Genomic DNA, 104,119 nt, shown 5'->3' with positions numbered 1-104,119 from the left:
CTTAAAGATAAACTTAATAAAATTGTAGAAAATTATAAAAATATTAACCAAGAGAATAAATATGTAAACAATATTTTACTTAAACTAAATGGGTTAGATATGTTAGAAAAAAATATTTATGACTTAAAAAATAAAAGTAAAAAATTGATTTTATATAAAAATATAAATAATGTTTTGCATGAAAATAAAAAACAAATAAATTATAATGAAAAATTAATAAATTATTTGTCCAATATAAATATTATAGAAAGCATAGTACTAAAAATAGATAATTTAAAAAGCAAACTAGGAAATTTACAGAAATTTAAGCTACAGATGAATTATTCTAAAATAGAACTACAAAAGCTACATTTAATAAATGATAACTTAAAAGATATAGATTTAATTAAAAATAAAACTGATATCGTTGAAATTAAAATTAATAAGCTTAAAAGTTTAAATAGTATTAAAAAAAAGGTAGATTCAGTTAGTATAAGATTAAATACAGGTGAATCTTATATAAAAGATTTAAAAGGTTTAGAGGAGATTGATATATTATTGAAAGAGTTAGATAATAAGATAGATAGGAAACATTTGATAGTAGAGCTAGCTACAAGTTTTCATAATTACAAACTAGAAATTGAAAATCAGCAAAAAAGTTTTATTGATGCTAAGAAAAGTATAAATGATAATCTAAAAACTTATGAAGCTTTACTTATGAAAAGTGAGATATGTCCATTTTGTCTAAGTGATATAAATGAAAATAAAATAGAACATATTATTGAACATTATAGTTAGGAGGTATATTTATATGGAATATGAAAAAGAATTAAGTATTCTAAAAGAAAATTTAGAAAAAGCTAAAACATTAAAGTATAAAGCGGAGGCAAGGCTTGAACAATTAAAAAAACAAGAAGAAGATTTAATAAATGAGCTTAAAGAATTAGATGTAAACCCAGAAGATTTAGATCTTGAGATAGAAAAATTAACTAATGAAATAGATGAATTATTCCAAAAGTCTAATGAGCTGTTGCCTAAAGATATTTTAGAAAAGAAGTGATATTATGATAAAAGATATTAATGAATTAGATAGACAAATAGAAAAACTTAAAACCTATACTTCTAGAGAGTTAGGAAAAAGAGAAAAACTTGATGAACAACTTAATCTTTATTTAAAAGATTATAGTTATATAAATTCACAAATTGAACTGTTAGAAAAAGTAGTAATCTTATTTCAAAAAACATCTGAATTTGCTAGAAATCAAGCTAAATCGCAAATTGAAAATCTAGTAACAAAATGCCTTCAATTTATATTTGAATCAAATGTAAAATTTACTATAGAGTTGGAAGATTTAAGAAATAAAGCAAATGCAGAATTTTATGTAGTAGATGAAACAGAACATTTACAAATAAAGACAAAGCCAGAATTATCTAGAGGTGGTGGGGTAGTGGATATTATTTCATTGGCGCTTCGAATCGCATTTTTACAAATACACAAGCCCAGTATACAAGGTCCATTAATATTAGATGAACCAGCTAAACATGTTAGTCAAGAGTTTATAAATAATGTGGGGGAATTTTTAAAACAAACTTCAGAAATGTTTAATAGGCAAATAATAATGATAACTCACGATAACTACTTAGCTTCTTTAAGCGATAGGAGTTATAAAGTTAATTTGATAGATACCGTAAGTATTGTAAAACAAATAGAAGAGTAATTATTGCTTGACATATAATGTTATAAGTAATAAAATAAAGTTGTATAACTATACATGAAATTTATAATTTTCTATGCTAAATTATTTTAAAATCAAAAATTGAGAATGTAGTATGGAACTTGAAAATTTAATACAACAGGAGGTGTTAATTATTGAAGCTTTATTTGGAATTGGCGGAATAATAATTGGACTAGTAATCGGGTATTTTGTAAGGAAAAATATTGGTGAAGGAAAAATAGGTGTAGCAGAAGAACTTTCTAAAAGAATTTTAGAAGATGCTGAAAAAGATGGAGAAGCTCATAAAAAAGAATTATTATTAGAAGCTAAAGATGAAATTCATAAACTTAGAATGGAGTCAGAAAGAGAGACAAGAGAAAGACGAAATGAAATCCAAAAACTTGAAAAAAGAGTCCTAAATAAAGAAGAAAGTTTGGATAAAAGGTCTGAAAACATCGAAAGAAAAGAAGAACAAATTACCAAAAGAAATAAGCAATTAGATGAAAAAGAAGCTTCTATTACCAGTATTTATGATGAGCAAGTCTTGGAATTAGAAAGAATTTCTGGTTTAAGTACTGATGAAGCAAAAGAAATCTTATTTGATGATGTTAAAAAAGAAGTATCGCATGAATCTGCAATAATGATTAAAGAAATTGAAAATGAAGCTAAACAAGAAGCTGAAAAAAGGTCTAAAGAAATTATATCTAGAGCAATACAAAGATATGCGGCGGATCATGTAGCTGAAACAACAGTTACCGTAGTTTCCTTACCAAATGATGAAATGAAAGGTAGAATAATCGGTAGAGAGGGTAGGAATATTAGAACTCTTGAAACATTAACTGGAATTGATTTAATTATAGACGATACTCCAGAAGCTGTAGTTTTATCTGGATTTGATCCAATTAGAAGAGAAATAGCTAGAATAGCTTTAGAAAAGCTTATTGTAGATGGAAGAATACATCCTGCTAGAATTGAAGAAATGGTAGATAAGGCTAAAAAAGAAGTAGATAGTATAATAAAAGAAGCTGGAGAGCAAGCAGCATTTGATACTGGTATTCATGGTCTTCATCCAGAAATAATAAAATTATTAGGAAGACTAAAATATAGAACTAGTTATGGACAAAATGTTTTAAACCATTCTATTGAAGTATCTCATTTAGCTGGCATTATGGCTGCTGAATTAGGTGCTGATGTTAAAATAGCAAGGAGAGCGGGACTTTTACATGATATTGGTAAGGCAGTAGACCATGAAATAGAAGGGCCACATGTAGATATTGGAGTGGACTTAGCAAAGAAATATAGAGAGTCCAAAGAAGTTATTCATGCAATAGCAGCTCATCATGGCGATTTAGAAGCAACTACTGTAGAAGCAATTTTAGTCCAAGCTTCGGATGCTATTTCAGCAGCTAGACCTGGGGCTAGAAGAGAATCTTTAGAGAATTATGTTAGAAGACTAGAAAAGCTAGAAGATATAGCTAATTCTATTGACGGAGTAGAAAAATCTTTTGCGATACAAGCTGGTCGTGAAATAAGAATTATGGTTAAACCTGAAGAAGTTAATGAAGCGAATACTATTCATACTGCAAGAGAAATTGTAAAAAGAATAGAAAGTGAACTTGATTACCCTGGACAAATAAAAGTAAATGTTATTAGAGAAACTAGATCAATTGAATATGCAAAGTAAAATTCTATTTTAAATATAAAGTTATTAATAGTAGATAATAATGAGAATTTTAAAATAAGTGCTATTATAATTGAATGAAATAAGAGTGTAAAATTAATTAATTATAAACCTAGAAGATAAAGTGATATAAAAGAAACCTGCCCCGGGGCAGGTTTCTTTTATATCAAAATTCAAGAAAAAGGTGAAGAAATGAAATTTGATTTACATGTTCATACTAATTATTCCGATGGGAAATTCAAACCTAGTAAAGTGATAGACATAGCTGTTGAAAGGAATTTAAATGGAATAGCTATAACAGATCATGATACAGTCTCAGGTCTTGATGAAGCTATAGAATATAGTAAACAATATAAAAATTTTAAAGTTATACCTGGGATAGAATTAGGATGTGTATATAATGATGAAGAAGTTCATATTCTAGGATATTTTATTGATTATAATTCTAAAGAATTATTAAAAGTTACAGAACAGTTGAGAAAAAATAGAGTTGAAAGAGGAAAAGAAATTATAGATAAATTAAGGGATTTAAATATAGGTATAAGCCAAAATGAAGTTCAAAGTTTAAGCAAAGAAGATTTTATAGGTAGAGTCCATATAGCTAGAGTTCTAGTTAAAAAAAACTATGCTGCTTCTATTGCTGATGCTTTTGAACGTTATTTAAATAAAAATTCTATTGCTTATGTTGCAAGGGAAACTTTGACTATAGAAGAATCTATAAATTTAATAAACTCAACTAATGGAATAGCAGTATTAGCACATCCAGGATTGTTAAAAGAAAAAGAAATAATAATTAATTATTGTATAAAAAATGGTATCCAAGGAATTGAATGTATACATTCAAAACACTCACAGATAGATACTGAAATGTTTAAAAATATAGCAAAAAAAGAGAAATTATTAATAACTGCGGGATCTGACTGCCATGGAGAAATAATAGATAATGATTTACTTTTAGGCAAATTTTATATAGGTAAAGATGAAATGTCACGAATTGAGAGGTTGATATAAATGAATGTATATAAAGGAGAGCGACAAAGACAATTCCCTACTACAATTGGTACAACTACTTTTGTAAAACTTTATATTCTACACCTACTAACCGAAAAACATTATTATGGCAATGAACTAAAAGATGAAATAAGTAAAAGAGTTGATTATAAATGGAGCCCAAGTCCTGGCATGATTTATCCTCTTTTAAGAGAACTTGAATCATCATCATATATTGAAGGTTGGTGGGAAGAGCCTACTAAAAGGTCTATAAGAAGATATAAAATCACAGATTCTGGTATAAAATACTATAATAATATAGTGTTAAAACATAAATCTTCATTTAATGATTCACTTACAATAATTAAGAATGTATTGAAAGATATATATGGAGAAAAATAAATTAAAGTCAATATATAATAGGAGGTATTATAGTTATGAAATTACAATTATCAAATATAGGGCTTAATATAGAACCATCGCTAACATTGGATATTTCCTCTAAGGCAAAGTCTATGAAAGACAAAGGAATAGATGTAATAAACTTTAGTGTGGGTGAACCTGATTTTAATACTCCGGAAAACATTAAATCTAGGGGTATAAAAGCTATACAAGAAAATCTAACTAGATATACAGCTTCTTCTGGAGTAGTAGAATTGAAAAAAGCAATATGTAATAAACTAAAAGAGGATAACAATCTAGATTATAATACCGAAAACATAATAGTATCAAATGGTGCAAAACACTCTATTTATAACGCTTTGATGGCTATACTTAATCCAGGAGATGAAGTTATAATTGGTGTTCCTTACTGGGTAAGTTATCCTGAAATTGTTAAACTTACGGGGGCGATTCCCGTTCTTATAGAAACTAGTGAAGAAAATAAATTTAAATTTACAATTGATGATTTAAATAGGGTTAAAACTTCTAATACAAAGATGATTATATTAAACAGTCCAAATAATCCCACTGGCTGTGTCTACACTAAAGATGAATTAATAAACATTGGAGAATGGGCTGTCAAAAACAACATATTTATACTATCTGATGAAATATATGAAAAATTAACTTATGATAATATAGAACATGTATCTATTGCATCTATAAATCAAGATATTAGAAATTTGACAATAACTATAAATGGCATGTCAAAAGCCTATGCTATGACTGGATGGAGAATAGGATATGCAGCAGCTCATAAAGATATAATAAAAGTAATGGCAGGCATTCAAAGTCATTCCACATCCAATCCTTGCTCTATCTCACAATATGCAAGTATAGAAGCTTTAATAGGAGATCAAGAAAAACTTATAGAGATGAATAAACAATTCATTGAAAGAAGAGATTATATGGTTAATGCTATAAATAATATAGATGGGCTAAGTTGTAAAAAACCAGAAGGAGCATTTTATGTGATGGTAAACTTTTCTAAATTACTTAATAAAAACATATTAGGTGAAACTATTAATTCTTCTTTAGATTTCAGTAATATCTTGTTGGATAAAGCAAAAGTTGCAGTAGTTCCTGGCATTGCATTTGGAAATGATAACTATATTAGATTATCCTATGCTACATCTCTAGATAATATAAAAGAGGGAATTAACAGAATTGAAAATATTATAAAAGGATAATTATAGCTCCATGTAGTTTAGATCGTTTAAACTGCATGGAGCTATATGTTTGTATTGTATCTATATAAATCTATGAACTAAGCAATAAAAACTTGATACAGATGATTTTAGAGACCATTTTATAAGTTTATATGTAAAAAAAATATATGATTGTAAGTTATGGAGATATATATTTAATTAATAAAGTATATATGATTATTTAAAGTATTGAATATATATCTCTTCTATGGTAGTATAATATTAGTCACAAAATTGATATTTTGTGACTAATATTATACTACCATAGAAGAGAGTGATTAATATGACAAAAATACCAATTATTCTTGAGGACTATTTAAATTATATGGAGACAATTAAAGGTACCTCTCCTAACACAATAAAAGAATATTTTTTTGATTTAAGGACATTTTTTAAGTTTTTAAAAATAAGATATAAATTAGTTGACGATAAGATAGAATTAAAAGATATCTTTATTGAAGATATTGATATAGATTTTATAAAAAGAGTTAATATACAAGATTTACATGCTTATATATCTTATATAGATAAAATACGTGATAATGGAAATCTTACTAAATCAAGGAAAGTTGCTTCCCTTAGATCATTCTTTAATTATTTACATTCGAAAGTAAACTTATTAGATATGAACCCAGCTCTTCAACTAGAATCTCCTAAAACCAAATCTAGACTACCAGTATATCTAACTTTGGAACAATCTCATAAACTTTTAGATGAAGCATTGGCTAATAAAAATGAGGAATATGCTAAAAGAGATTATGCTATAATTATGATGTTTCTTAACTGTGGGCTAAGATTATCTGAACTTTCTAGCATAGATATAGATAAAATTAGAAATGATGACACTCTATTAGTTATAGGAAAAGGAAATAAAGAAAGAACTATATTTTTGAATAAAGCTTGTATAGAAGCTATAAATGATTATTTAAAAGTAAGACCCAAAAATCCCAAAGATAAAAAAGCTTTATTTATAAGTAAACAAAAAAATCGTTTAAGTAATAGAGCAATTCAGCATATGATAGATAAATATTTAGAAAAAATAGGATTAGATACCAGTGTATACTCCACTCATAAATTACGACATACAGCTGCTACTTTGATGTATAAGTATGGCAATGTAGACATAAGAGCTTTACAAGAGATTTTAGGGCACGAATCAGTAGCTACAACTCAAATATATACTCATATTGATAATGAAAGATTAAGAGATGCAGTTAAAAGTAATCCTTTAGGAAAGAGAAAAAAATAGTCTATATAGACTATTTTTTTCTTAATGGAACTTTTATAACATCTCCTGGCTTTATGGATAAATTCTCCATTTTATTAACATCTCTTATTTTTGCCACCATATCTCTTACATCTGATTTATCTGGCTTATATTCTAATGCAATATCCCAAACTGTATCTCCTTTAGATATATAAACTTCTTTATATTTTACATTAGATAGAATATACTCTGCTCTACCAAATGATTTAAAAAAAGATAAAGTTGAAAAAATAAAATATACAATAAAAATAATAAATACATAAAATCTAGTTTTATTTACGATTTTATACTTTTTCACATTATTCACCTCGCACAATCGTTCTGAACAATAGTTCTATATATAATATAATATACAAACCTGCGTTCTTTGTCAAGCCTTTTTAATAAAAAAGAACCTTTGTTTGAATTGTTTATATATATGTGTTATAATTAAAATTAATATATGTATTCTAAAAAGTATATAATTACAATCAATAGAAAGAGGTGTATTCGATGTATGAAGATTTATCTCAAAAACAAATAGAAATACTGCTTTATATCAAAGGTGAAATACAACGTCAGGGTTACCCTCCTGCCGTGAGGGAGATATGTAAAGGTGTAGAATTAAAATCTACTTCAACAGTTCATGGTCATTTAGAAAAATTAGAATCCAAAGGTTATATCAGGAAAGATCCAACAAAACCAAGAGCTATAGAAATACTAGATAAAAATGATGATTTTTTATTAACTAAAAAAAGAACTGTAGATATTCCCATCATAGGAAAAGTAACCGCTGGAGCCCCCATACTTGCAGTAGAAAATATTGAAGATACTTATCCTGTTCCTTTAGAATTAGTAGAAGGACGTGATGTTTTCATGTTAAAAGTAAATGGTGAAAGCATGATAGATGCTGGAATCTTAGATGGAGACTTGGTACTTATTCAGGAGCAGTCAACAGCTAAGAATGGAGATATTATAGTTGCTTTATTAGAAGATGAAGCTACAATAAAACGTTTTTTTAAAGAAAAAGATACTATTAGACTCCAACCTGAAAACCAATTCATGGAACCTATCTATTCCAAAGATGTTAAAGTTTTGGGTAAAGCCATAGGACTCTTTAGAAGGATATAAGATTTAAAATACTATTAAAATAAAAACATAGACTACTTATAAGTAGTCTATGTTTTTTATAATTTAATTAAATTATCACTATATAAATTATTTAAGGACATGTATACTCCCAACTTACAATGTTCATAAGTAAGTCCCCCTTGATAATAAGCAAAATATGGTTCTCTCATTGGCCCATCAGCGCTTAGTTCAATAGAAGAACCTTCTATAAATCCCCCTGCAGCCATTATAACTTTATTTTCATATCCTGGCATATCCCAAGGCTCTGGGCTTATATAAGAATCTACTGCAGAAGCTGCTTGTATACCTTTACAAAACGCTACTACTCTATCTCCATTTAAAAATTCTACTGCTTGTATTATATCACTTCTTTTATCATCTAAATCTGGTACAATTCTAAATCCTAAACTTTTATATACAACACCAACTAAAAGAGCCCCTTTAACAGCCTCTGATACTATATGAGGTGCTAAAAACAAACCTTGAAGAGTAGTTCTAGTAGTTCCAAATGTAAGTCCGGCATCTTTACCAAGCCCGGGAGCGGTGCTTCTATTTGCTATAAGTTCTATTAGATTTTTTTTACCTACTATATAACCACCCGATAAAGCTAATCCTCCTCCAGGATTTTTGATTAAAGAACCAGCCATTATATCTGCACCTACTTCTGTAGGTTCTTTTGTATCTAAAAACTCACCATAACAATTATCTACCATAATAATAACATCTTTATTAAAAGATTTAATCTTAGATATGGCTTCTCCTATTTCTGTAATAGTTAAAGCTCTTCTGTCACTGTATCCTGTAGAGCGTTGAATCATAATTATCTTAGTCGTTTCATCTATCGTCTCTATTACTTTGTCTATATCTATCTTATTATCTATAAGGTCTATTTCTTTATAATTAATTCCAAATTCTAGTAAATTTCCTTTTTCATTGCCACTTATACCTATTACTGTTTGAAGAGTGTCATAAGGAGTGCCTGTAATAGATAAAAGACTATCTCCTGGTCTTAATATACCTGACAACGTAAGAGTAAGTGCATGTGTTCCTGATGAAATTGTAGGTCTTACTAAAGCATCTTCGGTGTTAAATATGTTGGCATATATTTCTTCTACCTTTTCTCTTCCAACATCCCCATAACCATACCCCGTAGTCCAATAAAAATCAGGAGAACTAAGTTTGCTCTCTTGCATAGCCCTTATCACCTTATATTGATTAAACTCTTTAATTTCATTTATAGAAGAGAATTTATCTTTTATAAGTTTTTCTTTATCTAATACGTATTCTACGATTTCACTTTTAATACCAAATCTATTGCTTAAAAATTTCTTAATTTGTACTTGCACATTTATTCACCTTTCTTTTGTCAAAATTAAATTTCTAATGTTATTTCATCATTAGGAATTATAGTAGAAATAGCATGTTTATAAATAAGCTGTTGCTTTTCTTCGCTATTTAAAATAATAGTATAATTATCAAAACCTCTTACCATACCTTTTATTTGATAACCATTCATAAGAAATATAGTAATTTTTATATTGTTTTTTCTAGCTATATTTAAAAATGTATCTTGTAAATTAACTGATTGTTTCATCTTTATTTACCTCCAATAAATTAATTTATATTTTCTAATATATAGTTTTGAGTGAAATTCTTCAGTAAGTTAAAATCTTCAAACTCATCTACATTTATCCATTTAATCCTACTGTCCCTTCTAAACCATGTAAGCTGTCTTTTAGCATAATTTCTACTCTTTTGTTTGATGAGATCTATTGACTCTTCTAATGTTAATCTTCCATCCAAATACAGGATTATCTCTTTATATCCAATCCCTTGTAGTGCTACAGAATTAGGATCGTATCCAATATTTAAAAGTAATTTTACTTCTTCAACAAGTCCTTGTTCTATCATAATATCTACTCGTTTATTTATTCTATCATATAGCTTGAGCCTATCCATATTTAAACCTATAATAACTAAATTATAATCTTTATTTTCTTTACGAAAATCTTTGTTGTAATCAGACATTGTTTTCCCAGTTAAATCATATATTTCTAAAGCTCTTATAATTCTTTTTTTATCATTCACACTGATTCTTTCTGAACTTACAAAATCTACATCCTCTAATAATTTATGAAGGTACTTTAGACCCTCTTCATTTGCTAAGTTCTCATATTTATCTCTAATGATTGGATCAAAAGCTACTTCCGTAAAATTTAAATCATATACTAAAGAATTAATATAAAGTCCTGTTCCCCCTACTATTATCGGCAATTTTTTGCGTTGGTTTATTTCAGTTATTATTTTTTTACACTTTGATTTAAAATCAGAGACAGTAAAATCTTCATTAGGATATATCAAGTCTACTAAATGATGTGGTACATTACCCATTTCTAAAGGTGATATTTTAGCAGTACCAATATCCATATATTTATATATTTGCATTGAATCTGCAGATATTATTTCACCATTTAAACTTTTAGCTAATTCTAAAGATAAATTTGTTTTACCAATACCAGTAGGACCAGTTATAACACATAGTTTTTCTTTCATCTTATTCATCCTTTTATAAAATTCGTAGAAACTGTTTTTCTATATCCTTTTTACTTAGTTCTATAAGAGTAGGTCTTCCATGAGGGCATGTATATGGATTGTTACATTTTTTCAAATCCTCAAATAGGGTCATTATTTCTAAATTATCTATCTTATCTCCACTTTTAATAGCATTAGTACAAGATATCTTCATTATCTTTTCTATTTTTGTTTCATAATTATTTTTTATGTTTTTAGACAAACCATCTAATATATCTAAAAATAAATCTTTAATTTTAGGTTCTCCAAATATCATAGGTACCCCTCTAAGAGCTATACTATTATCACCAAATTCATCTAAAATAAAACCTAATTTTTCAAATAAATCTTTATTTTCATTAACCATATCTAGTTCTTGATTTGTAAGCTGGAGGACTTCAGGATATAAAAGACCTTGGGTTATAATTTTTTCATTTTCATATTCTCTCCTGTATTTTTCATACATTATTCTTTCGTGAGCAGCATGCTGATCTATAAAAAAAAGTTTATTTTCATTTTTACTTTCAGCTAATATATAAGTATTAAAAACCCTACCTATTGGTTTTATATCCAATAAAATATCTTCAATTTTTTGTTCAACTACAACTTCATCTTTATATAAACTTTTATTTGAAGATATGTTTAAGTATTTCTTATTATAATTTGAAAGTTTTTCTTTTTCATCAACAACAGAAAACACTTCTTTTTTTCCTGTATAATTGTCTAAAGTATAGGTATCTAATGCTAAATCCTTTACAATTATATTTATATCTTTTTCATCTTTTTTATCTTCAATTTTATCAGTATAATCTAGTGAATCAAATAGTTCGGGAAGTGGATTTTTATCTTCACCTTTATTGTTAAAAGGTTTCATTTCAGGCACCACTACAGAAGGCATAAGCTTTTCTCTTATTATGTTAGTGATATTATTATATATATACTCTGAATTAACAAATTTAACTTCTTGTTTAGTAGGGTGAATATTTATATCAACTTCATTTGGGCTTAATTCTATATTTAATATAAATACTGGTAACCGATTTAAAGGAATTAATGATTTATATTGTTTTTCTATAATTTTAGATAAATTTAAATTTGAAATATATCTTCCGTTTATATAGAGATATTGATGATTTCTATTAGCTCTATAAAGATTATTGTTTGATATAAATCCACTTATTTTTAAATCATTTACTAAATAGTTAATAGGAATTAGATTTTTATGATAGTCTTTTCCAAGTACACTATAAATAGTATTTAATAAAGTGTTATTTTGAGGAGTTTTTAATATAATATTTCCATCTTTTATAAATTTAAAGGATACTTTAGAATTACCTAATGCTAATTTATTTATAATTTCGCTTATATGATTTGATTCAATATTAGAACTCTTTAAAAATTTTTGTCTAACGGGAAGATTATAAAAGATATTTCTTACTATTATAGTAGTTCCCTTAGGACATCCTATAGAGTTGCTTTCTACTACATGTCCATTCTTAACAAAAGCTTGTATGCCTATATCTGAGTTTTTTGTCTTGCTTAATACTTCTACATCTGAAACACTAGAAATACTAGCCAGAGCTTCTCCTCTAAATCCCAAGGATAATACATTGTATATATCTTCTACCGTTTGAAGTTTTGAAGTTGAATGCCTTTTAAAAGCTAATTCTATATCTTCTTTATTCATGCCTTCTCCATTGTCTGTAACTCTTATATATGACTTACCACCATCTTGAATTTCTATTATTATATTATCGCTACCAGCATCTATAGAATTTTCTATAAGCTCTTTTACTATTGAAGATGGTCTTTCAATGACTTCTCCGGCTGCGATTTGTTGAATAGTAGATTCATCTAATATTTTAATTTTACTCATTTTAATTCTCCTCTAAAGTTTTAGCCTCTTTAATTAATTTACTCAATATATTTAATGATTCTAGTGGAGTTAATTCATTTATATTTATATTTCTAATTTCATTTATATAATATTCCTTTTTATAATCCATTAAATCTAATTGCTTTTTTTCTTGTTTAGATTCACTTAAAACTCTAGTAATATTGATTTCGTGTGACATCTCTATCGTATTAAGAATTTCATTAGCTTTATCTATTATATCTTTATCAACACCAGCAAGTCTTGCTACTTGAATTCCATAACTCTTATTTGTACTTCCTTTTATTATCTTTCTTAAAAATATTATTTCTTCACCATTTTCTTTTGCTGACATGGTAAGATTTTTTATTTTACTAAACTTATCTTGAAGTTGAGTTAATTCATGATAATGAGTAGCAAATAAAGTTTTAGCATTTATATTATTAGTAATATGCTCTACTACCGCCCAAGCTATACTAAGCCCATCATAGGTACTAGTGCCTCTACCAACTTCATCTAATATTATTAGACTATTTTCTGTAGCATTTTTTATGATATTAGATACTTCATTCATCTCTACCATAAAAGTACTATCTCCCTTAGAAAGGTTATCTGCAGCTCCAATTCTTGTAAAAATCCTATCTACTATAGATATATTTGCTTCCATTGCTGGTACAAAACAACCTATTTGAGCCATCAAGATTATGATAGCTACTTGTCGCATATAGGTAGATTTACCAGCCATATTAGGCCCTGTAATTATATGAACCATATCCTTATCTTTATCTAAATAGGTATCATTAGGTATAAATAGATTGCCTTCTATTAAAGATTCTACTACTGGATGTCGTCCATCTTTGATATTAATATACCCTTTATTGTTTAATTTAGGTCTAGTATAATTATTTTCGTAAGAGATTTTACTCAAAGAGGTTGCTACATCAATTAAAGAAACTACTTTACTAGATGTTTGTATCCTAGGAATTTCGTTTTTTATCTTTTCTCTAATTGCTTGAAATATTTTATATTCTAATTTCAAAGACTCATCTTTAGCATTAAGAATTGTTTCTTCCATTTCTTTTAATTCTTCAGTAAAATATCTTTCAGCATTTTTTAAAGTTTGTTTTCTTATAAAATAATCTGGGACTTGAGAGATGTTAGATTTAGTAATCTCAAAATAATATCCAGATACTTTGTTATAACCTATTTTCAAGTTTTTAATACTCGTTTTCTGTTTCTCTTTTGCTTCTAAATTAGCTAGCCATTCTTTTCCTTTAACATTTGCTTCTCTAACTCTATCTAAATTTGCATCAAATCCAGCTTTAATTAGATCTCCTTCTTTTATTGCAATAGGAGGGTTATCTTTAATAGATTTATTTATAAGAATAAATATATCATTTAAATCATCCAATTTTTCACCTATTCTCACTAGATTATCATCACCAGTATCTACCAATATCTCTTTTAATAAAGGTAGTATCTCTAAAGAATTTTTTAAAGCTATAAGATCTCTACCATTGCAACTACCATTAGAAATTTTACCCGAGAGTCTTTCTAAATCATAAACTTGTTTTAATAATTCTCTAAGTTTTTCTAGGATTGGTATATTTTCAAAAAAATATTGTACCATATCAAGTCTTTTATTAATTTCTACTATACTTAATAATGGTTCTTCTAACCATTTTTTAAGTAATCTTCCTCCCATTGAAGTATTTGTTTTATCTAATATATAAATTAAAGCACCCTTTTTTTGCCTAGAAAGTATTGTCTCGTGAATTTCTAAATTAATCCTAGTATTTATATCTAATATCATATAATCTTTAGCTTCATAAAAAAACAAATTATTTATATGGTTTAAAGCATGCTTTTGAGTTTCATTTAGATAATCTATAAGTTTAGCAGTAGAAATTATAGAATATATTCTTTTTTCTATAGTTAAATTATCTAATGATTTATTAAATAGTTTAGTTATCAAGCTTTTTAAATCTTCATATTCAATATTTGTATCCTTATAAATGTTAAAAAACGGATTTAAATTATTTTTAATTATTTTAATATATTTATTGTTTGAAAATAGATTTTCATTACAAATTATTTCAGAAGGTGAAATTTTACCAAGTTCATCTATAATAAATTTATAACATTTCTCTTCATCTCTGTTTAAAAATTCAGTAGTATACATCTCTCCCGTTGAATTGTCAACATAACTTAATCCAACCCCAGTATTATCAATAAATATAGATGCTAAAAAATTATTAGTCTTTTCATCTAGTATATTAGTATCAGTAATAGTTCCAGGTGTTACTACTCTCACTACATCTCTTTTTACTATCCCTTTTGCTACAGAAGGATCTTCTAACTGTTCACATATAGCAACTTTATACCCTTTTTCTACAAGTCTTCCTATATAAACTTCAGCAACATGATGTGGAACTCCGCACATAGGAGCCTTTTCATTCATTCCGCAATCCCTTTGTGTTAAAGTAATCTCTAATTCTCTTGACGCTGTCAGAGCATCTTCAAAAAACATCTCGTAAAAATCTCCAAGTCTAAAAAAAAGTATAGAATCAGGATGTTTTTCTTTCACTTCCATATATTGTTTCATCATGGGTGTTAATTCTTTCAAAATGTAACCTCCATTGCTATTTAAATTACTGTTCCTTCTAAAGTAAAAGTATTAACATTATCAACCTTAACATTTACTATATTCCCTATTAACCTCTTACTACCCTTAAAGTGTACAAGTTTACCACTTGAAGTTCTACCACTTAATGTATCTTCATGATTTTTACTAATCTCTTCTACTAAAACTGAAACTTCTTTGTTTAGCAGACTTTCATTTTCTTTTAATCCTATTTCATGTAGTACATCCAATAGTTTTTGGAATCTATTATGTTTTATTTTATCAGGAATTTGATCTTCCATTTTAGCTGCAGGTGTTCCCTCTCGAATTGAATAAAGAAAAGTATATGCTGAATCAAATTTTACTTTTTTAACAAGATTTAAAGTTTCTTCAAAATCCTCTTCCTTCTCTCCAGGAAAACCTACTATTATATCTGTAGTAATACTTATATCTGGATTTATCTTTCTTATCTTGTCAATAACATTTAAATAATCTTCTTTCGTATATTTTCTATTCATAAGGTTTAAAACTTTATTGCTACCAGATTGAACTGGCAAATGAAGATGATTGCATAATTTATCTAATTTTCCATAAGAATCTATAAGTTCATCAGAAATATCTTTAGGATGTGATGTCATAAATCTAATTCTTTCTATTCCATCTATTTGATTTATATCTCTTAATAAATCTGGAAAGCTATATTTTTTCTCTAATGTTTTGCCATAAGAATTAACATTTTGTCCTAAAAGAGTAACTTCTTTACATCCATTATCTGCCAATCCTTTTATTTCCTCTAATATATTTTGAGGAGCTCTACTTACTTCTCTACCTCTTGTAAAAGGAACTATACAATAAGTACAAAAATTATTACACCCATGCATTATATTTACAAAAGCCTTAAAATCATATTTTCTATTAGCATCTATATTTTCATTTATTTGTTTAGTATCCTCTACTATATCTATAATGGTTTTACCAGTATTCAAATGAGTATTTACAAGCTCAGGAAGCTTGTGAATATTATTAGTTCCAAATATGATATCAACCTGTCTATATTTAGAAGTTATTATATCAACTACCTCTTGCCTTTGCATCATACAACCACATACGGCTAAAATTAAATCTGGATTTTTCCTTTTTTCTTGTTTTAATTCACCTAATTTTCCAAACACTTTATCTTCAGCTGATTTCCTTACGGCACATGTATTATATATTATTAAATCACATTCTTTTATATCATCTGTTAGTACATACCCCATTGCCTCTAATATCCAAGAAATCTTTTCTGAGTCATGCTCATTCATTTGACAACCATAGGTTTGTACAATATATTTTTTTATTTTATCTGTATTATTATTATTATTTTGTTTCATTTTTTTCCTCCTACTTCTCTTTATCTAATCTATTATATCAAACCTTTAACCATATTAAAAGACCAGAAGAGTATTCTGGTCTTTTAATATGGTTTTATTTATTTAATTAATAATAAAATTCATATTTTATTATATGGGCTATTTACTCTAATCTAATTAATAGTTGACCTGCTTCAATTCTATCTCCTTCTTTAACACTAATAGATTTTATAACCCCTTCAACAGAAGATGTGATTTGAGTTTCCATTTTCATCGCTTCAATTACAGCCACTAATTGATTTTTTTCTACATTATCTCCAGCTTTTATCAAAATCTTAGCGACAGTACCAGGTATACTTGAACCTATATCTTTCTTATCATCCAGATCTGCCATTTGAATTTCTATACTCGTGTTTACTACATTACTTGCTTTATCCAGTACTTTTATCGATCTTCTACTATCATTTACTTCAAAGTAAAGTGTTCTATATCCTTTATCGTCTATCCTGCCTATTTCAACTAACTTTATTACAAGTATTTTTCCATCTTCTATTTCTACTTCTCCTATTTCTCCCTCTCTTAGTCCATGGAAAAATATATCACTTTTCATTCTAGTTAGATCTCCATGTTCTTCTTTATATTTTAGGTAATCTTCAAATACCTTTGGATATAAAGCATATGAAAGTACATCTTTCATATCTGATTTTATATTATATTTTTCATCTAGATATTTAGATATCTTTGAAAGGTCTTCATCTTCTAACAGTTCTCCTGCTCTACAAGTAATAGGTTCTTTGCCTTTTAAAACTAGCTTTTGAAGTTTTTCCGGGAATCCTCCTGTAGGTTGACCCATCATTCCCATAAAATATGAATCTACACTATCTGGGAAAGCCATATCTTTTGCTTTTTCATATATATTCTCTTTATTTAAATCATTTTGAACCATAAATATAGCTAAGTCTCCTACTACCTTAGACGTAGGAGTTACCTTTATGATATCACCTAACATCTCATTTACTGTTTTATACATTTCTTTTACTTCACCAAATCTGTGTCCTAATCCAAAACTTTCAACTTGAGGTTTTAAATTTGAGTACTGTCCTCCAGGTATTTCATATTTATATATTTCTGCTGTTCCAGATTTAAGCTCTGATTCAAATTCAGAATATATCGGTCTTATATCACTCCAATAATCTGAAATAAGTTGAAGATTATCTAAATCAAGACCAGTACTTCTATCTGTATGTTCAAGAGCTGCTACAACAGAGTTTAAAGCAGGTTGGCTTGTAAGCCCTGACATACTGTTAAATGCAGCATCTACTATGTCTACGCCTGCAAGAGTAGCCATTAAAACTGTCGCTATCCCATTTCCACTTGTATCGTGAGTATGAAGGTGAATTGGAATCTTTATTTCTTTTTTTAATTCATTTATTAATTTATAAGCTGCTTCTGGTTTTAATAAAGAAGACATATCTTTTATACCTAATATATGTGCCCCAGTTTTTTCTAATTCTTTAGCAGTCTCAATATAATAATCTAATGTATATTTGGTCTTATTTTTATCCAATATATCCCCAGTATAACAAATACAAGTTTCTGCTACTTTCCCTGTTTTTAAAACTTCATCTATAGCTACTTTCATTCCTTCAAGATAGTTTAATGAATCAAATATCCTAAATATATCTATTCCACTCTTAGCTGATTGTTGTACAAATTCTCTAACTACATTATCCGGATAATTTTTATATCCAACTGCGTTTGATCCTCTAATTAACATTTGAAATAATATATTAGGTATTTTTTTTCTAAGAATTTCTAAACGTTCCCATGGAGATTCATTTAAAAATCTATAAGCTACATCAAATGTTGCCCCACCCCACATTTCAAGTGAGAAGATATCATTTCCCATTACGGAAATAGCTTTTGAAATATCAAACATATCAGTAGTTCTCATTCTAGTTGCCATAAGTGATTGGTGAGCATCCCTAAGAGTAGTATCAGTAATTAAAAGTCCTTTTTTATCTTTTATCCATTTAATAAGACCTTCTGGACCATTCTCATCTAATATCTGCTTTGTTCCTCTTTGTTGTGCAGGTCTTTCTACCGTTGGGATTCTTGGTAAATCAAATTCTGGTTTATTGCCTTTAGTTTTGTTAATTACCTTTTCTCCAATGTAATTTAAGACTTTAAGTTCAATATCTTTTTTTGCAGTTATATCAAATAATTCTTCATTGGAGGTGATAAAGCCGGTATTACATTGCCCATTGAGAAAATCAGGATGATTTAGCACATTTATAAGAAATGGTAGATTGGTTTTAACCCCTCTTATTTTCATCTCTTTTAAGGCTCTAGCAACTTTTCTAGATGCATCATCAAATGTCCTTGCCCATGAAGTAACTTTTACTAAAAGGCTATCGTAATAAGGGCTTATAGTTCCACCAGTAAATCCATTTCCGCCATCTAATCTAATTCCAAATCCTGAGCTTGTTCTATAGATATCTATATTACCTGTATCAGGAGCAAAATTGTTTTGAGGATCTTCTGTAGTTACTCTACATTGAATAGAATATCCATTAACTCTTATATCATCTTGACTTTTAATACCAATTTGTTCTGAATCCAATCTATATCCTTCAGCAATAAGAATTTGCGTTTGAACAATATCTATTCCTGTAACCATTTCTGTTACAGTATGTTCTACTTGTATTCTTGGATTTACTTCTATAAAGAAATGGTTTCCATGTTTATCTAATAAAAATTCTACAGTTCCTGCATTCATATAATTGACTGCTTTTACTATCTTAACCGCGTCATCACATATGTTTTTTCTCTGTTCATCTGTAATTGAAAAGGCCGGAGTATACTCTATTACCTTTTGATGTCTTCTTTGTATTGAACAATCCCTTTCAAATAGATGCACTATATTTCCATATTTATCTCCAAGTATTTGAACTTCAATGTGCTTTGGTTCTTCAATGTATTTCTCTATAAAAACATCTTCTATCCCAAATGCCTTTTTCGCCTCATTTTTAGCACTATAATATTCTCTTATTAAATCTTCTTCTTGTCTTACTATTCTCATTCCACGACCACCACCACCAGCGGCAGCTTTCAACATAATTGGGTATCCGCTAAAAGCAGCAAATTCTTTTGCTTCTGCTTCACTAGTTACGGATCTATCTATACCTGGTATTATGTTTACCCCTACACTACTTGCTACTTTCTTAGATTTTATTTTGTCCCCTAATTTTTCCATCATCTCAGGAGTAGGACCTATTAACTCTATTCCAACCTCCCTACATTTCCTTCCAAGTTCAGGATTTTCAGATAAGAATCCATACCCAGGATGTATAGCATCTACACCCTTTTTAAGTGCTATTTTGATTATCTCCTCTATACTTAAATAAGCCTCAAGGGGACCTTTATTTTTACCTATTAGATAGGATTCATCTGCTTTTGTACGAAACAGGGAACTTTTATCTTCTTCTGAATAAATAGCTACCGTTCTTATACCAAGTTCACTGCAAGCTCTAAATATTCTTATTGCAATTTCACCTCTATTTGCAACCAATATCTTTTTAAATTTATTTATCATAGTTACACCTCCGAAAATATATGCTATATTACACACTAATTCATCAAAGTATTCCTTATATTGTATATTTAATTAATGATACTGTAAACTCTTTTTTAAAATTTTTTTATTAAATCAAGAGTTTTCTTGTTTGTTTTTTAATATTAAAATATTTTATATTTTATCTAATCTAATATTTGTATAAATTGACTAATTTAGTAATCATTTGAAATTCCTCCTTATAAAATTTTAAAAAAAAGAAACACCTAATAAAATTAGATATTTAAAGATATAAAATATAAACCTATTCTTATCTTAGATAATAATTAAATAAATAGGTTCCTAATAAAATCAATCATTATAATGGTAATATTAAATTTATTTAACATAGTTCTATAAATATAATATTATATGTATATCTTTATAAACAAATTTTTTATAGTATTTTAAAGACTTACAATTTCTGTTTATATATCCTAATTATAATGTTTATATTACCATAAAAACAATGAAGATTTTTATCGAATTTTCATAATTTTAGCACAATACATTGCATTTGTCAACTTATAAATTATAAACTTATTAAAATATACATTATTATCTTAATAAATATTAAGATATATATCAAAAAAGAGCCAATAAAGGCTCTTTTTTATTATTATTTAACTTTAGTCCCAAATATTTTTTTAAAAATACTTTGCTCCTTATATCTTATAAGTTCTTCTTTTAATTTATTATTTTCGTTTATTTGTTCTTGATATTTCATCTTAAGTTTAGCATTTTCGCAAATCAAAACATCTCTTTCTTTTAAATTTATTTCATTTCTAAGTAAAATAATTTCTTCTTTTAAGTCAGATATTAAATCAGATGTATCTTGATTTTCTAGATAAAGATATTCTTCTAACCGTTCAAAAAATCTATCTTCTAAAACCTCAGAAATCTTTATAGCTATTTCTGAAGGAACTAATGTGTTATCCTCTTCTTTAACTATCTCTATTGAATTATCTTCATGATTCATAATAGTTTCAGGAGAATTTATTATTAGTTTTATTTGTTTGTTGCCAAAGCCTTTATCTTTCAACCCTTTAATATATTGAATAAGTTCAATTTCTTTATAAGTATAGTATCTATGATTAGAGTCTTTTCTTGGTATTTCTATTTCAAATTCTTTTTCATAATATCTTAAAACATGAGGAGCATATCCTGTAATATCTGAAGCTTCAGATATTGTATATTCTATATTGTGATCTAACATAATTTACCCCCTCTTTAATACTTAACTATAAATAGTTTTCGATTAAAGATAAATAACCCCTGTAAAAATTAAAACAACTATAAACTTTTTTTATTTTTTTGATTTAAAATTAATAGTACTAATTTTTTAGTACTATTAATTTTAAATTTTATTATTTATTATTTATTATATCACCAATAGTAGGTTCATTTTCTTCTTCAGTGATTTTATTTTGGCTTAAAGATTCTTCTTCTTTTTCTTCTTTCTCAATTTCTTTTATGCTAAGACTAATTCTTTTTTCTTCTAGATCTATATCTATAACCTTAACTTTTACAGTCTCTCCTACTTTTAAAATTTCAGAAGGACTCTCTATATGATCTTTAGATATTTGAGAAATATGAAGAAGTCCATCAACGCCTTCATTTAATCTTACAAACGCTCCAAATGCTAAAATATTTACTACCTTACCCTCTACAACATCTCCTAAGCTTATATTCTTTTCAAATTCATCCCAAGGTTTAGGAATAGTTTGTTTTAGCCCTAAAGAGATTCTGTTTTTTTCTTTATTTAAGTCTAAAATTTCAACTTCTACTTTATCTCCAGGATTTAATATACTTGAGGGATGTTTTACCCTATTCCAAGATAGATCTGATATATGGATTAGACCATCTACCCCACCCAAATCTACAAATGCACCAAAGTCAGTAAGCCTTTGTACTATTCCTTCTATATTTTCTCCTATTTTGAGTTTAGACCAAGTTTCTTCCCTTTGAACTTCTAATTCTTCTTTTTCAATTTCTTTTCTACTCAATATAATTCTTCTCTTTTTCTTATCAAAATCAACAATTTTTGCCTGTATTACTGTATCTTTATATTTTTCCATATCTTTAACAAAACTTACTGATATTAAAGAAGCAGGCATGAAAGCTTCTATTCCTTCTACTGATACTATAAGACCGCCTTTAACCGCCCTTAAAACTTTACCTTCTATTATTTTACCACTATTAAAGTATTCTTCAAGTATGTCCATGTTTTTAATATTTCCTACTCTTTTATAAGATAATACAACATTACCTTCTCCATCATCTGCTTTAAGAATGTAAACGTCTATTTTATCTCCTTCTTTAAAAAGATCTTTAGGATTGACATTTGTATCATTAGATAGTTCATCTTTACTTATTATACCATCAGATTTATAATTAATATTTACCATAACTTCATTAGAAGTTACAAATATTACTTCACCTGTTACTATTTCGCCTTTATGAATTCTAGTAAAAGAATTTTCAATTGCTTCCATCATTTCATTATCATTAAAATTATCCATTGTATAAATAGCCTCCTTAATTATCCAATCAGGTGTAGAAGCACCTGCTGTTACTCCTATTGTATTAAATTTAGATATACTTTGTAAAGGTAATTCATTAATTCTCTCTATATGAAATACATTCTTACAAAATTTTTCACTTATTTCCTTAAGTTTTAAAGTATTAGAACTCTCATAACCCCCTATTACTATCATAGCATCTACTTCCTTTGCCAATTCCATAGTAGCTATTTGTCTATTTTTAGTAGCTAAACAGATAGTATTAAAAACTTCTACTACTTGTCCTTTCTTTTTTACTTCTTCAGATAATTTATAAAATTGTTCATAAGTATTAGTAGTTTGGGATACTATACATATTTTATCTAATTCAGGCATCTTCTTTATATCTTCTACATTATTTACTATAAAAGCACCATTAGAACACCAACCATTTATACCTACTACTTCTGGATGATTTTTATCTCCTATTATAACTATATTATACCCTTTATTCATATACTCCTCTACTCTTTTATGAACTGACTTTACGTAAGGACAAGTTCCATCTATTATATTTATATTTAATTCTTCCATTTTTTGAATTTCTGGTTTAGTAATTCCATGGGCTCTAATTACAATATTACCATTTGGAATATCTTTTATATTTTGAATCTGTTTTAAACCTCTATTTTCTAATTCATCAACTACTTGTGGATTATGAATTAGAGGGCCATAAGAATATAAGCATCCTTTATTTACTTTTAATGCATTTTCTGTTTTATCTATGGCTCTTTTAACCCCAAAGCAAAATCCTGCATGCTCTGCTATAATAATATTCAATAATTATTTACCTCCTTCATATTTTAAACTATATATTTGAGATAAAATATGTTTACTTAAGTCACTATACTGTTCTGGAGTTAATTTACCTTCTATATCTTTATATAGATATAGAGGTTCACCTATATGAATTATAATTTTACTAAATAACTTATAATTACTTTCTATATATATAGGTAAAACTGGAGATTTAGATTTTATGGCAAGTAATGATACCCCTGATTTTGCATTGTTTAAATCCATTTTTTTAACTCTTGTCCCTTCTGGAAAAATTCCTAAAACTCTATCTTCTTTTAGAATTTTTAATGCATTTTTAACTGCCCCTATATCTACTTCATCTCTATTTACTGGAAAAGCACCTACTTTTCTTGCTATGAAATTTATTAGTTTATTATTAAAAATTTCTTTTTTAGCCATCCAACATATTTGACGAGAAAAAAATATAGATATTATAACGGGATCTAAATTGTTTTTATGATTAGAACATACAATTAACTTTCCATCCAAAGGGATATTTTCTTTACCAATTACTTTGAAACGAAATATTACACTAAATAAAATGTAAGCTATATTTACTAATATATCATAAAGCAACAGTATTCCCTCCCTTTACACACAATACAATTGCATCTACTACTTCTTTTATACTTTTTTCAGTAGTATCTATTAGTATTGCATCTTCAGCTTGCTTTAAGGGATCAGCTTCTCTATTACTATCTATTTTATCTCTTTTTCTAATATCTTCTTCAAGTACTTTGAGATTTATTTCTTTATCTCCATTTTGATTTAACTCTTTATACCTTCTAAGAGCCCTTTCTTCTATAGTAGCTGTTAAAAAGAATTTGTATTTAGCATTCGTTAGTACAACTGTACCAATATCTCTTCCATCCATCACTATATTTTTACATCTTGCCATATTTTGTTGTAATTCAACCATTTTTTGTCTAACTTCAGGAATTATAGCTATATACGAAACACTTTGACTTACATAATTAAGTCTTATTTCATCATTTATAACTTTACCATCTAAATAAATATTTCCATCTTTAAAGTCAATATTAGTAGTTTCTAATAGTTTCAATACTAGTTTTTTATCTTTAGGATCAAGATTATTTTCTAATACTTTCCATGTTAAAGCTCTATACATAGCACCTGTATCTATATATTCCATATTTAAGATTTTAGATACTTCTTTAGCTATCGTACTTTTTCCTGAACTTGCTGGTCCATCTATTGCAATAGAATAACACTCATTTTGCATAAAGTCCTCCTAATATCTATAAATTGTCCAATATAATTACCAAGACTCTATTCCTCACTCTAGTTATCATTATATCTCTATTAATTATATATTAAATATCCTTAGTATACAAGGATATTAAGTTTTAAATTAGTGTTTGTATTTTTAAACATTATTTCCAGCTAAGAACCCTGTCGAAAATGCTATTTGTAAATTGAATCCACCAGTTAAAGCATCCACATCTATAATTTCTCCAGCGAAAAAAAGATTTTTTACAATAAGAGATTCCATAGTAGAAGGGTTTATTTCTTTAATATTTATTCCTCCACTTGTAATTATGGCTTCTTCTATAGGTCTTAACTTCTTAAATGTTAAAGGCATGCCTTTAATAGCTTTTACTAAGTTTTCTCTTTCAAGTTTTGTTATTTGATTGACTGTTTTTTCTCCTTCAATATTTGAATTTGATATAATTATAGGTATAATTCTTTGTGGTAGTAAATCATTTAAAGCATTTTTGAATTGTTTGTTATTATATATTTCAAAATCTTTTAAAATTCTCTCATCTAATTGCTTGTTATTTAAAGCAGGCTTAAAATCAATTTCAAATCTTAAATCTTTTGATTGATATTTATTTATATAAGAACTACTAGAAAGTACTATAGGTCCAGATATCCCAAAATGGGTAAATATCATTTCTCCAAAACTCTCATAGATTTGTTTTTTTCCACTAAATGATTTTAATGTTACATTTTTTAAGGATACTCCTTGTAAATCTTTAATAAAAGACTCTTTTATCTCTATTGGTACTAAAGAAGGTCTTAGTTCTGTCACAGAATGTCCAAGCTCTTTAGCGAAGTTCAATCCATCCCCAGTAGAACCAGTTAGTGGGTAACTCACTCCCCCTGTGGCTAATATAAGTTTATCAAACTCTAAAGTTTCTTTTTCAGTAATTATATTAAATTTATTGTCTTTATTTATAATTTTTTTAACTTTAGTGTTTAAAAGTACATTTACATTTTGTTCTTCTATGAATTTAGTCAGTGCTTTTAATATATCACTTGATTTATCGCTATTTGGAAAAATTCTATTTCCTCTTTCAACTTTTGTCTTTACACCATATTTATTTAATAGTTCGATTAGATTTTCATTTGTAAAAGAATATAGACTACTGTATAGAAAATTTTTGTTAGAAACTATAAAATTAAAAAAATCTTCAATTGGTAAATCATTACTTACATTACATCTACCTTTACCTGTTATATATAATTTCTTACCTATTTTATTGTTTTTTTCTATTAAATAAACTTGATTTTCACTGGAAGAAGCTATACCTGAAGCTATAATTCCTGCAGGCCCTGCTCCTATAACACCTATTTTTTTCTTCATGTAATCTCCTTTGTTTTTAATATTGTTATCATATATGATAAGATTTTTTATGATAAATATATACTCTCTTAAATAAAACATACTAATTTAGATTTTAAATTATGAAGATTTTTCAACTATATATAATATAGGAGGATTATTTTTTTGATTTATAAAAGTATGTTTTAATACATTAAATTCTTTTTGATTTAAATCTTTTAATAAGTTTTCTATTTGAATATTTTCTTCTAGTCCTCCAACATGACCTATATATGAATTTATAAGCAATAATCCATTGTAATTTAGTAAATTTAAAGAACTTTTCAAACTTTTTATAGTTGAAGTAGATTTTGTAACTATACTTTTATCTCCATTTGGCAGATATCCTAAATTATATATTATAAAATCTAATTTAAGTGAAATATATTTATTTAGATTTTCATGGCTATCTTTTATAAGAATAGCTCTTTCTATAAGATTATTTTCTTTTAAAAGTTCTCGAGTCTTTTCTATAGCTATTTCTTGTATATCAAATCCATAAACCTTACCACTATCTCCTACCATATTAGCCATTAAAACTGTATCTTTTCCATTGCCTACAGTAGCATCCAAAACAACTTGTCCTTGTTTTATATAGCTTTTTATATATGATTTTGTAATTGAAACAGTATTATTTAATATTTTATATTGCATTTGTCCTCCTTACAATGATTTAATATAATTCATTTCTTCTTCATCTAAATATCTCCATTCTCCAACTTCAAGTCCACCAAGTTGAATTTCTCCAATAGATATTCTCTTTAACTTTTTAATAGGATGATTTATAGCTTCACACATCTTTCTTATTTGTCTGTTTCTACCTTCATTTATTTCTATTTCTAATATAGACTCTGTTTCATAGTTTTTTATAATTTTCATCTTAGCTGGTGAAGTTTTTTTACCGTCAATTATAACTCCACTTCTAAATCTTGTTAACTCTCCCTTATTGGGAGTACCTTCAACTATAGCAATATATTTTTTGACAATTTCATTTCGTGGATGAGTTATTTTGTTAGTAACTTTGCCATCATTTGTAAGTAAAAGAAGCCCACTTGTATCCATATCAAGTCTCCCGATAGGATATATCCTCTCGTTTACATCCTCTATAAGATCTGTTACTATTTTTCTATCTTTTTCATCATCCATAGTAGTTACGTAACCGAGAGGCTTATTTAAAATAATATAAATTTTATTTTCTTCTAGTTTAATTACCTTGTTATTGACCATTACAATATCCTTATTAGGATCTATATCAATTCCTTGTTCTGTTACTATTTTATTATTTAATTTTACAATCCCTTCCTCTATCATCTTTTCAGATTTTCTTCTTGATGCTACACCACATTGTGCCATGTATTTTTGAAGTCTCATTTTATTCCCCTTTCATTTATGCTTATCTTTTATTTTATTTCTTCTAATATGCTTATCTTTTATTTTATTTCTTCTAAAATTTTTTGTATAATATTATCTTTTTTGACTATATCTTTAGATATTACATTTTCTTTTTTAATTAATACCCCTTCTAAATACGTTTCTATCACACCTATTTTTTGACCTTTTTCAATCGGAGTTTTTATATTTTTATCTATTTCTAATTTTATTTTTATATCCTTTCTTTCTTCATCTGAAAGTGGATATACGAATTCATTATTTGCTAATGCATATATTGTTTTATTTCCATCTTCTATATCTATCTTTTTAATTAATTGATTATTATCATATATAATATATGGTTTGAAATTTTCAAACCCATAATCCATTAATTTATAATTATCATTAAACCAATCACTAGCACCTAGACTTACGGCTATTAGATTCATACCATTTCTCTGAGCAGTAGAAACCAAACATCTTCCAGAACTAGTTGTATATCCTGTCTTTCCTCCATTTCCACCTTCATATTCCCAAAGAGTTTTATTTTTATTTACAAAATAACCATTTTTTTCTCTATTAGCATTATAAATTTTACTTTTAAATATTTGTTTAAAATGTTCATTCTTCAATGCTTCTTTAGTAATAAGTGCTAAGTCGTATGCTGTTGAATAATGATTTTTTTCACTTAATCCATGTGGATTTTCAAAATTAGTATTGAGTGCACCGATTGACTTAGCTTTGGAGTTCATTTTATTTACAAAATCATCTACATCTTTTCCTATATGATTTGCTATAGCTATAGAAGAATCATTGCCTGATCTAAGCATAAGTCCATATAATAAATCTTTTAAACTTAAAACTTCATTCTTTTTTAAATATATACTAGAACCTTCTATGTCTATACTTCTATCATCTATAGTTATTTTATCTTTTAAATTACCTTCTTCAAGTGCTATTAAAGCAGTCATTATTTTAGTAGTGCTTGCCATAGCCATCTTTTCATTAGAATTTTTTTCTATTATAACTCTGCCTGAATTAGCATCCATAAGTATATAGTTATTACCACTTAAACTTAAACCTTCAGCATTTGTAAAGTTACCACTTATTATAAAAAAGCTTACGATAAATAAACTAATTAGTCTTTTTTTCATTTTAACATCTCCTAATCATTTTATATTATCATTCCAAATTAAATAAGAATAATACTTAAATACTAGGTTTCTTGAGTTTTAATTTCTGTTATTTCTTCTAAATTTTGTATAAATGGTAAATCATCTAAATTTTCTAATCCAAACGCCCTTAAAAACTCATTAGTAGTTCCATATATAATTGGTTTTCCTGGTTTTTCCAACCTTCCAAGCTCTCTAACTAAATTCCTTTGAATTAATGTTTCAATTACTTTATCTGATTTAACACCTCTTATATGTTCAATATCTGATTTAATAATAGGTTGTTTGTAGGCTATTATAGAAAGAGTTTCTAGTGCAGCGATAGAAAGATTTTTTTTATCATTTGTTGGATTAAGTTTTTTTATCCATTCATAGTGTTCTACCCTTGTAGATAACTGATATGAATTACCTACCTTTATTATTTGTATTCCTCTTCTGTTGTAATCAAATTCATCTATCATATCTTTAATAATAAATGATACATCTCTTTCAGAAATATTTATTATTTTAGAGATATCTTTTATATCTAAAGGGTCTCCCCAAGTAAATAATAAAGCTTCAATTACCGATTTAATTTCTCTAATGTCCATTGTTAATTCTCCTCTATAATAACCTTTTCTATTATTAAGTTGGAAAAGGCACCTTCTTGCTTTACGATTATATTTTTTGTTTTTATTAATTCTAATAATGATAAGAAATATGCTATAACTTCATTTTTATTTGCCTCTTCACCTATTAAGTCATAAAAGCTAAATTTATTTAGTTTTTCAAGTTTTTTAAAAATATTATCTATACATTGAGAAATTGTATATTCTTCTCTCTTTATTTCTTCCACTGTTAATTTATTTTCTTTTATTCCTCTTTTAGTTAGAATTTGGTTTAGAGACTTTACTAAAAGTTCTAAATCAAATTCATTAAAATCTATAGATTCATTTTCATAAATAGATAAATCTTCTTTAAGCTTATAGTAGGTTTTAGACTTCTCTTTTTCAAAGTCTTTTAGTTTATCAGCGGCTTCTTTAAACTTTTTATATTCTAATATCCTCATCACAAGCTCTTCTCTAGGATCCATTTCAAATTCTTCCCCATCAAACACTACTTTTTCTTTTGGTAAGAGCATTTTAGATTTAATTTCTAATAATGTTGAAGCCATAACCAAAAAATCACTAGCTATTTCTAGGTTTAATTCTTCCATATAATATATGTATCCTATATATTGTTGAGTAATTATATGGATAGGTATATCATATATGTCAATTTTAGTTTTACTAATAAGATTTAGCAATAAATCTAGAGGTCCTTCAAATGATTCAAGTGTAATTTTATAATCCGTACTTTTGTAATCCATAGTTTTCTCCAATTTTATTATGTAAAATATATAAATCTATTTTTATTTCTATTTTTTATGAAAAATATTATGATCTCAGTTTTTTAACAAAACTGAGATCATAATATTTAATTGTTAAATAGAAAGTTTGTAGATACTTTTTTAAACATATTAACAAAATTTCCTTTCTCGATGTCATCTACTGCAATTAAATTTATTTCATCTATAACTTTTTCTTTGTCTTTTATAATTAATTTTCCTATAGGCTTATTATCTTCTACTGGAGCTACTATATATTCAGGTACCTTTATAGACTTTTCTAATTTAACTTTATCACCCTTAGAAAACAGTATATGACTGTCTCTTTCTAAAACAAGTTCTACACTTTCATCTTTACCCTTTTCTAATGGTATAGTAGCTATAGAATCACCTTTTTTTCCTATTGTAATTGATTCATAATTTGAAAATCCATAATCTAATAATTTCTTAGCTTCTTCAAATCTTGATTTTGAAGTTTCACCACCTAAAACGACAGCAATAAGTTGAAGATCTCCTCGTTTGGCCGATGCAGATATACAATGAAGCGATTCATTTGTAAAACCTGTTTTAACGCCATTTGCTCCATCATAAGTCTTAATAAGTTTATTAGTATTTACCATTGACTGAGTGCTTGTTTTAGATTTTCCTACCTTTATTTCATCCATATAAGTAGATAGATATTTATAAATACCTTCATACTTCAAAAGTTCCTTAGACATTATAGCAATATCATATGCTGTAGAATAATGATTTTTTATTGGCAATCCACTACTGTTTGAAAATTTAGTGTTTTTCATTTTTAAAGTTTTAGCTCTTTTATTCATTTCTTTTACAAAGCTTTCTTCTGAACCAGAAATATATTCTGATAATGCAACTGCTGCATCATTTGCTGATCTTATAGAAGTAGCTTTAATCAAATTTTCTACTGTTTGCATCTCTCCTGCATCTAAATATACTTGTGTACCTCCCATCTTTGAAGCATGTTCGCTAATTTGTACTTCGTCCTGTAAAGTTATTTTTCCATTTTCAATTGACTCCATTACAATTAATAAAGTCATAATTTTTGTAATACTAGCTGGAAACAATCTTTCGTGTTCATTTTTAGCGTAAATAATCTTCCCAGAACTCGAATCCATAAGTAAGGAAGATTTGGATTTCATATCTATTTCTGCATAAGAAGCAATTGAAGTCATTGTCATAATAGTTATCAATATAAAGGATATTAATCTTTTTCGCATATAAATACCTCCAATACTATATTTATATTTATAGTATCCAAACATCAAATTTATATGCTTAATTAAAAATCTATATTGAATCCATTTTATTAATGTATCTCATAAAATACCAAAGTTTGTTTTTGCTTGTTTTTTTCACCTATCTTATATATCTCTAATATCTTGTTTTTAACCAATTCACCTTTTTGTTTATCATTTGTATGGATATAAGCTAAATCTTCTCCTAACTCTACTTCATCATCAATCTTTTTATTTAACATAATACCCACAGATAAGTCTAATTTACTCTCTAATGTTTCTCTTCCTGCTCCTAGACTTAAGGCACATTTGCCTATTTTTTCTGCATTTATTTCTTTTATAAATCCTTTTTTATTAGATTTTACTGCTATTATATATTTAGCCTTTGGAAATAAATTCGGATTCTCAATTTCTCGAATATCACCATGTTGATATTTAACTAATTCTAAAAACTTATTATAAGCTTTTCCTGAATTTATAACTTCTTTTAAAAGGTCCCTTCCTTCTTTTTCAGTTTTAACTTTTTTAGCTAAAACTAGAAGTTTCGAACCAAGTATAATACATAATTCAAATAAATCATCTGGTCCATTACCTTTTAGAGTATTTATCGCTTCTTTAACCTCAAGATTGTTTCCAATTGCATTTCCTAGTGGCTGATCCATATTAGTTACAATAGCCATTGTATTTCTTCCATAATTGTTCCCTATATTAACCATAGTTTTAGCTAGATGTTTTGCTTCATCTAAATTTTTCATAAATGCTCCGTTACCCACTTTTACATCTAATATAATTCCATCAGAATTTATTGCTAACTTTTTACTCATTATACTACTAGCTATAAGTGAAATATTCTCTACCGTAGCGGTTACATCTCTTAAAGCATATAGTTTTTTATCTGCCGGAGTGATGTTTGCAGTTTGGCTACAAATAGATATGCCTATTTCATTAGCATTATTTATAAACTCTTCTTTAGATATATCTGTTTGAAAACCTTCTATAGATTCAAGTTTATCTAAAGTTCCACCAGTATGTCCAAGTCCACGCCCTGACATCTTCACAAATGGTACCCCACATGCAGCTATCATAGGGCCTAATATTAAAGTAACACTATCTCCTACACCACCGGTTGAATGCTTATCTACTTTTAATCCTTTTATACTTGACAAATCAACAGTTTCACCTGATTCGACCATCGCTTTTGTCAAGAAAAGTGTTTCTTCATCATTCATTTCTTTTAAAAATATTGCCATAAGTAAAGATGATATCTGGTAATCTGGTATACTTCCATGAGTATATTCCTTTACAAAATAATCTATTTCATCTGGAGATAAATTTAATCCATCCCTTTTTCTTTTAATAATATCGTATATTCTCATTGTATTACCCACCTTTTTATATATTATTAAATATAGTTTTTAAGATTTTAAATTATAAAATCATATCTTTTAAAATAAGTTTCAATATAGGTGAACAAGAAATCTCAGTAATTATTCCTAAAAAAGAAAAGATTAAGAAAAAGCAAAATAATAGAGAATATTCTCTATTGGTAAATATATTTTTTGTAATTCTAGTATTATTTAAGGATTTAAAAGGGTTTTGTGATAAAGACATAGATAACGACCCTATACCTAAAAATGATATGATAAAAAATAAATATTGAGGATAAATTCCTACAAGAGCTATCCACAGACCCTTAAGTTTGAAATAGCTAACTAAAAATCCTACTCTAAAACCTACTGAAGCTCCTATAAAAGTAATTATAATAGGAATAAATATATAGCCTAAATTGAATAAACCTAAGAATATCATAGATAATAATATAAATAAATTATATAAAAATAAGTTTCTAAAAGTCATAGATTTAGTATATATATCTATATTCCTTAAAAAAGGATGAAAAAATGTAAATATTGACATCTTTGTATCATAGCTTATTTTCTTTAAAAAAATTGATCCACATATATTTCCTAATACAAAAGTACAAAACAATATAAAATAAAGCATAAAATGGTTTTGGAAATGTTTTTTTAGAAGTTTTAACAATCTTCTATATAGCAATTTAATATCCCCTTTCTCATACAAGCTCTTTTAGGCATTGTATGAGAAAATAATGGATTTTATTACTCTTATCTTCCCTCTATTAATTTTTGCGCTATAAATATTCCAATAATGGTTTTACTATCTACTATTTCTCCTCTTTTTACCATCTTAGTTAATTCATCAATTGGTAATTCTATTATCTCTAAAAACTCACCTGGTTCAGCTATATATTCAACTTTTCTTAAATCCTCTGCAAGAAATAGGTGTATTTTTTCATCAGAATAACCTGGAGAAGTATAGAATTCAGATATATAAGTAAGTTTATCAGATTCTAAGCCTGTTTCTTCTTTTAATTCTCTAATTGCTGTTTCTCTAGGTTCTTCATTTAATTCTAATTTCCCTGCAGGAATTTCAACTAAAAAGCTTTCTACAGGTTTTCTATATTGCTTTACTAAAACCATAGAACCTTCAGAAGTTATAGCTACTATTGCTACTCCTCCAGGATGTTCTATAATTTCTCTTTTAGAGTATTTCTTATCAGGCATCTCTACTGTATCAACTTTTAAATTTAAAATCTTACCTTCATACACTTTATCAGATTTCATAGTTTTTTCTTCATAAAGCATTAATTAAATACCTCCATAGTTTATTTATTAATTTATAATGTAAATACTATAAACTTCATTATATCATATAAATAAAAAAGAGAAAATCTATTTCAAATATGGTTTAATCTATATACTTGGTGATGCCTCCATTTCAAGTCTTAGCTTATCAGCTATTAAAGCTATAAACTCACTATTAGTTGGTTTGCCTTTATTAGTATTTATAGTATATCCAAATATCCTCTCTAAAGTCTCTAAATCTCCTCTATTCCATGCAACTTCTATTGCATGACGAATTGCCCTTTCTACTCTACTAGTCGTTGTATTATACTTTAATGCTACGGCAGGATATAATTCTTTTGTGATAGCTCCTAAATAATCCATATCATTTATAACAATATGAATAGCTTCTCTTAAATATAAATATCCTTTAATATGTGCAGGTACACCTATCTCTTGAATTACTTTAGTTATTTTAGTTTCCAATCCTTTCTCTTGTTTGATCAAGGAGTCTTCTTCTGAGAGTTCTATATTTTGGTTTTTAGGAGCTCTACTTGGATTCATATTATTTATTTGTTTTAGCCTATCAATAAACATATTAAAATCAAAAGGCTTTATAATATAATATGAAGCCCCTAATTCCATAGCTCTCTGAGTTATAGAATCTTGGCCTACTGCAGATAAAATAACTACTTTAGGAAAATAATCTGTATAATTTTCATTTAACTTCTCTAATACTCCTAATCCATCTAAATGTGGCATTATTATGTCTAATATTAAGATATCAGGCCTTGTTTCTTCAACTATGCTAAGAGCCTCTATGCCATTTTTTGCAGTTCCAACTACCTCAAAATCTTCTGCATTTGTAACAACTCTAGATATTATTTGACAAAACTCCCTATTATCATCGGCTATTGCTACTTTAACTTTTTTCATTATATATCTCCCCCTGAAATTTATACTTCTTTATTAGTAATTCTACATTAAACTTGAAATTCCTTCTTTTATTTATGATTTTTTTAAATAAATTTAAAACAAGAAGATAAGCTTAAAGCTTATCTTCTTGTTTTAACATCCATTCTATATATAAACCATAACCTTTTTTAGGATTATTTACAAAAACATGTGTAACTGCACCTACTATTTTATTGTTTTGTATTATAGGGCTACCACTCATTCCTTGAACGATTCCACCCGTTTTATTTAATAAAACAGGATCTGTAATTTTTATAATCATACTTTTTTGATTTTCTTTATTTTGAGACTCGGCTTTTACTATTTCTATATCATATTTTTTTATTTTATTATCATCCAAAGTTGTCAATATATGAGCTTTTCCTTCTTTTACTTCTTCTTTAAATGCAATTGGTATAGGTTTTCCTTCAATTTGTTTTTTAGTGCTTTTTTTCATATTTCCATAAATCCCCAACTCGTTATTTATCTTTATATTACCTAATACATCATCTGTTTTATAAAAAACACCTTTTATTTCTCCGGGTTTACCTTGCTTTCCTTGTTGTATTCCAGCTACTTTAGCCTGCATTATTAAACCATTTTCTACAGTTAATAATTTACCGGTATCCACATCAGTTATACCATGACCTAAAGCTCCAAAACTTTGATTATCATAGTTGTAATAAGATAAAGTACCTATACCAGTAGTTTTATCTCTCACCCAAATTCCTAATCTATAAGAATTATCTTGAAGAGCCTTAATTGGTACTGCAGTTGTTTTAAATTCGGCATTATTTCTGGAAATTGTTATATTTACTTTTTTGGTTTCATTGTTCAAGATATTTACAACTTGTTCAGAGGAAATTATTTTTTCATCATTTATTTTTATTATGCTATCTCCTATTTTTATTCCAGCATCTTTGGCAGGACTTGTTCTCTTACCATCTGTATCTATTACATCTGTAATAGCTACAACTAATACTCCCTTTGTATTTAAGCTAACTCCAATAGCATCTCCTCCGGGAACAAGTCTCGGTCTATCTACCACATCTATATCATAATTTTTAACTGGTATTAAACCTAATAATTTTAACTGAACATTAGTTTTTCCTATTGAAACAGCATTTAAATTATAAGATTGTTTTAAAGAACTGGTCTGTTCATTAAATATAGGTTTAACAATTTCCTCATTGTTATTTATTTCAATTGAAAATGGAAAAGATGCACTAATTGTTTTATTTTCACCTTTAATCAATTTAAAATTCGAAGGATAAAAAAGTATTTGATTGAGCGATAAAAAAACCATTAAAATTATAAATAAAATTAATGGGAAAATAATATTCTTTTTATTTCCATCTAATCTATCCAATATATCACTCTCCTTATATTTTTATAACTCACCTCCATAAAAATAATTAGTTTCTACTGATAATTTAGCCTTTTTCTGTCTTTTTATACTGATTAATATTTTGTAAAACTTCTATATAATACATAAAAACATAAAAAAAGCATAATAGACTTTTAAAAGTCTATTATGCTTTTTAAAATTAAATTTAATTATTTTTTGATTTTTTTAGTCATATCTAACATCTCTCTAGCATGTTTTAGTGTAGTGTCTGTAACATCTACACCTCCAAGAAGTCTTCCAAGTTCAATAACTCTCTCTTCATCAGTTAACCTTACTATATTTGTGTTTATTTTTTTATCTTTATTTAAACGTTTAGATATAACATAATGACTATCTGCTAAAGCAGCTATCTGTGGAAGATGAGAAATTGATATAACTTGCCTCTTCTTGGATATATCATATATTTTTTCTCCAACTACTTGAGCTGTTCTACCACTTATTCCTGTATCTATTTCATCGAATATAAGAGTTGGAATTCCATCATAATCTGCTAATATACTTTTAAATCCAAGCATTATTCTTGACATTTCTCCACCTGAAACTATTTTGGACATAGATTTCAAATCTTCACCTATATTTGTCGATATAAGGAATTCTATTATATCAAATCCATCACTTAATAAAATAGAGTTCTTAGAGAAATTAACTTTAAAAGTAATATTACCCATATTCAAATCTTTTAATTCATAAGAAATTCTTTTTTCTAATTCTTTTGCTATAATCTTCCTTTTATTACTAAGCTCCAAGGATAAATCATTTAACTCTTTTTCATATTTCCTTACCATAGTCTTATGATTTTCAATTTCATATTCATAGTTTAAAAGTTTTTCCAGTTTATTTGAAGCATTTTCTTTATATTTTAGTATCTCTTCTATAGTATTACCATATTTTTTCTTTAATCTATTTAGTATATCTATTTTTTCATTTAAATCATAAAGCTTTTCTTCATTTATATCCATGTTTTCAGAGTAATGATTTAGTTCATCACTGATATCTCTAAGTTCAAAGTTTATATCTTCTAATCTATCAAAAAATTCTTTTAAATTACTATCATATTTTAAAATATTATTTAATATACCGACACTTCTGTTAATTGATTTTAAAACTGAGATTTTTTCATAATTATCACTATTAAATTCTTCAAGTATTTCTTCTATAGAACTTTTAATAGACTTAATATTAGATATCTTATTAAATTCGTTTTCTAGTTCTACTTCATCTTCATTATCTAAGTTAGAGTTTTCTATCTCTTCTATTTGATATCTTAGTAAATCTATTTCTCTCTCCCTCTGACTCGAATCTAAGTTCATTTGAGATAAAGCTTTTTTTTCTTTTGTATATTCTATATGTTTTATCTTAATCCCAAGCTTTAAATCTTTAAAATCTTTATCCCCAAATGAATCAATTAATGTTTTATGATTTACTATATTTAGTAAAGATTGATGTTCATGTTGAGCGAATATATCTACTAGATTAGAAGTAATCTCATTTAATATAGATAATGTTACAGTTCTTCCATTAATCCTAGACATACTAGGATAATGAAGTGAAATTTCCCTAGAGATTATTAAAAGTCTATTTTCTTCTATCTCTATACCATGTTTATCTAAAAGTGATTTCATTTTATCTAAATGTTCAACTAAAAAGACAGCTTGAAGAAATGATTTTTCTTCACCTGTTCTTATTAGTTCTTTAGTACCTCTACCTCCTAATATAATCCCTAAAGCTTCAATTATTATAGATTTTCCAGAACCCGTTTCTCCAGTTAGAAGATTTAATCCTCTAGTAAACTGTACTCTTAAATCTTTAATTATAGCAAAATTTCTAATATTTAATTCTACTAGCATACTTATCTCCTCCGAATATTAAAAATCATTCTAAATTCTTGTGTGCTGTATCTATAACATCGGATATTAATGCTTTTGAAATACACTTCTTTATATCTATATCACTTTTTTTTAGATAAATTAAAAATTCTATATTCCCTTTAGATCCTACAATAGGTGAAAATGTTAGACTTTTTACTTCAAAACCTAAACTTACACAATAATCTATTATAGATTCTAATACCTTAAAATGTAATTTTTTATCCTTAACAATTCCTTTTTTCCCTATATTTTCTTTACCTACTTCAAATTGTGGTTTTACTAAAGCCACAATTTCTCCACCTGTAGTCAAAAAATTATTTGTTATAGGTAGCACTAGTTTTAAAGATATAAAAGAAACATCTATTGAAATAAAATCTATATCTTCTTCTATATCATTTCTAGTTAAATCCCTTATATTGGTCTCTTCCATTACAATTACTCTAGTATCATTTCTTAACTCTTCTACTAATTGATCTTTACCCACATCTATAGCATAAACTTTTCTTATACCCTCATTTAACATGCATTCTGTAAATCCACCGGTAGAAGATCCTATATCCATAGCCACTAAATTATTTAAGTTTAAATCAAACTCATCAATAGCCTTTCTAAGCTTTAATCCAGCCCTACTAACGTATACTAATGGATTGACCTTTATATCTATATTTAAATCATCTGAGAACATCTCAGAAGGCTTACTAACCTTTTTATCACCTATGTAGACTAGACCTTCTAGAATAACTTTTTTAGATCTTTCTCTAGAGCTTACAAGCTCTTTTTCAAATAATAGAACATCAGCTCTTTTTTTCATCATTTTCACCTTTTGATCCTTTGAAGATTTTTTATTATTTTTAGATTTTGACAAGGGAGCTTTTATTAAATAAACCTTATTTTTTCCTATTTAAAAGATAGATAGTTAATTCTCTTAAAAACTCTGTATCTCTATTTTTCAACTTATCTAACTCATTTAATGCATCATTTGTAAGTTTATCTAATTTATTCACGGCCTTACCATTATCATTAAAACTTAAAAATGTATATTTATTTATCGCTTCATCTTCATTTACATCTAAGAAATCATCTTTAATTTGATATGCAAGACCAATATTCTTAGCAAACTTATGCATAATCTCTAATTCTACTTCATCAGCTCCTCCAAGAATCGAACCTGTTAAAACACTCGCCTCAAAAAGAGCAGAAGTCTTAGCACTATACATAAAGTTTAATTTATCTTCATCCATATTTTCATCATGCGCAAGTAAATCTACAACTTGTCCTCCTATCATTCCCTCTACACCAGAACAATTTGAAATAATCTCCATAATTCTTACACGAGTTTTATAATCCTCAAAATCTTTAGCAGATTTTATAGTATCTTTTAGCATAGTTTCAAATGCTAAATTTAACAACCCATCTCCAGCTAAAATAGCCAATGCCTCTCCAAAAACAATATGGTTTGTGGGATTACCCCTTCTTATTTTATCATCATCCATGGCAGGCAAATCATCATGTATAAGAGAATATGTATGTATCATTTCTATAGCACATGCAAAAGGAATAACTGCTTGAGTATTTTCTTTAAATAATTCAAATGTTTTTATAGCTAATATAGGTCGTAGTCTTTTACCACCTGTGAATAAACTATATTTTATAGCTTCATATATCTTTTGTTGATATTTACCTTTAAGATGTAAATATGAATAAAGGCTTTCATCTATTTTGTTTATAATTTCTTTCATCTCGTTAAAAACTATCACCCTCAGCCTCCCCTAAAAAGTCCAATTCAATTAAAGAATCATTCGAATTATCTAAAAGAACTTTAACTTCTCCTTCTGCATTTGAAAGAAGATTATTGCAATATTTATAGAGTTCAACACCTTTTTTAAATAGTTCAACTGATTCATTCAAAGAAGATTTATCACCCTCTAACTTTTCTACAATATCTTCCAATTGCTTAAAAGCGTCTTCATAGGATAACTTTTTTTCTTCCATATCCATCAACTCTCCTTTTTAATTTCCTTTAATATTACTTTTAATTCACCATTTTTGATCTTAATGTTTATAATATCGTTTAATTTTAAACTTTCTACAGACCTTATAATATCTCCATCTTTATTTGTAAGTATTCCATATCCATTCTCTAAGGCTAATAAAGGATTTAAAAGTTGAAGCTTATTTTCTAAACTGACTAATGATTTAAATTTCTCATTTATATTATTATCTGTAGAGGATACAAAATCTTTTAAAAGCATGTCCAAATCTTGTCTATTATTTCTTAACTTCAGATAAGGGTTATTATATTTAAGTTCACCTTTTATGATATTGATAGAATTCTCCCTGTATCTTAGATGTTTTTTAAAAGAATTTTTTAAATCATAATATAAAGAATTTAGATTGTGACTTAAATGTTCTACATCTGGAACTGCAAGTTCAGCAGCAGCTGATGGTGTAGGAGCTCTTAAATCAGATATAAAATCCGCTATTGTAAAGTCAGTTTCATGACCCACAGCAGATATTATCGGTGTCTTTAAATTGAATATACATCTAGCTAAGTCTTCATCATTAAAGCAAAATAAGTCCTCCATAGATCCTCCACCTCTACCCACTATGATAAGGTCTATAGCTTCATTATTATCTAAAAATTTTAGAGCTTTTATAATTTCCTTAGGAGCATTCATGCCTTGAACCAAAGAAGGATAGATAGTAATCTTACAAGATGGAAACCTTCTGTTTATTATATTTATAATGTCATGAACGGCCGCCCCAGTAGGTGAAGTTACAACACCTATATTGCTAGGTAAAAAAGGCAATTCTTTTTTAAATCTACTTTCAAATAGCCCTTCATTTTCTAATTTTATTTTTAGATTTTCATAAGCTTCATAAAGTTCGCCCACTCCATTATCTTTGATTTTTTTTATATATAATTGGTATTCTCCATTTCTTTCATATATAGATACATATCCTTCTGCAATAATTTTTTGTCCTTCTGCTAAATTAGAAACTATATTAAGTGCATCGCCTCTAAACATAACACATTTTATGAGTGAATTATTGTCTTTTAAAGAAAAATATAAATGTCCACTTATATGTTTTTTAAAATTTGATATTTCACCTTCAATTTGTATGTTTGAAAGAATCATATCTGAAGAAAAAATCTTTTTAATATAATTGTTTAATTCACTTACCTTTAAAGGTTTTATCTTAATCACCCCTTTGATTATAACTTCTTTAATCATTAAATTCTATTTTGTTGTATTTTTTACTTCTTTTCATTTATATTTTTTACAAACCCGCCTAATACTCCATTTATAAACTTAAAGGAATCATTATTACTATACTTTTTAACTATTTCAATTGCTTCGTTTATAGATACTTCTGTAGGGATATCTTTTCTATAGAGAATTTCATATATAGAAATTCTAAGTGCTGCTAAATCTACTTTAGCAAGTCTATGTATAGACCAACTCTCTAAATTTTGTTTTATATGGGAATCAATATCTTCTAAATTTTCTTTTATTGTATTTATGCTCTCAATTATATACTTTTCTTCCTTTTCATCAAATGGAAAGTTCTCCAGGAAAACCCTCATTTCATTATCTGAGAAATCATCATTTGATTCCATCTGATATAATAACTTCATTGCACCTTCTCTTGCCTGTTTCCTACTCATGCACTTTCCTCCTAATTAGTGTAAATCTGTTTTAATGATAAAGCTAATACTAATATTATACCCTTAGTTTGGATAAATTCATACATATACATTTAAAATTACCCTCTGTGAAAACAGAGGGTAATTTTACTATTGAACTACTAGCTCATCTTCTTTTTCTTCTTTTTCCATATTTACTCCTTGAATATTTACATTTACTTCAGGCACTAAAAGATCTGTCATAGTTTCTACTGATTTCTTTATGTTTTCTTGTACATTTTTACCTGTTGTAGCTATGTCAACTCCATATTCTACTATAATAGAAATATCAATTTTAGCTACCCTATTTGTAATTTCTACCTTTACTCCTTTTGTAAGGTTTTTCATTCCTAACATTTCTGTTATTCCACCTGTAAAACCCATACTTTTTCCAGCTACTCCTTTTACTTCAGTAGCTGCAATACCTGCTATTGTAGCTATCACATCATTAGAAATTTTAATACTTCCAAATTCTTTTTCATCATTTATTATATTTTCTGTCATTACAGACACCTCCAAGGTTCCATTAACTTCTAAAGCTATTATATCAAAGGAGTATATCCTTTACAAATATTTCTATTGTTTTTTAATTATTTTTATATTGTTTATATCAAATTTAGTTTCTTCTTTCACAATATCTAATATTTTAACCATATCTTGTTCAGATAAATCATCTATAGATACAATTACTTTTACATCCTCCTCTGTTAAAACTACTAAAACTTCCTCAAATCCTTTGGCTTTAATTAATCCTTCAATCTTTAGTTCCTTTTCTGAAATTTTCCCTATAGTAATAATTTCATTTTGAGCTTCACTTCTAATCTTAGAATCTGTCTTATCATTTTTTACTATAGTGTCAAGTCTATCTACCAAACTAGCTCTAAGTTTATCGCGAGATAATTTATATTCAATAAAATAGTTTCTGCTATTAGCTGATACTTCTTTATTGATAATCTTATCTACTGTTTCTTTATTAGTATTTACAACTTCTTTAATATTATCTGTATTAGAAGTTGTATCTTTATCTACGCTTTCTAAGGGATTGTTAGTATTATTAGATTCCTCAGAATCTACAATTTCAAAATCTTTTTCTTTATTTTTATCAGCTAACATATCACTTTTTTTATAGTCAACCTTCTCTGATAATTCGTGTTTTTTATATTCAGCTGAGGTCTTTTTTAATGCTTGCTGAGTTAATTCATAATTTAAGTAACCTGTAAAAACTAGTAATACTAACAGTAATCCTATAATAGCTGGTCTTTTAATTTTAAACATAATTTTCCCTCCTATTTACTTGAAAAAACTTGTACTTTATTAGTTGTAAGTCCCAATACAGTTTGTACTGCTAAATAAATCTTTTCTAAAATCTCTGCATTCTCTGCCCCTTCTGCTATAACTATTACACCTTTAATATTAGGTCTTATTTCCTTTAAGACTACAATATTATCAGATGAATTTAATAATTGTTTTGACTCATCTTCTCTTGTTATCTCCCGTATTCCCCCTTCAGCATCAGTTTCTTTTGTACTTTCCCGGCTCTTAGTAGTATTAGCTGCAGGTATCTTTTCACTACTATCTTCCAAGGTTAACATTACACTAACTTCTCCCACTCCTTCTAACTTTTTTAAAATGTGGACAAGCTTTTTTTCCAATATTCCTGCATAATCTTCTACTCTTACTTCACTATTGTATTCAGTAGAATCTTCCTTTATTACTCCTTTAATATCTTTTTGTTCTTTAGGGGAGATTCCCTTTAAAAAAGTTAAGATTAAACTAGCACTTATTAAAATAACTATTAAGTAACCTATAATTTTTTTATCTTCTAGGTTTTTAAACTGTTCTTTTATTCTTCTTAGAATTTTATCCATTTTTCATCCTCCTAAGTTTTTATATTGATATATATTAGATCTTTATTTATTTCTAATTCTTCTGCTATTAATTTTTTTATGTTTTGGAAGCTAATATCATCCTTTATCATTCCTTTTTCCTCTAAAGATATCTTTTTTACTTTTTGAATATTTATTTTCCCATTGGTTTTTCCCATATCTTCATTAAATTCTTCTGACAAAACTATTTGTATACTTTTAATCTCACCAAAATACTTTTCTTCTCTTTCTATGTTTATATCTATACTATCTATCTGATATTTAGTACTATCTTTTACTAATGATGTTATTCTAGAATTTAGTTTTTCTATATATAATTCTTCTATCTTTTCAGACTGGTCTTCTATAAAATCCACATCATTTGTTTCATATTGATTAAAACTTTCTAAAACAGGTCTATCTAATTTAAAATCAATCGAGGTTAGTTTTAGAAAAGGTGACACTACCATGTAAATTAGTATCAATCCTATAAAAATATCTATATACCTTTTCATAGTTCCCTTTGGCATTATTAAATCTACCAAAGTTATTATTATAAAAAGTACAACTATATCTTTTAACCAAGAATATATAAATTCACTAATCATCTTTTGTTTCACCTACCTTAGCATCAATAAATTATTTCCAGCTTCTACTATAATTGTTATAGTTATAAAAAACATAATTCCAAGTGACATAGTACTTATAAGAATTAAAGTAATACTCTTGGAGACATCTTCAAAGAATTTTACTATATTTTTAGATGCTATTGGTTCTATAATAGCGGATGTTAAATTATAAACTAATAATATTACTGCCATCTTTATCATCGGAAGAAGTATAATAAGCCCTAATACCATAAGTCCCATTATTCCTATTCCATTTTTTAGAATCCCTATAGATCCTATAACTGCATCTACCGAATCAGATAAAAATTTTCCTACAATAGGTACCGCATTATCTATAGCAAATTTAGCAGTTCTTATGCTTATACCATCTATTTTACTAGACAATCCATATATGGTAAGTAATCCAATAAATATAGTAAAAAATCCTGTTATTGTAAATATAATTACTTTTCTCGCTACATCAGTAAGATTTTTAAATTGAGCTCTCTCTGAGATATTAGATAAAATACTTATAATAAAAGAAAAGTAAATTAAAGGAAAAATAAAGTTTTTAATCATAATCCCTATAATGTTTACCGTAGAAAGAATCATAGGGTGAAATATTATCTTTGTATTAGGACCTCCACCTATAACTAAAAGACTTAATAGTAAAGGTAGTAAAACTTGCATAAAACTAATCATTTTATCTATTGATAGCTTGGCCATTTCTATTATGTCATTAAAACTTGTTATAACAAGTATGGCTATCATGATATATGTTATAATATTTGATAGTTCACTTACAGAGGAGTTTTCAAAAGAATTTTGAAGATTATTTAATATACTAGAGATAATACTAATTATAAGAATTTTTGATAATAATCCTAAAGCTATTTTAATTTCTTTTAAAAATATATCTGCTATATTTTTTTTTATAGCTTCACTATCTATTATTTTTTCTCCTTTAACTATCTTTTTTACTATATCTTTTACATTAAAATTTAAATTTAAATCCTTTTCTTTAACTAAATCATTTGTAAATCTATCTATTTCTTTAGTATCTATTCCTAAATCCAAATCGTCTATTTCAGCATAAACAAATCCAGAAAAAAACAATAGAATTAAAATTACACTAATTATTTTCTTCATCTATCTCATCCTTAAGGTAAAATTTTTAAAATAAGATCCATAAGAGACATAAGTATGGGAATTGCTAAAATCATTATACTAACCTTTCCTGCTAACTCTATTTTCATAGCTATAGAGTTTTGGTCTGCATCTCTACAAATTTGAGATCCAAATTCAACTATATAACTCATTCCTATTATCTTTAATATAATAGAAAAATACTCAATCTCTAAATTTGCCTTTAGAGATAAATTCTTCATAACATCCACTACATATACTAACTTATTTAAGATAAGTGAAAATATAATTAAACCAGTAATTATAGAAATAAAAATTATAAATTCAGGTCTAAAATCTTTTAAAATAACTATCATGATTGTAGCAATTATACCTAAACCTACTATTTGAAATATTTCCATTTGTATCACCCCTAGTAAAGCTTAAATAAAACTTTTACATTATCAAATAGTTTGCTTACCAAATTTATAACAACCCCAAGTACAATTACAACCCCTACTAAAGTAACTAAATATGCGTACTCTTCCTTGCCTGATTTATCAAGTACAATATGAATCACAGCAACTATCATTCCAAGTCCTGCTATCTTAAATATTAAATCTACATCCATATATCATCTCTCCTATATCATTATAATTATTATCCCAACGCCCAGTAAGACACCTAAGGTTCTATAGAGCTTTACATTGTTATTTTTTTCTAAACTTGCCTCTTCTTTTATGTTTTGGATTTGCTTTATTATAAAGTGTAAGTTTTTTTGTTGATCTTCTTTATTTGTTTTTCCTAATATTTTACCTAAAAATAAAAATATACTTATATCTTCTTTTTTTAGCATATATTTTTTTTGAAGTAAATTTTCTTGTGCTATAAAACTTTTAAATATATCTTCTCTTCCATTATCTAAAAGATCTTCTTTTATACTTAGAAAAACATTCTTTATCTCTCCTTTACCTTTTTTATATGTGTTTTCTAAAGCGAGTGGGAGTGTAGAATTACCCGCTATTATTTCACTTTCTAATAGTCTTATATTGTATTCTAAATCTTTTAGACTTCTCTCCCTTTTACTAAAAACTCCTCCATAAAGTATTCCTAATAAGCTCGATGATATTAGAACTATAAGAGAAAATAATCCTTTAACTAGACCCATAATTATCACTCTTTAAATCAATTTTTTTAAAACTCTTACCATTTATGATTTCTCTTATAGTTCCAACTCCCCTAGATCTATCTAAAACAACATATCTTTTAAAGATTTTTTCGTTTATAATTTCATTTAAGTTTTTTTTACATTTTATTTCATCTAGACTACTTCCATGAACAGTAGCTATAAATTTAATACCAGCCCTTAAACCTTCTCCTATAGCTTCTATATCTTTTACTCCTCCAATTTCATCTACTGCGATTATTTCAGGTGACATAGACCTAATTAACATAATTATTCCATGTGATTTTAAACATCCATCTAATATATCCGTACGTAGTCCTACATCATTTTGAGATACTCCTCTGTAAACTCCTGCTATCTCTGATCTTTCATCTATAAGGCCAATTTTAAAACCTTCAAACTCATTATCTTTTCCATTACTTAAATTTCTTATAATATCTCTAAGAAGAGTAGTCTTACCACATTGAGGTGGAGAAATTATTAATGTGTTATAAAAGTCATTGTTTTCATCTATTAAATTTGGAATTAAAAAATCTGATATACCTTTTTTTTCACGAGCTATTCTAAAATTTAAAGAAGATATATTTGTGATATCTTCAATTTTATCTAATCCATATACTGTTTTACCACCTATTCCAACTCTATGGCCTCCAGTTATTGTTATAAATCCATTCTTGATCTCTTCACTAAAAGCATATACTGAATGATTTGTAATAAGTTGAAATGTATTTTTTATATCATCATCTTTTATTATTAACCCTTCTTTTTCACTTTCTAGAACAGTACCATTTTTCCCTACAAAGAAGTTTTTGCCTTTAATATATATATTTAAAGGTTTGTTGTTTCTAAGTCTAATTTCTTCTATATCTTCCTTATATTCTTTAGGAAGCCTTAATAGAGTTTGTCTTATATCTTCAGTTATAAATCTACATAAATTTTCGAAAGTTTCTGTTTTTCTCTTCATAGCCTTGTCCTCCTTTATATAAATTCTATGAATTAAATAAAAAAATATGACAAAAATAAAAAAAGAAACATAAAATCTCAAGATTTTATGTTTCTTTTTTTATTTTTTAAAGTTTTGTTTTTTCTATTCTTCGCAATTGCATGAATCGCCACAGTCTAAACAATCATCATTCAGTTCAAATTCATCATAGTCTTCAAAGTCAAAATCATCATATTCATCAAACTCATCATAATCATCGTATACCTCATCTTCAACATCAGATAGATCTTCATCTATAAAACTTACATATTCTTCTAATCCTACTTGATCTTCTACTACCTCATCTAATACTTCAGTAAATTCTCCAAGTACATCTATTATTTGTAATAATAGTTTACCCTCATTGCTAGTATCATCTACTCCTAAACCTTCAGCTAGACCTTGTAAATAAGATACTTTTTGAAATAAATAATTCATAATAATCCCTCCAATTGTTATTTTATAAAGTTTAAACTCTAGACATATAATCCCCTGTACGAGAATCAACTCTTATCTTATCTCCTAAATTTACAAATAAAGGAACATTTAAAGTAAGTCCTGTTTCTAACGTAGCAGGTTTAGTAGCACCACTAGATGTGTCACCTTTGATTCCTGGCTCTGTTTCTGTAACCTCTAATTCTACAAAATTAGGTGGTATTACCTCAAAGGCTTTTCCTTTAAAGAATCTAAGAGTTGCATTGTCGTTTTCCCTTAAGTACATTATAGCCTCTTCTACAGCTTCTCTTTCTAAAGGAATTTGTTCATATGACTCTAAATTCATAAAGTAGTATAGTTCACCATCGTTATATAAGTACTGCATTTCCGTAGTCTCTATATTTGCTTTTTCAAATCTTTCTGTTGGATTAAATGTGTTATCACGAGTTGAACCAGTAAGAACATTCCTAATCTTAGTTCTAACAAAAGCAGCTCCCTTACCTGGCTTCACGTGCTGAAAGTCAATTACTTGATACACATCTCCATCCATTACAAAAGTAACACCTTTTCTAAAATCACCTGCTGAAATCATAGTTTTCCTCCTATCGTAACTTACCTATTAAAAAAAAGATAATCTTAATTCTCATTATACCAATATCTAGTATTTATCACAAGTGCCAAGTAAGTATATTTTAAGAAAGTTTAATATTTCTTAATAACATCTATATCTATATCTAAAAATCCTGGTAAAAAAGATGCACTCTTATATATGTTTTTTTGATCATATACTAAAGTTATAGAGTCTATGTCTATTGTATCCCCTTTGTACAGAAGCATACCATTAATTATAGGCTTTTTTTCTGAATTAATAATTATATCTCCATTGTTTATTATAATTAAACCTAAAAACTCAAAATCTTGATTTATAATCAAATCTCCTTCTATATAGAGTACTCCATTCATTTTAATTAAACCTTCATCTTCCTTGCTACCTATTGTTAAGTTTTTATCTTTTATACCATCACTTTTTAAATGAACTATTATAGACTCATAAGTAAAACTTATAATCTTTTCATTTGCTAATCCAGAATTTATCATAAGCCTTTTCGAAGAAAATAAATTATCTCTTGAATTGTTTGAAATTAATTTTAAATCCGAATTCTTATCTATGTTTATTTTTCTTGAATTGGTATTTACCTTACAATCATAATCCCAATTTTCTTTTTCCATTTGTGTTATAAAATCTAAAAACATCTTTTTATCTAAATCAAATAGAGACTCTTCGCTTAGAAAAGGTTTATTACATTCAAATATATTGTTTATAAATGGTCCATAAGCTACAGTATTGTAAATTATATTATTATATTTTGAACTTATATCAAAGAATATACACTCTCTATCATCTATATTCCTTATCTTGAAAAATGCTTGTTTTATAGACTTTTTTAATTCATCATCCTTTTCAAAATCAATAATATATTTATCATCATCAGGTTCAAAACCTGATCTATATCGCCTAAATATTTTATCTTTAATATACTTATCTAGATTTTCATCATAATATATTAGTTTATTTAGATCATTTTCATTATCGTATCTTGCTTGCACTTTTTCTAATTGATTTTTAGAAATTAGTGATTGTAATGTAGCAAAATATAGCATCATAGTAGTAGAAGCTGTCATTATAATAAAGATATAGAGACCTATTATAGTTATACTTCCCTTTCTATTTCTAAATAATCCTCTCATATCATCGTACCACTGGGCATCTTACAATTATAGTAGACTTAAAATTAGAAATTTCTTTTTTATCTTTCCCAAGTGATAAGTCGATATTTATAAGATTATCTTTTTGTAGAGTTATCTTAGAAGTTTCTAAAAGTCCTTCTCCAATTTGGTTATATCCCTCAAATATATCAGCATAGGGAAATATATTACTAGGTGCTTTTCCACTAATCCTTATAATAGAGTCTTCTTTAAAATAGTAAGTTATATAGTTGCAATCCTTTTCTTTATATATATATTCCTTTTTCTCAGTATTAGGTTTTTTATTATCATTTCTTTTAGACTCTAATTTCTCATAATCTATAACTTTTACTATTACAAATCCAATATTTGTTGGAAACTTTGTATCCAAATCTTTAAATCTATTAGAAGATACAATTCTATCTGCTGATATTATTTCTTCTTTTATATATTCTAATGTATATCTGCCATTTAAAAGGATCTCATCTTCTAAAAGACTACTTTCATTTACTTTTAAATTGAAACTTAAAGCAGTATAAAACGTAATTATAAGTAGTGACATAATGGCTATACCAAGGATTAGCTCTACCAAAGTAAATCCTCTTTTACCTCCGTATTGTGGCGTTAAGTTGCACATTATCTTCACCACCTTTAGCTTCTTTTACAGTAACACTTATTTCCCATAGATAAGGATTATCACTTGCTAATTTTACAATAGACTTATAATCTATATCATTTAAATAAGGATATTCTAATTCCCCATATGTTTCAAGTTCTTCTAAAAATTCTAAAGACTTCTTATCTTTAAGAGTTAATCTTTCTATTGTAGATTCTGATATATATGACATTTGAGCTAGTTTTTTATGATGAATAAAACTTTTCTGAGTTAAGCTTAAGATGGGAAATAATACTACTACTACAAGACTGATTACAAATAGCCCCATAATTATATCAAAAAATATAAGCCCATTTCTTTTCATAAATTCTCCTCCTATTTTTTTATAGGTTGAATCTCTTTTTCAATATTAACCTTACAAGAAACTGGAGTAATGCTTAATTTATGTTGATTTCCAAGTCTGTCCAAAAAATAAATAGTTCCACTATCAGTAGTAGTGCCATTAGAGTTAAAAATAAATGTCTTTGAACCTTCTTTTGTATTTAATTTGATTCCATGCTCAAAATGTTTTGTCTTTATAGTAATAGATTCAGATGCTGATCCTGTAGAAATTGTATAACTATTATCATCTTCAATAAATTTGATTCTATATATTTTGGAATCTATTATCGCCTTATTTCTAGTAAATAATATATCTCTTTTTAATTCTTTAATTTCTAAAGATTCCCTTATAGCTTTAAAATAATTAGTATGAGGTATAGTCATTGCTATAATTATTCCAAGTAAAGCAATCACTACTATTATCTCAACTAAGGTATAAGCAGTTCGATTTTTCATAAAAATCCTCCACTAGAGAAATTTACTTTTTCTTAAGCTTTAATTCTTTTCCAATAGGTAGTATACTAGATCTTAACATACCATTTAAACTTAATATCTCATCTACATACTTTTCCGTTCCATATTTTCTCTTAGATATATAAGAAATATTATCTCCTTTAATCGCTTTATAAGTGTCATAAATTGACTCTTCTATAGGCTTATCCTCTGCTTGTCCACTCTCTATTTCTTCTGAAGAATTATCTTCTACTTTACTTAAATCTACATATCCTTCATATGGAATAAAGGGATTTAACTTGTTTTCATCTGTAGTTTCTATAGGAAGATCTTCATCTTTACCTTCTACTATACCGCTTAAGCTATATACCCCTAAGCTTATATTTCCCGTTATCTCTGTCTCTTCACCCTTTTGAATATCTATATTGTTTATAACTATCTTACGAGTTTCAGTTTCTAAGCTTTTAATTATTTCATTTAATGATGAAAAACTTCCTTTAAACGGTATCGAAATATCCATCTTTTGTATTTCTTGTGCATTTAAAGTTTCCATAAAAGGCTTACTAAAACTTATGCTATCCATCTCTATATCACTTTTCAATAAAAGTTCATTTAATACATAGATGATTTGAGGTTGATTTAAACTTTTAAAAAAGTCTTTTTCTATATTTTGCTTTTCTATAAAAAGTTTGCTTTTTTCATCTAATATCACTTCACTGTTTTTAATTATTCTATTGTTTTCTTCTACTTCTAGCGCATAAGCATTCATTTTAGATTCCAAGGTAGAAATCTTAAGAATTTGTGGATCTATTATATATTTAAAGCTAAGCCAAAATAAGATAACAATAGCTAAAAGAGTTATAAGAGTTCTTTCATTATTAGTAAGTTCTCTTACATCAATTTTCCTTCTCGTCTTCTTCTGGTTCTTCATCTTTCTCTTTGACTGTTCCATCTTCTACCTCCTCTTCTTCTAAAAGATTGCTTTCTAGTTCAAATTTATAATCTGTTTCTTCTCTTACTATATTTGAAACAAATATATCTCCAAGTCCTTCTATAGACTCTAGTCCCTTTGCAAACTCTGCTATGCTTAATCTATTATTTGATATCCCAGTTATACTTACATTTTCAGGTGTTATATAAAGACTTGTAAGAAATAGATCATTAGGTCTTTTGCTTATTATAGCATCTATATATAATGATCCTATAATGTCTTTTTTAACTAAAGACTTCTTTAAATCTCTGATAGACTCAACTTCTAGTTTAAATGCATTTAACTCTTCTTCTTCCAACTTTATCTCTTCTACTCTTTTTAGAACTTTAGGATTTTCTGCAACCTTTTGAAATTCAAGTACTTTTTCAGAAAGTTTATTTATCTTTAAGTGATTTATTACCCCATATCCCAATATAGATAAAGAAATAATTAAAAGTAATATAGATAAAAAGAACTTATTATTAAAATTAATCTTCTTTTTCCCAAGATATGGTTTGAAAAAATTTATATCATTCATATACTTTCACCTCTTATTAAACTACCTATAGCATTTGAATATATGTCTAGATTTTTATCCAATAATCCATTTAATGAATTTATACTTAAAGTTTTTATATTCAAATAATTTTCAAACCTTTCTTTTATATCATCCACATCTGCAATGCTTCCCTGCAAAATTATTAAATCTATCTTATTGTTTTGTTCTTGAGAGCTATAATATCTAAATACCATCTCTAAACTATCAAACAATCTAGATAACAGATTGTTTAAAGCCCCAGTAATTTCTAGATTTTCTTCCTCTGTTAGACTAGATTTATCTGACTTTTTAAAACTAAAGATGCTATCTAAGATTTCTCTTTCTGTTAAATTTAAATTAACATCGACATTTTCCAATATGTTTTTTATTCCCAGAGGAATGTTTCTAGATATTTCTATCGCTTCATCTTTAAGTATGGTTAGATTTGTAGTGGCAAACTCTACATTTATAGAAGCAATAGTTTTTTCTTTAATGATAGAATTTTTCTCAATAGTTTCATTAAAAGATAAAAATTTTCTTATGGCATTACTTTGAAAGTCTAAAATTCGAGGTTTTAAATCCAAATCTCTTAAAAGATCAAAGTGTTGTTTGGCAAGTGTCTTTGGCATAGCTACTATAAAAAGCTTTAATTTTTCATTACCATTTTCCATAAAGACACCTTCATTTATATACTGAACTATATAGTCCTCAGGGTCTATGGGTATATAGTCTGCTATCTTGTATTTTAATATGCCTTCTATCTCATCTTCTCCTACACTTGGAATGATTATATCACGGGTTAAAATATCTGAAGAATTTACAACAGCTACTATGTTATCAGTCTTTATATTGTTAAGTCTTAAAAAAGAATCCATTATTTCGCTTAAAAGATTTTTATCATTTATATATCCATCTTCATATACCCCTTCTGGTAAATCTAGTAAAAATGTAGCCTCTATATTTAGTTTCCCCTTTTTAAATATACCTTCAGCCATCTTTATACTTCTTGTGTCAAAGTCCATAGAAAGAACTTTTTTAGATCTAAGTTTCAAATTAACTGCCTCCTTAAATAAATAAATGCATATATAAATCGATAATTCTATTTCCAAATAATAATACTATAAAAAATGCGATGATAATAAATGGACCAAAAGGAATAGGATCCTTTCTAGTCTTTATCTTGAGAGCTAATAGTACTAACGAAACAATAGCTCCTATTAAAAATGATAAAAATATATTTAATAGTATTAGCTTTACTCCCAATATAAAACCAAGGGATGATATAAGGGTAATATCTCCATCTCCCATGCCTCCACGAGAGATTATAACTATAAGTAAAAATATCCCCCCCGCTAAAACAGCTCCAAGTATACTTGTCTTTAGATACGTTTCTCTATTGAGAAAATACAAAACAATCTTATGTAATATTTCAAATATAAAGATAGTTAAAACTAACTTGTCCGGTATAATCATATGGTTTAAGTCTATAAAAAAAACTACTATCAAAGTTGAAAGGATAAATGCATAGGCTAGAGAGTCTATGCTAAGTCCAAAACTTTTAAAAAGGATAATATAAATAATGGCGTTTAAAGCTTCTATTAAAGGATATTGAATTGATATCTTGGAATCACAATTTCTGCATCTTCCCCTTAAAATTAGATAAGAAAATACTGGTATATTATCATACCAGTTTATCTTTTCATTACAACTTCCACAATGGGAAGGGGGAAAAGAAATACTCTCCCCCTTTGCAATTCTATAAATACATACATTTAGGAACGACCCTATTATTAGTCCGTAGAGTAGGATTAGTGTAGTCATGTTTATTTGGTAGGATCAAATTTTTCTGGATATAGAACCTCTGTTGCAGTAGTACTAGCCTTGTCATAGGTTATATAGAAAACTTTTTTTGTTGCATTATAATTTAGAACAAAGTTCTTTTTATCTTTTTGTTGAGGTTTCAAAGTTTTTTCTATTAAGTCTTTTGTTTGTAATTCATGAGGATCTGGAACAGTCACTCCATCTTGAATTGCTCCCTTTTCATTAGTAAATGATGCTATTTTATCAGCATCTGCATTTTCAGTAGACGCATATAACTCCGCTGCTTTTGCTATACTTGCTGCTGTAGCTTTATCAGCTGCTACACCTGCCTGATTTCTTGTTCCAGACAACCTCGGCACTGCTATTGCTGCTAATATACCCAATATTGCTATAACTACTACTAGTTCTACAAGTGTAAAACCTTTTCTATTTCTTTTTTGTGTTAGTTTCTTTAACATTTTTATTCCCCCTTAAATTTGTTTTATATTAAATACTTTTAAAGCATTAATAACGATTAAATTGTGTTTACGAGATCAAACATAGGTAGTGCCATTGCTATAACTATAAAACCTATTACTACCGACATGGCTATTAATAGTACTGGTTCTATTAGAGTTGTCATCTTTTGAAGTGATAGTTCTACTTCTTCATCGTAGAAGTCTGCTGTTTTTATTAGTATATTATCTAGTGAACCTGATTCTTCTCCTATATTTACCATTGAATAGACCATAGGTGGAAATACTTCCATATCTCTTATAGTTTTAGAAAGCGATACTCCTTTTTTTATTCCTTCCATTCCATCCTGCAATCTTTCTTTTATAACTGCATTGTTTACTATGTTCCCCACTATTTCCAGAGCTTCAAGTAGTGGTATACCTGAACTCATAAGAGTTGAAAGAGTTCTGGTAAACCTTGATGTGATTATCTTTTGATTTGTAATCTTAATAAAAGGTGTTTTTATCTTTAAAAGTGCTAGTGCTTTTTTACCTTCTTTTGTACTCTTATAGTATATAAATAAAAAACTTAAAGCTGCTATTCCTCCAAAGATTAGGTACCAATACCTTTGTAAAAACTTACTTGAATTTAGCAATAAAAGAGTAATAGATGGAAGTTCTGCCCCACTGTTTTCAAACATCTCTATAAATGTAGGCATAACTCCTACTAGCATAAATATAACTACCGCTATTGAAACAACGATTAAAACTACTGGATATATAAGTGCAGATTTTATCTTGCTTTCCAATTTATTTTCCTTTTCAAAGTGCACTGCCATTCGCTCTAGTATATTGTCTAGATTTCCACTTACCTCTCCTGCTTCTATCATATTTATTAGTATAGGTGGAAAAGTCTTTTCATGTCTTTTCATAGCCCCTGAAAGAGTTATTCCCTTTTGTAAATCTATATATATGGATTCTAAGGATTTTTTTAAAGTTTTATTTTCAGTTTGAACTGATAGTATATCTAAGCACCTTATAATAGATATACCCGCATCTACCATAGTATAAAACTGTCTACAAAATATAGCTAGATCTTTTTTCTTTACTTTACTAGTGCGTATTTCTATTTTAGCAGATTTTTCTATATCCTTTTCTACTGATATCGGCATATATTCTTCATTTTTAAGCATATTTATTACTTCTGATTCACTTGATGATTCGAAAAAACCTTCTACTATTTCTCCATTTCCATTTATCGCTTTATATTTATATATCATAATATTCCCCTCTTATATAATATATTTTTTTATATGACTTTCATTTATTGCCTGCTTTATAGCAGTATTTTTATCTATAAATCCATTTTTATATAGATTTAAAATACTTGTATCCATAGTCATCATTCCAAAGCTTGCCCCTGTTTGTATAGCTGTATCTATTTGATGGATTTTATCTTCTCTTATTAAATTTCTAATAGCTGATGTGATCATCATTATTTCAAAAGCTGCAATTCTTCCATCATTTTTCTTAGTTGGAAGTAATTGTTGGGATATAACCCCTTGAAGTACAGATGAAAGTTGAACTCTTATCTGTTGCTGTTGGTGAGGTGGAAATACATCTATTATTCTATCTATTGTTTTAGCAGCTCCTGATGTATGAAGGGTTGAAAGAACAAGGTGACCTGTTTCAGCTGCCGTTAAAGCTATAGATATGGTTTCTAAATCCCTCATTTCTCCTACTAATATAACATCAGGGTCTTGTCTTAGCGAAGACCTTAGCGCGGAAGTAAAACTTGTAGAGTCACTTCCTATTTCTCTTTGATTTACTATAGACTTATTGTGCTTATGAAGGTATTCTATAGGGTCTTCTAGTGTTAGAATATGACAGCTTCTCTCATGGTTTATTTTATCAATTAGAGATGCAAGAGTAGTAGATTTACCACTACCTGTTGGGCCTGTTACAAGAAGAAGTCCCCTTCTTAAAGAGGAGAGTTCTCTTATAGCCGCTGGAAGTTTTAAATCATCCATAGAAGGAATTCTAAGAGGGATTATCCTTAAGACCATTCCAAAACTTCCTCTTTGTTTAAAAGCATTTATTCGATACCTTCCTATACCTTTAGAAGAAAAGGATCTGTCTATTTCTCCACTTTTTTCTAAGTTTACAATCATCTTTTCTGTTAAAACTTCAAAAACTAATTTTTTAGTGTCATCAGGCATAAGCACTGGTTTTTCTAATGCAATTAATTCACCATTTATTCTAAGAATAGGAGGCATACCAACTGTTATATGAATGTCTGAAGCATTTTTTTCTATTCCTAAATTTAAAAGTTCTATTAAATTCATTTCATCTTCCTCCTACTAGTCTGTAATTCCTATCTTTAAAACTTCCGATATAGAAGTATCTCCATTTAATACTAATTCTCTTGCTTCCTTAAACAGAGTATTCATACCGTTTTTTAAAGCTTGATCTCTTATAATCTCTATATCAATATCTTGTTTGATTTTTCTTTTTATATTGTCTTCCATTACCATTATCTCGTGTATAGCTTTTCTTCCTTTATAGCCTCCATTACATGAATTACACCCATTTGGCTTATATAAGATTAAATCATCCCAAGAGCTTACTCCTAAGATTTCTTTTTCTTCATTACTTGCTTTATAAGAAGTTTTACAATTATTACAAAGAACTTTTAATAGTCTTTGAGATATTATCCCTATAATAGAAGATGAAATCAAATAGTGTTCTATGCCCATATCTATAAGTCTTGCAACTGTAGATGGACTATCATTGGTGTGAAGAGTTGAAATAACAAGGTGACCTGTTATAGAGGCTCTTACAGCTATCTCTGCAGTTTCTACATCTCTTATCTCGCCTATCATAATTATATCAGGATCTTGTCTTAGTATAGAGCGAAGTCCTGATGCAAAGTTCATCCCTGTTTTCGTATTTACTTGAACTTGATTTACTCCATCTAATTTATACTCCACTGGGTCTTCTACTGTTATTATGTTTTTGTCTATCTTATTAAACTCTTTTAATATACTATATAAAGTAGTAGTTTTTCCGCTTCCAGTGGGACCTGTAACAAGTATTATACCATAAGGTTTGGATAATATATCGTTAAAGTTTTTTAAATTATTTTCACTTAGTCCTAGTGCCTCTTTTGAATAATTAAATCCTGATTTATCTAGTAATCTTATAACTGTTTTTTCTCCATATACAGTTGGAAGTATTGATATTCTCATATCTATATCTCTATCAAATATATTTATATCTATTCTACCATCTTGTGGAATTCTTTTTTCAGCTATATTCATCTTGCCAATTATTTTTATTCTTGTAATTATAGGTGAGAGATTGTTTTTAGAAAGTGTCATTATCTCTGTTAAGTCACCATCAACTCTTATTCTTACTCTTACATAGTCTGAGAAAGGTTCTATGTGTATATCAGAAGCTTTATTTCTTACCGCTTGTTCTATTATAGAGTTTAAGAGTCTAACTATAGGAGCTGATGCTACTTCTGCTTCCTCTAGTAACTCCTCTTCTAATCTTTCATCTACAGCTTCATATTCTTCAAATTCTTCTAATATTTTCTTTGAAGATTCGTTGCTAAAGTATTTATCTATTATACTCATAGTTTCATCTTCTAAAGATATTACTATCTCTAAATCCATCTTCGTAAAAAGCTTTATATCATCTCTTGCATAAAAATTTAATGGATCTGACATAGCAACTATCAATTTTCCTTCTATTTTATCAATAGGAATTAATTTGTACTTTCTTGCCATAGAACCCGGTATCATGTGTACTGCTTTTATATTTATAGGATATTTTCTTACATCTACTTTACGAAATCCTAATTGTGTAGAGAGTATATTTATTATATCGGTGTTTGTTAATATACCTTTTTCCACAAAAATCTCCCCTAGTTTTTTATTAGTATTTTTTTGTTCAATAAGAGCCATTTCTAGTTCTTCTTTTTTTATTTTTCCAGAGTTTAAAAGCAATTCTCCAAATTTTAAATTTCTTTTTAGCATTTAATCTCCCTTTTTCTATTTCTTTATTTATACTTCTATAATATAGAGTTCTACATAAGTCTTAAAATTCCTTCTTATATTTTAAATTTTACTAAGTTAATTGAAATTTTTTTATAATCGTAAGTAGTTTATTAGTAAATTTTTTATCTTATAATATATTATACATCATAATTATGAAATTACATTTTATTTTTAGTATATCATTTATGATAAGATTTTTTTAGATATATATTGGATAGTTTATACATAATTATTAAAAAATAACTCGTGTTTTATTTTAATAAAGTGTAAGACTATTTAATAGGAGGTGGAAGATTTGAAAAAAAATAAAATATTTGTTTTAGCTTTAAGTTTAGGTTTAATGTTTACATCTGCAGCATGTACCACAAAAAATCCAAAGGTAAGTCGTAACACTAATAGAAACCTTTCTACTCAAACTAGAGACAATAGGTGGAACACAGATAGGAATCTAACAGGTACAGATACTGTAAGGGATAACACCAGAAACAACATGGGTATAAATGAATCCATTGATGTAAGAGAGAATGTTGACATAAATAATAGGGATAAAATAGGACTAAACAATCCCCTAAACGATAATGTCGATATGGGTCTAAATAATGGGTTAAGAAATGGTTTAGATACTAATATCAATAATGGAATGACTAGACCAAATAATGTTAATACACAAAATACAACTAATTTAAGTGATATTAGCAGTATGAACAAAGATGCTAGTAAAATAGCTAAAAAGATCGCAGATCTTAATGAAGTAAATAAAGCAAGTGTACTAATAACAGAAAATGAGGCTGTTGTTGGGGTAAACCTTCGAGGAAATACTCAAGGAACTATGACAAATGATTTAAGACAAAAGATTGAAAAAATAGTAAAAAATGAAGACAAATCAATAGATAAAATATCAATAACTACTGATCCTAATTTAGTTACTAGAATAAATACTATGACTACTAATATAGGAAATGGAAATATTGTAGATAACTTTGCCCAAGAAGTAAAAGATTTAATTAGAAGGATAACACCTAATAGTATGAAGTAAAATAAAAAGTTTGCTTTCCTTGTTTAAAGAAAGCAAACTTTTTATTTTTCCATTGCACGAGATAATTTATTTAGTGCACGGGATTCTATTCTAGATACATAAGATCTTGAAATTTTTAAAATCTCTGCTATTTCTCTTTGTGTCTTATAGTCACCATCTATAAGACCATATCTAAGTTGTACAATAATCTTTTCCCTTTTACCTAATATTTCATCCATACAGTTATATAGCTTTTTAGTTTCGAATTTTAAATCCACCTTATCTATTACTTCATCAGGATCTGTACCAAGAATATCTAATAGATTGATTTCATTACCTTCTTTATCTGAACCTACTGGATCATGAAGTGAAACTTCCATCTGTGTTTTTTTGTTTTGTCTTATACTCATAAGTATTTCATTATCAATACATCTAGCAGCATATGTTGCAAGTCTTGCTCCTTTATCAGCTTTAAAAGTATCTATTCCTTTTATAAGTCCGATAGTTCCTATGGATATCAAGTCTTCTACATCTCTTCCTGTATTATGATACTTTTTTACCATATGGGCTACGAGTCTTAAATTTCTTTCAACAAGTATGTCTTTAGCAGCTTTATCTCCTTTACTATGTAATTGCAAATATCTTTGTTCTTCTTCACGATTTAAAGGTTTAGGAAAGGCATTAGAGTTTATCATATAGCCACAAAGAACTATAAATGGCCTAAAAATAACACTTAAAATAAGATATAAAGTATTTTCCATTTTCATCTCCTCCAATGATATATATATGATTCATAGGAGGAGATGTTGCTAGTCTACTTCAATTTTTTTATTATTTCTTTAAATATTGGCAAGGCATCTACAGAGCCTCTGGATGCATTTTCAATTAAAATGGTAACTACATATTTAGGATTGTTTTCAGGATAAAATCCACTAAACCATCCATGAACAGTTTCTTCTCCATTATAGGTAGCCTGAGAAGATCCAGTTTTTCCACCGGCTCCTCCTAAAAATTTCAAATCCATAGATTTACCTGTACCAGATTTTACTACTTCTATTAACATTTCTTTTACTATATTTGCATCGTTATACGAAATGAGTCTTTTGTCATCTTCTTTAAAATATTCTTTAATTATTTTACCTTCTGAATTGGTAATTCCCTTTACTAATGTAAGTTTTTTATTTATTCCACCATTTGCTACAGTGGTTAGAAGATTTGCAACCTGAAGAGGAGTTACTTCTAAACTTCCTTGACCTATAGCTATATTTCCAATAGCTGCTCCATATAATTCATCAGTTTCAGGTAAGTTTCCCTCTACCTCTTCCATTAAACCAATATTTATTTTGGATCCAAAACCAAGACGTTTAGACATTTCAATTATTTTTTCTGCACCTATTTCTTTTGCAATTTGCATAAATGTGCTATTGCAGGAATTCGCAAATCCATCTTTTAGTGATAGTAATCCATGTATGTTATTACAATTGATTTTAAGCCCGTTTATTTCTTCAAAACCTTCACAAAAGAAGTTTTTATCTATTATACTAGGATTCTCTTCAAGTGCAGCTAATAACACTACTATTTTAAAAATAGATCCTGGGGGATATTTACCTTGAATAGTTTTATTATAAAGTGCCATATCTTTATCATTAAAATATTCTTCTATTCTTTCAGGATTAAAGTTTGGTCTAGAAGCTAAGGCTAGTACTTCTCCAGATTCTACCTCAGTTACCACTATACCACCATTTATTTTATTTTCATCCATTATCCTTTCAATATCTCTTTGTATATTTGAATCTATAGTAAGTTTTACACCCGAGGGATCATAAGGATTATAATTATGATTTACATTATAAGTTCCGCCCAGTACCATTTGCATTTTTCTATCGTATTCTACTATAAAAGAATCTTTTTCATAGGTTTTAAGAAATTCATCATAAACCTTTTCTATGCCACTTTCTCCTTTATTATCTAGTTCATTTATATATCCTATAACATGAGATAATAATCCATCACTATTGTATCTATTTATCACATCTACTAAAAATGCGTTTTCTTTTAAAAAAGACATATCTATATTGTTTTTTAATGGAATCTTTAAAAGCGTATCTTCGCTATTTAATTTTTCATTTAATTCACTAGAATTTAAATTAGTATTTGTCTTTATATAATCATATACAGAAGGCTTTTTTAATATATCCTTAGGGATTATCAATGTAAGTATCTTTTCATTATTAGTTAGTGGTATTAGGTTTTTATCAAAGATTATACCTCTTTTAGGGTTTAAATCTATTTTTTTACCTCTTTGATTTAAAGCTTTAGATGTAAATTCATCACCTTTCAACACTTGTAAGTAATATAATCTAAAACTAAGTAGTAAAAAAGATAAAATTATGAAAATGAAAAATACTATCACTCTTTTTTTATTTATATTATTATCCTCTTTTTTCATAAAAAACCTCCTTATCCATATTATTATCATCTGGATAAGGAGTTATTCTTGTAAATTTATTTATTTTCATAGAGTATAGATTTTATTTTTTGAACTATTAAATCTATTGCAACTTTATTGTATCCACCCTCTGGTATAATTATATCAGCATATCTTTTGCTAGGATCTATAAATTGTAGATGAGCTGGTCTAACTGTCTCCATATATTGAAGTATTACAGAATCTAGAGTTCTGCCTCTTTCCTTTATATCCCTAAGTATTCGCCTAATAACTCTTACATCTGAATCAGTATCTACAAACACCTTTATATCCAAAAGATCTCTAATTTCTTTTTCAAATAGAATTAAAATCCCTTCCAATATAATTATCTTTTTAGGTTCTACTTTAATGGTTTCTTTTTTTCTATTATGTTGCTCAAAATCGTATATAGGCTTTTCTATAGGCTGACCAGAAGTTAACTTTTTTAAATGTTCTACTAATAATACATTATCAAAAGCTGAAGGATGATCATAATTAGTTTTTATTCTCTCTTCATATGATAAATTGCTTTGATCTTTGTAATAGGAATCTTGTTCTATTATTACTATATCATTTTGAGGAATTGTTTTAAATATTTCCTTAGATACAGTAGATTTTCCAGAGCCTGTCCCTCCCGTAATTCCAATTAAAATAGGTGAATGCAATATTATCAGTCCTCTTTCCTTTTTCTAATTAAATAGTATTTTTCAATATCTTTTTTAAGTTTTATACTTATTATTTGCTGAGCATGTGGAGCAACTTCTATTTCCTCGCCTTTGTCATTCCACATCTTTTCAACCCTTTGAGTAAAATATTCTTTATTGGGTCCAAATACTTCTATTTCATCTCCTACAAAGATTCTATTTCTCTGTTCTATAGTAGCTATACCACTAGATGGGTCATAATCTAATACCCTACCTACAAAATCAAAACCTCTTACATAAGAGCTACTAGAATAAACTTGGGAATCTTTATCAGTTTTACCTAAATAAAATCCAGTAGTAAAGTCTCTATGACTAACTTTTTTAAGTTCATCTAGCCACTGAGGATTATAAATATAGTTTTTGGGGTCTTTGAGATATTCATCTAGTGCTATTCTATAAGCTCTAATAATAGTTGCAACATAATAGGCACTCTTTACCCTTCCCTCTATTTTAAAACTAGTAATACCTGCTTCTACTAGTCTTTCTATATATTCAATCATACATAGATCTTTAGAGTTAAATATAAAGCTTCCATTGTCATCTTCTATAACAGGAAAGTATTCACCTGGTCTTTTTTCTTCCACTACATGATATCTATATCTACAAGGCTGAGAACAGTCTCCTCTATTTGCATCTCTATCTGTCATATAATTGCTCATTAAACATCTCCCAGAATAAGACATACACATAGAACCATGTACAAAAGCTTCTATTTCCAAGTCTTTTGGAATTCTGTTAGTAATACTTTTAATTTCTTCAAATGAAAGTTCTCTTGCAAGAACTATTCTTCTTACTCCTAAATCATACCAAAACATTATAGTTTCATAGTTTGTAACACTTGCTTGAGTGCTTATATGAATGGGAAGTTCAGGTATAGTTCTTTTTATCATTGAAAACATACCAGGGTCTGATACTATAACTGCATCTACGTTTATATCATAAAGATACTTTATATATTCTTCTAATCCAATTAAATCTTCATCATGAGGAACTATGTTCAAGGTTATATAGACTTTTTTTCCTCTTTCGTGTGAATATTTTACACCTTCTTTAATCTCTTCAAGTGAAAAATTTTTAGAAGATGTTCTAAGTCCAAATGCTTCTCCTCCAAGATATACTGCGTCTGCCCCATACATAATAGCCATCTTTAATTTATCTAAATCTCCTGCTGGAGCTAATAATTCTACTGTTTGTGTCAAAAAATCACATCTCCTTATATGTTAAAGCTATTCCATCGCCTATTGGGATTACACAAGATGAATAACCTTCAATTTCATTTATATATTTTAAAAAGCCCCTTAGCCTTTTAACTATAGTCTTTTTTCTTCTTATTACTAAATCATCTGTTGCAACCATTCCTCTAAATAAAACATTATCAGATATAATCATTCCATTTGAATTTAAAAGTTTTAATGCTTCATTAAAAAACTCTAAATATTGTCCCTTAGCCGCATCAATAAATATTAAATCATATTTCTCTTTTAATTTGGGTAAAATTTCCTCAGCTTCACCTTGTAATATCTTGATGTTTTTTCTATAATCTGAATCGGTAATATTTTTTAGAGCTAATTCTATCATATCTACTCTTCTTTCAATCGTGGTTATAGTACAGTTGCCGTCTAATGCCTTTGCAAATACTAAAGCGGAGTACCCTATTGCTGTACCTATTTCAAGTATACTATTAGGCTTTAACGATTTTAATTGTACAGTTAAAAATTGTGCTACTTCAGGTTCTATTATTGGAATATGGTTTTCTTGTGCATACATTTCCATTTCTTTAAAACTATTTTTCTTTTCAGGAAGTAATCCCCTTATATATTCTTCTATATAGTCATTGTTTATATTACTCAAATTTTATCATCCTAGCTTATTTTTTTGGTGCTGCATTTAAATGTTCTTTATAAGTCTTTGTAAAGGTATGACTTCCATCTTCATCAGCAAGTCTAAAAAACAGATAATCTACATCCGCTGGTCTTATTGCAGCTATTAAAGACTTTTCTCCAGGAGATGCTATAGGAGATGGTGGTAAACCTTCATTTATATAAGTGTTAAATGGAGAATTTATTCCTGTTTCCTCATCAGTTAAACGTTCTTTTCTCTCCCCAAGGATATATTGAACCGTTGCACATGACTGTAATCTCATACCAGTTTTTAATCTATTGTGAAACACTCCAGAAATAGTAGGTCTTTCCTTATCCAATTTTGCCTCTCTTTCTATAATAGAAGCAAGTGTTATTATTTCATTTAAATCAAAATCTGTATTCTTTAAGTTTTTTTCTATATCTTTTATATATATTTCTTCAAAACCTTCAAGCATCTTTCTGATTATATCTTCTTCGCTATGATTTTCATAGACTTCATAAGTAGATGGAAATAAAAATCCTTCTAAGGATTGTTCTTTATCTAGATGTTTTAAAAAACTAAATTCCCCTTCAAAGTTTTCTTTCTCACTAACAAGAATTAAAAATTTATCTAAATTAATAAGCCCTTCTTTTTCTAGTTTTTCTGCTATATCTTTTATTTCATAGCCTTCAGGTATAGTAAAACTAATAGTATTACCAGATCTACCACCCTCTATAAGAGCATTTAATATTTCTTCTAAATCCATAGATTTGCTTAAACTATAATTTCCAGCTTTAAGATAAGCTTTATTATCTAGAGTTTTTACCTTCAATAAAAATATCCATTTGTTTTTTATCAGATTATTTTTCTCAAGTATCTCTCCTATATTTTTTGTAGAGCTCGAACTTGGAATATCTATATTTATAGGCTTTTTATCCATACTAGAAACTGGCTCTAACGATTTAGCATAGTAATTAAAAGATAAAAAGATTATGAGAATTAATAAAACAAAAAAAACATAAAACATAGTATGTATTTTATTTTTAGACTTTACTTTATACATTTTATTTTCACCTTCTTTAGTTTTTTAATACTCTTTAAAATTTGTAGCTTTTTCATATACATATAGGATTAAGTTTCCAAATATAACAACAGAAACTAATTCCCCTGCGGATATTCCTAGAACTGTATAAAAGTATGGTATCTTAGTAAAATACGATACCCAAATAGATACAATAACACCATTTAACACAACTGGAGGAATCATACCTGTAAATTTATTTTTCATCTTAGAAGTTAAATATGCTGCAAATAAAGTTACAACGCTTCCACCTATAATATCTATAAGTCCAAATCCCGAGTATGCCGCTAATAATAAGTTCGAAATAAGACATCCCACAAACAAACCTGGAATAGCAGCAGCTTCAACTAATGGTAGAAGAGTTAAACCTTCTGCAAGTCTTAGTTGAATGGGTCCAAAAGTTAAATTTGCTAACGGAAAAGGTAAAACTTGTATCATAACAAGTACTATGTATATTGCAGCAATTAGACTTGCTTTAGTTAAATATCTGACATTCACCTAAACTCCTCCTTTTATACTATTATACCATCTTTTTAAAATAATAAAAGATAAATCCCTGGTATAAATTTATACCAGGGATAAAATTAAACTTCCATTATAATAGGCAATATCATAGGATTTCTTTTCATTTTTTCATAAAAGTAAGATCTTAAAGAATCTCTTACATTAAATTTTAATGTAGTCCAATCTGTTATTTTATTTTTCTCACAGTCTGATAATACTTTTTTTACAATTTCACGAGATTCCGCCATTAAATCTTCAGATTCTCTTACATATACAAATCCTCTTGATATAATATCAGGTCCTGAAACAACATTTCTATTTTGCTTATCTATGCTCATTACAACAACTATAAGCCCATCTTCTGAAAGATGTTTTCTATCTCTTAATACTATATTTCCTACATCTCCAACGCCAAGTCCATCAACTAGGATGTTTCCAGCTTGAACTATAGGACCTCTTTTTGCTTCATCTTGTGTAAATTCCAGAGTTTGACCGTTTTCAATAATAAATATATTTTCTCTTGGCATTCCAAGATCATGAGCTAAATCTGAATGAATCTTTAAATGTCTATACTCACCATGTACTGGAATAAAAAACTTTGGCTTTAATAGGGTGTGAACAAGTTTTAATTCTTCTTGTTTAGCATGACCTGAAACGTGAACTTCAGCTAATGAATCATATATAACCTCGCTTCCCTTTTCAATAAGTTTATTTATTATTTTAGAAACTGTTTTTTCATTCCCAGGTATAGGTGTTGCTGATATTATTATTAAATCATCCTCTAAGAGGGAAATTTTCCTGTGCTCTCCATAAGCAATTCTAGTTAGAGCAGACATTGGTTCCCCTTGTGAACCTGTAGTTATAACTACGATTTCATCTTTTCTATATTTATCCATATCATTTATGTCTATAAAAGTTCCTTCTTGTACGTCTAAATACCCAAGTTCATATGCAACTGTAGTAGTATTTATCATGGATCTTCCAGATAATACAACCTTTCTATTATTCCTTTCAGCCGCTGTTATTATCTGTTGCACCCTGTAAACATTAGAAGCAAATGTAGCTACTAGTATTCGTCCCTTTGCATTTGCAAACATATCTCTAAATGCAGTGCCTACTGTACTTTCACTCATAGTATAACCTGGTCTTTCAGCATTTGTACTATCTGCCATTAAACAAAGTATACCTTCTTTGCCAAGTTCAGCAAATCTAGTTAAATCTATAACATTTCCAGATATTGGTGTATAATCTACTTTAAAATCCCCAGTATGAAATACAATTCCTACTGGAGTATGAATAGCTAGTGCAGAACTATCCGGTATACTGTGTCCTGTTGCAATAAATTCCACTTCAAATTTGCCAAGTTTTACAAAATCACCATGTTTTACAATATTTAAATTTACATTTTCTAATTTATGTTCTTTAAATTTTGTCTCTAATAGTGCTAATGTAAGTTTCGTACCATATATAGGTATATTTAGTCTTTTTAAAGTATATGGAATCGCTCCTATATGGTCTTCATGACCATGGGTTATAACTAAACCTCTTATCTTATCTCTATTTCTAAATAGATAAGATATATCAGGTATAACTATATCTACTCCTAACATTTCATCTTCTGGAAAAGTCATACCACAATCTATGAGTATAATATCGTCCCCATACTCTAGCACAGTAATATTTTTTCCAATTTCCCCCAGCCCTCCTAAGGGAATTATTTTCAATTTTGCTTTTTTACTCACTTTATCACTCCTTGTTTTTTTTAAAGTCCTTTATTTAAAATCTATATTTATTGTTTATAATAAATTCATCTTATATCTTAAACTTGTATAGTTGTTGGATAAGTAAGAACTTTATATTAGAAAAATTAATTTAATATATCTTTTTATAAATCTTTACAATCTTTACAATATCCATAAAATTTTACATTGTGATCAGTTATATAAAAAGCCTCTTGACTTTCTATAGTGTTTTCTAATGATTCTAAAAGATCTAATTCTACTTCTAAAATATTTCCACATTTTAAGCATATTAAATGGTGGTGGTGATGATCATTAGTATTTTCCTTTATCTCGTATCTACTAAATCCATCATCAAAATTAACCTTTACAACTATATTTAGATTTTCAAATAGTTGTATGGTTCTGTATATAGTAGCAATTCCTATTTCAGGATAATCTACTGATACAAGATTAAAGATTTCTTCACAACTCAAATGTTCATGAACATTTTCTATTATTGTATTTAAAATTGCTTTTCTTTGATTAGTTAATTTATAACCTTTTGTTTTTAATATTTCTTTATATTCATCAATATTTATTTGCATGTTTCTCACCTGCTTATCAGTTAAAAATATATTTATATTATTGTAAATTTTCCTTTAATAATTCTTCATACACTTCTTCAGCTTCTTTTAATTCTTCATCATCTATTCCAACTAATATTTCATCTCCATTTTCATCAAAATCAATTCTTAAAATATATGTGTCAGATTCGATATCATCAGCAGGTAACATAGCAACATAGTCTATATCATCTAAAGTAAACTTAGCTTTTATTAAAAACTCTATCCCATTTCCAAGCTCATCATAAAATAAATGTCTTTGCATCACTTTTAATTCCCCCTTTTTACACTGTCTAAATAAGATTGTAAAATAAAACTTGCTGCAATTTTATCTATATACTGTTTTCTATTTTCACGTCTTATATTTCCCTCTATTAAAATACGTTCTGCAGACATAGTAGTCATTCTTTCATCTATATATATTACATCTATGTTAAATTTATTTTTTATTTTCTCTCCAAATTTTAATACCTTTTCACTTTGAGGACCTATGGTTCCATTCATATTCTTAGGAAGTCCTAATACTATTGTTTTTATATTATATTCATCTATTACATCTTTTAACTCTACAAAGTCTTTCTTTTTACCAACTCTTTTTATAGTTTTTACACCTTGAGCTGTTAATTGTAGTAAATCACTTACTGCCACACCGATATATTTATCTCCTACATCTAATCCTAAAATTCTTTCCATTAATACTCCCCATTTAAATTACTTTTATACAAAATTCTGGACATACAGTGGCACAATACCCACAAAGTATACATTTTTCATTGGGCACAGCTATTTTATCTATTATATTTATTCCATTTTGTTTGCATCTTTTTACACAATTTTCGCATGCTATACAATAATCAGCTACTATAAGTTTTCTTTTTTTCTTATCTATTTGTTCTTTTAAACTTTGAGGGATATATCCTTTTTCTATTAAACTTATATTTGCATCTATTTCCTTAGTAGATTGCATTCCTATAGCTATAGAATCTATAAAAGGAATCTTTTTTACAAAATTAAAGGATTCTTCTATGTTCTTTATTAAATGTCCTCCACCTAAAGGTTTCATACCATATATGCCTTTACCTAAAGCATGTATTTGTTTTAATTCTTTTAACATACCATCTATATTTCCGTCTTGAATTCCTAATCCTTGTTTGTTTACTATTGGGTGAATTATTTCTATTTCTTTTATTTTTCTTGCTGCCTCTGCTCCCGCTATATTATGTGTTGATATACCAAATGCTCTAATAAGTCCCATTTCTTTAGCTTTTAAGAAATATTCTATAGCTTCAAAATGACCTTTTACAGTATATATACTTTCCTGTTCATGAAGTAAAAATATGTCTATATAATCCGTTCCAATTTTCTTTAAAGCCAAATCTAAACTCGCCTTAGCCATTTCTTTTGTATATGCATAGCTCTTTGTAGCTATAACATACTCTTCTCTTTTTATCCCCTTTAAAGCTTCTTTTATATAATGATAGTTTTCATATATCTCCGCAGTATCTAAAAAGTTTATTCCTCTTTCAAAAGCATATTCTATTAAGTATGCTCCATCTTTTACAGATAGATTTGCTTGAAAAGGAGTCATAGTTAAAGAACCAAAGCAAAGTCTAGATACTTCAATATTAGTATCTCCTAATAATACTTTTTTCATTACTACACTTCCCATGCTTTATAAAAATCTTATAGAATGGATCTATGATCCATTCTATAAGTTAAATATTGTGTTTTAAATATTCTCTTAGAATTTCTTCTAGTATTTCATCTCTTTCTATCTTTTTAATAATAGATCTAGCGTCCTTATGACTTGTTATATAAGTTGGATCTCCAGATAATATATATCCTATTATTTGATTTACTGGTTCATATTCTTTTTCTTTTAATGCCTTATACACATATAAAAGTATTTCTTTTGGTTCGGTCATATTTTCCTTTGGCACTTCAAATTTCATTGTCTCGTTTCTATAATTATCCATTTTGAGTACCTCCATTATCTTTATTATACCATAATTTTCTTATTTTAAATAAGAAAAGCTTTATTAATTTCATAAATCTTCCATTTTATCTATTTAAAATCTGAAATTAAATCTACAACTTTTGAAAATGCTTCTTCTAATTTAGAAACATCCCTTCCCCCCGCTTGAGCTATATTAGGTCTTCCTCCACCATTTCCTCCGGTTATTTTAGCAACTTCTTTTACAATGTTTCCAGCTAAAATCCCTTTAGAATTTAAATCTTTAGTTACCATAACTAAAAATATTATTTTTTCATCTACTACAGATGCAAGTACTATAACTCCAGAATCTAGTTTATCTTTTATTTTATCTCCTAAAGTTCTAAGATCATCTATATCCATATTATCAACTCTATAAGTTACAAGAGAGGTATCTCCTACTTTAACTAAAGTTTCTAAAACTTCCTTAGAAAGATCTCCAGAAAGCTTTTTCTTTAATTCACTAACTTCTTTTTCTTGAGCCTTTAGTTCACTTACAAGATTTTCTGTTTTATCTATTAAATCGATCTTATTCGTTTTTAAAATTTCACTTAAAGTTTCTATCTGTTCTTCTTTTTCATTTAAATACTCATATACTGAAAGACCTGTTATAGCTTCTATTCTTCGAACTCCTGATGCTATACCACCTTCTGAGATTATTTTAAACATTCCTATGTTAGATGTGTTTATAACGTGGGTTCCTCCACAAAGTTCTTGAGAAAAGTCTCCCATCCTTATTATTCTTACAATTTCTCCATATTTTTCTTCAAATAATCCTACTACTCCTTGTTTTTGAGCTTCTTCTAAAGAAGCCTCAGTTGTAGTAACTTCTAAACCATTATAAATCTCTCTATTTACTATTTGTTCTATAAGATTTAATTGTTCCACAGTTGGACTTTCAAAATGAGTATAGTCAAATCTAAGTCTATTTGGAAGAACTATTGAACCTGCTTGATTTACATGTTCACCTAATACTTCTCTTAGTGCTTTATGAAGAAGATGTGTAGCAGAGTGATTTCTTCTTATAGAATCTCTTCTTGAAATATCTACCATTGCAACAACTTCATCATTTAAATTTATAGTTCCTTCCATTACCTTAATCATATGAATAATAAGTCCATCTTTATTGTGTTTTGTATCTATTACTTCTACTTCAAAACTATCATTTTTAATTAGTCCACTATCTCCTACTTGACCACCAGATTCAGCATAAAAAGGAGTTTCATCTAACACAAGCATTCCTTCTTCACCTTCACTCATAGAGTTTACACCCTTTTCCTTGCTCACTAAAGATATAACTTTGGACTTGGTCTTTGTAGTTTCATATCCCTTAAATATAGAGTTAAGTTTTTTAAATAGTTCAAGGTCTATGCTTGCTCCCCATCCACTATCACCTTCATCTCTAGCAGTCCTAGCTCTCTTTCTTTGATTTTCCATTTGGATATTGAATTCTCTTTCATCTGCTTTTAATGACTTTTCTTCTAATATCTCTAAAGTCAAGTCTAAAGGGAATCCATAAGTATCATAAAGTTTAAAAACACGTTCTCCAGAGAGCATAGTTTCTTTGTTTATTTCCATATCTTTAATATAGACTTCTAAAATTTGCATACCGGAGTCTATAGTTTCTTGAAATTTATCTTCTTCAGCTTTTATAATCTTTTTAATATGGTCTTCTCTTAATTTTATTTCTTTATACTCTACCATCCAAGAATTTATAAATTCTCCTACTATGTCTGTTAAAAATGTTCCATCTATTCTTAAAAGCTTTCCATGTCTACTAGCTCGTCTTATAAGCCTACGAAGGACATATCCACGACCTTCGTTACTAGGAAGCACACCATCGCCTACTAAGAAAGTCATCGCCCTAATATGATCTGTAATTACTCTTATAGATACATCTTTAGCTTTATCACTTCCATATTTATAATCACTTACATCTTCAATTTTATTTATAATCTTTTTTATTTCTTTTATTTCAAATATATTGTTTGCATTTTCCATAACGGCTGCAATTCTTTCAAGACCCATACCTGTATCTATATTTGGATGTGCTAAAGGATGATATACTCCTTTCTCATCTTTATCAAATTGAGTAAACACTAAGTTCCATACCTCAATAAATCTATCACATTCGCATCCTGGCTTGCAGTCTTTAGAACCACAACCATATGCTTCTCCTCTATCTATATATATTTCTGAACAAGGTCCTGAAGGTCCAATCTCAAGCTCCCAAAAATTATCTTCTTTTCCAAGTGGAACTATTTTTTCCATAGGAAGCCCTATATCTTCATTCCATATCCTGGCAGCTTCAGTGTCTTCAAAATATACAGATGCCCAAAGAGCTTTTGGCTCTATTTCAAGTCTTTCTGTTAAAAACTCCCAAGCCCATTCTATAGCTTCTTTTTTAAAATAATCTCCAAAAGAAAAATTTCCTAACATTTCAAAAAATGTTGCGTGTCTATCTGTTTTACCTACATTTTCAATGTCCCCAGTTCTAATACATTTTTGACAGGTAGCCATTCTTCTTCTTGGAGGATTTAACTCTCCAGTAAAATATTTTTTCATAGGAGCCATACCAGCACCTATAAGTAATAAGGATTTATCATTTTTTGGTATTAAAGAGAAACTAGGTACAACTAAATGTCCTTTTTCCTCGAAGTAATCTAAAAATTCTCTTCTAATCTCATGTAGTCCTATTTTTTTCATATTTACACCTCTTTTTCGTTCGATTAATTATAAAAAAATCTCCTCCTATTTTGGGAGGAGATTTTTATACCTATTTGGATTATAATTTAATCTAAAGCTTTTGTCAATTCTTTCTATCTTTATAAATCAGTCTTTTCTCCTTTATAAACTCATATATTATCTTCAAAACTGCCACAAGGGGAACTGAAATTATCATACCAAATACCCCAAATATTCCTCCACCTATTATTATAGATAATAGTATTACAAGTGGATGTATACCCATATTTTCTCCTATTATTTTGGGAGCCAAAATATTGTTTTCTCCCCATTGAATTACTACGAATAATATGCTTACCCATATAGCCTTTATTGGACTTTCTACAAAACCAAAAAATAGAGCAGGTATAAAACCCATTAGAGGTCCAATATATGGCACAATATCAAAGATTCCTGTGACAAGCCCTATAACAAATGCAAAATCAACACCCAATATAAATAATATTATACTAGTAAATATACCAACGTATAAAGACATTAAGAGTCGCCCTTTAATAAATTTTGAAAGAGAATTATCTATTGTAGTAGCTAAATATATAATATCTTTTTTATGTTTTTTAGGAATCCATCCCTTTATTTTTTTAACAAAGTAATCTTTATCTACTAAAAAATATAGCGTTAAAATAGGAGTTAATATAATATTTATTATTTTAGATGTCATACCTATTATAGCACCTACAAAGTTTTTTAATCCGTTTACAAAAACATTTTCAATCTTTATTATGTTTTCCATAACTACTTTTTCTACATCTTTAAACATAGGAGGTAACCCGCCAAGTATAGAATAGTATTTAGTATACATTTTATCTACTAAATCTGATAGCCTATCAAAATACATAGGAAGGTCTGTAACTAACCTTTTTATCTCTCTTCCAGACTTTGGTATTATCAAAAATGCTAAAATGAAGAATATTCCAAGTATAGAGATATAGAGTATAAGAACTCCTTCTAATCTATTTATTCCTCGTTTTTCTAATTTGTTTATTAATGGATTTAATGTATAAGCAAGTATAATAGATATTATTGTAGTAATAAATATATCATATAAAAATGGGTTTCGCTTTAAGAATACATATAAAAAATAAGCAAATATTAAAGCTAAGAATGTTATAATTATCCATTTATTTTGTATATTTATCTTTTTACTATTTTCAACAAATCTATTTCCTATATTTATAAGATAATAAATAACTAAAAATGTTAAAGTAATAGATAATATACCAATAGCTTTTATAAAAATATCTGGAGATCCTTGCCCAATCATAATCTCACTCCCATATATAATTAGGCAACAAATAGTTGCCTAATTATAATTTATTCTTCTATATCATGATCATGAAGATCATCATCAAAATTTATATCTTCTAAACCTTCTATATGAATATTGTTTTTCTTAGAATAATCTAATAATGCAGCTTTAATAGCTTGCTCAGCAAGAACTGAACAATGCATTTTAATAGGTGGAAGCCCATCTAATGCATCAGCTACAGCTTTATTAGTAAGATTCATAGCTTCATCTATTGTCTTGCCTTTTATAAGCTCTGTAGCCATGCTAGATGATGCAATAGCAGAACCACATCCAAAGGTTTTGAACTTAACATCTTTTATAGTATTATCCTCTATCTTCAAATACATTCGCATTATATCTCCACATTTTACATTTCCTACTTCTCCAATGCCATCTGCATTTTCTATTTCTCCTACATTTCTAGGATTTGTGAAGTGTTCCATAACTGTTTTTGAATACATTATTTTTCCCCCTCAAGTTTATCATATAGCGGTGACATCATCCTAAGCTTTTGTACTATTTTTTTAAGTTCTTCTACTACATAATTTATTTCTTCTTCGTTATTAAAATCTCCTAAACTAAGTCTAAGTGAACCATGAGCAATCTCATGATCAAGTCCTATACCTAATAATACATGTGAAGGATCAAGTGAACCAGAAGTACAAGCTGAACCACTAGAGCCAGCAATTCCTACCATATCTAAACTAAGAAGTAATGATTCTCCTTCGATATATTTAAAAGAGAAATTTACATTCCCCGGTAGTCTTTTGGTTCTATGTCCATTTAATTTTATTTCATCTATACTATCTTCTATTTTTTTTATTAAATTATCTCTAAGTGATATTAGTTTATTATTATGTTCTTCTAAATTTTCATATGCTAATTCTATTGCTTTTCCCATCCCTACTATAGCAGGAACATTTTCTGTACCAGCTCTTTTATTTCTTTCTTGTCCGCCTCCAGTTATTAGAGAATCAAGCTTTATTCCCTTTCTAACATATAGTGCTCCAATGCCCTTTGGTCCATATACTTTATGGGCAGACATAGATAATAGATCTATATTCATATCATTTACATCTATTTTAATATTTCCCATAGCTTGAACGGCATCTGTATGAAATATAATTCCTTTTGATTTTGCAATTTCTCCTATTTCTTTAATAGGTTCTATAGTCCCAATTTCATTATTTGCAGTCATAATAGTTATAAGGATAGTTGTATCTTTAATAGAGTTTTTTAATTCTTCTAAATCAACTATACCATCTTTATCTACATTTAAATAAGTTACTTCAAAACCATCTTTTTCTAAATACTCACATGTATGAAGTACTGCATGATGCTCTATTTTAGATGTTATTATATGATTACCCTTTTTTTTGTTTTTATATGCAATCCCTTTAATAGCCCAGTTATCTGATTCAGATCCCCCTGCTGTAAAGTATATTTCTTCCTTTTTTGCTGCTATAGATTTTGCAACTTGTTCTCTAGCTTTCTCAACAGCTACTTTTGAAGTTTGTCCTAAACTATATATACTAGAAGGATTACCATATTTTTCTTTAAAAAAAGGCATCATTTCTTCTAAAACTTCATCTTTTACAGGTGTAGTAGCAGCATTATCCATATATATATATTCTCTCATAAACATCCTCCTAAATATTTTTATTTAACTACTATATATCTTTTATCATATCATCTAAGGTAATAGAATCTACTACTTCATCTATACTATTTTTAATTTTCATAAGTACTAATTTAGTGGCACAAGCATCATCTTTACAACACTCGCTATCATCATTTACACAGCTCGCAGGAGCCAAACTTCCTTCCAAACTTCTAAGTATATCTCCTACAGTGATATCTTTAGGCGGTTTGGATAGCATATATCCACCTTGTGAGCCTCTGACACTATTTAATAGACCATCTCTTTTAAGTACTGAAAAAAGTTGCTCTAAATAATTATCTGAAAGTTCTTGTTTTTGAGCAATCTTTTTTAAAGAAATTGGTCCTTCTCCATAACTAATTGCTAGTTCAAACATAGCCATAAGACCATATCTTCCTTTAGTAGATAGTTTAATATCAATCACCTCTTTTAATTCCCACTATTTCACTCAAGTATTATAAGATTTAGTATATAATATCCCACTAAACCTGTCAACATTAAAAACTTAAAAACCAATCTTTTTCTTCAATCTTTAAAGATTAGTTTTTATTGTTTGATTATTTATTTAATTTTATTTTTAATTTAGATATCATATCATGGGTCATAGTGTCCAAATCATATTTGGGATTCCATCCCCATTCCTCTCTAGCAGCAGTATCGTCTAACGAATTTGGCCAAGAATCTGCAATAGATTGTCTAACGGGATCTACATCATAATTTAATTTAAATCCTGGGATTTCTTTTCTTATAGAATCTGCAAGTTCTTCGGGATCAAAACTCATGGCAGATATATTAAATGCATTTCTATGGATTAATTTAGAAGGATCTGCTTCCATTAAATCGATTATAGCATCTAGTGCATCAGGCATATACATCATATCCATTTTAGTACCTTTGTCTATAAAAGAAGTATATTCTTTTTGTTTTATAGCATCGTAATATATATGAACAGCATAATCAGTAGTGCCTCCACCTGGAAGAGTTTTATATGAAATCAATCCTGGAAATCTTACTCCTCTTGTATCTACACCAAACTTTTCAAAATAATAGTCGCATAATAATTCACCAGCTACTTTTGTAACTCCATACATAGTATTTGGCCTTTGAATAGTATCTTGTGGCGTTTTATCTGGCGGGGTAGTAGGTCCAAATGCAGCTATAGAACTGGGTGTATATATTTGAGATTTTGTTTGTTTACCTATTTCTAGTACATTTATGAGACCATTCATATTTACATTCCAACAGTCAAGCGGTCTCTCCTCACCTATGGCTGAAAGAATAGCAGCTAAATTTATAATTGTATTTATATTGTATCTTTTAGTAATCTTTAATAACTCTTCTCCATCATTTATATCTAATATTTCAAAAGGACCTGCTTCTATTAATTCTTCATGTCCTTCTTTTTTCCTTCTGTTACTAGCAATAACATTGTTAGAACCATAGATTCCCCTAAGTTTGTTTGTAAGTTCAGAACCTATTTGTCCTAAAGCTCCTGTTACTAAGATTTTTCTCATTGTCACACCTCCAAAATTGTTTAAAAAATATTTCATCGTTTATTATACCACAATGATATGTAATTTAAATCTTAATTTATTATCATTTATGATAAGATTTATTATGATATTTTTTATTAAATAAATTTTAATTATAAAAAAAGATTAAACTCTTTTTAGTATGACTAAATGCCATGCTTTAAATGTTTAATCTTTTTTTATTTTATTTTACAACTATATTAAATATTTTTCCTGGAATAAATATTTCTTTTATTATATTTTTCCCATCTAAAAATTTACGAATATTTTCATCTTCTTTAGCTTTTTCTATTACTATTTCTTTTGTAGCATCTACATCTACTTCTATAGTCCCTCTTACTTTTCCATTTACTTGTACAGGAATATTTATAATTTTATCTAGAGTTTTTTCTTTATCGTACTCTGGCCATATACTATTATGAAGATAATCTTTCAAGCCTAAGTTTTCCCACATTTCTTCTGTTATATGTGGTGCTACTGGGTTTAAAAGTATTATAAATGTTTTTAGATCTGTTTTTGTAATCTTTCCATAATCATTAAATTCATTTGAAAGACTCATAAGAGCAGCTATCCCTGTGTTAAATTTTAAATGCTCAAAGTCTTCAGATACTTTTTTAATAGTCTTGTGGATACTTGATTCTAATTCTTTTGTATATCCCTCTCCATCTACTAAAATTTCTTGAAGTTTCCAAACTCTTTCCAAAAATCTTCTACACCCTCTAACTCCATTTTCTGACCATGGAACGGATTTTTCAAAGTCTCCTATAAACATTTCATATGTTCTAAGCGTATCTGCTCCATATTCATTTACTATATCATCAGGGTTTATCACATTGCCTCTAGATTTAGACATTTTTTCATTATTATCACCTAGAATCATTCCATGGGAAGTTCTCTTTTTATAAGGTTCTTTTTCTTCCACTACTCCTACATCATATAAAACCTTATGCCAAAATCTTGAGTAAAGCAGATGAAGTGTGGTATGCTCCATTCCCCCGTTATACCAATCAACAGGCATCCAATATTTTAGAGCTTTATCTGAAGCAAGAGCTTCATTGTTATGAGGATCTATATATCTTAGATAATACCAAGAAGAACCTGCCCATTGAGGCATAGTGTCTGTCTCTCTTTTAGCTTTTCCACCGCATTTTGGACAAGTAGTGTTTACCCATTGTGTAATATTTGCAAGGGGTGATTCTCCATTTGCAGTTGGTTCATAGTTTTCTACTTCTGGAAGAACTACAGGCAAATCTTCTTCAGGTACAGGCACCCATCCACATTCATCACAATGAACTAAAGGGATTGGCTCTCCCCAATATCTCTGTCTTGAAAATACCCAGTCTCTCAACTTAAAGTTTATCTTTTTCTCACCTAGCCCATTTTCTTCAAGCCAATTTATCATATATTCTTGACCCTTTTTTACATCCATTCCGTCTAAAAAGTCTGAATTTATTATAGTCCCGTTTTCAATATCAGTAAAAGCTTCTTTCTCTATATTGCCGCCCTTTATTACTTCTATAATAGGAAGATTGAACTTTTTAGCAAATTCATAATCACGAGTATCGTGACCCGGAACTGACATTATAGCTCCCGTACCGTAAGTCATAAGTACATAGTCTGAAATCCAAATAGGTATTTCTTGCTTATTTGCAGGATTTATTGCTTTTAATCCCTTTATTTCTATACCAGTTTTCTCTTTAGATAATTCGGTTCTTTCAAAATCAGATTTCTTACTTACTTCTTCTTGGTATATTTTTATATCATCTAAATTTTCTATTTCATCTCTATATTTTTCTATTAATGGGTGTTCAGCTGATATAACCATATAGCTTGATCCAAATAAAGTATCAGGTCTAGTAGTAAATACTCTTAATTTATCATCTTTATTTTCAATTTGAAAATCTATTTCAGCCCCTACAGATTTTCCAATCCAGTTTATTTGTTGAGCCTTTACTCTTTCTATATAATCTAGATCTTCTAAGTCTTCAATCAATCTATCAGCATATTTAGTTATTTTTAGCATCCACTGATTTTTAACTTTTCTTATTACTTCTGATCCACATCTTTCACAAGATCCTTGAACTACTTCTTCATTTGCAAGTCCTACTTTACATGAAGTGCACCAGTTTATAGGCATTTCATTTTTATAAGCAAGTCCTTTTTCAAATAGTTTTAAAAATATCCACTGTGTCCATTTATAGTATTGTGGATCAGTTGTATTTATTTCTCTAGACCAGTCAAAAGAAAAACCTATTGATTTAAGTTGTGCTTTAAATCTTTTAATGTTATTTTTTGTAACAGTTGCAGGATGAATTTTATGTTTAATAGCAAAGTTTTCTGTCGGAAGACCAAATGCATCCCATCCCATTGGAAATAATACATTATATCCTTGTAACCTTCTCTTTCTAGAGACTATATCAAGAGCTGTATAAGGTCTTGGATGTCCCACATGAAGACCTTCTCCTGACGGATATGGAAACTCTACTAAAGCATAAAACTTCTCTTTCTCAGAATTATTTAAAGCTTTAAAGGGCTCTTCTTCATCCCAAATTTGTTGCCATTTCTTTTCAATTTTTCCAGGTGTATATTCTCTCAAAATCTTTCCTCCTAATTTTATCTTTATTTAAAAGTTTTTTAAAATTCAGCCCAGTTTACAGTTCTTGGAAATGGAATAACATCTCTTATATTGGTCATTCCTGTTATATACATAATAAGTCTTTCAAACCCTAGTCCGAATCCCGCATGTTTTGTTCCACCATATTTTCTAAGTTCTAAATACCACCAATAATCTTCAGGATTCATTCCATTGTCTATAATCTTTTGTTCTAAGAGTTCTAGTCTTTCCTCTCTTTGGCTTCCTCCTATTATCTCTCCTACTCCAGGAACTAGTAGGTCCATAGCTGCTACAGTTTTATTATCATCATTTTCCCTCATATAAAACGCCTTTATATCTTTTGGATAATCTGTTACAAATACTGGTTTTTTAAAAACTTCTTCTGTTATATATCTTTCATGCTCTGTTTGAAGATCTATTCCCCATTCTACTGGATAATTAAATTTTTTATTGGATTTCTTTAAAATTTCTACAGCTTCTGTATAAGTTATTCTTTCAAATTCTGAATTAACTATATTTTCTAATCTACTTAATAAATCTTTATCTATAAATTTATTGAAAAATTCCATTTCTTCTTTTGCTTCATCCATTACATACGATATCACATATTTCATCATCTTTTCTGCCAAATTCATATTATCCTTCAAGTCAGCAAAAGCAATTTCAGGCTCCATCATCCAAAACTCTGCGGCGTGCCTTGAAGTATTAGAATTTTCGGCTCTAAATGTAGGTCCAAATGTATATATGTTTTTAAAACTAAGAGCATAAGCCTCTGCCTCTAACTGTCCACTTACAGTTAGAAAAGTTTCCTTGCCAAAAAAGTCTTCTTTATAATCTATACTTCCCTCATTATCAAGTGGAGGTTTTTTATAATCTAATGTACTTACTCTAAACATTTCACCTGCACCTTCAGCATCACTTGAAGTTATTATAGGAGGATTAACATATACAAAGTCTCTTTCTTGAAAAAACTTATGAATTGCATATGAAGCAATAGATCTAACTCTAAAGACCGCACTAAAAGTATTACTTCTAGGTCTTAGATGAGCTATAGTCCTTAAGTACTCCATAGTATGTTTTTTCTTTTGAAGTGGATAGTCACTACTTGAAAGACCTTCTACTTCTATATCTGTAGCCTGAATTTCAAATGGTTGTTTACCTTGTGGAGTGGGTTTTAGTATTCCCTTTACTCTTAAAGAACTACTTAAATGAAGTTTTTCAATTTCAGCAAAATTAGATAATTCATCAGAATATACTATTTGAATTCCTTTAAAAAAGGTTCCATCATTTAATTCAATGAATCCAAAGTTTTTTAAGGCCCTTATATTTCTTACCCATCCCTCTAAAATAATTTCTTTTTCTAAATATTTTTCATCAGTTTTGTAAATATCTTTAACAAAAGTTTTCATACTTTACCTCCATATATAATAGTAAAATTTAATTTAACAAAAAAAACCTTCATCCTATGTAAAGGACGAAAGTTTGTATTTCGTGGTACCACCCTAATTGCTAAATAGCCACTTTTATACCTTAACGCGGATTAAGCTTCGTCTAATCTTACTCTTGTTTTAGATTAGAAACTCAGGGTGGTTTTTCAATTTCTAAGCTTTGTGTCGATGTTCCACTATTATCGACTCCCTTTGACCAGTTCTTATATCTACTTTTCCCATCATAGTTAATTATACTTTTATCTAATTATAATTTTTTTATTCTTTATTGTCAAATAATTTATCAAGTCTCATCTTTATTTCCTTTTCATATCCATTTTGGGTAGGATTATAGTATTTTTTATCCCTATATTCCAAAGGAAGATAGTCTTGTTTAATAAAGGAGTCTTTATAATCATGAGGATATTTATATCCTTCTCCACTACCTAGTTCTTTAGCTCCTAAATAATGGGTATCCTTTAGGTGTGCTGGAATTTCTCCTACTCTCTTTTCTCTTATATCTTCTAAAGCCTTATCTATAGCAAGATAAGAACTATTAGATTTGGGAGCTGTAGCAACATATAATGCCCCCTGAGCTAGTACTATTCTCCCTTCAGGCATACCTATGTTTCTTACTGCTTCAAAACAAGCATTTGCTATTACTAATGCATTAGGATCAGCATTTCCTACATCTTCTGATGCTGCTATTATAATTCTTCTAGCTATAAACTTAGGATCTTCTCCTGCATTTATCATCTTTGCCAAATAATAAAGAGTAGCATCAGGATCTGTCCCTCTCATACTTTTTATAAATGCTGAAATAGTATTATAGTGTTCATCTCCACCTTTATCATATTTAGCAGTTTTTATAAGTATTGAATTCTTTATAGTTTCTAAATCTATTATTCTTATACCATCTTTATTTTCTGAGGTAGAAAGCACTCCTATCTCTAGAGAATTAAGCAGTACTCTTCCATCTCCTTCAGAGATACTTATTAAATAGTCTATAGCCTCTTTATCTATCTCTACATTGTAACATCCTAATCCTCTTTCTTTATCCTTTAAAGCTTTGTTTAAAAGGTCTAATAGGTCTTTATCTGAGAGAGGCTTTAAGGATAGCACCATAGCTCTTGAAAGGAGTGCTTTATTGATTTCAAAATAAGGGTTTTCAGTAGTAGCGCCTATCAAAATTATGATTCCCCTTTCAACAAAAGGTAAAAGGGCATCTTGTTGTGATTTATTGAATCGGTGTATCTCATCTATAAAAAGTATCGTTCTTTTATTATATATTTTTAAATATTCTTCAGCATTTTTTATAACTTCTCTAATATCTTTTACGCCCGATGTAACAGCAGATAGTTTCTCAAACTTCATAGCCGTAGTATTTGCAATTATCATAGCCAAAGTAGTTTTACCAATTCCTGGTGGTCCATAAAGTATCATCGATGTTATTCTATCGGCTTTTATAGATCTATTTAAAAATTTATCCTCACCAAGGAGATGATCTTGTCCTACAAATTCATCTAATTTTCTAGGTCTTAAACGATCTGCAAGTGGTGCATTTCTTTTTAATTTTTCTTCCATTGATAATGTAAATAAATCCATTCTATCACCTTCTTTTAATTCTAATAAACACTCCATAAATTTAATCCTTTATTCATTTAATATCTTTTTTAACTCTTCCATAAATGTATTTAAATCTTTAAATTGCCTATATACTGAAGCAAATCTAACATAGGACACTTCATCTATATCCTTTAATTTATTCATAACCATTTCTCCAATTTCAATAGAAGTTACTTCTTTTTCTAATGAATTTGAAAGTTTTTTTTCTATATCATCAACAATCTTTTCAATAGTATTTATAGATACTGGTCTTTTTTCACAAGACTTTATTATTCCGTTTAATAGTTTGTTTCTATTGTAACTCTGCCTATTTCCATCTTTTTTTACAACCATTATAGGTATCTCTTCAAACTTTTCATAAGTAGTAAATCTTTTTCCACAACTAATACATTCTCTTCTTCTTCTAATAGCTTGTCCTTCATCAGTAGGTCTAGAATCTATAACTTTAGAATCTAAAAATTCACAATAAGGGCATTTCATCTTTTTTTCACCTCTTCATTTGTCTATTTCTTTTATTATAAGCTAATAGAGGAATCTTGTCTAGAAAAGCTATACTAAATTGGGAAAGTTCACAAGAATTATATCTTCTCCAATTTTAACTATTTCTTCCCAACTTATATTTATATCTACGGGCTTAGAAAAAAATCCTCCACCTTTATTGTTATCTGGTAGTATCATAGCTTCTATTACTCCTTTTTCTATATCAATTTCAAAATCATAGATAAATCCAAGTCTTTCTCCACTTGCAATATTTATAACTTCTTTCATTCTTATGTCAGATATCTTTAGCATATTATCCACCCTCTTATCTAATTTAAAATAAAAGAAAACATCTGGATAGTTTTATCTGATGCTTTCTTTTAATCTTATACTAATATATCTATATTCATATTTTTTTATATTATTACTATTAGTTTTTATATTATTATTAAATAGAAGTTTTTTAAATATATTTTCTCATTTGTTTTAAAGCGTTTTTTTCAAGTCTAGATACTTGAGCCTGAGAAATTCCAATTTCATCTGCTACTTCCATTTGAGTTTTTCCTTCGAAAAATCTTAAATTTAATATATCTCTTTCTCTTTTATTTATCTTTTTAAGTGCTTCTTTTAAAGTTATTTCACTTGCCCATATACTGTCTTCTTCCTTCTCATCTTTTACTTGATCCATTATAAATACTGAATCCCCACTATCATGAAATATAGGTTCAAATAAAGAAATAGGATCTTGAATTGCTTCAAGTGCAAAGACCACATCTTCTTTTGGAAGTTTTAACTTTTCTGCTATTTCTATTATAGTAGGTTCTTTAGAGTTTTTATATACCAGCTCATCTCTAGCTTGAAGGGCTCTATAGGCTATATCTTTTAAAGATCTACTTACTCTTATAGGGTTGTTATCCCGTAAGTATCTCCTAATCTCTCCAATTATCATAGGAACTGCATAAGTAGAAAATCTCACGTTATGACTTAAGTCAAAATTGTCTATAGCTTTAATAAGGCCAATGCAACCTACTTGAAAAAGATCATCTACAGGCTCTCCTCTTTTATTAAACCTTTGTATTATACTCAAAACAAGTCTTAGATTGCCTTGAACAAACTCTTCTCTCGCTGCTAAGTCTCCTGCTTTTATTTTAATAAATAATTTTTGCATTTCATCATTAGTTAAAACTGGAAGCTTAGCGGTATTTACACCGCAAATCTCCACTTTAGTTATATTCATTATGTTCATCCTTTCATTGTCATTTGCCCCTTTCTAATTAAATTATTGCCTTCATAATTATTTTTATTCATTTTGCGATTTTAAATCCTTAAATACAAAAAAATATTATTGATTTAATCAATAATATTTTATATAAATTTACTCATTTCTTTTTCTAATCTTTTCATGATTCTTTTTTCAAGCCTAGATATATAAGACTGAGAAATTCCCAGTAAATCTGCTACTTCCTTCTGAGTTTTTTCTACACCATTTGTAAGTCCAAATCTTAATCTTACAATAGTCTTCTCTCTTAGGGATAGTTTTTCTATGGCCTCGTTTAATAAGTTTTTATCTACTTGAGTTTCTATTCTTTTGTATATGATATCTGCTTCAGTGCCCAATATATCTGATAATAATAATTCATTTCCATCCCAATCAATATTTAAAGGTTCATCAAAAGATATTTCATTTCTAATTCTATTTGTCTTTCTAAGATACATTAAAATTTCATTCTCAATACATTTTGAAGCATATGTAGCTAGTTTAATCTTTTTATCAGGATCATATGTATTTACAGCTTTTATGAGTCCAATTGTACCTATAGAAATAAGATCTTCAATATTTATTTTAGTATTATCAAACTTTCTAGCAATATATACTACTAGCCTCAAGTTTCTTTCTATAAGTATAGCTTTTATAGAGTCATCTGATTTAAGGTTTTTTAAATAATAGGCTTCTTCTTCAGCAGTTAATGGTTTGGGAAGTACTTGACCAGAACCTATATAATCTACTCTTTTAGTAAGTCCTAAATTATTTAAAATTTTAAATATCCAAAGCTTTAATTTGAATTTCCACATTTCCATTTTACTCCTCCTAAAAAATAGTTTCATAATGAAGCAATCCATCGTATTCCATCTCATCTGAAAGTTTTCCGTTATATATTCCTATAATTATATCTTTTTTTAAAATTTCCTCTTTTAAAGACTTTATTATTATATAGTCTGGTTTAAAGCCTAGAATTATCCCTCCTTCATTTCCAATAGATTTAAACGGTATAGGTATTAATGGAAACTCTTTATTTAAATCATCTAAAATATCCTGAAAACTAATAATACTATTTTTAGATAAACTAACAACTATATCTTTAATTTTAGTAGGAATAAATTCATCTATTTTTTCTAACTCTACTACAAACACCGGGGTTCTTGAAAATGGATCTACCAATGAATTTCCTGTATCTACTAAAGCTGTAACCTTTGTAAATTTATCTTTAAAGTATATCTCTACATCATATATATATTCTTTTTTCATGTTCTTCCTATGTGTATAATTAAACACTATCTTTACCATGAAAATTGCTATTATTATTCCTATAATAACATTTTTAATATTAAACATATCTAATAAATATCCTCTTTGCAATAAGCTACTAGGTAGTTTGAAATTCCAACTCATACCTATTATAACTCCAGCGAATATAAAAGATATAATATAAAATCCAAGAAATTCATAATAAAAACTCTTTAGAGTTTTGCTTTTAAAACTTATTTTTACTATTATGAGGGATAATATAAATTTCATCATAGGTCTTGTTAAAAATAATAGAGAAGGATAAAAAAAAACTAAAGAATACACAGTCCCAAATAATGTTCCAATTATTATATTTTTGATAGGAGTTTTATTTTTAGTAATTGTTTTAGTACTATAGAGAATTAAAAAATTTATTATAAGATTTTCCAATAAATAATACTCTAATACAATATACAATAATTTCCTCCTCGCTTTAAATAGATTTTCCCTATTAATTATCTTCAATATTATTATATATGAAGTTTTGTAAGAAATATGTCTATTTTACGCTATAAAAAAAAACGTATCTCTTCAAAAAGATACGTTTTTCAACAAAATATTTTATTTTCTATCTTTTCTTCTTAAAAAGATAGGAATATCTAAATCTTCAATAGAGTCTTCAAAAGTTACTTCCTTTTCTTTTTCAGGCTCTTCTATACTCACTTTAGAAACCTTTTTACGAGTAGTAGAAGGACTATCTCCAAAACCTGTAGCTATTACAGTTATTTTAATAGCCTCTCCTAATGTTTCATCTATTCCAGCACCAAATATGATATTAGCATCTTCATCCACTGCTTCTCTAATTAAATCTGCTGCTTCATTTACTTCAAATATACCTAAATCTGCTCCACCAGTGATATTAAGTAGTACCGACTTAGCTCCTTCTATGGAAGTCTCAAGAAGTGGGCTTTGGATAGCCTGCTCAGCTGCTTCCGTAGCACGATTATCTCCATTAGCCTGTCCTATACCCATATGAGCTATACCTTTATCATGCATGATAGTTTTTACATCTGCAAAGTCAAGGTTTATAAGGTTTGGAACTGATATAAGGTCGGATATACCCTGTATACCCTGTTTTAAAACATCATCTGCCATAGAAAAAGCATCAGCTATAGTTGTCTTTTTATCTGCTATTTGTAAAAGTCTATCATTTGGAATTGTAACTAAAGTATCTACTCTAGTCTTTAAATTATTTATACCTTGTTCTGCTTGAAGAAGTCTTTTCCTGCCTTCAAAACCAAATGGCTTAGTTACTACCCCTACTGTTAGTATACCTAATTCTTTAGCGATTTCAGCTACAACTGGAGCGGCTCCAGTACCTGTTCCACCACCCATTCCAGCAGTTATAAATATCATATCAGCACCTGTTAGTGCTTGAAGTATTTCTTCTCTATTTTCTTCAGCAGATTTTGCTCCAATTTCAGGATTTGCACCTGCACCAAGTCCCTTTGTGATTTTTTCACCTAATTGTATTTTATTTTCAGCTTTTGATGAAAATAGTGATTGTTTATCTGTATTAAGCGCAATAAAGTCTACCCCTCTTACCCCGTGCTCTATCATTCTATTAACGGCGTTATTTCCTCCTCCGCCTACTCCTATTACTTTGATTTTAGCAAACTGTTCTACTTCAATATCAAAATCAAACATTAATTATTCCCCCTCATCTAATAGTTGTTTAAATCATTTCTTTTTCTATTTATATTGACTTGTTTTATATAATAATAGTCTTCTTATAGAAGCAAAGTTATCAAATATCCTTCCTCCAAATGTAAAAATAGCGGCAAAGTATAGCGGAACACCTAGTCTATCACCTATATACGCTAAAAATGCTGCAAGTATTGAATTTCCAAAAAAACCTGATAAAAAAACCTTTATATCAAATTTATTTTCTAAATTAGATCTTATTCCCCCAAATACTGAGTCTAAGCTCGCGAGTATTGCTACTGTAATGTATAAAGAGTAAGCAGTGTTGTAAGTATATGGCAGTAAGAAGCCAATAACTGCTCCTACTAATATACCTATTAAAGCAAAAATCATTATTTATCACCCTCTCCTTTAGGCTTTGCATATTTAAAGCTAAAGTTACCAGAATAAGCAGGAATAAATAAATCATCTTCCACTTCTGGTTCAAAGCCTATAGCAAAAATGTTTTTTAATGCATCTCCATATGTTCCGGGAGCATTTACAGCGGCCATAAGTAGTTTTTGATCCCCTATAGCCCTTATAATAAATGGTGTTCCAATACTTATCCCATTTATTCCTATAACTGGACCTCTACACTTTAGTTCCGATGAAGAAACTACTCTCTCTCCATTTATACTTATAGCTTCAGCTCCTGCCACTCTTAAATCATTTAATATATTGAGTACATCTACATCATGAATAACATCATCATTTACATCCTGTCCAATTATTTCATCTTCTGGATTATCATACATCTTTATAATAATTCCTGGCCCTTCTAAAGCCATATGACCAGATATAGATTTACTTGAAACTAAATCTATATTTAATTTATCTACAATAGTGCTATCACTATAAGATAGTCCTTTAATTGATTTAAGTTCTTCTTCTTTCTCTTTAAACTCATCTTTTAATTCATTTACTTCGCTATTTATAAATTTTAAATCTTCTTGCATAACTTCTAAAGACAATAGAGTTACAGGCACATATGATTCTAAATTAGATTTCATCATAGTACTAATTAGTATTCCAAGCCCTATGCTGGAAACAAGGATTAAGAATTTCCCTTTATCTATCTGCATTTTTTTCACACCTAACTATTTTCTTCTGAAGGTTCACTATACTTAAATTCCTTAACTTTTCTATATTTGGGAATAGTAATTTCCTTATCTTGTGTAAGAAGTGTCATATAATTATAACTTTTCAGCTGCCATACTATACCTCTTTTTATAGCTAAGGCTGATTCCAATGTATTAGGATTTCCTATGGCTTTGATTACGAGTGGAGAACTTGTAGAAACTCCATTTATTTCAATATGATCTCCTGCTCTTACTATTTCTGTAAACGAAGTATACCTTTGATCGTTAATTGAAATAGCTTCTGCATCAGCCGCATTTAGTATACTTACTATTTGAAGGATCAAATCAAGTTGGTCTACTACTCCATATCCATTACTAAACTCTAAATCGCTTGGAGGATCATTTATCTCTAGGATAATTCCTGGTCCTTCTAAGTCTACATATCCTGCTAACATTCTATATTTCATAGTATCTTTATAAAGGCTTTCAGCATATGAGTTTTTATCGATTTCATTTTTTTCGTATTTTTCAATTTCACTTTCAAGTTCTGTTATTCTATTTATTTGAGCATCTCTTTCTTGTTTAACCTTTTTTAAATCAGCAGCAAGTTCTTGAGCTCTTTGAGTGGGCAATACTCCTTCTCCTACAGATTTATTTACAGTTTTAAACTGAATAGATAAAATTAGGCCTAAAATAACAGAGACTAAAATAAGTGATGCTATTTCTGATTTTTTCTTCATCATACACCTCTTCTCTTAATCATCCTTAATTAAAATAGGATGGTTTCCTTTGTTCATTATAATCTTACTAGCTTTGATTTCTCTTTTTTCTACATCCTCTAAAATCTCTTTTAATAAACCTAACTTATATTTTACATTATTTAGTGTACCAAAGGCAACAAAAATACCATTTTTTAATTTAATATTTACATCATTTGAAAAATCTTTTTCAATTTCATCTATATTCTCCAATAAATGTAAGTTTTTTCCCTCTTTTATAAAAATTTTTAGGTTTCTATTTTGTTCTTGAGAGAATATATTTTCTGACACATCAGTAAAGTTTGTATTAAATCCAGTAACTATTGGAAGCTTTTCATCTTTAGAATCTAAATGTTCCATTATAAATCCATCTTCATCAACTACTAAATACATAGAAATGTATTGAAATAAAATAGTTTTTTCCCTTTCCATTACATTTATATTTAAAGTATTAGGCAATTCTCTTTTTACCTTGGCTGATTTTATAAATGTATTTGTCTTTAAATTATCTTCTATATCCGATATTTTAAACTTAAATATATTAGTATTTGTTCTAACTTTAGACTGTTTTAATATCTCTTCTTTATTTAAACTTTTATTATTTCTTATATTTATTTCTTTTATATGGAAAAATGGTGAATTAAGTGCAAAAAATATAAATATAGATAATAATCCTAAAAATATTATTATCCCCAAAAAAACTTTCCGAGCCTTATGTAATCTTTCAATTGGAGTTTTCTTTCGCATATTTTTCACCCCTCCTTGTCCCATTTTTACCCATAAGACAAGCTATATTAAATACAGCTTATCTCTGCGCCTAGTGACCTTAGTGTTTCATGTAAGTTTTCATACCCTCTATTTATATGATATATATTTTCTACTTCTGTCTTTCCTTCTGCTACAAGACCTGCTAAGACTAAAGCCGCTCCTCCTCTTAGATCTTTTGCATAAACCCTAGCTCCAGTTAATTTTTTTACTCCTTTTACAACTGATACTTTTCCAAATGTTTTAATATTAGCACCCATTCTAGTTAATTCTTCAGCATGCTTAAACCTGTTTTCAAAAACTGTTTCATTTATTATGCTAGTTCCATCAGCTATGGAAAGCATAGCCATGAATTGAGCTTGCATATCAGTTGGAAAACCTGGAAAAGGTAATGTTTGAAGTATTTCTATTGAATTTATATTTTTAGGTCCAATTATCATCATGCTATTTCCATTTACAATTACATTTGCTCCAGTTTCACGAAGTTTGGCTATTGTACTTTGAAGGTGTTCTGTAACTATATCTTTTAATATAATCTTACCCTTCGTCATAACTGCGCCTGCCATAAGAGTTCCGGCTACTATTCTATCAGCAATTATTTTATGATTACATCCTCTTAGAACTTCTACTCCTTCTATTGTAATGATACTGGTTCCTGCACCTTTTATCTTGGCTCCACATTTGTTTAGATAATCTTGTAAGTCCATAATTTCAGGTTCTCTAGCCGAGTTTCTAATTACTGTTATACCCTTTGCACGAACTGCTGCTAACATTATATTTTCAGTTGCCCCTACAGAAGGATAATCAAGTTGTATATCTGCACCTATTAATTCTTTAGCTTTACAATAAATAAATCCGTGAGCTTCTTCAATTTCAACTCCCATCTGTCTTAAAGATTTTAGATGCAAATCTATTGGTCTAGGTCCAATCTCACATCCACCTGGGAAACTTACATTTACTTCTCCAAAACGCGCTAGGAGTGCTCCCATAAGTACTATCGATGATCTCATCTCCCTTACTAGTTCTTCGGGTAAATGAATTGAACCTATAGGTCCAGTATCGATTGTCATAGTATCTCCATCTCTATCAATTTTAGATCCTATAACTTTAAGTATTTCTGCCATAACACTTACATCTTGTAATTTTGGAATATTGGATATTATACTTTTACCTCCACTTATTACAGTAGCAGCTAAAATTGGAAGTACTGAATTTTTTGCACCAGTAATTTTTACCTCCCCTTGTAATTTATTTCCTCCTTGAATAAGATATTTTTCCAAGTCTAACACCTCCATGGTATTTAAAACTATATATATATCTTATGCTTAGAAGAAAAAGAGGTTCCTAATTTTCAAGCATTTTTTTTATTATATCATATATTTCATAAGCTGCATTTGTTTTCCCTAAGTTTTTACTCATTTTAGCCATTTCTTTAAGCTTTGCGGGGTTATTTAAAAGATTTAATAGTTCTTTTTTCAAGTTTTCACCATTTAACTCTTTTTCTAATATTACAATAGCAGCATTTTTCTTCTCGAAATTTCTAGCATTATATTCTTGATGATTTTCAGCAGTATAAGCTTTTGGAATTAATATACTTGGTATTCCCATACTAGATATTTCAGCAAGTGTTATAGCACCGGCACTTGTAACTATTATATCTGCTATATTTAAAGCTTCTGCCATTTCATATAGATATGGTAGTATCTTTATCTCTTTTGAGTTTAGATTTAAATCTTTTATATCTTCCATAAACTCATTATAAAATCTTTCTCCTGTAATATGAATTAATTGAAAATCTATAGTCTCTATAGTTTTAATCATATCTTTTATAGCTGTATTTAAGCTCTTTTGTCCCCCACTACCACCGAAACAAAGTATAGTAGGTTTAAGAGGACTTAAATCTAACTTTTTATAGGCTTCTTTTTTATCTATATTTAATATTTCACGTCTTATAGGATTGCCTGTATTTATAACTCTATCTGGGTACTTAAAATACTTTATAGATTCTTCAAAAGTTACAGCTACTTTATCTACAAATCTTGAAAGAATTTTATTGGTTATTCCCGGAAAAGCATTTTGTTCATGAATAAGAGTTGGAATTTTATTTCTATAAGCTTTATATACTACAGGACCACATACATATCCCCCAGTGCCTATGACTATGTCTGGTTTAAATTCTTTTATTATCTTATCTGACTCTTTTAAGCCATAGATAAGCTCTCTTAACGCAATAAAAGAATCTTTATTTATACTCCTTGGAATACCCTTTACCCTTATAGTCTTGAATTTAATTCCTTCTTTAGGTATTAGTTTTGATTCTAATCCTTCTTTTGTTCCTACATAGAGAATATCTGCATCCTTATCATTTAATTTTATCTCATTTAAAATAGCCAGGGCTGGATAAATATGACCTCCTGTACCGCCCCCCGATATTAAATATTTCATAGTTTAACTCCTTTCAAAATTTACATTTCTAGAAATATTTAATAATATTCCTACAAGTGTCATGAACATAACTAAAGATGTTCCACCATAACTTACAAACGGAAGTGTTATTCCAGTTGTAGGCATAGATGAGGTAACTACCGCTATATGAATTAAGGATTGTACTGCTATTAATGCAGTTATTCCTGTTGCTAAAAAACATCCAAATAAATCTTCAGTTTTTAAAGCTATTATTATACCTCTCCATATTACTATTAAAAATAATAATATGACTATTACCGTTCCCACAAGTCCAAGTTCTTCCCCTATTATAGCGAATATAAAATCGTTATATGCTTCTGACAAATAAAAAAACTTTTGCCTACTCTTACCAAGACCCAGTCCAAAGACCCCTCCTGAACCAAGTGAATATAAAGACTGCACTAATTGCCATCCAGTATCTAGTTTATCGGCAAACGGATCTATAAAAGCTGTTATCCTAGCAAGTCTATAGCTACTATCAGGATCATTGATTGCTAAATAAAATACTCCTGCTGCCCCAACACCTAATGGTGCCATGTGTAAAATATTCATACCTCCTACAAAAAACATTGCCATCATGGTTATAGCAATAGTTCCTCCGGTACCTAGGTCTTCTTGAATTATAACACCGCATGCGAGTCCAATATATATAAGAGCTGGAAGTGTTCCTTGGAAAACCGTATCTATATTCTCTCTTTTATTTGCTAAAAACTTAGCAAAAAATACCACCGAACCAAATTTTATCGCATCTGAAGGCATTATTCTTATAGGTCCTATATCAAGCCATCTACGTGCTCCTTTAATTTCAGCACCCATAGGAGTAAAAACTAAAAGTCCTAGTATAATAGATAGAAAAAATATATATGGTGCCCATTTTTTTAGTTTTCTATAGTCAAAATTCATAGCTATAAAAAGCCCTAAAAATCCCATTGCCGACCATATAATTTGTCTTTTCAAAAAATAATATCCATCATTTTCTTCTGACATTCCCACAGGCCAACTTGCACTAAAAACCATTATTATACCTATAAAAACTAGCATAGTTATAGCTATTAAAAGCATAAAATCAACAGCTTTTTTATTAGATTTTTTTTTGACTCTATTCATATTACTCCTCCCCTAATACATCTACCTTATGTTTAAAAACTCTTCCCCTTTCTTCAAAGTTTTCAAACATACCCCAACTAGCACAAGCTGGGGATAATAATATATTGTCTCCTTTTTTGGATAGACTATAAGCTAAATCTACAGCTTCTTCCATACTATTTACTAAGAAGTTCTCTTTAAAGCCATATTTTAATGCAGTTTCTTTTATTTTTGAAGAAGTATCTCCTAATAATACTAGAGCTTTAACCTTTCCATTAAAAGATTTTATAAACTCATCAAACTCTACCCTTTTATCATATCCACCAGCTATTAAAATAATAGGAGCTTCTATTGCTTCTATTGCTTTTATACTTGAATCTATATTAGTTCCCTTAGAATCATTAAAAAACTTTCTTCCATCTTTCTCTAAAACAAATTCCAATCTATGTTCTACGCCTTTAAAACTTAAAAGAGTTCTTTTGATATTTTCTACAGATACTCCCATAATGAATGATATAGCTATACTTCCAAGTATGTTTTCTAGATTATGTTTTCCTTTTAATAAAAGCTTATTGATAGGGATAAGATTTTTCTTTTCTCCATCTATGTTTATAATTATGGTTTCATCTTCTATATAAATTCCCCTATTTAGCTTTTCATCTACACTAAACCAAATAATGTTGGAATTTATTTCATCCTTAAAAGTTCTAAGAAGTTTGTCATCATAATTTAATATAGTATAATCATTAGAATCTTGATTTATAAATATTTTCTTTTTGGATTTTATATACTTTTTGAATGTTCCATGCCAATCTATATGATCTGAAGTTATATTTAATATAAGACTTACCTTTGGTTTGAAATTAATAGTATGTTCTAGCTGAAAGCTACTTGTCTCTAATATAAATATATCATTTTTTTGTGCATTTATCATATCTTTTATTAATGATTTACCTATATTACCACCTATAAAAGGATTTTTATTATCAGCCTTAAAAATCTCTCCTGTAAGAGTTGTAGCTGTGGTTTTACCATTTGTTCCTGTTATAGCTATAATGTTTTTAGACTTTGAAAGATTACTCCCAAGTTCAATATCATTTATAATCTTTATATCTTTATCCACCGCATCTAAAAGGATTTGGTTACTAGGTGGGATACCAGGACTTTTTACTATAAGTTCAATACCTGATAGGTCTAAACTTTTTTTTCCTAAATACTTTTCCAAGGAAATATCTTTAATTTTTCCAAGTATATCTTTTAGCTCTTCTTCTGTCTTTATATCATTTATAATGATTTTAGCTCCTAGCTCATCTAGCGCTTTTATAGTAGATATTCCTGAAATTCCAAGACCCATAACAAGCACTCTTTTATCTTTTAAATTCATTTTATCACCTTACCCTTTAGTTTAAAGCTAATCCCCCTATTAAACAAAGTACAGCTGTAATAGACCAAAATACTATAACTACTTTTGTTTCTTTCCAACCTTTATGTTCAAAATGATGATGTAGCGGACTCATTAAAAACACTCTCTTTCCCGTAAGCTTAAATGATAAAACTTGTATTATAACAGATAAGGCTTCGGCAAAGTATATTCCTCCCACTATTGGTATTATAAGAGGAAGGTTTAGCAATATGGCAATAGCAGCCACTGCACCTCCAAGACCCATAGAACCTGTATCTCCCATAAAAACTTTAGCAGGATATGCATTATGCATTAAAAACCCTAAACATGCACCAGCTAATGCTGCTGAAAATATAGATATACTGTCCATTCCAAGCTTCATTGATACAATCCCAAAGAAAGATAAAACTATCAAAGTTACACCAGATGCTAATCCATCAAGTCCATCAGTCAAATTCACACTATTTACAGTACCTATGACTACAAATGCTATAAAAGGAACGTAGAGAATACCTAAATCTAAATATTGATTTTTTAGAAAAGGAATTATAACTTTAGTTCCTAGCACCGAAGTATTTGATTGATATAGTGCAAGCATTACGGCAAGCACTACTTGACCTATTATCTTTTGATAAGGTTTTAAACCTAAATTTCTTTTTTTTGCAACTATTATATAATCATCTATAAAACCAATAAGCCCAAATCCAAAAGTTGATAATAAAAGCACATACATATCTTTATTTAAAACTCCCGAAGTTAAAACACTTATTAAAAGTGCAATAAATATAATAAGACCTCCCATTGTAGGTGTTCCTGATTTAGAAAGGTGAGACTGTGGTCCCTCTGCCCTAATACTTTGCCCAATATTTAATCTCTTTAGCATAGGAATTACAAGTGGCCCTAAAATTAAAGTTATTATAAATGACATGATTATGCTTATAATTATCTGTTTATATTCTAACATCTGTTTTCTCCTCTCAAGTAAAGTGTTTCTATAATTCTTTTATTATATCTGATATAATTTTTCTTTCATTAAATGGTAGCTTTTCGCCATTAATTTCAATAAATTCTTCATGTCCTTTTCCAGCTATCAATATAACATCTTCTTTTTCACAAACTTTTATTGCATATTCTATTGCATCAATCCTATCTGGGATTTCTAAATAATTAAATTTCCCTTTTTTCATTCCCTTAGCTATATCATCTATTATATGTAAAGGATCTTCAAATCTTGGGTTATCTGTAGTTATTATAGCTAAATCTGAAAACTTCCCAACAATTTCTCCCATTAAAGGCCTTTTCTCTTTATCTCTATTTCCTCCAGCACCAAAGACTACTATTAATTTACCAGTTGTAAATGATCTTAATGTCTTTAAAACTTCTTCTAATCCATTAGGTGTATGAGCAAAATCAATTATGATATTTAGGTTTTCACTATTTTTTATAAATTCAAATCTTCCTTTTATAGGTTTTATATTTTTCAAACTTGATTTTATAACACCCAAATCCACTCCGTAAATTATGCTACAACTTATCGCAGCTAGTGCATTATAAAGATTAAATTTACCTGGCAAGTTTAATTCAACATCTTCTTTTTTTTCAAAAATATTTAGTGTAAAAGTAGTCTTATGAAGAAAATATTCTATATTACTTGCTCTTATATGAGCAGGTCTTTCTATTCCGTAAGTTATAAAAGGTATATTAGACTTCTTATGAGTTATCATTTCTCCATAGGGATCATCAATGTTTATTATATTAAATTTATTTGTTTTTGAAAAAAGTTTTAACTTGCTTTTAAAATAATTTTTCATTGTCTTATGATAATCTAAATGCTCAGATGATAAATTAGTAAAGATACCTATATTAAAATCCATATATCTTACTCTTTTTAAATCTAGCGCATGAGATGATACTTCCATTATAGAATAGTCTACTTTTCCTTCTCTCATTTTTTCTAAATTTCTCTCTATCTCTAATGAATCTGGAGTAGTATTTAAAAGAGGTATGTGTGTATCTCCTATAATAGCTCCTATAGTCCCCATCAGACCTACTTTGTTTTTATTGTTTATAAATATATCTCTAAGTATATAAGAAGTACTTGTTTTTCCATTTGTTCCTGTAATTCCTATAAACTCCATCTCCTTCCAGGGTAAATTATAAAACTTACCAGAAAAGTATGCTAAGGAATCTAGTGCATTAGCTACTCTTACTATAGTTATGCCTTCTATAGGCTCTATATTATCTTCTACTACTATTGCTGATGCCCCCATTTTTATAGCATCATCTATAAACTTGTGTCCATCATGATTAAAACCTTTTTGTGCTATAAATAGATTATCTTTTTTTATCTTTTTAGAATTATGTTCTATACCTGTAATATCTTTTTCTAAACATCCTATTATTTCTAAGATTGGATAAACACCTAAAATATCTTTTAGTTTCATTATTGACCGCCTCCTAATAGAATATAATTAATTATAAGGCAACTTTAAGGTCGCCTTATAATTTTATCTATTAGTTACTTAAACTCAACTATTACTTTTGTATTAAAGTTGATTTTTTCTCCAGGTAATGGACTTTGTAAAACTGATTTTCCTTGCCCTTTAAATTCATATTTTAAATTCATTTCATCTAATATCTTTATAATCTCTTCTTTTTTCTTATCAGTTAAAAATGGCATTACAATTTCTTCATTTGGTTTAAAATCAATGAAGAGATCTATTACAGAACCCTTTTTAATTTCTACACCCGGAAGTGGAAACTGGTCTAAAATAATAGACTCATCAGTTAACTCTAAGTATTCAGTAGTATGCTTTAAACCAAGTTCCATAAGTATTTTGCCAGCCTCTCCTATTTTTTTATTTCTTACATCTGGCACTTTTACAAGTTCTTCTATCTCTTCTTTTTCTTCTTTAGTAAATTTAGGTGGTATCTCTAAATAGTTAAATGTATCTTCAAATATAGATTTAGCTACAGGTGCTGCTACAGATCCACCATAGTATGTACCGCTAGGTTCATCTACTACTACAAGCATTGCTATTTTAGGATCATCAATGGGAGCTACTGATATAAATGATCCTATGTATTTTCCTTGTTTATATCTTCCATCTATGATCTTTTGGGCAGTACCAGTTTTTCCTCCAACTTTATATCCTGGTATATAAGCTTTAGAGCCTGAACCTTCGCTTACTACTGTTTCCATAAGGCTTAGCATTGTATCTGAAGTTTCCTTTGATATAACTTTTCTTACAGTTTCACTCTTAAATTCTTTTATTACATCGCCTTCACTATTTAGTATTTGTTTTACAAGCTTTGGTTTTAACAAGTCGCCACCATTAGCTATCGCAGAAACTGCAGTTACAAGTTGCATAGGAGTTACTGCTATACTATGGCCATAAGAAAGTGTAGCCAAATTTATTTCTTTTATATTTTCTACATTATTTGGAATAATACCTGCCTGTTCTCCTAAAAGATCAACACCTGTTTTTTCTCCAAAACCAAATGCCTTTGTATATTTGTATAAATTATCTCTACCAAGGTTTAGTCCCATATTTACAAAAGCAACGTTACAAGAGTTGTTTACAGCATCTCTAAATGTTTGATCTCCATGAGGATTATACCAGTTAGCACATTTTAGTGTTCTTCCTTGTATCTTTATAGTTCCTTTACAATAATAATGTGTATCAAGATTTGCTGAATTTTCTTCTAAGGCTGCTGCTGCAGTTATAAGTTTAAATGTAGACCCAGGTTCGTATATATCATTTATAGTAAAGTTTCTCCAAAGGTCAAACCACTTCTTTTGAACTTCTTCTGCTGGAAGTTTATCCCATTGTTTTTTTAGATTTTCATCAACAGGTTCCCTCGGACTATTTGGATCAAAATCTGGTTTATTTACCAAAGAAAGTATCTCCCCAGTTTCAATTTCCATCATAATGACAGAAACACCTTTAGCTTTTGTATCTAAAAGAGCTTTTTCTGCCGCCTTTTCTGCAAAATGTTGAATAGTTTCATCAATTGTTAAAACAAGAGATGATCCATCTTCAGGATCATGAACCTTCTCTCCATCATATGGAAGTTGTCTATTTGCACCATCAGTCATTTTCATCCACTTACCAGGTCTTCCAGTTAAATAATCATTATAGACGTATTCTATACCATCTAATCCATTATTATCAATATCAGTAAATCCTAAAATATATGATGCAAAATTTCCATTAGGATAATATCTTTTATTATCTTCTACTATTGTTATACCTCTTAATTTAAGCTTTCTAAGTTCATTTGCTTCTTCTCTTGTTATCCACTGTTTTATCTTTTGAGTACTTTGATTTGAAACTAATTTTTTATATACTTCATCTTCTTCCAATTGAAGTATACTAGATACAGTTTCTGCTGTTTTTTTAGATTCTTTTATGTCAGCGGGAGTTGCCCAAACTGTAAAAGAATTTACACTAATAGCTAGCTTTTTACCTCTCCTATCGTATATTGTTCCTCTTTTGGCCCTTATATCTATTGATTTTGTCCACTGTTCTAATGCGCCCTTTTTTAACTCGTGATTTCTAAATATTTGTATATTTCCTAGCCTTAATATAAGAGCAAATACTATAAAAAAAGAAAGTCCTAAGGTTATCTTTAGTCTTTTTTTTACAATTTTATTTGATTCCTTCAAACTTATAACCTCCTAAAACAAACTTAAGAATAAATCCTAATTCTTTAATTGTGCTTATTTTTGCCACTAGCTCCATCTAAAGAAAGATAAACTACCTGATCACTATTGGGATAATCCATACTGAGTTTATACATAGCTTCCTCACTAATCTTTACAGAACTTTTAGCCTCTTCTAATTCTGAAATAATAGAAAATTTAGTTTGTTCTAATTCATTTCTTCTCTTTTCCAAACTTGTAATATTCATTCTAGTTTCAGAAATAGTAGAATAACCCTTTAATACAAAGAAAGAAACAACAGTAAATAAAGCTATTGAAGAGATGCAGGTTAATTTAAATATCATTTTTTGTCTTTTACGCCTTTTTAAAGCCTTTTCTCTTTTTAATCTTTTTTGTTCTTCTCTTTTTTCATCGTATGTTTTTTCATCATATAAAGGTGCTGTTGCATAATTAGTTAATTGAGATTTATCTACTAACAATTTATTCTCCTCCTTAGTGTTTTAGAACTTAAATCTTCTCTGCTATTCTAAGCTTTGCAGATCTCGACCTAGAGTTTTTCAATATTTCTTCTTTTGTAGGCACTATTGGTTTTCTAGTAATTATCTTTATTTCTCTTTTCTTTTCACAAGCACAAAGGGGTAAGTCACTTGGACAAATACAATCTCTAAAAAGATATTTAAACTCTTCTTTTACAATTCTATCTTCTAAAGAATGAAATGTTATAATCCCTAGTCTCCCACCAGGTTTTAAAAGACCTACCATTTTTTCAATAGATTCTTTAAGTGCATCTAGTTCTCCATTTACTTCAATTCTAAGAGCTTGAAATGTCTGTTTAGCTGGATGAGAGCCTTCCATTCTCACTCTTTTAGGTATTGCCTTTTTTATTACTTCCACTAATTCTAAAGTAGTATTTATAGGCGATAAGTTTCTCTCTTCAACTATAAATTCAGCTATCCTCTTTGCCCAGGAGTCTTCTCCATATTTTAATATAATGTCGGTTAATTCTTCCTTAGAATATTTATTTACTATATCCCAAGCAGTAAAATCTTGTGTTCTATCCATTCTCATATCTAGTTCAGCATCTTTATGATAAGAAAATCCCCTCGTTGCTTCATCAAGTTGATATGAAGAAACCCCAATATCTATAAATATACCATCGACCTTTTCTATTCCTAATTTTTCTAAAACAATATCTATGTTTTTATAATTATTATGAACTAATATTGTTTTATCTTTAAAATCACTTAAAACTTCACTAGCTTTTTTTAGTGCATCAGTATCTTGATCAATTCCAATAAGTTTTCCATTATCAAGTTTTTTAACTATTTCTATCGAATGTCCTGCGCCTCCAAGAGTTCCATCTACATATATTCCATCTTTTTTAATCGAAAGGCCTTCAACAACTTCTTCTAATAATATAGGTATATGACTAAATTCCATTAAATCACTCCAATTTATATTCCTAATTCTGCCATGTTTTCAGCTATATTTTCATAACTTAAGTTTTCATCTTCTGAGTATTCATTCCATTTGTTCTTACTCCAAATTTCGATTCTAGTAGATACCCCAATAATAACAGCATCTTTTTCAAGTCCTGAATGCGTTCTTAAATTAGGTGGAATTAAAACTCTATTTTGTTTATCTAAACTACATTCACATGCTCCTGCAAAGAAAAACCTTACGAAAGCCCTAGCATCTTTGTTTGTAAGTGGTAAAGTCTTTAATTTATCTTCAAATATCTTCCATTCATCTTTTGTATATACAAAAAGACACCCATCCAAGCCCTTGGTGATAACAAATTCATCACCTAGTTCTTCTCTAAATTTAGATGGCATTGTAATTCTTCCCTTATTATCTAGGGTATGATTATGTTCTCCAATAAACATTTCTTCTCCACCTTAATCAAACTTTTTCCACTTTACTCCACTTTAACCCACTATACTTTATATTCTATACTATTTTTGATAATCCTTCCACTATTATATTGGTTTTTTTAATCTTTTTTATTATATAATGGTTAATCTTTCCAAATTCATTAAAAAGAAAAAATAAAAGAGAACATTTTACCTAATCTTTAGATAAAATGTTCTCTTTTATTTTTTCTTTTTGTATAGCATATATGAAGATACTATAATTATTATAACACTAATAAGCTGGGCAACTTTAACTGATCCCCACATTAAACTATCCGTTCTAAGATGTTCTATGAAAAACCTTATAAAAGAATACAGAATTAGATACCATAAAAACACTGCTCCATCTACATGTTTTTTATTTCTACTATACCACATCAAAAATATAAACACTCCAAAATTCCATAGTGATTCATATAAAAAAGTGGGATGCACCTTTACTCCATCTACTATTATTCCCCAAGGAAGATCTGTAGGACCTCCATGAGCCTCCTGATTTACAAAGTTTCCCCATCTTCCTATAGCCTGACCTAAAACAAGACTTGGAGCTGCGGTATCTACCAATTTCCAAAATGAAATATTCCTTTTTTTAGTGAATATTATAGTAGTTACAATAGCCCCTATAAGTACTCCATGGATGGCTAAGCCTCCATTTCTAAAATTCAAGACTTGTATTAGATCATCTCGATATAGATCCCAGCTAAATATTACATAATAAGCCCTTGCTCCTATTATTGAAACTGGTATCGCATATAACAATAAATCTAAAAGATCATTTTCTTCTATATTGTTTAATTTTGCCTGTTTTAAAGCTATAATAGTACCTAAAAAAACAGCACTAGCAATAAAAATACCATACCATCTAATAGGTAATCCAAATATTTCAAAAGCTACTGGATTCATTAAAATCCCCCTTATAAAAATATTAATATAGCTCGTTGCAGAACTCTGTAGCGAGCTATTTTACTGCATTTCAATCTATTGAAATGGCTGGGATTCCCCCGATTTTGGGTATATATACAGTATCAAGTTGTTTATAACTCAAAACGGAAATTG

General features: G+C 28.3%; 106 protein-coding genes and 1 other annotated feature. Of the genes, 10 read left to right on the top strand and 96 right to left on the bottom strand.

The genetic code is table 11. The features are described from left to right. The 8 genes from TICRE_RS00530 to TICRE_RS00495 form a co-directional block, all read left to right on the top strand. A partial coding sequence (locus TICRE_RS00530; RefSeq protein ID WP_233120108.1) for a hypothetical protein occupies nt 1-777 on the top strand: 777 nt, incomplete at its 5' end. A gap of 13 nt (nt 778-790) precedes the next feature. After that, nucleotides 791-1,039 (top strand): hypothetical protein, encoded by a 249-nt coding sequence (locus tag TICRE_RS00525; RefSeq protein WP_075724078.1) that lies wholly within the window; start codon nt 791-793, stop codon nt 1,037-1,039. Between the two features lie 4 nt (nt 1,040-1,043). Further along, nucleotides 1,044-1,697, top strand: a complete 654-nt coding sequence (locus TICRE_RS00520) for an AAA family ATPase (RefSeq protein ID WP_075724077.1) — start codon at nt 1,044-1,046, stop codon at nt 1,695-1,697. A 112-nt stretch (nt 1,698-1,809) separates the two neighbouring features. After that, nucleotides 1,810-3,378 (top strand): ribonuclease Y, encoded by a 1,569-nt coding sequence (gene rny / locus TICRE_RS00515; protein WP_075724076.1) that lies wholly within the window; start codon nt 1,810-1,812, stop codon nt 3,376-3,378. Between the two features lie 189 nt (nt 3,379-3,567). Continuing rightward, on the top strand, nt 3,568-4,386 hold the full coding sequence (locus TICRE_RS00510) for a PHP domain-containing protein (RefSeq protein WP_075724075.1): 819 nt from the start codon (nt 3,568-3,570) through the stop codon (nt 4,384-4,386). After that, on the top strand, nt 4,387-4,767 hold the full coding sequence (locus TICRE_RS00505; RefSeq protein ID WP_075724074.1) for a PadR family transcriptional regulator: 381 nt from the start codon (nt 4,387-4,389) through the stop codon (nt 4,765-4,767). A 35-nt stretch (nt 4,768-4,802) separates the two neighbouring features. Continuing rightward, entirely contained in the window at nt 4,803-5,996 is a 1,194-nt protein-coding gene (locus TICRE_RS00500) for a pyridoxal phosphate-dependent aminotransferase (RefSeq protein ID WP_075724073.1), read from the top strand. Between the two features lie 301 nt (nt 5,997-6,297). Beyond that, nucleotides 6,298-7,263: a tyrosine recombinase XerC gene (locus TICRE_RS00495; RefSeq protein WP_075724072.1), complete on the top strand. Its 966-nt coding sequence runs from the start codon at nt 6,298-6,300 to the stop codon at nt 7,261-7,263. 10 nt (nt 7,264-7,273) lie between these two features. On the opposite strand, the gene TICRE_RS00490 is transcribed toward TICRE_RS00495, so the two are convergent. Then, a complete protein-coding gene (locus TICRE_RS00490; RefSeq protein WP_075724071.1) occupies nt 7,274-7,579 on the bottom strand; it encodes a LysM peptidoglycan-binding domain-containing protein in 306 nt (101 codons plus the stop codon). A gap of 194 nt (nt 7,580-7,773) precedes the next feature. On the opposite strand from TICRE_RS00490, the gene lexA reads away from it, so the two are divergent. Then, nucleotides 7,774-8,391 (top strand): transcriptional repressor LexA, encoded by a 618-nt coding sequence (gene lexA / locus TICRE_RS00485; protein WP_075724070.1) that lies wholly within the window; start codon nt 7,774-7,776, stop codon nt 8,389-8,391. 56 nt (nt 8,392-8,447) lie between these two features. On the opposite strand, the gene TICRE_RS00480 is transcribed toward lexA, so the two are convergent. From TICRE_RS00480 to TICRE_RS00225, 52 genes are all read right to left on the bottom strand, one after another. Next, nucleotides 8,448-9,737 (bottom strand): methionine gamma-lyase family protein, encoded by a 1,290-nt coding sequence (locus tag TICRE_RS00480; protein WP_075724069.1) that lies wholly within the window; start codon nt 9,735-9,737, stop codon nt 8,448-8,450. Between the two features lie 26 nt (nt 9,738-9,763). Continuing rightward, nucleotides 9,764-9,985 carry an RNA chaperone Hfq gene (gene hfq, locus TICRE_RS00475; protein WP_075724068.1) on the bottom strand — a complete coding sequence of 74 codons (222 nt, stop codon included), beginning with the start codon at nt 9,983-9,985 and terminating at the stop codon, nt 9,764-9,766. 20 nt (nt 9,986-10,005) lie between these two features. Then, the gene (gene miaA, locus TICRE_RS00470) at nt 10,006-10,944 is read right to left on the bottom strand and encodes a tRNA (adenosine(37)-N6)-dimethylallyltransferase MiaA (protein ID WP_075724067.1); all 939 of its coding nucleotides are present in this window, start codon (nt 10,942-10,944) and stop codon (nt 10,006-10,008) included. 13 nt (nt 10,945-10,957) lie between these two features. Next, a complete protein-coding gene (gene mutL / locus TICRE_RS00465; RefSeq protein ID WP_075724066.1) occupies nt 10,958-12,838 on the bottom strand; it encodes a DNA mismatch repair endonuclease MutL in 1,881 nt (626 codons plus the stop codon). A 1-nt stretch (nt 12,839) separates the two neighbouring features. Continuing rightward, nucleotides 12,840-15,461 (bottom strand): DNA mismatch repair protein MutS, encoded by a 2,622-nt coding sequence (mutS, locus tag TICRE_RS00460; protein WP_198927439.1) that lies wholly within the window; start codon nt 15,459-15,461, stop codon nt 12,840-12,842. A gap of 20 nt (nt 15,462-15,481) precedes the next feature. Further along, nucleotides 15,482-16,831: a tRNA (N6-isopentenyl adenosine(37)-C2)-methylthiotransferase MiaB gene (gene miaB, locus TICRE_RS00455; protein ID WP_075724065.1), complete on the bottom strand. Its 1,350-nt coding sequence runs from the start codon at nt 16,829-16,831 to the stop codon at nt 15,482-15,484. Nucleotides 16,832-16,973: 142 nt separating this feature from the next. Beyond that, a complete protein-coding gene (locus TICRE_RS00450; RefSeq protein ID WP_198927441.1) occupies nt 16,974-20,402 on the bottom strand; it encodes a pyruvate carboxylase in 3,429 nt (1,142 codons plus the stop codon). A gap of 640 nt (nt 20,403-21,042) precedes the next feature. Beyond that, nucleotides 21,043-21,639 carry a MerR family transcriptional regulator gene (locus TICRE_RS00445; protein ID WP_075724063.1) on the bottom strand — a complete coding sequence of 199 codons (597 nt, stop codon included), beginning with the start codon at nt 21,637-21,639 and terminating at the stop codon, nt 21,043-21,045. A 151-nt stretch (nt 21,640-21,790) separates the two neighbouring features. After that, on the bottom strand, nt 21,791-23,764 hold the full coding sequence (locus TICRE_RS00440) for a bifunctional 4-hydroxy-3-methylbut-2-enyl diphosphate reductase/30S ribosomal protein S1 (protein WP_075724062.1): 1,974 nt from the start codon (nt 23,762-23,764) through the stop codon (nt 21,791-21,793). Nucleotides 23,765-23,767: 3 nt separating this feature from the next. Continuing rightward, a complete protein-coding gene (locus tag TICRE_RS00435) occupies nt 23,768-24,358 on the bottom strand; it encodes a lysophospholipid acyltransferase family protein (RefSeq protein ID WP_075724061.1) in 591 nt (196 codons plus the stop codon). Further along, nucleotides 24,348-25,025 carry a (d)CMP kinase gene (gene cmk, locus TICRE_RS00430; protein ID WP_075724060.1) on the bottom strand — a complete coding sequence of 226 codons (678 nt, stop codon included), beginning with the start codon at nt 25,023-25,025 and terminating at the stop codon, nt 24,348-24,350. The genes TICRE_RS00435 and cmk overlap by 11 nt, the downstream gene beginning before the upstream one ends. A gap of 144 nt (nt 25,026-25,169) precedes the next feature. Further along, nucleotides 25,170-26,390 carry a BaiN/RdsA family NAD(P)/FAD-dependent oxidoreductase gene (locus TICRE_RS00425; protein WP_075724059.1) on the bottom strand — a complete coding sequence of 407 codons (1,221 nt, stop codon included), beginning with the start codon at nt 26,388-26,390 and terminating at the stop codon, nt 25,170-25,172. A 99-nt stretch (nt 26,391-26,489) separates the two neighbouring features. Next, nucleotides 26,490-27,062 carry a tRNA (mnm(5)s(2)U34)-methyltransferase gene (locus TICRE_RS00420; protein ID WP_075724058.1) on the bottom strand — a complete coding sequence of 191 codons (573 nt, stop codon included), beginning with the start codon at nt 27,060-27,062 and terminating at the stop codon, nt 26,490-26,492. Nucleotides 27,063-27,071: 9 nt separating this feature from the next. Further along, on the bottom strand, nt 27,072-27,779 hold the full coding sequence (locus TICRE_RS00415) for a pseudouridine synthase (protein WP_075724057.1): 708 nt from the start codon (nt 27,777-27,779) through the stop codon (nt 27,072-27,074). Between the two features lie 59 nt (nt 27,780-27,838). After that, nucleotides 27,839-28,933 (bottom strand): D-alanyl-D-alanine carboxypeptidase family protein, encoded by a 1,095-nt coding sequence (locus tag TICRE_RS00410; protein ID WP_075724056.1) that lies wholly within the window; start codon nt 28,931-28,933, stop codon nt 27,839-27,841. A gap of 62 nt (nt 28,934-28,995) precedes the next feature. Next, nucleotides 28,996-29,541: an SMC-Scp complex subunit ScpB gene (gene scpB, locus TICRE_RS00405; RefSeq protein WP_075724055.1), complete on the bottom strand. Its 546-nt coding sequence runs from the start codon at nt 29,539-29,541 to the stop codon at nt 28,996-28,998. Nucleotides 29,542-29,543: 2 nt separating this feature from the next. Then, a complete protein-coding gene (locus tag TICRE_RS00400) occupies nt 29,544-30,299 on the bottom strand; it encodes a segregation and condensation protein A (protein WP_075724054.1) in 756 nt (251 codons plus the stop codon). 107 nt (nt 30,300-30,406) lie between these two features. Beyond that, nucleotides 30,407-31,555, bottom strand: coding sequence for a D-alanyl-D-alanine carboxypeptidase family protein (locus TICRE_RS00395; RefSeq protein WP_075724053.1), 1,149 nt, complete (start codon nt 31,553-31,555; stop codon nt 30,407-30,409). An 89-nt stretch (nt 31,556-31,644) separates the two neighbouring features. After that, nucleotides 31,645-32,949, bottom strand: a complete 1,305-nt coding sequence (locus TICRE_RS00390; protein ID WP_075724052.1) for a pyrimidine-nucleoside phosphorylase — start codon at nt 32,947-32,949, stop codon at nt 31,645-31,647. A gap of 52 nt (nt 32,950-33,001) precedes the next feature. Then, complete coding sequence (locus TICRE_RS13825) at nt 33,002-33,577, bottom strand: stage II sporulation protein M (RefSeq protein WP_408645634.1); 576 nt, start codon at nt 33,575-33,577, stop codon at nt 33,002-33,004. 122 nt (nt 33,578-33,699) lie between these two features. Beyond that, nucleotides 33,700-34,239, bottom strand: coding sequence for an NUDIX hydrolase (locus tag TICRE_RS00380; protein WP_075724050.1), 540 nt, complete (start codon nt 34,237-34,239; stop codon nt 33,700-33,702). A gap of 108 nt (nt 34,240-34,347) precedes the next feature. Then, nucleotides 34,348-35,154: a sporulation transcription factor Spo0A gene (spo0A, locus tag TICRE_RS00375; protein ID WP_075724049.1), complete on the bottom strand. Its 807-nt coding sequence runs from the start codon at nt 35,152-35,154 to the stop codon at nt 34,348-34,350. Nucleotides 35,155-35,266: 112 nt separating this feature from the next. Then, nucleotides 35,267-36,541, bottom strand: coding sequence for a SpoIVB peptidase (gene spoIVB, locus TICRE_RS00370; protein WP_233120106.1), 1,275 nt, complete (start codon nt 36,539-36,541; stop codon nt 35,267-35,269). Between the two features lie 188 nt (nt 36,542-36,729). Further along, nucleotides 36,730-38,427, bottom strand: a complete 1,698-nt coding sequence (gene recN / locus TICRE_RS00365; RefSeq protein WP_075724048.1) for a DNA repair protein RecN — start codon at nt 38,425-38,427, stop codon at nt 36,730-36,732. A 25-nt stretch (nt 38,428-38,452) separates the two neighbouring features. Beyond that, a complete protein-coding gene (locus TICRE_RS00360) occupies nt 38,453-39,259 on the bottom strand; it encodes a TlyA family RNA methyltransferase (protein WP_075724047.1) in 807 nt (268 codons plus the stop codon). 76 nt (nt 39,260-39,335) lie between these two features. Next, the gene (locus TICRE_RS00355; RefSeq protein ID WP_198927437.1) at nt 39,336-40,205 is read right to left on the bottom strand and encodes a polyprenyl synthetase family protein; all 870 of its coding nucleotides are present in this window, start codon (nt 40,203-40,205) and stop codon (nt 39,336-39,338) included. Next, nucleotides 40,192-40,440 (bottom strand): exodeoxyribonuclease VII small subunit, encoded by a 249-nt coding sequence (gene xseB / locus TICRE_RS00350; RefSeq protein WP_075724084.1) that lies wholly within the window; start codon nt 40,438-40,440, stop codon nt 40,192-40,194. The genes TICRE_RS00355 and xseB overlap by 14 nt, the downstream gene beginning before the upstream one ends. A gap of 5 nt (nt 40,441-40,445) precedes the next feature. Then, on the bottom strand, nt 40,446-41,684 hold the full coding sequence (gene xseA, locus TICRE_RS00345) for an exodeoxyribonuclease VII large subunit (RefSeq protein ID WP_075724046.1): 1,239 nt from the start codon (nt 41,682-41,684) through the stop codon (nt 40,446-40,448). Nucleotides 41,685-41,707: 23 nt separating this feature from the next. After that, nucleotides 41,708-42,118 carry a transcription antitermination factor NusB gene (gene nusB / locus TICRE_RS00340; RefSeq protein ID WP_075724045.1) on the bottom strand — a complete coding sequence of 137 codons (411 nt, stop codon included), beginning with the start codon at nt 42,116-42,118 and terminating at the stop codon, nt 41,708-41,710. Nucleotides 42,119-42,247: 129 nt separating this feature from the next. After that, nucleotides 42,248-42,640: an Asp23/Gls24 family envelope stress response protein gene (locus TICRE_RS00335; RefSeq protein ID WP_075724044.1), complete on the bottom strand. Its 393-nt coding sequence runs from the start codon at nt 42,638-42,640 to the stop codon at nt 42,248-42,250. A 72-nt stretch (nt 42,641-42,712) separates the two neighbouring features. Continuing rightward, a complete protein-coding gene (locus TICRE_RS00330; protein ID WP_075724043.1) occupies nt 42,713-43,411 on the bottom strand; it encodes a SpoIIIAH-like family protein in 699 nt (232 codons plus the stop codon). Between the two features lie 11 nt (nt 43,412-43,422). Next, nucleotides 43,423-44,004: a hypothetical protein gene (locus tag TICRE_RS00325; RefSeq protein WP_075724042.1), complete on the bottom strand. Its 582-nt coding sequence runs from the start codon at nt 44,002-44,004 to the stop codon at nt 43,423-43,425. 11 nt (nt 44,005-44,015) lie between these two features. After that, complete coding sequence (gene spoIIIAF, locus TICRE_RS00320) at nt 44,016-44,609, bottom strand: stage III sporulation protein AF (RefSeq protein ID WP_075724041.1); 594 nt, start codon at nt 44,607-44,609, stop codon at nt 44,016-44,018. 12 nt (nt 44,610-44,621) lie between these two features. Beyond that, nucleotides 44,622-45,758: a stage III sporulation protein AE gene (gene spoIIIAE / locus TICRE_RS00315; protein WP_075724040.1), complete on the bottom strand. Its 1,137-nt coding sequence runs from the start codon at nt 45,756-45,758 to the stop codon at nt 44,622-44,624. A gap of 11 nt (nt 45,759-45,769) precedes the next feature. After that, nucleotides 45,770-46,156, bottom strand: coding sequence for a stage III sporulation protein AD (gene spoIIIAD, locus TICRE_RS00310; protein ID WP_075724039.1), 387 nt, complete (start codon nt 46,154-46,156; stop codon nt 45,770-45,772). 11 nt (nt 46,157-46,167) lie between these two features. Next, nucleotides 46,168-46,365 carry a stage III sporulation protein AC gene (spoIIIAC, locus tag TICRE_RS00305; RefSeq protein WP_075724038.1) on the bottom strand — a complete coding sequence of 66 codons (198 nt, stop codon included), beginning with the start codon at nt 46,363-46,365 and terminating at the stop codon, nt 46,168-46,170. A gap of 12 nt (nt 46,366-46,377) precedes the next feature. Continuing rightward, nucleotides 46,378-46,902 (bottom strand): stage III sporulation protein AB, encoded by a 525-nt coding sequence (locus TICRE_RS00300; RefSeq protein WP_075724037.1) that lies wholly within the window; start codon nt 46,900-46,902, stop codon nt 46,378-46,380. Continuing rightward, complete coding sequence (spoIIIAA, locus tag TICRE_RS00295) at nt 46,889-47,884, bottom strand: stage III sporulation protein AA (RefSeq protein WP_075724036.1); 996 nt, start codon at nt 47,882-47,884, stop codon at nt 46,889-46,891. Before spoIIIAA ends, TICRE_RS00300 begins: the two co-directional genes overlap by 14 nt. Before the next feature lie 123 nt (nt 47,885-48,007). Further along, on the bottom strand, nt 48,008-48,340 hold the full coding sequence (locus tag TICRE_RS00290) for a CD1247 N-terminal domain-containing protein (protein ID WP_075724035.1): 333 nt from the start codon (nt 48,338-48,340) through the stop codon (nt 48,008-48,010). 31 nt (nt 48,341-48,371) lie between these two features. After that, nucleotides 48,372-48,929, bottom strand: a complete 558-nt coding sequence (gene efp, locus TICRE_RS00285) for an elongation factor P (protein WP_075724034.1) — start codon at nt 48,927-48,929, stop codon at nt 48,372-48,374. A gap of 110 nt (nt 48,930-49,039) precedes the next feature. Beyond that, complete coding sequence (locus tag TICRE_RS00280; RefSeq protein ID WP_075724033.1) at nt 49,040-50,086, bottom strand: hypothetical protein; 1,047 nt, start codon at nt 50,084-50,086, stop codon at nt 49,040-49,042. Between the two features lies 1 nt (nt 50,087). Beyond that, entirely contained in the window at nt 50,088-50,720 is a 633-nt protein-coding gene (locus tag TICRE_RS00275) for a PilW family protein (protein ID WP_075724032.1), read from the bottom strand. Further along, nucleotides 50,689-51,063, bottom strand: coding sequence for a hypothetical protein (locus TICRE_RS00270; protein ID WP_075724031.1), 375 nt, complete (start codon nt 51,061-51,063; stop codon nt 50,689-50,691). Before TICRE_RS00270 ends, TICRE_RS00275 begins: the two co-directional genes overlap by 32 nt. A gap of 11 nt (nt 51,064-51,074) precedes the next feature. Beyond that, nucleotides 51,075-51,536, bottom strand: coding sequence for a type II secretion system protein (locus TICRE_RS00265; RefSeq protein WP_075724030.1), 462 nt, complete (start codon nt 51,534-51,536; stop codon nt 51,075-51,077). Between the two features lie 22 nt (nt 51,537-51,558). Continuing rightward, nucleotides 51,559-52,485 (bottom strand): LysM peptidoglycan-binding domain-containing protein, encoded by a 927-nt coding sequence (locus TICRE_RS00260; RefSeq protein ID WP_075724029.1) that lies wholly within the window; start codon nt 52,483-52,485, stop codon nt 51,559-51,561. Next, nucleotides 52,430-53,041, bottom strand: coding sequence for a PilN domain-containing protein (locus TICRE_RS00255; protein ID WP_075724028.1), 612 nt, complete (start codon nt 53,039-53,041; stop codon nt 52,430-52,432). Before TICRE_RS00255 ends, TICRE_RS00260 begins: the two co-directional genes overlap by 56 nt. After that, nucleotides 53,038-54,093: a pilus assembly protein PilM gene (gene pilM / locus TICRE_RS00250; protein ID WP_075724027.1), complete on the bottom strand. Its 1,056-nt coding sequence runs from the start codon at nt 54,091-54,093 to the stop codon at nt 53,038-53,040. The genes TICRE_RS00255 and pilM overlap by 4 nt, the downstream gene beginning before the upstream one ends. Nucleotides 54,094-54,106: 13 nt before the next feature. After that, the gene (locus tag TICRE_RS00245; protein ID WP_075724026.1) at nt 54,107-54,862 is read right to left on the bottom strand and encodes a prepilin peptidase; all 756 of its coding nucleotides are present in this window, start codon (nt 54,860-54,862) and stop codon (nt 54,107-54,109) included. A 2-nt stretch (nt 54,863-54,864) separates the two neighbouring features. Next, a complete protein-coding gene (locus TICRE_RS13695) occupies nt 54,865-55,320 on the bottom strand; it encodes a type II secretion system protein (protein WP_075724025.1) in 456 nt (151 codons plus the stop codon). Between the two features lie 56 nt (nt 55,321-55,376). Then, nucleotides 55,377-56,576, bottom strand: coding sequence for a type II secretion system F family protein (locus TICRE_RS00235; RefSeq protein WP_075724024.1), 1,200 nt, complete (start codon nt 56,574-56,576; stop codon nt 55,377-55,379). Nucleotides 56,577-56,588: 12 nt separating this feature from the next. Beyond that, nucleotides 56,589-57,641: a type IV pilus twitching motility protein PilT gene (locus TICRE_RS00230; RefSeq protein ID WP_075724023.1), complete on the bottom strand. Its 1,053-nt coding sequence runs from the start codon at nt 57,639-57,641 to the stop codon at nt 56,589-56,591. 15 nt (nt 57,642-57,656) lie between these two features. Next, the gene (locus tag TICRE_RS00225) at nt 57,657-59,336 is read right to left on the bottom strand and encodes a GspE/PulE family protein (RefSeq protein WP_075724022.1); all 1,680 of its coding nucleotides are present in this window, start codon (nt 59,334-59,336) and stop codon (nt 57,657-57,659) included. A 316-nt stretch (nt 59,337-59,652) separates the two neighbouring features. Between TICRE_RS00225 and TICRE_RS00220 the strand changes: the two genes are divergently transcribed. After that, nucleotides 59,653-60,393: a YhcN/YlaJ family sporulation lipoprotein gene (locus tag TICRE_RS00220; protein ID WP_075724021.1), complete on the top strand. Its 741-nt coding sequence runs from the start codon at nt 59,653-59,655 to the stop codon at nt 60,391-60,393. A gap of 41 nt (nt 60,394-60,434) precedes the next feature. On the opposite strand, the gene sigK is transcribed toward TICRE_RS00220, so the two are convergent. The 43 genes from sigK to lgt form a co-directional block, all read right to left on the bottom strand. Further along, the gene (gene sigK / locus TICRE_RS00215; protein ID WP_075724020.1) at nt 60,435-61,133 is read right to left on the bottom strand and encodes an RNA polymerase sporulation sigma factor SigK; all 699 of its coding nucleotides are present in this window, start codon (nt 61,131-61,133) and stop codon (nt 60,435-60,437) included. Between the two features lie 53 nt (nt 61,134-61,186). Next, nucleotides 61,187-62,821: a peptidoglycan D,D-transpeptidase FtsI family protein gene (locus TICRE_RS00210; RefSeq protein WP_075724019.1), complete on the bottom strand. Its 1,635-nt coding sequence runs from the start codon at nt 62,819-62,821 to the stop codon at nt 61,187-61,189. A gap of 56 nt (nt 62,822-62,877) precedes the next feature. Next, nucleotides 62,878-63,504, bottom strand: a complete 627-nt coding sequence (udk, locus tag TICRE_RS00205; protein WP_233120105.1) for a uridine kinase — start codon at nt 63,502-63,504, stop codon at nt 62,878-62,880. Nucleotides 63,505-63,509: 5 nt separating this feature from the next. Further along, nucleotides 63,510-64,688, bottom strand: a complete 1,179-nt coding sequence (locus tag TICRE_RS00200) for a peptidase U32 family protein (RefSeq protein WP_075724083.1) — start codon at nt 64,686-64,688, stop codon at nt 63,510-63,512. 58 nt (nt 64,689-64,746) lie between these two features. After that, nucleotides 64,747-65,394, bottom strand: coding sequence for an O-methyltransferase (locus TICRE_RS00195; RefSeq protein ID WP_075724017.1), 648 nt, complete (start codon nt 65,392-65,394; stop codon nt 64,747-64,749). Between the two features lie 16 nt (nt 65,395-65,410). Beyond that, entirely contained in the window at nt 65,411-66,448 is a 1,038-nt protein-coding gene (mltG, locus tag TICRE_RS00190; protein WP_075724016.1) for an endolytic transglycosylase MltG, read from the bottom strand. Between the two features lie 24 nt (nt 66,449-66,472). Continuing rightward, entirely contained in the window at nt 66,473-66,964 is a 492-nt protein-coding gene (locus TICRE_RS00185; protein WP_075724015.1) for a QueT transporter family protein, read from the bottom strand. Between the two features lie 86 nt (nt 66,965-67,050). Beyond that, nucleotides 67,051-68,712 (bottom strand): ribonuclease J, encoded by a 1,662-nt coding sequence (locus TICRE_RS00180; protein WP_075724014.1) that lies wholly within the window; start codon nt 68,710-68,712, stop codon nt 67,051-67,053. A gap of 143 nt (nt 68,713-68,855) precedes the next feature. Next, on the bottom strand, nt 68,856-69,296 hold the full coding sequence (locus TICRE_RS00175) for a Fur family transcriptional regulator (protein WP_075724013.1): 441 nt from the start codon (nt 69,294-69,296) through the stop codon (nt 68,856-68,858). A 37-nt stretch (nt 69,297-69,333) separates the two neighbouring features. Further along, on the bottom strand, nt 69,334-69,579 hold the full coding sequence (locus TICRE_RS00170) for a DUF1292 domain-containing protein (RefSeq protein WP_075724082.1): 246 nt from the start codon (nt 69,577-69,579) through the stop codon (nt 69,334-69,336). Nucleotides 69,580-69,584: 5 nt separating this feature from the next. Beyond that, on the bottom strand, nt 69,585-70,007 hold the full coding sequence (gene ruvX, locus TICRE_RS00165; RefSeq protein WP_075724012.1) for a Holliday junction resolvase RuvX: 423 nt from the start codon (nt 70,005-70,007) through the stop codon (nt 69,585-69,587). A gap of 13 nt (nt 70,008-70,020) precedes the next feature. Next, nucleotides 70,021-70,968 (bottom strand): aldo/keto reductase, encoded by a 948-nt coding sequence (locus tag TICRE_RS00160; RefSeq protein WP_075724011.1) that lies wholly within the window; start codon nt 70,966-70,968, stop codon nt 70,021-70,023. A 61-nt stretch (nt 70,969-71,029) separates the two neighbouring features. After that, a complete protein-coding gene (locus TICRE_RS00155) occupies nt 71,030-71,290 on the bottom strand; it encodes an IreB family regulatory phosphoprotein (RefSeq protein WP_075724010.1) in 261 nt (86 codons plus the stop codon). A gap of 89 nt (nt 71,291-71,379) precedes the next feature. Further along, on the bottom strand, nt 71,380-74,013 hold the full coding sequence (gene alaS / locus TICRE_RS00150; RefSeq protein WP_075724009.1) for an alanine--tRNA ligase: 2,634 nt from the start codon (nt 74,011-74,013) through the stop codon (nt 71,380-71,382). A 103-nt stretch (nt 74,014-74,116) separates the two neighbouring features. Further along, nucleotides 74,117-75,316 (bottom strand): AI-2E family transporter, encoded by a 1,200-nt coding sequence (locus tag TICRE_RS00145; RefSeq protein WP_075724008.1) that lies wholly within the window; start codon nt 75,314-75,316, stop codon nt 74,117-74,119. 50 nt (nt 75,317-75,366) lie between these two features. Then, nucleotides 75,367-75,801: a Fe-S cluster assembly scaffold protein NifU gene (nifU, locus tag TICRE_RS00140; protein WP_084191660.1), complete on the bottom strand. Its 435-nt coding sequence runs from the start codon at nt 75,799-75,801 to the stop codon at nt 75,367-75,369. After that, a complete protein-coding gene (nifS, locus tag TICRE_RS00135) occupies nt 75,801-76,979 on the bottom strand; it encodes a cysteine desulfurase NifS (protein ID WP_075724006.1) in 1,179 nt (392 codons plus the stop codon). The genes nifU and nifS overlap by 1 nt, the downstream gene beginning before the upstream one ends. Before the next feature lie 31 nt (nt 76,980-77,010). Next, nucleotides 77,011-77,424: an RrF2 family transcriptional regulator gene (locus TICRE_RS00130; protein ID WP_456300650.1), complete on the bottom strand. Its 414-nt coding sequence runs from the start codon at nt 77,422-77,424 to the stop codon at nt 77,011-77,013. Between the two features lie 133 nt (nt 77,425-77,557). Continuing rightward, nucleotides 77,558-78,514, bottom strand: a complete 957-nt coding sequence (locus TICRE_RS00125) for an L-threonine 3-dehydrogenase (RefSeq protein WP_075724005.1) — start codon at nt 78,512-78,514, stop codon at nt 77,558-77,560. A 202-nt stretch (nt 78,515-78,716) separates the two neighbouring features. Next, entirely contained in the window at nt 78,717-81,128 is a 2,412-nt protein-coding gene (gene leuS, locus TICRE_RS00120; RefSeq protein WP_075724004.1) for a leucine--tRNA ligase, read from the bottom strand. Between the two features lie 38 nt (nt 81,129-81,166). Beyond that, the gene (gene asnS, locus TICRE_RS00115) at nt 81,167-82,555 is read right to left on the bottom strand and encodes an asparagine--tRNA ligase (RefSeq protein WP_075724003.1); all 1,389 of its coding nucleotides are present in this window, start codon (nt 82,553-82,555) and stop codon (nt 81,167-81,169) included. Between the two features lie 58 nt (nt 82,556-82,613). After that, nucleotides 82,614-82,828: a binding site (T-box leader), on the bottom strand. Between the two features lie 24 nt (nt 82,829-82,852). Continuing rightward, entirely contained in the window at nt 82,853-84,178 is a 1,326-nt protein-coding gene (locus TICRE_RS00110) for a replication-associated recombination protein A (RefSeq protein ID WP_075724080.1), read from the bottom strand. A 48-nt stretch (nt 84,179-84,226) separates the two neighbouring features. Then, on the bottom strand, nt 84,227-84,679 hold the full coding sequence (gene nrdR, locus TICRE_RS00105) for a transcriptional regulator NrdR (RefSeq protein ID WP_075724002.1): 453 nt from the start codon (nt 84,677-84,679) through the stop codon (nt 84,227-84,229). 69 nt (nt 84,680-84,748) lie between these two features. Beyond that, nucleotides 84,749-84,991, bottom strand: a complete 243-nt coding sequence (locus TICRE_RS00100; protein ID WP_075724001.1) for a YlmC/YmxH family sporulation protein — start codon at nt 84,989-84,991, stop codon at nt 84,749-84,751. Nucleotides 84,992-85,142: 151 nt separating this feature from the next. Continuing rightward, nucleotides 85,143-85,916 (bottom strand): RNA polymerase sporulation sigma factor SigG, encoded by a 774-nt coding sequence (sigG, locus tag TICRE_RS00095; protein ID WP_075724000.1) that lies wholly within the window; start codon nt 85,914-85,916, stop codon nt 85,143-85,145. A 128-nt stretch (nt 85,917-86,044) separates the two neighbouring features. After that, nucleotides 86,045-86,758, bottom strand: a complete 714-nt coding sequence (gene sigE / locus TICRE_RS00090; protein WP_075723999.1) for an RNA polymerase sporulation sigma factor SigE — start codon at nt 86,756-86,758, stop codon at nt 86,045-86,047. Between the two features lie 10 nt (nt 86,759-86,768). Beyond that, nucleotides 86,769-87,662: a sigma-E processing peptidase SpoIIGA gene (locus tag TICRE_RS00085; protein ID WP_075723998.1), complete on the bottom strand. Its 894-nt coding sequence runs from the start codon at nt 87,660-87,662 to the stop codon at nt 86,769-86,771. Between the two features lie 144 nt (nt 87,663-87,806). After that, nucleotides 87,807-88,892 carry a cell division protein FtsZ gene (gene ftsZ, locus TICRE_RS00080; RefSeq protein ID WP_075723997.1) on the bottom strand — a complete coding sequence of 362 codons (1,086 nt, stop codon included), beginning with the start codon at nt 88,890-88,892 and terminating at the stop codon, nt 87,807-87,809. A 45-nt stretch (nt 88,893-88,937) separates the two neighbouring features. After that, nucleotides 88,938-89,282 carry a small basic family protein gene (locus TICRE_RS00075; protein ID WP_075723996.1) on the bottom strand — a complete coding sequence of 115 codons (345 nt, stop codon included), beginning with the start codon at nt 89,280-89,282 and terminating at the stop codon, nt 88,938-88,940. Next, nucleotides 89,282-90,010: a DUF881 domain-containing protein gene (locus TICRE_RS00070; RefSeq protein WP_075723995.1), complete on the bottom strand. Its 729-nt coding sequence runs from the start codon at nt 90,008-90,010 to the stop codon at nt 89,282-89,284. The genes TICRE_RS00075 and TICRE_RS00070 overlap by 1 nt, the downstream gene beginning before the upstream one ends. 11 nt (nt 90,011-90,021) lie before the next feature. After that, on the bottom strand, nt 90,022-90,747 hold the full coding sequence (locus tag TICRE_RS00065; protein ID WP_084191656.1) for a DUF881 domain-containing protein: 726 nt from the start codon (nt 90,745-90,747) through the stop codon (nt 90,022-90,024). A 15-nt stretch (nt 90,748-90,762) separates the two neighbouring features. Next, nucleotides 90,763-91,512: a cell division protein FtsQ/DivIB gene (locus TICRE_RS00060; RefSeq protein WP_075723993.1), complete on the bottom strand. Its 750-nt coding sequence runs from the start codon at nt 91,510-91,512 to the stop codon at nt 90,763-90,765. A 47-nt stretch (nt 91,513-91,559) separates the two neighbouring features. Continuing rightward, nucleotides 91,560-92,810, bottom strand: a complete 1,251-nt coding sequence (gene murA / locus TICRE_RS00055; RefSeq protein WP_198927436.1) for a UDP-N-acetylglucosamine 1-carboxyvinyltransferase — start codon at nt 92,808-92,810, stop codon at nt 91,560-91,562. 64 nt (nt 92,811-92,874) lie between these two features. Further along, nucleotides 92,875-93,975, bottom strand: coding sequence for an undecaprenyldiphospho-muramoylpentapeptide beta-N-acetylglucosaminyltransferase (gene murG / locus TICRE_RS00050; protein WP_075723991.1), 1,101 nt, complete (start codon nt 93,973-93,975; stop codon nt 92,875-92,877). Between the two features lie 3 nt (nt 93,976-93,978). Then, nucleotides 93,979-95,103 (bottom strand): putative lipid II flippase FtsW, encoded by a 1,125-nt coding sequence (gene ftsW / locus TICRE_RS00045; protein ID WP_075723990.1) that lies wholly within the window; start codon nt 95,101-95,103, stop codon nt 93,979-93,981. Nucleotide 95,104: 1 nt separating this feature from the next. Continuing rightward, a complete protein-coding gene (gene murD / locus TICRE_RS00040; RefSeq protein ID WP_075723989.1) occupies nt 95,105-96,466 on the bottom strand; it encodes a UDP-N-acetylmuramoyl-L-alanine--D-glutamate ligase in 1,362 nt (453 codons plus the stop codon). Between the two features lie 16 nt (nt 96,467-96,482). After that, the gene (gene mraY, locus TICRE_RS00035; RefSeq protein ID WP_075723988.1) at nt 96,483-97,448 is read right to left on the bottom strand and encodes a phospho-N-acetylmuramoyl-pentapeptide-transferase; all 966 of its coding nucleotides are present in this window, start codon (nt 97,446-97,448) and stop codon (nt 96,483-96,485) included. A 28-nt stretch (nt 97,449-97,476) separates the two neighbouring features. Continuing rightward, complete coding sequence (locus tag TICRE_RS00030; protein WP_075723987.1) at nt 97,477-98,928, bottom strand: UDP-N-acetylmuramoyl-L-alanyl-D-glutamate--2,6-diaminopimelate ligase; 1,452 nt, start codon at nt 98,926-98,928, stop codon at nt 97,477-97,479. Between the two features lie 74 nt (nt 98,929-99,002). Then, nucleotides 99,003-101,153, bottom strand: a complete 2,151-nt coding sequence (locus tag TICRE_RS00025; protein ID WP_084191652.1) for a stage V sporulation protein D — start codon at nt 101,151-101,153, stop codon at nt 99,003-99,005. Between the two features lie 44 nt (nt 101,154-101,197). Next, a complete protein-coding gene (locus TICRE_RS00020) occupies nt 101,198-101,629 on the bottom strand; it encodes a hypothetical protein (protein ID WP_075723986.1) in 432 nt (143 codons plus the stop codon). Between the two features lie 28 nt (nt 101,630-101,657). Further along, the gene (gene rsmH / locus TICRE_RS00015; RefSeq protein WP_075723985.1) at nt 101,658-102,590 is read right to left on the bottom strand and encodes a 16S rRNA (cytosine(1402)-N(4))-methyltransferase RsmH; all 933 of its coding nucleotides are present in this window, start codon (nt 102,588-102,590) and stop codon (nt 101,658-101,660) included. Nucleotides 102,591-102,604: 14 nt separating this feature from the next. Further along, nucleotides 102,605-103,036 (bottom strand): division/cell wall cluster transcriptional repressor MraZ, encoded by a 432-nt coding sequence (gene mraZ / locus TICRE_RS00010; RefSeq protein ID WP_075723984.1) that lies wholly within the window; start codon nt 103,034-103,036, stop codon nt 102,605-102,607. Between the two features lie 207 nt (nt 103,037-103,243). Further along, entirely contained in the window at nt 103,244-103,966 is a 723-nt protein-coding gene (gene lgt / locus TICRE_RS00005; RefSeq protein ID WP_075723983.1) for a prolipoprotein diacylglyceryl transferase, read from the bottom strand. Between the last annotated feature and the right edge of the window lie 153 nt (nt 103,967-104,119).

Origin of the sequence: Tissierella creatinophila DSM 6911 (assembly GCF_001940565.1) — a bacterium.
Classification (GTDB): domain Bacteria; phylum Bacillota; class Clostridia; order Tissierellales; family Tissierellaceae; genus Tissierella_A; species Tissierella_A creatinophila.
This window is presented reverse-complemented; position numbering and strand designations above follow the sequence as displayed.

Bases quoted from the DNA above. Each gene is read 5' to 3' on its own strand.
- TICRE_RS00525 (WP_075724078.1), top strand. From the start codon at position 791: ATGGAATATGAAAAAGAATTAAGTATTCTAAAAGAAAATTTAGAAAAA.
- TICRE_RS00520 (WP_075724077.1), top strand. From the start codon at position 1,044: ATGATAAAAGATATTAATGAATTAGATAGACAAATAGAAAAACTTAAA.
- rny (WP_075724076.1), top strand. From the start codon at position 1,810: ATGGAACTTGAAAATTTAATACAACAGGAGGTGTTAATTATTGAAGCT.
- TICRE_RS00510 (WP_075724075.1), top strand. From the start codon at position 3,568: ATGAAATTTGATTTACATGTTCATACTAATTATTCCGATGGGAAATTC.
- TICRE_RS00505 (WP_075724074.1), top strand. From the start codon at position 4,387: ATGAATGTATATAAAGGAGAGCGACAAAGACAATTCCCTACTACAATT.
- TICRE_RS00500 (WP_075724073.1), top strand. From the start codon at position 4,803: ATGAAATTACAATTATCAAATATAGGGCTTAATATAGAACCATCGCTA.
- TICRE_RS00495 (WP_075724072.1), top strand. From the start codon at position 6,298: ATGACAAAAATACCAATTATTCTTGAGGACTATTTAAATTATATGGAG.
- lexA (WP_075724070.1), top strand. From the start codon at position 7,774: ATGTATGAAGATTTATCTCAAAAACAAATAGAAATACTGCTTTATATC.
- hfq (WP_075724068.1), bottom strand. From the start codon at position 9,985: ATGAAACAATCAGTTAATTTACAAGATACATTTTTAAATATAGCTAGA.
- miaA (WP_075724067.1), bottom strand. From the start codon at position 10,944: ATGAAAGAAAAACTATGTGTTATAACTGGTCCTACTGGTATTGGTAAA.
- mutL (WP_075724066.1), bottom strand. From the start codon at position 12,838: ATGAGTAAAATTAAAATATTAGATGAATCTACTATTCAACAAATCGCA.
- miaB (WP_075724065.1), bottom strand. From the start codon at position 16,831: ATGAAACAAAATAATAATAATAATACAGATAAAATAAAAAAATATATT.
- TICRE_RS00445 (WP_075724063.1), bottom strand. From the start codon at position 21,639: ATGTTAGATCACAATATAGAATATACAATATCTGAAGCTTCAGATATT.
- cmk (WP_075724060.1), bottom strand. From the start codon at position 25,025: ATGCAAAATGAGTGTTATTCTATTGCAATAGATGGACCAGCAAGTTCA.
- TICRE_RS00425 (WP_075724059.1), bottom strand. From the start codon at position 26,390: ATGAAGAAAAAAATAGGTGTTATAGGAGCAGGGCCTGCAGGAATTATA.
- TICRE_RS00420 (WP_075724058.1), bottom strand. From the start codon at position 27,062: ATGCAATATAAAATATTAAATAATACTGTTTCAATTACAAAATCATAT.
- TICRE_RS00415 (WP_075724057.1), bottom strand. From the start codon at position 27,779: ATGAGACTTCAAAAATACATGGCACAATGTGGTGTAGCATCAAGAAGA.
- TICRE_RS00410 (WP_075724056.1), bottom strand. From the start codon at position 28,933: ATGAAAAAAAGACTAATTAGTTTATTTATCGTAAGCTTTTTTATAATA.
- scpB (WP_075724055.1), bottom strand. From the start codon at position 29,541: ATGGACATTAGAGAAATTAAATCGGTAATTGAAGCTTTATTATTTACT.
- TICRE_RS00400 (WP_075724054.1), bottom strand. From the start codon at position 30,299: ATGGATTACAAAAGTACGGATTATAAAATTACACTTGAATCATTTGAA.
- TICRE_RS00395 (WP_075724053.1), bottom strand. From the start codon at position 31,555: ATGCGAAAAAGATTAATATCCTTTATATTGATAACTATTATGACAATG.
- TICRE_RS00390 (WP_075724052.1), bottom strand. From the start codon at position 32,949: ATGAGAATATACGATATTATTAAAAGAAAAAGGGATGGATTAAATTTA.
- TICRE_RS13825 (WP_408645634.1), bottom strand. From the start codon at position 33,577: ATGCTTTATTTTATATTGTTTTGTACTTTTGTATTAGGAAATATATGT.
- TICRE_RS00380 (WP_075724050.1), bottom strand. From the start codon at position 34,239: ATGCTTTATGAAGAAAAAACTATGAAATCTGATAAAGTGTATGAAGGT.
- spo0A (WP_075724049.1), bottom strand. From the start codon at position 35,154: ATGAAAAAAGTTAAAGTAGCAATAGCCGATGATAATAGGGAGTTTTGT.
- recN (WP_075724048.1), bottom strand. From the start codon at position 38,427: ATGCTAGTAGAATTAAATATTAGAAATTTTGCTATAATTAAAGATTTA.
- TICRE_RS00360 (WP_075724047.1), bottom strand. From the start codon at position 39,259: ATGAAAAAAAGAGCTGATGTTCTATTATTTGAAAAAGAGCTTGTAAGC.
- xseB (WP_075724084.1), bottom strand. From the start codon at position 40,440: ATGGAAGAAAAAAAGTTATCCTATGAAGACGCTTTTAAGCAATTGGAA.
- xseA (WP_075724046.1), bottom strand. From the start codon at position 41,684: ATGATTAAAGAAGTTATAATCAAAGGGGTGATTAAGATAAAACCTTTA.
- nusB (WP_075724045.1), bottom strand. From the start codon at position 42,118: ATGAGTAGGAAACAGGCAAGAGAAGGTGCAATGAAGTTATTATATCAG.
- TICRE_RS00335 (WP_075724044.1), bottom strand. From the start codon at position 42,640: ATGACAGAAAATATAATAAATGATGAAAAAGAATTTGGAAGTATTAAA.
- TICRE_RS00330 (WP_075724043.1), bottom strand. From the start codon at position 43,411: ATGTTTAAAATTAAAAGACCAGCTATTATAGGATTACTGTTAGTATTA.
- TICRE_RS00325 (WP_075724042.1), bottom strand. From the start codon at position 44,004: ATGGATAAAATTCTAAGAAGAATAAAAGAACAGTTTAAAAACCTAGAA.
- spoIIIAF (WP_075724041.1), bottom strand. From the start codon at position 44,609: ATGATTAGTGAATTTATATATTCTTGGTTAAAAGATATAGTTGTACTT.
- spoIIIAE (WP_075724040.1), bottom strand. From the start codon at position 45,758: ATGAAGAAAATAATTAGTGTAATTTTAATTCTATTGTTTTTTTCTGGA.
- spoIIIAD (WP_075724039.1), bottom strand. From the start codon at position 46,156: ATGGAAATATTTCAAATAGTAGGTTTAGGTATAATTGCTACAATCATG.
- spoIIIAC (WP_075724038.1), bottom strand. From the start codon at position 46,365: ATGGATGTAGATTTAATATTTAAGATAGCAGGACTTGGAATGATAGTT.
- TICRE_RS00300 (WP_075724037.1), bottom strand. From the start codon at position 46,902: ATGGGTCTAGTTAAAGGATTATTTTCTCTTATAGTTCTAATATCATCG.
- spoIIIAA (WP_075724036.1), bottom strand. From the start codon at position 47,884: ATGAAGAGAAAAACAGAAACTTTCGAAAATTTATGTAGATTTATAACT.
- TICRE_RS00290 (WP_075724035.1), bottom strand. From the start codon at position 48,340: ATGAATTATTTATTTCAAAAAGTATCTTATTTACAAGGTCTAGCTGAA.
- efp (WP_075724034.1), bottom strand. From the start codon at position 48,929: ATGATTTCAGCAGGTGATTTTAGAAAAGGTGTTACTTTTGTAATGGAT.
- TICRE_RS00280 (WP_075724033.1), bottom strand. From the start codon at position 50,086: ATGAGAGGATTATTTAGAAATAGAAAGGGAAGTATAACTATAATAGGT.
- TICRE_RS00275 (WP_075724032.1), bottom strand. From the start codon at position 50,720: ATGTGCAACTTAACGCCACAATACGGAGGTAAAAGAGGATTTACTTTG.
- TICRE_RS00270 (WP_075724031.1), bottom strand. From the start codon at position 51,063: ATGAAAAGAAATGGGCTTATATTTTTTGATATAATTATGGGGCTATTT.
- TICRE_RS00265 (WP_075724030.1), bottom strand. From the start codon at position 51,536: ATGAAAAATCGAACTGCTTATACCTTAGTTGAGATAATAGTAGTGATT.
- TICRE_RS00260 (WP_075724029.1), bottom strand. From the start codon at position 52,485: ATGGAACAGTCAAAGAGAAAGATGAAGAACCAGAAGAAGACGAGAAGG.
- TICRE_RS00255 (WP_075724028.1), bottom strand. From the start codon at position 53,041: ATGAATGATATAAATTTTTTCAAACCATATCTTGGGAAAAAGAAGATT.
- TICRE_RS00245 (WP_075724026.1), bottom strand. From the start codon at position 54,862: ATGACTACACTAATCCTACTCTACGGACTAATAATAGGGTCGTTCCTA.
- TICRE_RS13695 (WP_075724025.1), bottom strand. From the start codon at position 55,320: ATGTTAAAGAAACTAACACAAAAAAGAAATAGAAAAGGTTTTACACTT.
- TICRE_RS00235 (WP_075724024.1), bottom strand. From the start codon at position 56,576: ATGATATATAAATATAAAGCGATAAATGGAAATGGAGAAATAGTAGAA.
- TICRE_RS00230 (WP_075724023.1), bottom strand. From the start codon at position 57,641: ATGAATTTAATAGAACTTTTAAATTTAGGAATAGAAAAAAATGCTTCA.
- TICRE_RS00225 (WP_075724022.1), bottom strand. From the start codon at position 59,336: ATGCTAAAAAGAAATTTAAAATTTGGAGAATTGCTTTTAAACTCTGGA.
- sigK (WP_075724020.1), bottom strand. From the start codon at position 61,133: ATGGAAAATACTTTATATCTTATTTTAAGTGTTATTTTTAGGCCATTT.
- TICRE_RS00210 (WP_075724019.1), bottom strand. From the start codon at position 62,821: ATGAAAAAAGAGGATAATAATATAAATAAAAAAAGAGTGATAGTATTT.
- TICRE_RS00200 (WP_075724083.1), bottom strand. From the start codon at position 64,688: ATGGCTATTATGTATGGGGCAGACGCAGTATATCTTGGAGGAGAAGCA.
- mltG (WP_075724016.1), bottom strand. From the start codon at position 66,448: ATGTATAAAGTAAAGTCTAAAAATAAAATACATACTATGTTTTATGTT.
- TICRE_RS00175 (WP_075724013.1), bottom strand. From the start codon at position 69,296: ATGCAAATAAATATTGATGAATATAAAGAAATATTAAAAACAAAAGGT.
- TICRE_RS00170 (WP_075724082.1), bottom strand. From the start codon at position 69,579: ATGCAAAGACATTTATTTTATGATGAGCTTGGAAATGGGATAGAGTTT.
- ruvX (WP_075724012.1), bottom strand. From the start codon at position 70,007: ATGGAAAGAATTTTAGGATTAGATGTAGGAGATAAATATATCGGTGTG.
- TICRE_RS00160 (WP_075724011.1), bottom strand. From the start codon at position 70,968: ATGAAAAAAGTATTATTAGGAGATACTAATATTGAAGTATCTAGACTT.
- TICRE_RS00155 (WP_075724010.1), bottom strand. From the start codon at position 71,290: ATGGATAATTATAGAAACGAGACAATGAAATTTGAAGTGCCAAAGGAA.
- alaS (WP_075724009.1), bottom strand. From the start codon at position 74,013: ATGAAAAAAATAGGACTACATGAGATTAGAAGAGAATTTTTAGATTAC.
- TICRE_RS00145 (WP_075724008.1), bottom strand. From the start codon at position 75,316: ATGATTGGGCAAGGATCTCCAGATATTTTTATAAAAGCTATTGGTATA.
- nifU (WP_084191660.1), bottom strand. From the start codon at position 75,801: ATGTATTCAAAAACAGTTATGGAACACTTCACAAATCCTAGAAATGTA.
- nifS (WP_075724006.1), bottom strand. From the start codon at position 76,979: ATGAGAGAATATATATATATGGATAATGCTGCTACTACACCTGTAAAA.
- TICRE_RS00125 (WP_075724005.1), bottom strand. From the start codon at position 78,514: ATGAGAAAAATCTTAGTAACAGGAGCTTTAGGACAAATAGGTTCTGAA.
- asnS (WP_075724003.1), bottom strand. From the start codon at position 82,555: ATGAAAACTTTTGTTAAAGATATTTACAAAACTGATGAAAAATATTTA.
- TICRE_RS00110 (WP_075724080.1), bottom strand. From the start codon at position 84,178: ATGGATTTATTTACATTATCAATGGAAGAAAAATTAAAAAGAAATGCA.
- nrdR (WP_075724002.1), bottom strand. From the start codon at position 84,679: ATGAAATGCCCTTATTGTGAATTTTTAGATTCTAAAGTTATAGATTCT.
- TICRE_RS00100 (WP_075724001.1), bottom strand. From the start codon at position 84,991: ATGCTAAAGATATCTGACATAAGAATGAAAGAAGTTATAAATATTGCA.
- sigG (WP_075724000.1), bottom strand. From the start codon at position 85,916: ATGAATATAACTAAAGTGGAGATTTGCGGTGTAAATACCGCTAAGCTT.
- sigE (WP_075723999.1), bottom strand. From the start codon at position 86,758: ATGGAAATGTGGAAATTCAAATTAAAGCTTTGGATATTTAAAATTTTA.
- ftsZ (WP_075723997.1), bottom strand. From the start codon at position 88,892: ATGTTTGATTTTGATATTGAAGTAGAACAGTTTGCTAAAATCAAAGTA.
- TICRE_RS00075 (WP_075723996.1), bottom strand. From the start codon at position 89,282: ATGATTTTTGCTTTAATAGGTATATTAGTAGGAGCAGTTATTGGCTTC.
- TICRE_RS00070 (WP_075723995.1), bottom strand. From the start codon at position 90,010: ATGCAGATAGATAAAGGGAAATTCTTAATCCTTGTTTCCAGCATAGGG.
- TICRE_RS00065 (WP_084191656.1), bottom strand. From the start codon at position 90,747: ATGAAGAAAAAATCAGAAATAGCATCACTTATTTTAGTCTCTGTTATT.
- TICRE_RS00060 (WP_075723993.1), bottom strand. From the start codon at position 91,512: ATGCGAAAGAAAACTCCAATTGAAAGATTACATAAGGCTCGGAAAGTT.
- murG (WP_075723991.1), bottom strand. From the start codon at position 93,975: ATGAAATATTTAATATCGGGGGGCGGTACAGGAGGTCATATTTATCCA.
- ftsW (WP_075723990.1), bottom strand. From the start codon at position 95,103: ATGAATAGAGTCAAAAAAAAATCTAATAAAAAAGCTGTTGATTTTATG.
- murD (WP_075723989.1), bottom strand. From the start codon at position 96,466: ATGAATTTAAAAGATAAAAGAGTGCTTGTTATGGGTCTTGGAATTTCA.
- mraY (WP_075723988.1), bottom strand. From the start codon at position 97,448: ATGTTAGAATATAAACAGATAATTATAAGCATAATCATGTCATTTATA.
- TICRE_RS00030 (WP_075723987.1), bottom strand. From the start codon at position 98,928: ATGAAACTAAAAGATATTTTAGGTGTTTATCCAATCTTAGAAATAATA.
- rsmH (WP_075723985.1), bottom strand. From the start codon at position 102,590: ATGGAATTTAGTCATATACCTATATTATTAGAAGAAGTTGTTGAAGGC.
- mraZ (WP_075723984.1), bottom strand. From the start codon at position 103,036: ATGTTTATTGGAGAACATAATCATACCCTAGATAATAAGGGAAGAATT.
- lgt (WP_075723983.1), bottom strand. From the start codon at position 103,966: ATGAATCCAGTAGCTTTTGAAATATTTGGATTACCTATTAGATGGTAT.